Below are 86,666 nucleotides of genomic sequence, written 5' to 3'. Positions count from 1 at the left end.
AAACGTCACTCCGCAAGAGGTCCGCCGGGTCCAAGATCTTATCAACCACAGACCCCGCGAATGCCTGGGCTTCCAAACCGCCCACGAAGTTTTTTACGCTAGCTCCTAAACCCGCGTTGCGTTTGAGTTTGATGTCCGCCTCATCTTTTAGTTTGTTTATTAGGGAAAAGCAATTTGGAAGACCAGTGCGATTCATGGAAGTCGTATTCCGCTCGCCAAATAAATCAGGCATTGGGTCGAAGTGGACGATTTTGGCAACCGGAAAGCTTTGATCATCTTGTGCGTAGCCCCGAACAGTTTCAATATTTAAAGCAATATATTGCTGAGAATCCAAAGAAGGCATTGTTGGGGGAAAATGAATTTTTGTATTTTTGCAGAGAATCAGTTACCGATTAAGTCGCCACGTCGCCGACATCGTCCCGATGTCGAAAAGCAATAAGCCTGGCAGCGTCTATAGAATAATTTGCATTACTGCGATTAAACAAAATTTTTGCTAATACGGCACGGGGACCGTGCTCTACGTCGCCGACATCGTCCCGATGTCGATAAGCAATTTTGCAGGGTTTTCACGCAGCAAAAAGTTAGAGCGTTATTTGCCGAACGGCACGGGGACCGTGCCTGCTACGTTGCCGACATCGTCCCGATGTCGAAAAGCATTTTTGCAGGGTATTTTCATGGCGAAACGTTAGAGCGTTACAGCGTCATTATGGCCGAACGGCACGGGGACCGTGCCCAACGTCGCCGACATCGTCCCGATGTCGATAAGCAATGAGCCTGGCAGCGTACGTTAGCGAGATTCTCACCAATGCCATAAAACTGAATTAAAACATCATTATGGCCGAACGGCACGGGGACCGTGCCTGCTACGAATGCGGCACGGGGACCGTGCCTGCTACTTTACCCATTCAACACCTTCAGCTCCGCCAGGTGATGCGCCGTGCCGACCAGGCGGTCCCAGTTCTTTTGAATATATTCCGGCGGACCCCCAATCTGGGCCACATAATTTGCCACCTGCTCGGTGGGGACCATTTCGATGGCGTCCCACGGGCAAACCTTTAGCTCATACGGATTGGTCTTTTTCTGCGGAATATGGACGCAAACCTCGCAGCCGACGCAGCGCTCGAGGTCGATCTCGCACCAGCTTTGCAGGTTTTCAAACTGGTCGTATTGTTGGATTTTGACAATGCAATCGACCGGGCAAACCTCGAGGCAGGATTCGCAGCCGGTGCAGTTGTCGGCGTTAATGACGGCCAGTTCCTTGGGCAGCTTTTTACGGGGTCCAGCTTTGGCCATGGGATGTATCCAAAAAGTATGTGAAATCTTTCACAAACAGGGGGACAAGAGCATTATCGGCAATTTCATCTGCAATTGTAGCCGAAATTTGGCTTAAGGCAATTTATAAATTACACGCAGAATCCAGTTTGTGCCTAGCTGGGTTAAAGATCGTAACCCAATGCAATTGCCCCGTCCGTTTGCAATGGATAATCTTTAAAAAGGTGGTTAAATCCTGATTTTTTAGCCCGTTTTTATACCGGCAGGCAGTTTATGCTGATTTTTCACAAACATTTAGCGGCCATCTGCGCCTGGACGGGGTTTGCGATGGCCACTTTTGGCCGTTTGCACGCCCAAGATGTTCCTGCGCCGGGAGAGGGGCCGCGATCCGCGGAAAAATCACCAGAAATCGGCATTGCGCCAGGAGCCGCCGCGTCCAACACGACACACCTGGTCGCGGTCGTTTGCCCACCGGAATGGCGGACCGCGCTGGACAAATGGGCCGCTTATCGCGCGGCACAGGGATATCAACTGATCTGGGTGGAACCAGCCGCCACGGCGGCCCAAACGCGGGCCGAGCTGATCCTACGGCATCAGGCCAGCCCTTTGACGGCGGTGCTGCTGATCGGGGATGTCCCCGTCCCCCAGGCGGATGTTCCCCGGCCCAATTTTTTTGACGCCATACCCCGCAGGGAGGGGGCCAGAGGGACCGCCGCTCCCCGGCGAACATACGCGACGACCCTGGCCCCCGCCACTCCTCGTTATGTGGAATCAGCCCCGGTCCGGCCGGGCACGCCGACGCATTATGTGCGGGCCCAGGTGATCCCCGGTTGGGGGGGAGAGGAGTTGATTGCCAGCGATTTGCCTTATGCGGATTTGGATGGGGATGACGTGCCGGATGTGGCGTGCGGCCGCTGGCCGGTGGATAACGGGACGGAGCTGGCGCTGCTGGCCCGGCGGACGATCGACTATGAGCAATCGCGCGATTATGGGTGGTGGCGCGGGCGGGTTAACCTGGTCGCGGGGGTGGGGGGCTTTGGCGCGGTGACAGATAATGTGATCGAAAGCGGCGCGCGGCAAATATTATTAACGGGCCTACCACGGGGTTACAGCACCACCCTTACCCAAGCGAGTTGGAGCAGCCCGTACTGTCCATCTCCCCGTCAATTCACGCGGGCGGCGTGTGACCGCTTTAATGAGGGGTGCCTGTTTTGGATTTATGTGGGGCATGGGCAGCCGCGTGGTTTGGATTATTTGTACACACCTGATCGCGGGGCATATCCTATTTTGCGGTTCGAGGATTGTAGGGAAATGCGCGCCCGGGGCACGCCCCCAATTGCGATTTTTTTGGCTTGTTCAACGGGAGCCTTTGACAAGGCGCAAGACGCCCTGGCGGAGGAAATATTGCGGCAACCGGCGGGTCCGGTGGCGGTGATCGCCAACACCCGTGTCGCCATGCCCTATGGCATGAGCGTGTTCGGGCTGGAGGGATTGCACGCGGGCTTGCGCGAGACCGATGGGGGGACCGGCGATATTCGCCTGGGGCAGGTAGTCCAACAGGCCAAGCTGCGCAGCTTGCGTCCTCCGGAGCGGGCGGAACGGCTGCCCGTGCGGCGGGCGCTGGATGCCACAGCCGCGGTCCTTACACCCGAGGGGCATGATGCCTCCGCCGAATTACTGGAACACGCGCATTTGATCACGCTCTTTGGCGATCCGCTGCTGCAACTCCCGCGGCCGGGAACGATTTCCCTGGCTGGGCCTGCGCGGGCCGCGCGGGGAAGTACGATCACGGTGGCGGCCACCTTGCCATGCGCGGGAAAATGCCGCTGGGATGTCTGCCTGCCGCCGGGTCAAACCGCGCGCTCCCTTACCCACCGGACAAAGTATGATTCCTCTCCCGCGGCCTTGGCCGAATATCAACCAATTTACGAGGAATGCCTGGAAGCGCGGCTGTGGCATAGCGAAAGCGAGCAACCGGCGGGCAGGCAAGAAATCTCCATTCCGCTGCCAGCCCAATACACGGGAGAATTGCTGGTCCGGGTGTGGATCGAAGGGGCGAAAGAATGCGCCTTGGGCTGTTTGGAGTTAAAGGTGGAAAAATAAATGGCCGTCATGGCAGATTCATGCAGGGGATGCTTCTTTTTCGGTCCTGTTGAACATGATTAATGTGCAATGTGCTCCTCTCACTCCGTGAGAGGCATTCTGGGTGTGCTTTTTTGTGGGTAGTATTGCGAATAAATGTCGCACGGTGTTTGCGGTATCATCACACGGAGTGTGATGACGACAATGTAAAGCGGATGAGTGAATGTGCTCCTCTCACTCCGTGATAGGCATTTGGGGTGTGCTTTTTTGTGGGTAGTATTGCTAAATAATCTTAAGCGTAGGAACTTTCTCTGCGGGCCAACGGCATTTAATTCTTTGCGGGCCAACGGCCCGAACTATCCCAGCCTAGGGCAAGCGCAGCGTCGCCCTAAGAACATGGATATGCAGATTTGCAGGGCCAAAGGCCCGATTTATTTGCTTTTTTAGAGGATAGTGTTGCGAATAAATGTCTAACGGTGTTAGCGGTATCATCACACGGAGTGTGATGAGGACATTTTCACAAAACCTACTCACCGAGGCACTCGGCCACGACCGCACCCAGGCGGTAACCGGCCTGGATGAGCCGCAATTCGGCAATCTGTCCCGCCGTTTGCAGGTATTCCGTTGGCAGGACCAATGGTTCTAGTTTTTCAGCGGCGGGATTTGCCTCAAACGCGCGGATATGCCCCAGCACCACGGAGTCATAGACGGCGGTTTTGGCCAAAATATGGCTTTCTTTCAGCCAGATTTCATGATCCAACTGCGCCGCCGCCACCAGGCCCACCGCTTGTTGGGCGGGCGTGCTGATCATGCCCAGGGCTTTATTGCGGGCTTCGCGCAGGGTCAGGCGTTCTCCTTTGAGCGCATCCCAGACAAAGTGCAAATTGGTGCGTTGTCCGGTGGAGATCAGGTTGCCGCCGCGATCTCCGGCGGGAAACAAACGGGGAGTAAAGATCGCGGTGGAGTGCAGCGGTTGATGGCTATCGCCGGTCAGGTGAAACAGCCAAGTGATCGCCGTGGCTCGGTCGGCCGCGGGGGCGTTGTTATCCGCCAGCGTTCGTCGCGACCAGGCAAGTGCCTGGATGATGTTCATTTGGTCGAGCGTCGCGGCCGCGGCATCCACGGAAGGCGGGGCTGTTTGCAGATTAATTTGCAAGGTTGGCTCCAATTTTTGCCGGTCCGCGCTGGTCAAAAAGAGGGGATGATTCACCCAATGCCAAAATGGCTTGTTGAATCGGGGGCGGATTTGCTCCGGCAGGTCCCGCGCGATATCCGGCCAGATAGCGGCTTGTTGCAGATGCCATTCGGCCAATTCCTCGTCCGGGGCATCCGCCAACTCCACGGGAATTTGCGCGGCAAAGTCCTCGGCATACCGCGGATGGGAACGCAAAATCTCAACCAGCTTTGAACGTTGGGCGGGGGACAATTGACGATACGCCAACGAGGCGATGATTTTGTGTCCGGCGTCCGTCCACGCAAAAACGGGTTGGCAAAAAATCCCGCTTGCGATCAGACAAAACAGCACCCCCATTAAAATTTTCCGGGGATAGGCGAGGTTGCACGACGGAATTTGTGGCATAAAAATATCCAATGTGACAGGTGGGGAGTTAAATAAATCCAATGATGAGGCGACTAAGGGCATCGTGTAGCATTGACTGTCCCTAGGCGGGTTCCAAACCGGCCAGCAGCACATTGATCCCCGAACCGATCCCCAGCAGCGCGACTCGATCCGTGGGCAAGACAAACCCCCGCTCGCGCGCGATGGCGTAAGTGATGGGGAGCGCGGTCGAGCCGGTGTTTCCCAACCAATCCACGGTGTAAAAGTCTCGCTCTGGAGAAAGTCCCAGCGTTTCCAAGAGCAGTTTGCGATGCGTTAGCCCGACCTGATGGCAAACAGTTTTTTGAATATCCGCGACTTGCCAGCCTAATCGGTCCAGCCACAAATCAAAGGCCTGTTGTCCGGCGGCGATACCCGCGCGCATCAGTAATTCCGAATCAGTCCGCATGAGCGGGGCCATGCCGCTGCCGATTGCCTCGTCACGGTCGCTGTGGCACAGTTGATGGTGTTCGGTCTTGGCCAGGGCCAGCATTGACGTCAACCGCGGCGCGGCGGGGGATAATTCCGAACGGGTCAATAATACAGCCGCGCTGCCGGAACCAATCGTCAGGGACGCGATCGCGCTTTTGACCGATTCGCGCGTCAGCGAGAGGTCTTCATTGAGCGCGCGAATGGTCGTCTCTACCAGCGCGCGGCTGCTTTCCGTCCCCACGACCAGGCCCACGTCGATTTGTCCCAACTCGATCAAGGTCGCCACTTGCAACATGCCATTGAGCAGGCCCAAGCAGGCGTTAGAGACATCGTAGATCAGGCAATCGGCGGATAAACCGAGCGCGGCGTGCACTCCGCAAGCGGTGGAGGGTTCTAAATAATCCCGGCAAACGGATCCATGCACGAGCGCGCCAATGCGGGCGGGGTCGACATCGGTCTGTTGTAGCAAAGCCGCCGCCGTGCGCGCGCTTTGCTTTCCGGGAAGCAGTTCGCGCGGCCAGAGCCGTCGTTCGCGAATGCCTGTCATCAGTTCCAATCGGCCCGGAGGCAAACGCAACCGTTCATAGAGCGGGGCCAGCGCGGTCTCTAATTGCCCACTGCCGAGGACCTCGGCGGGAAGGGAATAATGCGCTGCGGCCAGGCGCACGCGGGAAAATTGAAAATGGCGGCTCATGCCCACAATTCTCTTAAAAAGGATAGATTTTTTGCCCCGGGTCGTTCCACCTTTGGCAAGGACATCTGGATGATGCTACGCGGGGAGTATAAGTCATTGCTGGATAATAATTTACACGGACGCGGCAAAGTTTCCCAGGGAACACGGTAGCCTAATTTGAGGACCCTTGTGGTCATCCCGCGGATCACTTAGCGCTGTGGTAAATCCCGTCGCTAGCACAGGATTCTGTGCAAGCAAAATAATTTTAACGCAAAATATAGATTTTACTTGCGATTTCAATAGTTCAAGGTACAACAACCCCAGCTTTTGCGGTTTGCCACGGATCGGTGTTCGGCAAAAGCCTGACTGACAACGGGCCTGTTGTCAGGTTTTTTGCAACCTGACAAGTTTGCGGTTAGTTTTTCCTTTTCTTTTTTCTTCCTTTTCGCACGTATTACAAAACGATTCGCCGGGGGGCTTTTGGTGGGCTGACTGGCGGATTCTGTGGTGGAGACAGACGGGGGCGAACATGGTTCGTTCGCCCAGCGGCATGGCGGGCGATACCCGGCCACCAGCGGCCGTGGACGCCGAATTCATTTTTACGGACTCATGGATTGAGTCCAGAAAGCGACGGTGCATGATGCGCGGAAAACCGATTATTGGAATTAATGCGGACTACCGGAATGCCAAAAAGGACTCTCCGGCATTTAGCTTTCTAAGCGCGGGTTATTATGACGCGATTCTCAAGGCGGGGGGAATTCCGCTGATTATTCCTCCCCAAACAAATCAGGACGATCTGGAGCGAATTTTGGACTTGTTGGATGGGATTGTGTTTGTGGGGGGGGCCGATCTGGATCCCCGACGCGATGGTTACATGCTGCATCCCTCCATTCGACTGCTCGAGGAACGCCGCGAAGATTTTGACCGTTTGCTGATGCAACTGGTTTCATTGCGGCGGCTGCCGATCCTGGCGATTGGCGTGGGGATGCAACTGCTGAACCTGTCGCAAGGGGGAAATTTATTTTTGCACCTGCCCGAGGACTGCCCCAAGGCGATTCCGCATAAGGATCCGTTGGACGCGGGGCATCGTCATTCCCTGACCGTCGTGCCGGGCACCATGCTCGAACGGGTGTACGGAGACAGCGAAATTCGCGTGAACAGCATGCATCACATGGCCTGTGACGAGATCGCCCCCGGTTTCGTGGTTTCGGCCCGCTGCCCGGATGGCGTGGTGGAAGCCATCGAAAGCATCCAGCCCGACTGGCTGGCGGTGGGCACGCAGTTCCATCCCGAGGCGGACAGCGCGTCGGCCCTGGATGTGCGGATTTTCGAAGAGTTTGTCTATGGCATCACCGGCATCGCGCCGGAATTGAAGCTGGTCGCCTAGTAAAGACATTCCCCACGCTTTGCAAATATACGCCCGCATGGCGGCGGGCGTTATTTGCGGCGGGAGAAACCAGGGGAGATCCCCTCTGTCGGGGATCAGCCAAGCAAAGGGTGGAACAGCATCGCCGGGGAACGCGAATTAACTATTCCCGCGGATCGCCGATCGTTTTCAGATATTCGGCCAGTTTCCCCTGCAGATCCAGTAGTTGCTGCCAGGGTTGATACTCTAATAGCACTAGCTCCATCGGGCCTTTAATCTTGGCGGCGGCCAGAACTTGCCGCAGGCGAATGTGCATGTACTCGAGCAATTCCGAAAGTTGCGCGGTCTGCGCGGGACTAAGTTCCTGGGGCAGGTCCGGCAGTTGCAATTGATGCAGCAAATGCTGATAGTCGTAACTGGAACTCCAATTCAGCTCAAAGTCAAAGTCCTGCGGGTTGGCGGAGATTTGGCTTCCCGTGCCTGATTCGACCTTGGCCCCTTGCGCTTTGCTGTCGGAAAGGGACTCGGCCCCGTGCTGCCGCTGTAGTTCCGCGATCCGGTCGTTGATTTCTTGCGGCGAACCAAACAACACCACCGACCTACCGATGGAGATCAGGTCTCCGTGGCGTAAAATCCGCACTTGGACGTCTTCGCCGTTGACTTTGGTGCCATTGGTGCTTTGCAGGTCCGTCAGCACCACTTTGTCACGGTCGCTTTGAATTTTGAGATGAAAGCGGCTTACCCGCTCGTCATTCAATTGAATGGAGTTTCCTTCCTCGCGACCGAGCGTGATGGGCGTGGCCAAGTTTTCGTAAACTCGACCACGATCCGTGCCGTCCAGGATGCGCAGCGTGATGTTTGCCATGATCGTGATTGCCGGGTACCCCTAGCGGCCCTAGAAATGCTATTATGCTTGGGCCGAAAGGAGATCGCAATTCTGTTTTCGGGTAAATTTTACGTTCCCCGCACTTTTTCAGTCAAAAATACAACCTATGACGCGATATGCCATTGTGGGGGGGGGTGGCCAGCTAGGCCAGGCCCTAGCCGCTCAACAGCCCGGGCACGCCGTGCCGCTCACCCGTCAACAAGCGGATTTAACCGCGAATATCGCGGATTTAACGGGGGGACTGCTCTCGGTCGGGCCACTTGCCGGGGTGATCAATTGCGCCGCCTACACCCAGGTGGACAAGGCGGAAACGGCAACGGCGGACTGTCAGGCCGTCAATGCCGCTGGAGTGGAAAAATTAGCCGAAATATGCCAGCGCCAAGACTGGCTTTTGGTGCAATTAAGTTCGGATTACGTCTTTAATGGGACTGTGGACCGAAATGTCCCCTTTATCGAAACTGACCTCCCGACCCCCCAAGGGGTCTATGCTCGGTCAAAATTAGCGGGCGAACAGGCGGCGCGGGCCGCACCCCGCCACCTAGTCATCCGCACCTGCGGCCTCTATGGCAAATTGCGTCAGCCGGGGCATGCCAACTTTGTCGAAACCATCCTACGGGTTGCCGCGCAGCGGCCAAATTTACGGGTGGTGGCAGATCAGCACTGCACCCCGAGTTGGGTGGAGGATATTGCGGCGGCGATTTGGTTTTTGGTACTGAATGAGCAAGCGCTGCGCGCGGCGGGGGACTGGCCTAATCTATTACACATTGTGAACCAAGGAGCCACCACCTGGCATGAGGTAGCCCTGCGCATTGTCCAGTTGAGCGGCCTAGAGACCACAGTAGAGCCAATTAGCACCGCCGAGTACGGCGCGCCCGCGCCGCGACCGGCGTATAGCGTGCTGGATACTGGTCTCTATCAACAGTTGGTGACAAAGTATGGTGGGCCACCGTTGCCTACCTGGGATGCGGCTTTAGAACAATACTGGCAAACGCGATAAAATCAGGCATTGGGCGCTAGTGCTTTGTCACAGTTAAAGATTTGAGTTAGTCAAATCAGCCGCTGGGCGCTAGCCCAGGGTTATTGCCGCTCTTCAGCCCGCAACCCAAAGGACTTTTAGCCTATTTTGTTGGCCGTAGCGGATGAATCGGGCCGTTGGCCCTTCCAGTTTGTTTAACCTACATCCTAGGGCGACACTGCGCTTACCTTAACAGTCTGTTAAAATACAAACCGCATGCTCTGAGACTGGTTGCTGTTTGTTCGTCAAAACCACAATATTTTGGATCAGCAATTACCAGTCAACAGGTCGCTAGTGAAAGCTAAAAAAGGTTTTTGAAGAAAAATTTGTGAACACTAATCTTCGCTAATCGACACTAATCCAGAATGTTTTTTTGCCACCATAATCAATCTATAGACTCTACTAGCTGGGAAATCCTGTCTGGATTAGTGATGATCAGTGCGGATTAGTGGTTCAATTGCCTTTCAGTTTAACTTGGATCAGGTTGCCATTTCAAATCGCATGAACTTTACTTTGTTGCCTATCGTAACTCAAACGACTGGCGCGGTCAGTGGTTTTTTTGGTTCGCCAAAACCACGATAAATTATGTGAACTGAGGCTGTTTCAACGGGCTGCTAGGCTGGGATAGATCGGGCCTTTGGCCCGCAATGAATCACCAACGAAAATCTTTACCCACTGTGAAGAATTTTACGGTTAGTAGTAAGATAAAATCAGCCGCCAGGCGCTAGCCCACGGTTATTACGCTAATTTACTTAACCAAACACGGTAGGATCAGCCATTTGCCACTAGCCCACGGTTAGTACTTTCTTTCCTTTCCACTTTCGGTACTTTCCGCACCGTAAAACTTCTTCCCCCCCGCTGCCATCTCGACCAGTAACGGCGTCGGTTGCCAGCGCACCCCTAGCGCGGCATAGCTTTGCACTTTTTCTAGAATTTGCGGCAGGCCCACGCTGTCTGCCCAGGCCAACAGTCCCCCCCGAAACGCCGGAAATCCCAGCCCAAAGATCATCCCCAAATCGACATCGCCGACGTGTGCCACGATCTTTTCCTCCAGCGCGCGGGTCGCTTCCAGGACCATCGGCAAAAACAGCCGCCATTGCAGTTCTTCGATGCTAATCGTGTTATCGGCGGGCGTTATCCCCAAAAGTTCCGCTAAACGCGGGTCAAATTGCGGCCGTTCCCGCTCTTTACCGTTGCCATATTGGTAAAATCCCGCGCCAGATTTCACGCCCAAACGGCCTTGCTTGTACAAGGTAACCAGGGCTGGCGACAAGAAGTATCGTTCGCGATAGGCCTCGTACATAGTCCGGCCCGCGTACATCGAGGTATCAATCCCCACCAGATCGTACAGGGCAAATGGTCCCAGGGGCATGCCAAAGGCGACACTGGCCTCGTCGATGGCGGTGTGGGAAATTCCCTCGTGCAACAACGCGAGCGCTTCGTTAAGGTACGGCGAAAGCAGCCGATTGACCAAAAAGCCCGGCCCATCGCGCACCACGATGGGAATTTTGCCCAGGCGTTTGGCGTAAGCCGTGGCGGCCAAAATAGTGGCATCGCTGGTCGCGGGGCCGCAGATGACCTCGACCAGTCGCATCTTGCGCACGGGATTAAAAAAGTGCAAGCCGCAAAATCTCTCTGGCCGGGTAAGGCCGGCGGCGATCTGGCCAATCCGGATCGTCGACGTGTTACTGGCCAGGATGGCATTTCCCGCGACAGACTGTTCGATCCGGCCCAGCACCTGCTTTTTGACTTCCAGATTTTCGATGATCGCCTCGATGACCAACTGGCACTGGGCAAATTCGCCATCGGCGGTTGCTGTCTGCAACAGGGGCTGCAGTTCCGCCAGCCGCTCCAGGCTAGTCCGGCGCAGTTCCTTATTCCAGGCCGCTTCCTCCAGCGCTTGCCGCGCGCCCGCGGACAAGACCTGCGCTTGGGCATCAAATAAGACGGTGGGCACGCGATTTTTTAGATTTGCCGCGACAATCCCCAGGCCCATGATTCCCGCCCCGATCACGCCGACATGTTCCAGGGGCGTGGGAGTCAGCTCCGCGGCCCGTTCGCGGGAAATGCCGGGGTCTTTTTTGTTTTGTTCCGTGCTAAAAAAGAGTTGCACCAGCGCGCGATTGACCGGCGTGCCAACCAACTCCGCCATCCGCCTCCCGGCCAGATCGCAGGCCACTTCCCGCGTCAAACCGACCGATTGGCAAATGACATCTAGCGCATCCAGCGGAGCAGGATAATGCCCCTGGGTCTGGCTTTGAATGTGCGCCTGCGCGGTATGCCGCAAAAATGTCAATTCGACGGGATCATACGCCAGCGGGGCAAATTTTTGCTGGCGTAACTTGGCCAACTGTGCCGGTCCCCCGTGCTGCAAGAGTAAAAATTCCCTCGCCGCGGTTGCTAGTTCGCCGCTGGGGACACAGGCGTCGGCCAGCCCCAACTTGTGCGCTTTGGCCGCGGGAAGCGGTTCGCCGCCGCAGATCATTTCGACCGCGGGGCCAAGACCCGCCAGACGCGCCGCGGTAAAAGTTCCTCCCCAGCCGGGGATCAGGCCGATTTTTACCTCCGGAAAGCCGATTGCCGTTTGGGGGTTGTCCGCCAGGATGCGATAATCGCACCACAGGGCCAGTTCGGCCCCTCCGCCCAGGGCCAGGCCGGAAATCGCCGCCAGCGTGGGAAACGGAAGCTCCCCCAACTGGGCAAAGAGCCTTCGACCGCGCTGGCAATAGTCAAAAATCCGCTCCGTGGGCGTGTCAAATTTGGCCGCGAGTTCCCGCAGGTCCGCCCCGGCAAAAAAGCTGCCGGGCTTACTAGAAATGAGAATCAAACCGGCCAGGTCCGAGCGCTCGCGCAGCTTGTCCAAAATGTCGACCAGTTCGGCCAAGACGCTCGAGCTAAGGATGTTTGCGCCGCGGTGCGGGTCGGCAATGGCGATCTGCGCCAGGTCCCCCGGCAAAAAACTGAGTGTCAACGTGGGTGGTGGCATGATAAAATCGGCGGTGGTGGCAAGATACCCTGTATCATGCCGGGTATTGGCCGACAGGGCAAGTGACCAAGTAGACACAAATCAGCCAATAGAACGCAGATGTCGCAGATGGAACGGATTTGCGCCAATTAGTGGAATGGAAATTATTCGGCGTAATTGTCGGTTGACACCCTGTACGACTAACCTATCAAAGCTGCTCACTGTGCGAAGATTTTATGTTGCCCCTTTATTTGCGGGCCACAGGCCCGACCTATCCCAGCCGTGCTGATTGGAATTGTGGCAAGTGCAGCGTCCCCCTAGGTCTATTGGAAGTGACAAATGGAAGGGCCAACGGCCCGATTTATTCAGCTCGACAAATAGTGGTAAGCGTCGGTTCCCGTTGTGTTGCGGGCAAAATCCGCGCTAGGATGATAAGTGTAAAGATTACGCTCGGATCAAACTCATGACTCTACATAAATACTGGATTTTAGTCGTAGCGATATACTTAGCGCTCGCTCACGCTGGCTGTCCAAGCGCGCCAGTAGGAAAGAACAACGCAACTCCGGCGGGACAGCCGCATCAGGCCCCCCAGTTGACGCTGACGATCGACTATGGCGATTCCAGCGCGCCAAAGTCGCTGATGATCGATTGGCAAGCAGGCCTGACCGTGGTCGATGCCCTGCGGCAGGCGGCGGCCCAGGACCTGACATCCGTGATTACCGGCGCGGGAGAAAGCGCGTTTGTGAGCGAGATCGGCGGCATCGCCAACCAAGGGGCCGGGGAAGCAGGGAAAAACTGGATTTACTACATCAATGACAAGCAAGCGACCCGCGGCGCAGGCGTGCAAACCCTGCAACCCGGCGACCGACTAGAATGGCGCTTTGAGGTTTATGAGTGAGGGGGGAAAGGGGGTAACACTGGAGCTTGTTCCCGTATGCACGGCATGAGTCCGCAGGGTGGCCCGCTAGCAAAAATCCGGCACCTTTGCAACTCGTGTTGGCGGCATTAATTGCCATGCCTACAATATTGGCCGGTGTGGGGTAAGTCGGAGCATGCGGAAAAATTATCGGCGAAAAAAGCGATGTTGAATCGACAAAAACTTTTAATACTACTGCTGAAACTCGCTGACCGCCCCGTCTCTCGCACCGAATTGACCAAGTGGTGCTTTCTATTACGATTTGAAGGCGAAACGTCGGGAGGATCGGCCTTTTACGATTTTGTCCCCTATCTCTACGGGCCTTTTTCCTTTGCCCTGTACCAGGAAGCGGAAAAGCTGGTATCGCAAAGCTACCTGCGGGACGATGGCGACAACCATTGGTCCCTCAACTTCCCCGTGGCAAAGTCCGTTGGAACGCCAGGAAGGGACATCGAACGTGACGCCCAGCGATTGCTTGCCCGATTTGGAAATACAGACGCGGCCTCCCTGGTCGATTATGTTTATGAGCGATACCCGGCATTCACCGTCAACAGTAAACGCCGCAAGCACGCCACCCGACCAGAAGCAAAACCCGCGGTCTTTACCGCTGGTTATGAAGGGCTAAGCATTGACGGATTTCTGAATCTGTTGATTGTCTCGGGAATCCGACAACTCATCGACGTTCGCCATAATCCCATCGCAAGAAGGTACGGATTTCACAAATCCACCCTGCGGCGACTGACCGAGCGGCTTGATATCGAATATATCCACCTGCCCGAACTGGGAATTCGCGGCGAAGACCGCCAGGGCCTTGTTAATCAAGAAGCGTACAACACGCTGTTTGACAAGTATGAGCGGACCGTATTACAAAGCGAGCGACACGCGATTGAACAAGTGGGGCGACTGATGACCGGTACGCCGAGCGTGCTGGTGTGCATGGAGTCGGAACCAAAATGCTGCCACCGCTCCCGCCTGGCGGCGTCCGTTTCCCGAACGACAAAGCTCCCCATTACACATCTAAAGGGAGTAACTTGATGGAGGGGACGTTCGCGGGTGGCATAGCTTGCTCGTCAACCTGGGCGGTGTAGCCGCAAGAGTAACTGGATTGTAGAATAAGTCTTTAGAAAAAGTCATTACCGCTCACAATTCCTATAGCTCGCTGCGCGACACCGATAGGCTGCGCCAATCGGTGTTATCCAGTTCCCATCCTATCCAGCAAAAAACCTGGGCCAACCACTAACGACGCCAGCCCCAGCGGTTAAGAACTGTTCCCCAACGCTTCGCCAGTCGCGACGTTCCCTTTGACCAGTCGGCCACGTTTGCGCGGGAGGGGGGTTTTCTCGGCTTGGGCAAGCGTCGGTGCATCGGTCACAGGCATCACCGCGGGACGGGGACGCGGCGGTCGTGCGTATCCGTGCCAGCCGGACTGTTCCAATAGGACGCGGTACTCGGCCAGCGACTCGACGATCAACGAGGGCCGATAGGCGTAGCGCGGCAAATCCTGCTGGCTGGTCCCGCCACTCAGCACCAGCACCGTATGATAGCCCAATTGCACCCCGCCGATGATATCGGTCTCCATCGTGTCGCCGATCATCGTCACTTCGTCGGTGGCCAGGCCCATTTCTTTGCGGGCGGCGCGCATCATCACCGGGCTAGGTTTGCCGACGCTAAAGGCTTTTAGCCCGGTCGCCAGCTCCAGCATCGCCACCATCGCGCCGCAGCCGGGACGGAGCCCGTTTTGCGTCGGGCAATTCGGATCAAGATTGGTGGCGATTAGCTTGGCGCCCCCCAGGATCATGCGGACCGCCGCCTCGACCATTTCCAGGTTAAAGGTCCGCCCCTCACCCACCACGACATAATCGGGATCGTGATCGACAATCGCATAGCCGTTGCTGTGCAGGGCCGTCAGCAGCCCCCCTTCGCCAATGACATACGCCGTGCCGTTGGGCTTTTGTTGCGCCAGAAAGCGGGCCGTGGCCATCGCGCTGGTAAAGACGTTGTCGTCGTCCACGTCGATTCCCATGCGCGCCAGCTTGGCCACCACATCGCGCCGCGCGCGCTGCGAATTGTTGGTCAACAAACGAAAGGGAATCCCCCGCGCGCGCAATTCGTCCAAAAACTCGACCGCACCGGCAATCACCTCGGTGCCGCGGTACAACACACCATCCATATCAATCAAATAACCATGGGGCATGGGAAACTCCAAAAACACTTTCCCCCCGCCCAAATCAGGCCCGCCACCAGGAGCTTTATCCCCGGCTGCCGACCCGCGATCTGCAACACATGTGTAGATGTGCAACTTTAGTGCCAAAGAAGGTCCTCCATTCTTATATTCCATAAACTAGCTAGAGTATTACCGTAACGGTAAATCTGCGGACTTTGTGTGATTTGGGGAGTTTCAAAAGAGGGCAAAACCGCTTAATTCTTGGGCAGGGGGGAGGAGGTGAGAATCAAATAGAATGGCTATTTGTAGGTGGCGTGGAATTAGTTCCAGTAAGCGCAGTACATGAAGCCTATGGGTTAGTGGAAGAATTTGCAGAAATGCATCTCACCGCTGCACAGCCCAGAACAAGTTCCTGAAGTAGCCGGATCTCTCACCCAGGTTTGTACGCAGCGTTGCACCCCGTGGGCTATGTTTCGCTTTATTGTCAATGAACGGGGCGCGTTGCGGTACTCCCTTTCCCTTTGGGTGAGGATTGAGGTAAGGGAATCTACCGCAACGCGGTTAAGAAACTAAGCCCTGGGTTGCCGCGCAGCGGCTACCCTGGGAATATGGCAAGCCAAAACTCCTACCGCAACGCGGTTGCGTCAGCCGGACCAATAGCCTAACACTGCTGGGTGCATTCACAAAATGCTAGCCGCGATTTGTTTAGCTAGAAAGCATATTACTGGATCTGACGCATTGGCGAAGATGCCTGACAGGATCTAAGTGCATTCCTGCAAGGTTGATGCGTTTCTTGACAAGGATTTTTTCAAGGGATACTATACATGAAAACTGCTCTATAGCTGTCCAGGATATTACGAATATCCCAGTGAAAAGCGTGGATGATACAATGTTCGGACAAAAGGCCTCATACAATGGGAAAGATTATACTTGAGAAGAGCTTGCTAGGCATATTTCTTGCTCTGTTGCTTGGGTTGAGTAAGTCGGTACTCGCAGAAGACAAGCCTGACCCGCGTGAAGAACTCGCGACTGCCGTTCCCGAAGCGATCCGCCTCCTGAAAAAAATGGAGTACGAGGAATTCCTTACGACATTTATTTCTCCGAAACAGCTTGAACACGTTAAGAATCAGAAGAATTTCACGATAAAGCAGTTCGCCGAACAGTTTGAGAAGACACACGCAACCTTCTTACTAGAGATTTTGCAAAAGATCGAAGGCATTAAACCGGAACTGGACAAGGATGGTAAGATGGCGTGGTTTGTGCACGGTGTGAAAGATGCCCCGTCAGACACAATTGTGTTTGAGAAAGTTGACAAATACTGGTATATGTTAAACACATCTCCTCCACGTCCAGCCGAACAACCCAATGCGGCGGACTCGCGATAATATCGGTCCTGATGGAAAGTCCAAGGTTTCGAGCCGTTACTTGCTACAGTTATGCGGATACCCCCAATGGCAACCGAATATAAGAAATTACTCGATGCCATCAATGGGGGTAATGTCTACGAGGCGGAACGCCTCATTGAAACCGGACTCGATCTAAACATTCCATTCGACGAAGGTGCAACACCGTTGTATGCTGCAATTCTAAACGGTCACAAAAAGCTTGTGCGAATGATGCTTGAGCGCGGTGCCAACCCGAATTTCGTCGCCAGCGAGCCAGCAGCATCTACGTACACAGAAAAACCTCTCGACCTTGCAATGCAGGCTCGGTTCCTTATGGACTGGGATAGATTCCATCCGATTGTTGAGACCCTGATTGAATACGGGGCGACTGACTTTGAAGGCGAGGTTGAATCCCCATACGATTTGGCTGTTCGTGAACAACGCGCTCGTGATCACCAACGCAACAACTCTGCATAACTACACAATACGCCCAAACGGCTTATTGAGCGTATTACATTGCCAATGGATTCTATCCGCTAACGAGCTACTATGGTCATAGTCGACATGTACTTTAGCCAAATGTGATAACGTGGGCATCAAGCGAAGCAAGAACGCACAATGGTGGAAAGACCAGGAGCAATTGGGATTTGTCTTCGAGCGAGCGTTTCATCCATTTGAGAATGTTCATAGAAACACCAAGCAGCGCGACGCTGTCGGCGTGCTCCGTCAATTGGATGTCGGAATTATTGAAAAAGGAAAGAGATCTGTCCGTGCATTTGTTGAAATTCAGAAACGTGCAGTTAAGGTTGGAATCGAGGATTTCGGAAACTGGATCTACAAGATGCAGACGCTTAAAGCGAAAGAACTCATCGCATTATCCGAGGCCGGGTTTACTCAACCTGTCTTCAAGCACGTGAAAGAACTACACCCGCGATCAGTAAGGCTTGCACGCATCTATCAGGTGGAAGATGGAAGAATTGAAAATCCATTAACGGAATTCATGGGCGTGTTAGGTGCTGTAGAGAACAAATGGGGATTTGCGGCTGTATTTTACCAGACTGATAAAAACGAAGTCTCTTCAATGTCAATTTCCCCGGAAGACAAAGTCTTTGATCATCCCTCGGGTCCGTCTTTGTCACTTATGGATTTTATTCGACATTTTAAAGTCGATTGGGAGAATAGTCAATTCCATGCATTGACTTGTGATCTGGAAGAGGGGTTTAGTTGGCGAGGCAACGTTCTTCGTCGGTTGATGTTGTGCGTGGAATACCGAAGAAAGATCTCTAAGGCCAAAAATATTTTCTATGCGTACGAAGAAGAGTATCCGGTGAAGCATAGACGTGGCATTTGTGTTGTATCGGATTTTATGATTGGCGATAATCGGGCAATAATGGAAATTGTTGCCGTTCCGACTCAAGACGATGTCTTACTCTCTGGACAAGTATCGTTCGATACTGACTCGAGCACAACACAGACGACGAGTTAAGAAATGCAGCCGGGTAGCGATTCACCCTATGGTGACACAGACGAAGTTCCTATTTTTATCTAGCCTTTGGCCCGGCTCTTGCCGGTTCTATTTCCCGGCACCGCATAGATTCCTTATGAGATACTTAGTGTGCCACTGGCATTTTGCCAGTGATTGCCCAATGGGTTTGTGATTTCCCATAGCTTAAGAATTATTTGTCCAGACTTTTTCGAAGATCAATCCGTTACAATTTATCACGCTCCCGTCTCGGCACTGGTGTTCTACCAGTGGCACACGACTGCTTCGCAAACTGGCCAAGTTATTTGGTTGTTCCTGGGGGTGCCAGGAAATATCTACCAGCAAGAACGGGGCAACGTTAGAATATAATGATAATAATGGCAGTGCCACGCTAGCGTTCTGCGGCTGATCAGACCAAATCAATTTTTATATTGGTCACAGCACGAGTCGTGTCTCATGATCGCGTCCGTTCGGCGACCTGTCTCCCTGGTCCCATGCGAGGATTCAAAAATGCGAAGCCAGCTCGCCACAAGTGTCATAATGCCAGGTCTGTGCGCGCTGTTTCTGCTCCTCGTCGGCTGCAACGAAGCGTCAAAGCGGGATGAGCCGCCAGTCCCGCAATCAACCGAGGAATTACAGCGAGCCATCGGGGCCGTCCTGCAAGAGACCAAAACCCCCGGCGCGGGTGTCGTGCTGGTTTCCAAGGATGAGGTGCTTTGGGAAGCGGGGGTTGGATCGGCCGACATCGCCACAGAGCGGGAGGTCACGCCCGAGACCATGTTCCGCGCCGGCTCGATCTCCAAGAGTTTCGTGGCGATTGCCCTGTTAAAGCTGCGGGAGCAGGGCAAAGTGCGGCTGGACGACCGGCTCCGCGATCTCGTAGGGGATGTCGAGTTCGCCAACCCGTGGGAGAGCACCGACCCGCTGCGGTTGGTCCACCTGCTGGAACATACCTCGGGGTTTAACGATATCATGGTTCGCGAGTATGCCGCCAGCGTGCCCAATAGCGATCACCGCGAGTCCTTGGCTTTTGACCCGCGTCCGCGGACCTCGCGTTGGCGGCCTGGCCGCTTTTTCTCTTACTCCAACGCCGGGTATGCTTTGGCCGGATACGCTGTGGAGCGGGCAAGCGGGGAACCCTTCGACCGCTATATTGAAGACGAAGTGTTCGCCCCCCTCCAAATGACGACCGCCACTTTTCTCATGACGGATACGGTTCGCCAGCGGTTGGCCATCGGTTACGGTTCGGACGGCGTGACAGCGACCCCCTATGAACACATCCTCGGTCGATCGTCCGGGGCGCTGAACGTGACGCCGAGAGAGCTCGCCCACCTTGTGCAGATGCTCTTGAACCGCGGCACCTACCAGGGGACGCGGCTCCTGGAACCAGAGTCGGTCGCCCGCCTCGAGACCTCCGCCACGGGACTGGGAACCACCGGGCGGGCCGGGTATGGGCTGGGCAACTATGCTTCGTTTTATAAAGGCTTCCGCTTCCAGGGGCACGGCGGTGCCTTGAATAGTTATGTGGCACGTTACGCGTATGCCCCGGATCGCGGTGTGGGATACGTCCTGATGCTGAACTCCGGCAACCGCTCTGCCTTGGAGCGGATAGAAAAGCTAATCCTGGGATACCTGACGCGGGACTGGGGGACGGCTGCGATCCCGCCCGCCCAACCATCCGACGAAAGTTTGCGGCAGTTCGCCGGTTACTATGAGCCACACACGCCACGGGTGGAGTTGGAACGATTTATCGACCGGTTGCTGGGGGTCCAACATGCGGCCGTCGGGAGCGACGGGTTCAAGGTCAGTGGACTGGTTGGCGAACCAATGACCCTTTTACCCGCCGGGAGAGCAGGCCTGTTCCGCGGCGAGGAGGAATCGGAGCCCTCAATCGCGTTCGTCGAGGCGGACGGCGAAATGTACGGGGTGAGCAGCCTGCCTGGCCGTACTAATTACCGCCGCGTACCGGGATGGTGGGTGTGGGGGCAGTGGGGGGTCGCCGGGTTCTGCGCGGTAATGATGCTCAGCGCGGTCCTGTTTGCCCTGGTCTGGGTCCCCCGCAAGTTGCTCGGCTGGATGCAAGGCGTCCGCCACATGAGCGTCCGGGTTTTGCCGTTGGTCGCGGTGCTTTTGCTGGTGACAGCGTTCACTTTGCTGATCGCGGGGGCCACCAATGAACCTATTGAACGATTTGGCACACCCACTGTCTGGTCGGTGGGCTTCTGCGTGCTGACATGGCTATTTGCCGGAACGGCGGTGGCCGGTTTGGCGCAGGCAGTCCGGGCGCGGAGCTGGAATATGAACAAGTGGGTCCGTCGTCACGCATTGTTGGTTTCCCTTGCCAATGTCGTGGTCGCGTGCTACCTCGGCTACTGGGGCATCATCGGCCTGCGAACTTGGGCGTGATGGTTTAAATGTCGGGATCACCGCGATAACCGAACTAGGCACTAGGACGGGCGGAAATGATTGCGACGAGGCCCATGAGTATTGCGGGGACACTGAAACTTGTTCAAGTGTGCGCATCACAAGAAAGCCCAATTGGTGGAGCGTAAAGATTGAAAGAAAGGCTTTTTGCCGCTGCGCGTGCTACCTACCGCTGCGCGGCCAAGGAACAAGTTCCTTGGCTACCCTGTACCCGGTGAATGACCGAGGTTACCCGCTAACCATTGGCATTACAAATAAACACTAAATTACCGTTTCTACCCTACGCCAACCCCGCATCATAGGCAATCCGCATCACTTCTTCGTGCAAGGCAGCGGTGCCGCACGCCACGTACCGGGGCTTATCCAGGCGCGGCGGGCCGCCGTCAAAGCCGGTAATCACGCCCCCCGCCTCTTGCACCAGCAGCAGCCCCGCCGCCACGTCCCAGGCCTTGGTCTCGCGTGCCCAATACGCGTCAAATCGACCACACGCCACATACGCCAGGTTGAGCGCCGCCGAGCCAGTGCGCCGCACCGCCTGGCAATGGGTCAAGATCTGGCCCAGGTCGGTGATCTCGCGGCTGCCGGGCTGCACCTTGGCCGGAAAGCCCACGGCAATAAGCGCCTGGGCCAGTTCCGTCGTCCCACTCGCGCGGATCGTTTTGCCATTGAGATATGCTCCGCCACCCCGGCTGGCGGTAAAGCATTCCCGCGAGATCGGGTCATAGATGCAACCCGATTGAACCTGACCTTCTTTTTCCAATGCAACGGATACGCAATAGTGCGGCACACGATGGACGTAGTTAGTCGTGCCATCCAGGGGATCGACAATCCAGCGATAGGGAGAGGTCCGCTCCGTGGGTGCTTGGTCTTCTTCTCCGAGCACGTCATGATTGGGAAAACTGGCTAAAATCACGCTGCGAATGGCATTTTGCGAGGCTAGGTCCGCCTCGGTGACCAGGTCCGAGGGGCCTTTCTCCCGTACCTGAAAGCGTCCTTGCCAATCGAGCAAGACCTGACCTCCCGCCCGCGCGGCACGCTGTGCGACTTCGACAAATTCCACCATGGAAATCCCTAGGAAATGTGAATTATCCGGCCCATGGTGGTTATTTTAACATCTTTGTCCCGCATTTTCGCCCGGAGTTCACAGTTTTAGCGGCGATTCATAAGAAATTAAAAATCACCCCTCCCCGTGGGATGTTAAAGTTTGCGGGTGGAGGCGTGTGAGAAAAAAGAGTGGAAAATTTTAGGAAATTGTGTGGACAGTGGCCGTGTGGTCTATAAAATACAGGGAGAACGCGGGCCAATTTATTTGAAGGTTGCAGGCATCATTTTTTCATCCCAGGAGCAGTACGACAGACATTCGGCCTCTTCTCTGTTCCGGCCCCATCGTTTACGCAAGTGAGCGATGGGGTTTTTTATTTGGTAAAAGCTGTCATAGACTCACGAGCGCTCCTTTCAGCTATTGGAAGATTCTTTGTAAGCGCGCGGTTCATTCTTTAGAGTTTAACCGCGAGACTTTTGTGAATGAGCATGCCAGCGGGGCTAGGAGAACGGCGTGCGCTGCTTTAGGCTAATGCGCAACTCGACGCGACAGTTTTCCATTTGTCCTTTGCATCCACCATGTATCATCCCTTGGCTTGGCAACTGGCCGGCACGACGGCCACCACACAATTTTCATTTTCGCGGGGGACGCTGGATTTGTGCCAGCCCGACCGGGGCGTGCGGGTCACGCATCCCGCGCTCGAGGGGGCGGGTTTCTTCCAAATTCAAGATTGTCCTAGTCTGGATCATGTCCCCCCGGCCGAGATTGACGCTTATGTGCGCGAAGCGGATTTGATCGTGAATTATGCCAGCACGCCCATGCGGCCTAATCGCCTGCAGTTAAACTGGCGGCTCCAGCGCGAACTGCCCGCGGGACTGCAGGCGGCTTGCGAGTTGATCATCTCCGTCAATACGCCGCAGTGGCATAGCGACCCGCGGATTACACTGGAGACGGTGCTACCCGCGACGCTCGGATGTTACCAGACGGATGGCATGACTATTTGCGAACAAGCGGCGGGGACTTATGTGCAGTTGGCCCACCCCTTGGATTTTTTTCAGGCCCATTCTTATTGGACCAGGGACAAAGAACTCACGCCGGCGGAAGTGCTAGCGACCAGCGCCGGGGGGTTGGCAGGGACGGTTGTCATGCGTCAACCGCTCTTTGTCAATAATCTGGAAAAAGGGGTCATCCTGCGCGCTCGATTGTGGGCGGGGTGGTTTGCGGCGGGGGTTGATCGTCAACTTATTTTAGCCCAGCGCGACCATTTTGCGAATTCCGCGCTGGTTTTGACGGCCTGACGGTTGGATTTTCTTGGTAGGGAATAAACCAGAAAGATCCGCCAAATTCTCTTGCAATTGGCTTCGGCAAGCTAAAAAATAAGACCTGTTCATCTTCTTAACGGAGGTTGTGGACATTCTGGATCTTGCCGATCAAATGTCGTCGCGGTGATTCGTTAAGCCGTGGATGATGGAGGGAAGCACCGGCAAATTCCACCTCATGGCGGGTTTCTTAGGCAAGGCGCCGCCACGTTGTATTGCTCGCTCATACTAAGGAACAGACCCATGCGGCAGCTATTATCTAAAGTGGGGAAGGTGCGCGCGCACACCCGCCATTGCCGGTTTGAAAACCTCGAACCCCGAGCGTATTTGCACGGCCTGCCGACCGGCACCCCCCTGGTGGCGGCCCTGGCCGATGATCGATACGAAGAGAACGACACCCGCGGCGCGGCCACGGCGCTCGGAACCGTAAGTTCCACCACGCTTACCGGCCTGGTCATGGCGGACAGCAACGATTGGTACAAATTCTCCACCACCGCCACGGGAACCAGCAATAGCCGCGTCACGCTGAATTTTAGCCATGCCCAGGGGGATTTGGATGCCGCATTGTACGACGCCAACGGACGGTTATTGACCTCTTCCACCGGTGTGGGAAATAGCGAAACGCTCTCTTTGGCCAATCGCGCGGCGGGAACCTATTATGTGCGGGTCTATGGTTATCGAGGGGTCACAAACCCAAGTTATACCATGGGCATCCAGGCCAATTCCAGCACACCCATTCCAACCGGGACGCGCGACCTGAGCGGCGCGGTCTTTAACGCGGGGGACCTGGGCTATTGGGGCCAAACGGTGAATGTCTCGGCCGCGATTAAAAATAGCGGCACGGGGGCCAGCGGGCCGTTTGGCGTGCAGTGGTATTTGTCGCGGGACCATTTGGGATCGAGCGATGACATTTTGCTAAATCTGTCCACCGGCGGCACGACCGTGACAGTTAACTCCCTGGCCGCGGGGGGTACCTCTAGCACGATCAACGCCACGTTGCAGTTGCCCGGTACGCTTCCCACCGGCTTTAGCGGGACGTTTTTTTATCTGGTGATGCGGACCGACGGGGCCAACACCGTGGCGGAAACGAATGAGGCCAACAATTTTGGCCAAATTGGCCTTGCTCAGGACCTGGAGGCGATCTCCGTCTTTACCCCAATTACGCCGGTCTCTGGTTACACCATCGAATTGAACATGACCGGCCAGACCGTGAGCCAGCAGCAAATTTTCCGCAACGCCGCCAATCGCTGGCAAAATGTGATCACCGGCGACCTGCCCAATGCCACCTATAATGGACGTGTGGTGGATGACCTGCTAATTGACGCCAGCGCGACCAGCATCGACGGGGCTGGGGGGGTGCTGGGGGAGGCCGGGCCAGACCGTTTTCGCAGCGGCGGCGGATTGCCATATCACGGCATTATGCGGTTTGATACCGCGGATTTGGCGTCGATGGAACGGAATGGGTCGCTGCAATCGGTGGTGGAACACGAGATCGCCCATATTTTGGGCCTGGGCACAATGTGGTCGTCGCGGGGGTTGTTGACCGGGGCGGGGACGTCCAATCCCCGGTATGTCGGGACGAATGCCTTGACCGCGTACAATCAAATTTTTGGACGAAACGAAACTGGCGTCCCGGTCGAAAACACCGGCGGTTCTGGCACCCGCGATTCTCACTGGCGGGATTCGATCTTGGGGAATGAAGTGATGACCGGTTATGCCGGACCGGGGAGTTTTTTGCCGATCAGCCGGATCACGGTGGGGGCCTTGGCGGATTTGGGCTATTCGGTAAACTACGCCGCTGCGGATCCCTACACCGCGGCCAGCGTCAACGGCTCTGTCAGTGCTGGCACCCGCGCGGTTGCCAGCGGGACGCGCGGGAGTGTGTCAGCCAGCGTGCAGAACTCCAATAATTCCGAGTCAGAAAACCTCTGTCGGCTCGGTCTGGCCCGATTTTTGGAATGTGACCTGGCCGAGTCCCTAGCCAGGGAAAGTCAGGTGTTTGAGCCCGCTGGCAGACGTGGTGCGCGGGATCAGGGGTTATTGCACTATTTACGGGAAATCTAACCGACTCTACATCAACTGGATAAATCCACGGGAGAGTTGCGAAAATTCCCCCTTGGTGGTTGTTCACTCCGGCGGGTAAAAATGCTAAACTACGGTTTGGACAGGAAATCGATGCACCCGTAGCTCAATTGGATAGAGTGTCGGCCTCCGAAGCCGAAGGTTGTGGGTTCGACCCCCGCCGGGTGTAGTGGCAGTTTTCTATTAGCAGTTTAAAGAGTAGCGAATTCCGCGCTAGCATATCGATCCCTGAAATCCGGTTCTGATTCGCGAATCGGTAATTCTTTTTTTGCCAAGGCTATTCAATATTGAAACTTGATACGGGCTTCAGTCCGTAAACCAAGAGTGGCAAGAATATGAATCGGGCCGTTGGCCCTTCCCTAAATTCCTTCCTATGAACCTAGGGCGACGCTGCGCTTGCCCTAGGCTGGGATAGGTTGGGCCTTTGGCCCACAAAGCAACAAATAACCGGTGGTCCTCAAAGGATCAAACGCCGCATATCAAACGCCATTGGACCGCATTTCAAATCGCTGATCCGTGAAAAACAGTCCGATCCGCAAAATCTGTGTTCTAGTCTTTTTGGCCCGTCTCCGTGCCGCTCCGTGAATTGCTCTGCTACTCCGTGATAAAATCCGGCTGTACTAGCTCTTCTATAAATGAACCCTTTTGTTATTCCGGCTCGCTCAATAACTGCTGCCGGTACTCGGCAAATTTAGCCAATTCCGCCGGGGTTAATTGCGGATAACTGAGATTCAGGCCGTGAATGGTGCTAGCGACGATATCGGCCACCAGCACGCGCATCAGCCATTTAGTATCGGCGGGGATGACATACCAGGGAGCATATTCGCTGCTGGTGGCGGCTATGGCTTTTTCATAAGCTGACAAATAATCATCCCAACGCCCCCGCTCAACCAAATCTCCCGCCGAAAATTTCCAATTTTTGTGTGGTTCGTCCAGGCGTTCCAGGAAGCGGCGTTTTTGTTCCGATTTGGACAAATACAAAAAGAATTTAAGAATCACCGTGCCGTTATTGGTTAAATGCCGTTCAAAATTATTAATGGAATCATACCGTTCGCGCCAGAACGATTCTTCCCGTTTTCCGGAAGACGGTTTTTGTCCCTGCGCCGGGGGCGGAAGTTTTTGATTGGCCAATAATTCGGGGTGAACCCGCACCACCAATACCTCTTCATAATAAGAACGGTTAAATATGCCGATTCGCCCCCGTTCGGGCAGGGCCGCGTTGCACCGCCACAAAAAATCGTGATCTAGCTCTAAATGCGACGGCTGCTTAAAACTGGTCACCTGGCAGCCTTGGGGATTTACGCCCGACATGACGTGCTTGATCGTGCCATCCTTCCCCGCGGCATCCAACGCCTGAAAGATCAACAGCACCGCATAGCTGTCGGCGGCATACAATAACTCCTGGGCTTTGCTTAGCCGCTGCCGACTTGTCTCCAGTAGTTTTTCACCTTTATCGGCGATCGCTTCGGGGCCCAGTTCTTTGGCGATCCGTTCCGCAGGCAACTCTGTGACATAATCCCGCAGCCGGAACTTTTCTTGGCCAGCGGCGCGAAAACGGTTGATCAACTTATCGGGCAGGAGGAACATGGGTAGGGAGACGGAAGATTCGAGACTGGAGTTGAGAGAATAGAGTCGGGAGGCAGGAGATGATAGGCGACAGACACAGGGTAGGGGGGGTCACGCCGCGGCGCGCCCCCGGAAGTGGGAGGAATTTGTTGCGAGGAGGTACTAAAAATTACCGGGGGGGTTGATAATCCACGGGTTTGTCAGTCACCTCTCGCACGGTTTCAAACCGTACAATGATATTTCCCCGAAAATCCGCCAGTGGGCGATATCCCACCGCCTGGCGATCATGCTGCCAGGCGTAATTTGCGAATAACTCGCAGCATGTAGGATAACAAATTACACGCACCTGGGGGTGGTCCGTCCATTCCGCGAGTAAATTCTTTACTCCAAATTTTGCTTTCATTTGTGCATGCAAAGGGGTCTGTTGCGACCAGCCCAGCATGATCGCTCGTAAATTTCCTAGCCATTGCAGATTGTCCGTCGGCCGCAATAAATCCAGCGGCACCTGCGCCCCCCAAAACACATACAACTGGTCCGATTGAAAATTTAATGCCGCCAGGTCGTTTTTGAACTCGCGAGATAAATCCAGTTGCCGCCGGCTATACGCGTATTGCTGGTAGACCTCGGGCAAGATAGCCCCCGCCAGCCAGAGCGTCGCGGCCCCCCCCGCTAGCCATGGTGCCCAACCAGCATTGGCAGTTCCGGCCTTTGTCAACGGGGTGCCAAATTGTGTCCCCACGCCCTCTGTTTGTAAATCATCCGTTGCTTTGCGTCGTGATGCCAGCCATCCCGCCGCAGCCAGCGGCCAAACGGCTATCGGGTAATAGACCCGTCGCGGAGGCGTCTTGCGCAAAAGTGTCAGTCCCCCGATCAAAGCTCCCGCCACCACAATCGCCGCCAGCGCCGTCAACAACCGTTGCTGGTCCTCCCAGGCCAAAAATACCAATACGCCCGCTAGCAACACCACTAGCGTCCAGATCCGTCGATCGAGCCATAATGGTTCTAACGATCTTGGCAAATCTGGCAAACCCAACCGTTCAACCTGCCAATTGCGGCTGTGATAAATTTGCCGTAGTTTCTCAGTGGAAAAGACCCGCGGATCATCATAACACCAGGTCACAATCATATTCAGGTCATTCAAACTCCACCCCGCGTCATGAAAGCTGGCCGCCGATTCGGGGGTATAACGCACGGCCAGCAAATCATTAAATTGTGCCCGCAGTTCGTTGTACTCAAAAAATCCCGCCCAGGCGGGGTCATTGTGGTAATAGTCGATATGGATTTGCCGCAACGCAACGCCACTCCCGCCAAATAACACTCCAACTGCCGCCGCCACGGCCCAGGTGGTTGGGCGTGCGCGTTGGATTAGCAGCCAGCAGGCCACCACAGGCGCGGCCAGCACCACCCACATCTCTAGGGTGTACCAGCGAATCATCACGGCCCAACACCAAAAAAGCCATCCAGCGGCCAGCCAGGGGAGCGCGTCATATAAAACAACCGCAACGGGGGAAAAACCGCTTTTGGCAAAATTCGTCGCGATGTCCTGCGCTCGATGATCTGGCGACGAAAGTGGTTGCGGGGGAATTTTGGGAGCAAGATATTTCTGGATCCGGCCCAGTCCCGTCCAGACCAGCAGCACGCCGGCTAGCCCGGCCAACGCGGCGGTGGTGGTAAACTGCAAATGCGTCAACAGATGCAGGCCGACCGTCCACTGCCAGACGGCCAATGCCACATAGGCCCGCCGCCGCGAATTTCCAGTCAGTAATACGCTAGCCAGCGCGGTATGGGCGGCGATTTGTGTCGCCATTAGGTACCAACCATACCAGGGAAATTGCGGCAGCCAAGTGTAGAGGAATTTTAGGAGGTGGCCAATCCAAGGATGCGTAAAGACCAGATGCTCGTCCGGCGCGGTGGCCAGTCCCTGCCCCGCGGCAAAGAGATTCATGACGGCATCGTCATTGGTCTCGTACGTCGAGCAAAACAACAGCAGTTGCACCAGGTAAGTGACGCCGATCATCATCAACGCGGGCAAAATGGCAAAGCGCCGCGGTAGCTCCACAAGATATAGTTCCCACCGGCGAAACAGGGTTACAAATGGAGGCATAGCCTGGTCCTGCTGGCAATAATAATGAACAACCCGTGCCTCACGATTGCGCGGCCATCATCCGGGAACGGAGAAAATCGAAGCTAAATGTAACCCAGGGGGGGATTTTGCCCAAGATCAAGCCATCCCCATCGGGACCTAGGCTAACTGAAAGGATGATTCTCTCCCCTGGCTGAAGTTGCTAAACATGCTAGCAACGACTTCGCCTATTTTTAATTTGCCAATCTTAATTGACTGATTCGCTCTTGCTCCCCGGGGACGCTCTGCCGATAATCTGGCCCACGCTCAGCGTTGCCCCCTTTACTTTTGCCCAAGATTTTTTCCGCGATGTCCCCGCCGACCGTTCCCCAAATTTGTTTGCGGCCCCTTACGGTCGCCGCCGCTCCCGCCATGCTGCAGTGGATGCGCGATCCGGACGTGGCCGATAACGTGGGCCTGCGCAGCGAACCCTCGCTGGAAAAAACCGTGGCCTGGATAGAACGGACCACCGCCGATCCGGACATGGCCGTCTGGGCGATTACCGCCGCTGGCGCGCATGTGGGAAATGTGATCTTGGATCGGATTGACAGGCATTTAGGAACAGCCCGCCTTTCGATTTACATTGGCGAGCCTGAAGCCCGGGGAAAGGGTATCGGTCAACAGGCTGTTCGACTGGCCGCCGATCAAGCGTTTACCGTCTTGAACCTCAATAAGGTTTGGCTGACCGTGCACCAACATAATGCGCGGGCGATTGCCGCTTATCGCCGCGCGGGATTTTTGGCCGAAGGCCTGCTAAGGGAAGAGTTTGTTCTGCGCGGGGAAAAATGCCATGCCGTCGTGATGGGCCTCTTGCGGCGCGAGTTTAACCGCAAAGCGGCCTAAAAAAGCTGTGATGTTAACAAGCTGGATTTACCACATTTGTCATTAGTTGCGATCGACAAGCCACCTTTATAGCGATTACGGATGTCCCACCACTCTCGCGAGCTTGCGATCACTACTTGTGAGCCATCGACTGGCGGCAACTCCGCCACCAGCCCGTGCGCGCCGCCAGCTTGCCATCCCACGCCAGTTGCTTCCCGGCACACCTGCGTGATCTTACAGCCATCGTATATCCCTTGGCGGGGTTACTTTCATCAAATACAAAAAGCGGACACTTTTGTGTTTTATGATGATGTCCAGTACGACAAACATGGCTGGCGCAACCGCAATTTGATCAAAACCGCCCAAGGGCTGCTGTGGTTGACCATCCCCGTATCCGCTAAGGGGGCGGTATCGCAGGGTCGGCTCATCAATCAAATTCCCATTGTCTGGGATCGCAATTGGGCCAGGCAGCATTGGGAAACGCTCAAGGCCGCCTATTCCAAAGCCCCTTTTTTTCAGCGATATAGTGATTTGCTGGCGCCGTTTTATCACAGGCGGGACGCGCTGCTGGCGGATTTTACCATTGATCTGACGATCGCGCTAGCGCGGGAATTGGGTATTCGAGGGACCCGTTTTTTACGTTCTTCCCAGTTAGGCATTCCCGGAACCAAGACGGAACGTTTGATAAAAATCTTGCAAAAAGTCGGGGCGACGCATTATGTTTCAGGCCCGTCGGCTCGCGATTATCTGGATGAGGCGGCCTTGGCCAGGGCGAGTATCACGCTGGAGTACATGGACTATCACTATTCCGAATATCCGCAACTGTATGAGCCGTTTGCCCGGCAAGTGTCCATTTTGGACCTGCTATTGATGCTGGGGCCGGCCGCGGGTGAAGCGATCTGGGGAGAGAGCGTCCCCGCAGAAGCAAAATCCTCGGGCTACGCGGCCGCAGCATAAACTTGCAATATACCCAAAGCCACAGGCTTTTCTAACGGGGTATATTCCCGCCCCTCCGTTTTATTGACTTTCCTCCCTGACACATTAAAATAATGTGTTTTTACGCCATTTGGCCCATCATTTTCGGGGGAATCCGCCATTGACCACTGCGACCCAGCAAAAGGCGATTAACAAAGCCGACATCTTGATCGAGGCCCTGGGCTGGATTCGCAGATTTCGCGATAAAATTACCGTGATCAAGCTGGGGGGGAGCGTCATGGAAAATCCCGACGCCCTGCGCCATCTGCTGGTCGATATCGTCTTTCTCGAAACCGTGGGAATGCGGGTTGTTGTGGTACATGGTGGGGGGGCGGCGATTAGCCGGGCGATGGATGCCGCCGGGCTGGTTCCCCGGTTTATTCAGGGGCGGCGCTATACCGACGCCGCCACGCTGGAAATCGTCGAGCAGGTCCTGGCCTACCAAACCAACGAACAAATTGCCGCCAGCATCGAACAATTTGGCGGGCGGGCCATGCCCCTGAACTTTCGCACGACCAATGTGCTCTTTGGGGAAAAACTCTGGCTGGAAAACAACACAAACGGTCAACATACTCCCGGCGAAAAAATCGACCTCGGCTTTGTGGGGGGGGTGACCCGCGTGGACCGGACCACCATCGACAATTTGTGCTACGCCGGGCAGGTGCCGGTGATCCCGTCCATGTGCATCGATGCCACGGGGCAAAAGTACAACGTCAACGCCGACACCGCGGCCACTGCCGTCGCCCAGGCCTTGGGAGCCGAAAAGCTGGTTTTTTTGAGCGATGTCAACGGCGTCCGCCGTGACAAAAACGATCCCGCCTCGCTTATTCATACCCTCACCGCCAGCGACGCCCGAGCCATGATCAGCAGCGGACAGATCGAAAGCGGGATGATCCCCAAGGTCGAAGGCTGCCTGGACACGCTGGATAAGGGGGTCCGCAAAATTCATATTATTGACGGGCGTATCCGTCATTCGCTGCTGTTAGAAATTTACACCAACACCGGCGTCGGCACCGAAATTCTCCAAGACCCGGCCTAAAGTTGCTATTTTTTCCCCAGGAATTCCCGCATGGCCACCGCGACCGCTACCGCTAGTTCGGCCGAAATTGTCGAGCTATTTCAAAAATACGTCGTCCCCAACTACAACCGCTACCCCGTGGCCCTGGTCCGCGGGCAAGGTTCCTGGGTCTGGGATGCCGAGGGAAACCGCTACCTCGACTTTTTTCCCGGCTGGGGCTGCAATCTGCTGGGCCACTGCCCCGAACCGGTCGTGCAGGCCGTCCAACAGCAAGTGGCTGAGTTGATTCACGTCCCCAACACCTGGTATACCGAAGCCCAGGGGGAATGGGCCAAGGCGCTGTCGGAACGCAGTTTTGGCGGGCTGGCGTTTTTTTGCAACTCCGGGGCCGAAGCTAACGAAGCCGCGATCAAACTGGCCCGGCTGCACACGCCCAAGGAACGGTACAAAATCATTACCTTTCGCGGAGGATTTCATGGGCGGACCATGGGGGCCGTCACCGCCACAGCCCAACCCAAATACCACGAAGGGCTAGGCCCGATGCTGCCGGGGTTTGTGTATGCCCCGTTTGGAGACCTAGAGGCCACGCGCAAGCTGGTCGATGGCGAGACCGCGGCGATTTTGGTGGAGCCGATTCAAGGAGAGGGGGGAATTAACATTCCCGATCGCGATTTTTTGCCCGGCCTACGCGCGCTGTGTGATGAACAGGGCTTGGTACTGATGTTTGACGAAGTGCAAACCGGTTGTGGGCGGACGGGGGAATGGTTTGCCTATCAGCATTTTGGCGTTACGCCCGACGTCATGACCCTGGCCAAATCGCTTTGCGGCGGAATCGCCGGTGGCGCGCTGTTGTGCAAAAAAGAGCTGGCCCCCAGCCTGCGTCCGGGGATGCACGCGGCGACTTTTGGTGGAAATCCCCTGGCCGCCCGCGCGGGAATCGCCGCTTTGCAAATGATTGAGGACGAAAATCTGCTCGACCAGGCCAAGGCGCTGGGGGATTTGTTTCTGGACGAATTTACCTCCTTGCAACAGGAATGCGCCATTATCAAGGGGGTCCGGGTGCGGGGCGTGATGATCGGCATCGAATTGACCATCGAAGGGGCTCCCTTGGTCAAGGCGTGCCTTGAACGCAATTTGCTGATCAACTGCACCCAGGGTAACGTGCTGCGGTTGCTTCCGGCCATGAATTTGTCCCAGGAGCAGGCCCGCCAAGGGATCGAAATTATGTCGGCAGCGCTAAAGCTAGCGGATGCGGGTAAATTGAGTCCCTAAGAATTTTTTTAGCCGGAGAAGAATCCAGCGTTCCCGCGTGCATATTAAACTGATAAACAATACGCGGATTTTGGGTAGCTCCCCTAGTACCTTGCCTGCGGGGAATCCGCCGTCGCGTTTAAACAAAATTTTACGGGGAAAGTAGCCTGATTTTGCGACTTTGATGGTTGACCAGCAAGAAGGATCTTGTGTCGCGGCTAATCTTACACCAATCACAAAATACATTCATGCGACATTTGCTCTCGATCACGGACTTGCGCCCCGCGGAGGTGGAAGCGATCTTTTCCATCACTCGCGATCTCAAAAGCAAACACGCCGAGGGCTTGCGCGAGCCGTTGCTGCCTGGTCGGGTCATGGCTCTGCTCTTTGAAAAGCCGTCGTTGCGGACGCGTGTCAGCTTTGAAAGCGGCATGATCCAGTTAGGCGGGGGAAGTCTGTTTTTAACCGAGGATTCGGGATTCAATTCACAGCGCGAATCACTGGCAGACTTTGGCCGCGTGCTTAGCCAGTTTGTAGATGTGATCGTCGTGCGGGCCAAGGCCCACAAAACCGTAGAAGAACTAGCACGGCACTCCGCCTGCGCGGTGATCAACGGCCTGACTGACTTGTGCCATCCGTGTCAGGCCTTGGCGGATTTGTACACGTTGCAGGAACTGGTCGGCCCGCTAGCAGGGCAGCGGTTGACTTATATTGGCGATGCCAATAACGTCGCCCGCAGTTTACTGGAACTGTGCGGATACCTGGGGGTCAAATTTGTCATGGCGACGCCCTCTAACTACCAGTTTGCCCCGGAGGAACTGACTAAATTGCGAAGATTGATTCCCGGCCTGGATATAACCGTCACCACTGATCCCCGCTCTGCGGTCCGGGGCGCTGCGGCCGTGTACACCGATGTCTGGACTAGCATGGGCCAAGAGGCCGAATCCACCCAGCGACGCGCGGATTTTGCCGCGTACCAGGTGAATGCGGCCCTACTGCAAGCCGCCCCCGAGGCCTATTTTATGCATTGCCTCCCCGCCCATCGGGGTGAGGAAGTAACTGACGAGGTGATCGACGGCCCCCGCAGCATCGTTGTCCAGCAGGCGGGAAACCGACTGCATGTGCAAAAGGGGATCTTGGCGTGGCTCCTAAGCCGGGGCTAGCTCTCTGTCAACGATTTGTTTGCGGATGAACCCGGGGCGCTAGCACGCGGTTTGATACCGTTATCACCGTGGGGATGCTATCGATTTCAGACGTTCATCTCTGCCGCGGGACTCTCGCCTACGATTAGTTGCCAACTACGAAGTTCCGTCCACTGATGACTTGTGATTGGTCTAACATGAATTCGAGCATGGCCATCGTCAGGGAATGGCATATCCCGGTTGCGGATGGCACGTTAGACCCCGCCGGCCCGTTTGCGATATCGCAAAAACCAAAACGCTCCCGCACCTGACAGCCCGATCATCACCAGACCGCTCGGTTCCGGGACGGGGCCGGCAAAGAAAACATTCTCGGGCAGATAGCCAATATCCGTATTCCACTTGATCACCCGCGATAAGGTCAGTTGATCAAGATCGAGCAGATCCCGAATTTCGGAACGGAGGGCGTATTCTCCGTTGATGTTGTCATACAGCCCGGCGGCTTCTCCCAGGTAAAAAAAGCGGTCCCCGTCGCGCAAGCGGCGAAACTGATTATCAATCACGATAAACGCGCTTTGGCCCAATTCGCCAAAGAATTGCGGCTCGGCTAGGGCACCCACGATCAAGTCGATATTACCGATGTTGTTGGGATCGATGTCAATGTCGTACAGGTCCGTCAGCACGGCTTGAAGTTCGACATCGGGCGTGATCTGTTGCACGGTCGCGCGAAAGTCCCCCGCGTAGGCCAGCAGACTTTGGTTATAGCTAGGCAGGCCATGGTCGCGACCGCGCTGAATATCCAGCGCCAATAGATCCAGTCCGCCGGCTCCCGGTGGCCCAAAGAGAAAGCTGCGCAATTCCTCGACATAATGCAGGTCCGTAGCCTGGGCGCGTTGCACGGCCAGTCCGCGGAGAATTTGGTTGACATGATCGGGATTGTCCCTCAGCAGCGCGGGGTTAAAGAACCCATCGCGCAGCGAGAGCGAATCGATGATTTGGCCATTGCCATTGACGAGTTGAATGGTGGGGGAGTTCTGGCTGTGGCCAATGCGGAACAGGGCATGCGAAAAAGTTTGCGTAACCGAGGCGTCAATAAAATCGAGATAAGAGTAACTTTCGGCGCGGGGGGCGAATTGGCCCATGAGCGCGGGCAAGAATTCCCGATAGGTGATGATTTGCATCTCGGCCCCGACAATCCGTCGCGCGCGCTGGTAAATCTCTTCATCCCGAGCGATGGGATCGGCGGGCAGGCTGGCCGCTTGCCGCGCGGCAATGAGATCGGCCAGGCGGTTATGCTCCCGCAAAAAAACTGTATGCAATGCGGTCAGGCCCACTTGCTCGTTTGCGCGGACGTCGCCCGTGAAAAAAAGCTGATCGGCGGTCAGCGAGGGATTGTTATTGTCGTTGAGGAACCCACCGGTGTTAAATCCGGGCAAATTTCCCGCGCTGGTGAGCAATTTGCCGTCGTTTAAGGTACGCAGCGCCCGCGCGCGCGTGGCGTCAGAGCCATACACCTGTGAGGCATCGATGTAGCTGGTCACGCGGTTGAGTTGCTCGCGAATTTGTGTCGCGGGACTGATGACAAAATCGGAACGCGTGAACGGGATGATTTGCGTCCCGGTATGCAACGGATCAAACTGCGGGTCGCCAGTGGGCACGGCGATGGGATTGACGCCATTGGCGGCGGATTGCGTAGACAAGTCCAGGTCATGCGTGAGAAACTGGCCCCACTGCCAAATATAGTCACTCAGATTGCGGGAATTTTCCAACAGGCCCCGGGAATCCACGCGATCGGCAAAAGCCTGGGCAAATGAGTTGCTGAGCGCGCGGGGATTGGGCGCCGCGGGGGGTTGCAGCATGGTGGTGCCGCGGCCATCCCCGGGATAAAAGGCCGCGTATTGAAACCGGATAATCGGCGTATTAGCCGCGCCCTGCGCGGTGATGTTCAAGTTATTGGCTGATCCGTCCAGGCTGCGGTATTCGGCACACAGAGGTTGCGAAAAACCAATAAACCCCAGCCAGATGACAAAACATCCCCCTGCCAGAATACGGTTGGACACGATTTGCATAAATGGGAGCCTGCTGGGCATCATCGCAGTAGAATTTTAGAGGCGTGCAGTCTCTATTGACTCTAAATGGAAAATCGCGCGAAGTCAAATTGCAAATGTGCGAGAACGCACGCGCAAAAGAGGCACGCCTTGGTCCTGTGTTACGGACGCAGAAATGAGGGGCACGGTGCCGCCCCTGTCCGCTGTGGCTTCAGCGTCACTGCGATTCTCTCTCCGCATAGCGCTTGACAAAGGCCGCGTAATCCGCCGGTGTGTCTATGCCCACCGTTGGTTCCTCTACAATGCCGATGCGGATTTGGTGGCCATGTTCCAATACGCGTAACTGTTCCAGATTTTCCAATTTTTCGAGTGGCGTCCGCGGCAGACCGGCAAACAGCGGCAAAAATTCCCGCCGGTACACATATAAGCCAAGATGCTGGTAAAAGTGCGCCGGTTCCGCTGTTAGCAGGTCGTCCCGCCAGTCGCGGGCGTGGGGAATAGCCGACCGGCTAAAATAGAGCGCGGTCCCAGTGGCCAAAAAACTTGCCGTAGCGGAACTGGACACAGTTCCGGCCGCCTTATCACTTCCTAAAGTTCCGTTCGTGAAATCATCCCTTCGCCAGACCACTTTTACACACGCCGGGTCGTGCAGTTTTTCACGCTCGTGGATCGGCGTCCCTAGCGTGGCCATTTGTGCTTGCGGGGAATTTGTCAGCAGTTTGATCGCCGCGTCGATGGTCGCGCCACTTAGTTCCGGCTCGTCCCCTTGAACATTGACGATCAAATCCACCCCCGCCAGTTGTGGCGCAACCTCCGCCAGGCGATCCGTTCCGCTAGCACAGGCAGGGCTGGTCATGATGACCCGCGCCCCAAACCCACGCGCCGCGGCGGCAATATCCTCGTGATCGGCGGCGATGCAAATGCCGACTGGCAATTTCGCTTGGAGGGCCGCTTCGTACGTATGCTGAAGCAGCGTCTTTCCTGTAGCGGACAATAATAATTTTCGCGGCAGGCGGGTTGAGGCCAGCCGCGCGGGAATGACCACATAGCTGGAGTGGGAGTGATTCGCGGGCATCATGCGTATTTTGTAAAGTTTTGATGTGCGTATGGGGCGCGATCAGCGCAATGGTGCCGATCTTACCAATTATGCCGAACATTTTACGGTATCAGGCGTATTAACAGCACTAGCGACTCGCTTGATTTCGTCACGATTTTTTTCTCCGGTTTTTCCGGTCTCTCGGAAAAACCACAGAAAATGCTATGGTATTGGGTGAGTGTGATTCGCCCACGGATGTCGGGGCTGGACCGTGGGTGGGACATCTCCCTGATGGATTAACAAAATTCTTTGCGGACTAGGTAATCGCATGTGTGGCATCGTCGGTTATGTGGGCTTTCGTACGGCACAAGAAATCCTGGTGGAAGGGCTGCGGCGGTTGGAGTATCGCGGCTATGACAGCTCTGGCGTGGCAACCATCGCTCCGGGGGGCCGTCTGCAAGTGGTCAAGTCCGTGGGGCGGATCGATAATCTGGCCAAAAAGCTAGCTCAGACCCCCGCCACGGGGAGCGTGGGGATTGGCCACACCCGCTGGGCGACGCACGGCGTGCCCAACGATGTCAACAGCCACCCCCACTGGGGAGGCGACGATGTCCTGGTGCTGTGCCATAACGGCGTGATCGAAAATTTCCGCGCGTTAAAGACGCAGCTCGAGGCGCAGGGGTATGTCTTTCGCTCGGCCACGGATACAGAGGTGGTCGCGCATCTGATCGATAGCTACCTGCGGGAACAAGGGTGCGAGGCCGCGCATTTGCCCGCCAATGGCAAACAAAATGGCCTGGCGCCCGCGGAGAATAACTCGCATAACAATAATAATGGCGCTAAGAAAGGCGATCACGCCGACCCCTACGCGCATCTTATTCGGGCGATTAGCGCCGCCCTGGCCAAGCTTCAGGGGACCTACGGCCTGGCGATCATGTTTCGCGATTATCCCGAAGTGATCTTTGCCGCCCGCCTGGGAAGCCCCCTAGTCGTGGGCGTGGGAGATGGCGAGCATTTTATCGCTAGCGATGCCGCTCCGCTGGTCGGCCACACCGATAAAATTGTTTACCTGAGCGATCATGAATTGGCGGTGGTCACCGCCGATCACTTGCGTTTGATCCATCGCGATACGGGGCATGTGGCGGTTGATGTGAAGCAGTTGGAGCTAGAAGCCAGCTCGGTCCAGCTCAACGGCTATCGCCATTACATGCTCAAGGAGATTTTTGAGCAGCCGGAAACCTTGCAAAACGCCATGAGGGGCCGCTTGAGCGTGGACGAGGCGACCAGCGTCTTTGGCGGGCTAAATCTCAAGCCACAACAATTGCGCAGCGTAAACCGCATCATTCTGACCGGTTGCGGAACAAGCTGGCACGCGGCGCTGGTGGGGGAATACCTGATTGAGGAGCTGGCCCGCCTGCCCGTCGAAGTGGAATACGCCAGCGAACTGCGGTACCGCAATCCACCGGTCGATAAGGACACGCTACTGTTTGCTATTACCCAATCCGGGGAGACGGCGGACACGCTGGCGGCCCTGCGGGAATTCAAACGCAAGGGGCACCCCACGATGGCCATTTGCAATGTCGTGGGAAGCACCATCGCCCGCGAATGCGATGGCGGGATTTACCTGCACGCCGGGCCAGAGATTGGCGTGGCTAGCACCAAGGCATTTACCTCGCAAGTAATCACGCTGGCCATGCTGGCGCTGCACTTGGGCCGGTTGCGGCATCTGAGCTTTGGAGCAGGGCAGCGCATCATCGAACAACTGCGCCGGCTGCCGGAACTAGTTGCCGAGACGCTGGAATGCAACGATCTTGTGGCAAAAATCGCCGAAAAATACTGCGAATGCCGGAACTTTTTGTATTTGGGTCGGAATTACAATTTTCCCACGGCCCTGGAAGGCGCGCTCAAGCTCAAGGAAATTAGCTATCTCCATGCCGAGGGGTACCCCGCCGCGGAAATGAAGCACGGACCCATCGCCCTGGTCGATGAGTTCACGCCCAGTGTGTTTCTCATGCCAAAGGGGTTTGTCTATGATAAGGTGATGTCCAACCTGGAAGAGATCAAGGCCCGGGGGGGGCCGGTAATCGCGGTGGTGGACAACGATGACGACCGGGTGGAACACCTGGCGGACGATGTGATTCGCGTGCCGGCGGTCGAGGAATTTTTGCAGCCGATCGTCTCGATCGTGCCGCTACAACTGCTGGCGTATCACATCGCGCTATTGCGGGGCTGCGACGTGGATAAACCGCGCAATTTGGCCAAGAGCGTAACGGTGGAGTAAGGGCGGGGGGTTAGGTACCTATTTTTTATCGCCAATTCCTGCTAAAAAACTAGCGGACGTAATATAACTTACGGCCTTAAATCAATTCCTTTCCTGTAAAATCTGTCCTATCAAAAGCTTGGCACACGGTTTGCTGAATTTGTCCAAGGTATTTTCTACGGCAAAATTTAGCTAACAGAGGTTCCCATGCTGGCTTTTATGTGGTGGATTGTGATCGGATTGGTCGCCGGACTGCTAGCTCGCCTTATCATGCCCGGAAATCAGCCCATGGGCTGGGTGATGACCATCATGCTGGGGTTATTAGGCTCGATTGTTGGCGGATTTTTGGCTTCGATGATTTTTGGCACCGATCCGCGCGAACCCGGTTTTCAAACGGGCGGCTTTATAGCGTCCACCATCGGGGCGTTAATTTTGCTGGCCCTGTATGGCGCGTACGAACGACGGACAACCAGCAGGTTGTAGTAAAAACGCTATTGAGAATTTCCTTTCTTGATCACCCCTGCCCCTCCGCTCCCCTGCACCCCATCAGAATGCCTCTGTAGGTAAGGCCAAGATGTTGAAAGCTGGCCGCCGCCACCCTCGCTATTCCATCTCCACCACGGCCTTGATCACCCCCGCACCGGGATCCAGCCAGCTTGCAAAAACTTCCGGTATTTGCATAAATGCCGCCCGGTGTGTGATCCAGGGGCGGGTGTCAATTTTTCCCGCGGCGATTAAATCGATGATCCGCGGAAAGTCGCGGCTCGGGGCGTTGCGACTGGCCAAAATCGATAACTCTCGCCGGTGCAAATGCGGCGGATGGGGGATCGCCAGCGTCTGCTGGGTGATCCCCACATACACAATTTTTCCGGCAAATGCCGCAAATTCCAGCGCCCGTGCCATCGACAGGTGGCTTCCCGTTGCATCAATGACCACGTCGGCCAGTTGACCATTGGTTAACTCCGCCACAGCCGCACTGTCAGCCTCGGTCCCCTGGGCCAAAATCGTATCCGCCACACCCATGTGTTGGCGGACAAAATCGAGCCGATTCGGGCTCAGGTCCATGACGATGGGCCGTGCGCCGGAAAGCTTGACAAACTCGAGCGCGGCCAGGCCAATTGGCCCCGCCCCCAGTAGCAGTACGTTTTGCCCGGGTTGCGCTCCCCCCCGATCGACCGCATGGCAGCCGATCGCCAACGTCTCGACCAGGGCACACTGCTCGGGCGAGAGCGCTTCCGCGGGGTGCAGCTTTCGCGCGGGAAGAATAATCTGGCTGGTTAGGCCACCGTCGCACATCACGCCCAGCGTTTGGTTAGTCTCGCAGCAATTGGTATAACCGCGGCGGCAGGCGTAGCATTTCTGGCAATTCAAGTACGGCTCGACCGAGCAGAGTTGCCCGGGGCGGACATTGGCGACTCCCTCTCCCACGGCCATGACTGTCACACCCAGCTCATGCCCGGGGATGCGTGGGTAGGAAAAAAACGGCATTTTGCCCAAGTATCCGGCGATATCGGTCCCGCAGATACCAACCGCGCGCACGCGCAAGAGGGCTTCTCCTGGACCAGGCGTGGGGGGGGTGGGAATGTCGATCAGTTGCCACTGTTGCGGCTGGGCGAGTTGCAGAGCGAGCATGGAGGGATTGGGGTGAATGTAGTGTTTGTATTCCCCTCGACCGTGAGAGGAATCTGGGGATTTATGATTCAGAGTCAATGATTATGTAACTTGTCATCCAAAAGTAGCGACATCACGGGCGTAGTTCGGGCTTCAGCCCGTTACTCAGATGACGAGTGGTTATATTAGATGGTCATAACGGATGAATCGGGCCGTTGGCCCTGCCATTATTCATTTCCGATTTACCTAGGGCGACGCTGCGCTTGCCCTAGGCTGGGATAGGTTGGGCCTTTGGCCCACGTAATCAACACAAAAAGCGTGATGGGTAAATCAATTATTCTCCGGCAAACCCTCGACATGGCCGATGTTTTTGACGGGGGCAAAAATGGCCTGCACATCGCGCAACAGCTCTTGATCAATGGGTTCGGCCAGCCAACTGGCCCAGTTGCGGATATTGTGGGGATTGGCGCTGCCGGCGATCGTGCTGGCAATGTCCGGATTTGCGCAAGCAAACTGCAAGGCCAGTTTGGCGATGTCGCTTCCCCGGGCGGCGCACAGTTCGGCGGCGCGGCGGGCCGCGGCCTTGACGGATTCTGGTTCCTTAAGCCACGCGGGGAGGGGGGCGTTGGTGAGTAAACGGGCGGAAAACGGCCCCGCGTTCAGGATGCCGACGCCGCGGCTTTGCAGGTAGGGAATCGATTCATCCGCCAAACGCGTGTTTTGCAGCGTGTATTGGTTGTAAGACAGAATGCAATCGACATCCGCCTGGTCGCAAATCGTGCGAAAGATTTTTTGGGGGTAGCCGCTAAAGCCGATGTACCGCACTTTGCCCGCTTGTTGAATTTTACGCAGCGCGGGCATTGTTTCGGCGACGATTTGCGGCAGGGGGACAAACTCGATATCATGGCAGAGCATGATATCCAGGTGGTCCGTCCCCAGCCGATGCAGGCTGACATCGACGCTTTCGGCCACGCGGCGGGTGCTAAAGTCAAAATGAGCCAGATCGTACCTGCCCAGCTTGCTACACAGGATATAGCTGTCGCGCGGGACATCCCGTAGGGCAATTCCCAGCAGCACCTCGCTCATTCCCCGGCCATAAAAGGGGGACGTATCAATAAAGTTGATTCCGCAATCCAGCGCGACCCGCACGCTATCGAGCGCTTCGGTCAGGGTGATGCTGCGAAACTCCTGGCCCAGGGAAGATGCCCCAAAGCCCAGGATTGGCAGGTTTAAGTCGGTACGTCCCAGTTTGCGGTGTTGCATATGGTCCTTTAGTGAGTTGTCAATTAGCCCGTCGCGTCAGCAAGGGATAAAATGATAATTTTTAAGCACGGAGTCACGGAGTGAATACCGAGGGGCATGGAGCAGCGGGATTGGAACACAGATCATACTGATTGGACTGATCGGCACGGATCAGACATAGTAACATGAAAATCTGAAATCCAAAATTTGAAATATTGAACATTCGATAGATGCAATTCCATTTACTATGAATGATAACAACTCTTCTCTGTGCTGCTCTGAATTTCCTCCGTGCCTCCGTGATAAAAGTCTTTCAGTCCCTTGCTGACGCTGCGGGCTGAAGTGTTGTTCCTGGCTGACGCTGCGGGCTAAGAACGCTCTAACCCATAAAACCGCATCGTGTTTTCGCCAAAAACTTTTTTCTCCGCCTGTTCTCCCAGTCCCGCCACATAGTCGTGCGTTAACACATACACCCGCGCATAACTTCCGGCTAAGAGCGCGACCGGCCAGTCCGACCCATACATCAGCCGCTCCGGGCCAAAGGCCTGTACGACCAAGCGCAAATAAGGCTCAAAGTCCGCCGCTTCCCAGTTGTGCCAATCCGCCTCGGTCACCATACCCGACAGCTTGCAAAACACGTTCTCACATTCCGCCAACCGACGGATTTGCGTGCTCCACTCGATAAATTCCGGCTGACTAGGCTGCAACCGGCGCGCGATGGGGGGCTTGGCAATGTGATCCAGCACCAAGGGCTGCCGGGGAAAATTTCGCGCCAGTTGATTTGCCGCGGGAAGCTGCCGGGGAAACACCAGCAGGTCATACGTCAGGCCAAAATCCTCCAGCGCGGCGATACCCCGCTGAAACTCGGTCCCTAACATAAAGTTATCATCCGGCTCATCTTGGACGACATGCCTAACGCCCACGAATTTGGGATGCGGGACAAATTCCCGCAGTTGCGATTCCAACCCTGTCGAACGTAAATCGACCCAGCCGACCACGCCCTGGATAAAGTCATGTTGCTCCGCTAGTTCTAGCAGCCAGCGTGATTCCGCCAGCGTCTGCCGGGCTTGCACGGCCACACAGCCATCCAGTTTGCACGCCGCCAGTTCCGGCTGCAAATCCTTGGGCAAAAAGTCCCGCCGCAATGGCCAATCGGCCCCAATCCACGGATATTCCGCCGGATCATATCGCCAAAAATGTTGATGCGCGTCAATACGCATGGGTGATGCCTGTCATCATCGTGGTAAAATAAAAAAAGTATTTGTAGGTAAAAAATAGGCAATTTATCCGGGTTCCCGTCGTTAAATAGTCTGCGAAAGAAATCCCCCATCCACCCGCAAATCAATTCCCGTGACAAAGCTCGCCGCGGCCTGACTGGCCAAAAAGATCGCCGCCCCGATCAGTTCCCGTGGCTCGCCAAATCGGCCCATCGGCGTATGTCCCCAGATCGCGCGGGTCCGTTCGTTAGGTGTGCCATCGGCCTGAAACAACAAGGCGCGGTTTTGTTCGACGGGAAAAAACCCTGGCGTGATGGAATTGACCCGCACGCCGGCGGTCGCCCATTCGCGGGCCAGAAACTGCGTTAGGCTGACCACGGCGGCCTTGGCCGCGGAATAGGCGACCACCCGTGATAATGGAATATGCGCGGACACACTGGCGATATTAATAACACAACCGCGCTGGCGGCGAACCATGGCGGCTCCAAATTCCTGGCAAGGCAAGAGCACGCCCCCCACCAGATTCAGATCAAACGCGCTTCGCCAATCGTCCGGCAAAATATCTTCAAATTTGCGTTCGGGCTGGACGGTTACCCGGGGATCGTTTCCCCCCGCGGCATTGACCAAGATCGTGGGGGGCCCAAAAAGCTGCTCTATTGCTTGATGCGCTCCCCGCAGGTCGGCCATTTGGGTGACATCGGCGGCAAAAAATTCGCCTGTCCCCCCGGCAGAGCGAATCGCGGCAATGCGCGCCCTTCCCCGCTCGACATTACGGCCCAAGATGGCGCTCTTGGCCCCGGCGGCGGCCAAGCCCGCGGCAATCGTTCCACCTAGAGCACCCGTCGCCCCGACAACCACAGCGACATCGTTGGATAGATCAAACAAGTTCATTGTGAGTTAATTACAAATTACAAATTACGAATTACAAATGAAGACAGGAATATTTACCAACTTCCTACTAAACACGCACGCCGACGCTTAACAGCAGGTTCGCCCAGAGGGCTTGATCGGCTGTTTGGATGGTTAGGACATGATCCACGGACTGTACCGCGGCATAGAAGTCCCACTTGATAATCGGTTCCAAAGTCACCGCCGAACCGCTGGCAGTTAAAATTTGGCGGTATTCGGCCCAGACCGGGGGATCACCGGCGGCGGCATACGGATCGCTGGGGTCGATTCCCATCGTATTGACATGATCAATCGGCAGCACGGCTAAAAGTGCCCGCAACACCTGAGCGACGGTGGGAATCCCCGGTGAAAGCTGCAAGCAGATAAGTTCCGCGCGGGGGCCGATCTTGGACGAGGCGGGATAATTGCCGTCAGCGATCAAAATTTTGGCGTGATGTCCCGCCCGGGCGGCAACTCGCAAAATGTCGGGATGAAGGAGCGGTGTTTTGAGCATATCTGCAAGCGGTTTGGACAATGTAGAACAAATAATGAGCCGATCCGCCTATCCCAACCTGTGATTACAACACTTGCCGCAGGGCGGTCATGGTTTGCTTGGCGGCGGCGGAACTATCAGGCCAGGGAAAAATCTCGGCGGAAAGATAGCCATCGTACCCGATCTTGTGGAGCGCGGAAACCAGCGTTTTGAACTTGGTGTGGCCAAATCCCATCGCGCGGCGGTTGGAATCGGCAAAATGCACATGCCCAATTAAGCTTTTTGCGCTATGAATGGCCAAAGCGGAGTTTGCTTCCTCGATATTCATGTGAAACATATCGGCGAGGATTTTTACCCCAACCAGTTCCCTGGTTTGCAGCCATTGGGCGGTATCCGCCAGCCGGTTAAAGAGATTTGTCTCGTAGCGGTTGAGCGGTTCGTACAAAAGCGTAACACTATGCTGAGCGGCTATGTCCGCGAGGCTCGCCAAGCCATCATGCAGCCAATCCAGGGCCACGGCGCGCTCGACTTCTGGCTCCACGCGTCCTTGCATCGAGCCAATAATCACCGCTGCCCCAAACTTTCCCCCCAGTTCCAGCATTTCCTGAATAAAGCGTACTGCTTTTTGCCGGGTGGCCTTATGGGGCGAAGTCAGGGTCAGGCGTTCCCGCAGCCATCCCGCTCCCGTGCCAAACGCGGCGACTTGTAGCTCATGCCTCCGCAACAGTTTTTTCAGGTCCACGACAGAGATCGCCGCGGCCGCGGGGGGAAAAATTTCCACACCGTCAAAGCCATGTTTGGCCGCGCGGGCGCATCCATCCGCCAACCCATCATGAAAGACAAACGGTCCCTCCCGCGCTTCGGGAACCAGGCAGATTGTGATAGCGGTGCGCATGCGGGTGAAAAGGTAAGATTTAAATTACTGTAATTGGGGATGCTGCGGCACAGAACCTAGGGCGACGCTGCGCTTGCCCTAGGCTGGGATAGGTCGGGCCTGTGGCCCGCAATCGGATCTGACAACGACATTCTTTGCAAAGAGTAAAAGCTTTACAATTTATATTAGATTGGAGGGTCGCTCTTATTGTGCTTGGCCAAATAACGGACGTAAATGCCGCTGATACAGATTTTCGGTCACATTTTTTCCCACGATCTCGGCATTTGCGCTCAATAAGTCGTAATAACGGTTGCCGGCCTGTGCCGCCAGCTTAAATGCCACGTGCAAAAGCTGCCGCACATGCGGGTTAAAGAGGGGATGGCCGGGAATATGCCGCAACGCCCCGGTAAATTCCTCACTCGACCACTTCTCCACAGTTATAACACTGGGGAGCAACGCGGGATCAATGTCGATCACACTGGCATACGGCGCACACAATTCCCGTTGATGGGCCAGGGCTTCGGCATAAAGTTCCTTGGTAAAGTCCAGCGCGTCCCCTCCCGCTGCGGCTAGTCCAATCAACTCCTCCAGCCATGTCGTCCCGGCGGTTTTGACATGAACCCCCGCGCCTGTCGCGACCAGGGCCTGGCGGATCACGGGATAAAGTTGGAATTTATCGCTCCCGCTATGCACGCTCAATTTTAGATTTGCGGGGAGGCCGTATTGCTTGCTCGCATGGGCGATAACGGCCAAATCCGCGCTAAATTCCCGCGCGAACTGCGCCACATCTCCCACGTAATCAACACCTTTGTTGAACCGGCCAGTGAACTTGGGGGCGATGGTTTGCAGCCGGATTTTTTCCTCGGCAACCGCCGCCAAAATGACTAGCAACTCGGGGGGTGTCTGGGGGGTATCCGTTTCATCAACCGATATTTCGGCGATGAAGCCATCCTCCCCTTTGGCCGCCGCGATCCGGCGATAAATCCGCCCGGCGGTTTGCACCGCCAACAGATACTTGCCCGCGATTCGTTCAACTTCCCCTTGTGATAAATCAAACGGCTGGGGCAAGCCGGCGATTTCCACTTGTCCCACCAGTTCGGGATGACGACGGACAAAAGCCGCAACATCCGAGGCCGCCGCCGGTTGGCCAATGGCATCCGCCACATCCAAGGTAAAAAAATCCGCGCTGTCCAAATACCGCTCCACAGTGTCCAAGCGAATATGATCGGCATCGACATGCCACGGTCGCGACCAGCCAAGAGCGGTGATGGCTTGCTGGGCGGCCGTGCGGACGCTGGCGGGCTGGCTCCCCACAAAGCTATGCTCGCGGTTTGATTTATTCCAGACGGGCGTGACTGACACGCCCTCTTTTGCCAATAACTGGAAAGCCCGAAGTTGCGGGACGGCTTGGCGGGCAAAACGATCCCCCACGCCAAAAGAAAGTTTTTCTAGCTGTAACATGGGCGGAGCGCGGCAAAGTGCGCTTGGTTATGACAGATTATTTTGCTTAAAACTGTCGCTAGCGTAACATTTCCGCAATTTTGAGCCAAGCGGGGGGTATAAGCCCATTATCCCGTCTGCCGCGCATCTTGAGGGGTGTATTCCTGCCGCCACGTCCACGCCAAAATCAGCCCAAACGGCACCCACCAGAGCAGATCATTGGTCAAAATTGTCAGGCCGGCCCACCAAGGAAATTCCCCGTTGCCCGCTGCCCAGAGAAACCCGATAGGCCCAAAAATCTTGCCTAATAAACCGACCAATACGATTGGCCAGTGCCGGGCTGGGTCATAAGCGGCCAGGATATAGCCTATCCCGTACACTCCCACAATCATGCCGATGCATTGGACTAGGCTGGGGTAATTCGGCAAGGGAGACTGGAGCCAGCCAAACGGGACCAACGGGAACAAAATCACAAAAGTGCCCCAGGCTAGGTTGTATATCCCGGCCAAGAGTAATAACCAGAACATCCAGCGGGGGGCTGGCGGGCGGTGAATGTGTGTCATGGAGTTGCGGTAAGATAGGATGAAGTGAAGCTTGAACTCCCCTGGCTAGTCGCGGGGCCTATAACTACAAGTGGTTGTAAAGATATTACCGCAATTTCCCGCTCTTTTTAACATTGCATCATTCCAGGTTCATTTACCATGAGACTAGCCGCCAGACCTAATGAAATCGAGGTGTTTTTCGATGGGGGTTGTCCGCTTTGTCTACGGGAAATCAACATGCTGCGCCGTTGGGACAAAAATGAAAAAATCCTCTTTACGGATATCGAGGCTTCTGATTTTAATGCGACCGACTTGGGTAAAACCCAGGAAGAGTTGATGGCACAGATTCATGGTCGGACGCCGGACGGCCAGATGATCGTCGGGGTAGAGGTGTTTCGCCGACTGTATGCGGCGGTGGGATTTGGTTGGCTGGTCTGGTTGTCGCGCTGGCCAGTGATCCGGCAAGCGCTGGATCTAGGTTATTGGGTCTTTGCCCGGAATCGGTTGTGGCTGACAGGGAGGCAGTTTTTAACAGGGAGCCAGTGCGTAGACGGCAAGTGCGTGCTGCGGACGAAGGAAGCTCCTTCCTCCCCGGCAGGGCACTAACAACAAGTTGGCCGCGGAACTGCATTTCCAGTCCGATGCGGTGAATCATTTGAATTTGTTAAATCTTGGGGGAAAACGCTGATGGATCAAAGCGGGATTTTGTTGTTGCATTTGGCCTGCACGCTGTTTATGACGGGCTTGATCTGGTTTGTGCAGATCGTCCATTATCCGCTCTTGGCCGCGGTGGGAGAGCGGGAATTTTGCGCTTATGAAACCGCGCACCAGTCGCGCACGTCGCTAGTTGTGTCCGGCCCCATGCTGCTCGAGGGACTGACCGCCGGCTGGCTTTTGGCGTGGCAACCGACACTTTGGACAAATGTCATTTATATGGCGGCCCTGGTGCTCTTGGTGGTGATTTGGCTGTCGACGGCCTTTTTGCAAATGCCCCTGCATCAGTCGCTAAGTCGCGGTTATGACGTCCGCCGACTGCGCTGGCTGGTCCAATCCAACTGGCTTCGCACGATCGCTTGGACAGTGCGCGGGGGATTCATATTACACTTTTGCCACACGGTGTTAAGTGCTAATAGCTCGTTGGCATACTGATTCCCGCCGCTTTAACTATTTCATTAACTTTAACGATTACCAGCAAATCCATGCCCGGAAATTATGCCATTTTAGGAGCCAGCGGCACGATTGGCGCGACGCTCTCCCGCCAGTTGACGCTCGCCGGCCACAAAGTTCTCATGCTGGGCCGGGATAGCGGCAAATTGGCCGCATTGGGACAGGAAATTGGCCAATCGTGGAAAGCAGTCAACCTAGATAACTCGCAAGAATTAGAAGATGTGCTGCGCCATCATGCCGAACAGTCGGGCCCGTGGTCGGGGATGGCCAACTGCATCGGTTCACTCATCCTCAAACCCGCGCATCTAACCAGCGACGAGGAATTTCGCCAGACGGTGGAGACGAATTTGTTTAGCTCCTTTGCCCTGGTGCGGGCCGCGGGAAAGCTCATGCGTGAAGGGGGTGGCTCCGTCGTATTGGTGGCGTCCGCAGCCGCGGAAATCGGCATATCCAACCACGAGGCGATCGCCGCGGCCAAAGGGGGTGTCATCTCCCTGGCGCGTTCGGCCGCGGCAACCTATGCCCCTCAGCAAATCCGCGTCAACGTGGTCAGCCCCGGACTGACCCGCACCGAATTGACCCGCCGCATTTGGTCCAATCCCGCCTCTGCCGCGGCTTCCCAAGAAATGCACGCCTTGGGCAAGCTGGGCGAACCAGCCGATGTGGCCAATCTGATCGCGTGGCTACTCGATCCTACCAACTCCTTTATTACGGGACAGGTGATCGGCGTGGATGGGGGTCTGGGCCATGTATTGGCAAGAAAAAAGTAAACTATATCCATATTGCTAATTTATAATTTTAACGTGCTATGCAAATTATTATCGTGTGCCAAATCTGTTGCGGGATAACGGGGATTGATCCTTTGCGGGCCAACGGCCCGATTCATCCTTGTTGACCAAAAGCTTTAGCGATCATCCTTGGATTGCGGGTTAAACTGTGATCGATTTTTATGACACTGGCAAAAGGGATCGGCGCAGTACTGATTCTGGGGGGCTTGCTCCATTTGGCCATCTGGCTCGTTGGCGGCTACGACTGGGAAGGGGCGGTCTCTCCCCGCAAGCCCGCGCTGTTTGGTATTTCCGCGGGTGTTACCGTCTGGTCGTTAGCCTGGGTCATGTCAAAACTTCCCACTCGAACGGGCGATAGGTGCTGGTCGGTCATCATGCCGTTGTGCCTCTTTGTGGAAGTAGCCCTCATTACGCTGCAATATTGGCGGGGTGTCCCTTCACACTTTAACCATGCCACGCCGCTGGATACCGGGATAGAGTCTGCCATGCTGGCGCTTATCGCCATCGTGACTCTGGGAATTGGTTGGCTAGCGTGGCGTAGTTGCCAGCCGTTGTCGCTTGATCCGGCTATGGAGCTTGCGCTGCGCGCGGGTTTGTGGTATCTGCTCTTTTCCTGCATCTTGGGTTTTGTGATTACCGCAATAGGTCAAGCCAACATTCAGCGCGGTTCACCGCCGGAAATTTATGGCTCCGCGGGCGTGCTAAAATACCCCCACGGTGTGGCCCTACATGCCATTCAAATTTTTCCGGCGGTTGCCTGGGTCTTGCGACGATGGCAAGTTCCCCGCAGAAAGGAAATCCTGGCCGCGCTGGTTGTCGCACAGGGACTTTTATTAGTCCAGGCGGTCTGGACAACGGCCCTGGGACGGAGCCGCCTGGATCTGGATTTATATGGAGGAACCTTGCTATTGCTGGCGGGGTTGTGTCTGGTCCCCATAGCGTGGCTGCTGTTTGACAAAACCAGAGGAATCTAACTTTATGCTGGCCGCGCTCATTTATCCGCACCAACTGTATGCGCGGCAACCCGCATTAGCCGGAGCAGATCTTTGCGTGTTGGTGGAGGACCCGCTCTTCTTTCGGCAGTATCCCTTTCACGCCCAAAAGCTGGTGCTACACCGCGCCAGTCTGCGACATTATGCGGATACATTACGCCAGTCTGGTCACATAGTCGAAATCATTCCCTGTGACCAATTGGCCGCCACGGGTGATCTGGCGCTGCTGCTAAAAAAGCGGGGAGTCACTACGGCCCAGCTATTGAATCCCTGCGATGACTGGCTTGAGCAACGTCTAACGACCGCGCTTGCCGCCGTGGGGATTGCCTGCCGATTACTACCCGATCCGCACTTTTTGACCTCCCGCGAGGAATTTGCCACGTTTGCCCAACCCTCGTCCAGTTCCCGCACGCCCAGAAAAAGACTTTTCTTTACCGAGTTTTATATCACCCAGCGGCGGCGCTTGGGGGTGCTGCTTGATAAAAAAGGGACGCCAGTAGGAGGCAAGTGGAGCTTTGACACCGAAAATCGCCGCAAACTGCCACGGGGTATGACGATACCGGAGATGCCCGTGCAAGCGGCCACACCCCATGTCCGGGCGGCACAGGCGGAACTGGCCAAACAGTTTCCGCAGGCACCTGGTCGATGGCTGGACTTTGCATATCCTGTCACGGCACAGCAGGCCCAGGCGGGATTGCGGGATTTTCTGGACCAGCGTTTTGCGAATTTTGGCGAATACGAGGACGCAATCCACTCCACCGAGCCGTTTTTGTTTCACTCCGTCCTTACGCCCGCGTTGAATATCGGGTTATTAACGCCAAAAGAGGTCCTGGATGCGGCGCTGGCGCGGTTGGATGATGTACCGCTGAATTCGCTCGAGGGTTTTATTCGGCAGATCATTGGCTGGCGGGAATACATGCGGGGGGTGTATCTCCTATATGGGCGTCGCCAGCGGACGCGAAATTATTGGGAACACACGCGACCCCTTCCCGCGGCGTTTTATGACGGCACCACCGGGATCGAACCGGTTGACATGGTCATTCAGCGGGTGCTGCGGCACGCGTATTGCCACCATATCGAGCGGTTGATGATCCTGGGCAATTTTATGCTGTTATGTGAGATTGACCCGGACGCCATTTATCAATGGTTCATGGAACTGTTTATCGACGCGTACGATTGGGTGATGGTTCCCAATATCTACGGCATGAGCCAGCACGCGGATGGGGGCTTGATCACGACCAAGCCATACCTCAGTGGATCCAGTTATGTATTAAAAATGAGCAATTTTAAGAAAGGGGTCTGGTGCCCGATTTGGGATGCCCTGTATTGGCGGTTTATTCATAAACATCGAAATTTCTTTAACGCGAATCCGCGAATGTCCGTTATGTCCAGCCAGTTGGACAAAATGGGACCCAAGCTGGCGAATCACTTGCGCGTGGCGGATGAGTATTTGGCACGACTGCACCACCGAGTTACTTAACCGGGGCAGAATCTCAAGGTGCCATTCAAAGCAATATCCTTTGTTGGTACTACGGCTGTTGAGACACTGTGCCACATTAGTTGCAAGGCGCAAAGCACATTTATTTCCGCCCCGGTACGGGGGGTTTGGCCGCGCGGTGACCGGGAGGGGACTGTGTCCGAACCGGTTGGATACGCCCCGCTGGCTGTCGTGGAACCGTGGCGTTTGATGAATGAGTTACAACCGGTGAACCTGACGCGGCCTGTTGCGCTGCGCTGACTTGCTCTTGTTGGCGTTGTTCCGTGTCTGCCCGCACCGCCGCCAGTTTGTCATCGACCAAACTGGCAACGCGCAAAAAATTCTCTTTGCTCTCCGGGGTAACTCGCTGCAGTTTTTCCGTTAGGCGGATCAATGCTGGTTCGTTGGTTTCGGCCGTACGGGACAATTTACTGGCAAAAAGGGCCGTTTCGGCAAAATTATGATCCGCCGCCTTGCCAATCGACGGGGCAAACGTCCGGGCGACCAAATCCACGCCAAAATTTTCAATCGCCAGAAAAAAGTCCAAATCACTGCTCACCAGCATCCGCCCACGGGCGTCGCTATGGTATTTGCTGCGCAGCAAAATCAACGACCTCCCCCGCACGGTGCGCGGATACAATGGCCCGGTGTAGGACCCTTCCGAATAAATCACCTGCAACTCATCGCTGCTGGCCAATAGCTCGACCGATCCTTTGGTCCCTTCACCATCCTGGACCTGAAAAACTCCTTGCCCCACGCGATCCATGACCATTTTTGTCACGCCCAGCGTGGTCCACATATTGACCACCAACTCGGGATTTCGAATGAGATGCAAGTACAAATCAGGTTCGCAATCAATGGTTTGCCGGGGTAAGCGGCGGTACAGGCTGACGTCTTCGAGCACGGAAGAGACTTTTTTTTGTGCCGCGGGAGTAAATCGGATGGAGGTGAGCACCTTGGTGGCGGCATCCCGCGCCGCGGCGCTGGTCGTGGCAACCCGTGGATCTTCGGCGGGAGTCGCGGCATTTAATACTGGTAACGAGAGTCCCGCCGCGTAACAGCCGAGCACCCACACACATCCCCAGGCGCGCAACCGCGCGTAATAGTCCGACAATGCCATAATCCCCCCCGGAACAGGCAACAACCATCGTAGACAAGCCACAGTCAAACTCTGACGGTCAAGCCGTCTTTGAGGTTTATTCGGCCAGCCGCGCGCGGGGACCATAACCTTTTTCCCTTCAACCGCGACTTTCCGCCGTAACTCCTTACAAATGCTCTTGTTAGAAGTTGACCCGGCGGGGATAATCCGCCGATTTTTCCCTCAGCCAGTCCAGACTTGCCACAATTCAGCCAGCCTGGGAAGCCTGGGCAATTTGGAAATATTGCAAAACTTGCCACCCATCTCTTGCCAGCCATGAAACCCGCACTCTCTCCCCCTCAGTCAGTCACGGCTAAAAGCGCGGCGACCGCTTTGGCCGCGAGCGCCTTGGGTGTCTCTCCGCGGTCTGAAACTCCCCCCAAATTTTTACGGCGGGAACTGTGGGGACTAATCTGTTGCGCGGGATTATTGGTTGCGGGAGGAGGAACCCTGGTCTATGAAACCTACGCTCCGTGGGATCGAGCCCAGCGATTTGCATCACAAATACCTGGATTTTCCAGTGGAGAATACCCCCGGGCCCTGCGAGAGTTATTGGACTCTGGGGCAGCGGGCAGACATTACGCGCTAAATTTTTTAGGCCATCAAGAGTTACCGTTACGCCAGGCGGCACGTAATACCTGGGAAGAAACGTTATTAACCTGGCAACGGGAGCATTTGGCTTTGCCGGCGGATTTTGCCAGCTTGCTAGCGGAATTGCCGAATCACTTGTCCAAAATTCCGCCCGGGGAACGCTCTGACTGGAACGCGCATGTGGATTTATGGCTGGCTGTGAGTCGCTTGCCCGCGTCTGCGCAAACCGTAACAGAGTCTCGTTACCTAGCGGAAAAATGGTTACTTAACTGGAGGACCGAAACCGCAACCCTACTTGCTAACCATCCCCCGGTAAGCCAGCCAGAAACCGATATTGCCGAACCGCAGCTGTTGCTCGAGGAATCTTCCCTTAAAAGCACTCAGTCTATCGGGGAATTACTCCCCAATGACGGAACGGGTGAGTTTGCGGATACTGGAATGAATGAAAGAAAGGCACAGTTCAGTAAAAATGGAGATGCGGGGTCAGGAACTGCCCAGGCCCCCTCCCCTTTGCCTGCATTTGCCGCCAATGCACCCTTAGTGTTGGGAAACCCTATCAACAATGATGCCGGTATTGCCTTAACCCATGATCAGAATTCAAGTGATCAAGATTCAGGATTAGCCGAAGCAGCCACTTCTCCGGCCCTTCCCGAGACTACATCGCCACCAGACCGAACGGCAATTGCTGAACCTGGTTTATTAACCGCGGCGACGGGAGGGCAGAATGACATTCCTCCTCCTCCGCGCACGATAGCGGACGTGGCCCCATTACTGCGACTTGTATCGGCGATAGAACGCTGGCGGGAGACCACTCAAGGGGATCGGGCGACCTTGGGCAACGCCTATCAGGTGCAGGGGTGGCTGCCAGCGGAGATCGCTTTGTGGGAACTGTATTGTTGTGGCAAACCCAGCGAAGTCATCGCCAAGGTGCAAAACCTGCCTAGCCAAACCGAGATCGATCCCGCGTTATGGCTGCGGGTGTTCTCCCAGCATCCATCGCCGGAAGTACGTAAAGCGTCTTATTCCTGGCTATGTACGGCTCCGGATGCGGTAACCAGGCAGTGGTTGCGGGAGCGTCAAGCTTCCGAAGGGGATGAGAATGTGCGGCGTTGGCTAGAAAATAGCCTGCAAGCCGCTGATCCCCGCGCGAGCGGGGCAGTGCGGCGGTAAGTGGTGATGAATTGTCAAATCCGCGTGAAAAATTCAAAAAATTGTAACAGCCGAGGGAAAATCCCACTCTTGAAGGCATCCCCCGCCACCTATCGGATTGGCCCCCCGCAGGTTAGGATAAACTAACGGTCTTTTGCGGCGGCGTGGGGCTGGTGGCCTGTTTTTTACGGGGATTTATTGGGTCTAAGGTATGGCTCTTCCATTTTTAGTGACAGGGGCGGCGGGTTTTATCGCCTCCAATGTCTGTAAAATCTTGCTCGACCAGGGGGAAACCGTCGTCGGGATTGATAACCTGAGTGACGCTTATGATCCCCAGCTTAAGGAATGGCGGCTGGCCCAACTGCGCCAGCACCCCCACTTTCATTATTTTCCGACTGATATTAGCGACTTTTTTGCCGTAAAAACACTTTTTGAGCAATACGCCGCCGCCCCCTCCGCAGCCAGCGGTGTTCCCTTTGCCGCGGTGCTGAATCTGGCCGCGCGCGCGGGGGTTCGTCCCTCGGTCCGTGATCCTTGGATTTACTTCAAAGTGAACACGGACGGCACGCTGAATTTGCTGGAGTTATGTCGCAAATTCGGGGTAAAAAAGTTTGTGCTCTCTTCCACGTCATCCCTGTACGGCGGCAAAAATCCGATTCCCTTTGCCGAGGATGCCGATACCAACTGTCCTCTCTCGCCGTATGCCGCCTCGAAAAAAGCGGCCGAAGCCATCGCCTACACCTACCATCACCTGCACAAACTGGATATCACCGTCCTGCGGTATTTCACGGTCTATGGCCCGGCGGGCCGCCCCGACATGAGCGTCTTTCGGTTTATCCGTTGGATCGCCCGCGGCGAGGCGATTACCGTCTTTGGCGATGGGAGCCAATCCCGCGACTTTACCTTTGTCGAGGATATCGCCCGGGGAACCGTGGCCGCCGCCCGTCCCCTAGGCTATCAGGTCATCAACCTGGGTGGGGATGAACCGGCCAAATTGCTGGATGTCATTTACGAATTGGCCAAATTGCTGGATAAAACTCCCCAACTGGTCTTTAAACCCGCGCATCCCGCCGATGTGCCCGCCACTTGGGCAAATATTGGCCAAGCAGAGAAGCTGCTGGATTGGCGGCCCACGGTTCCCCTGGCCGAGGGGCTGCGCCGCACGGTCGAGTGGTACCGGCAAAATCAAGAATTAGCCGACCGGCTGGACTTGGGCGAGATATAATTGGCCACTATGCCAGCACTCCCCTTTCAACTGCCGATTCTTGCCGATACTTCCGCCGCCGACGGTGGAAGCCGCGGCAATTCCCCTTCCAGCGGGACAGAAGCTCCCCATCCCGCGCGCAGCCGGGGGGATTTTTTTTCGATTGAGCGACCGGGGACTCCGCTGGCACTAGCGGCAACCCAGCCATTGCCGATGAACCGGACAGAGATGCAGGCCCGGGGCTGGGACGAGGTGGATGTCGTCTTTGTGACCGGGGACGCTTATGTGGATCATCCCAGCTTTGCCATGGCATTGGTGGGGAGACTGCTCGAGAGCGAAGGGCTGCGGGTGGCAATTCTGAGCCAGCCGGATTGGCAGACATGCAACGCCTGGCGCGAGTTTGGCCAGCCGCGACTGTTTTTTGCCATCAGCGCTGGAAACATGGACTCGATGATCAATCATTATACGGCCAATCGCAAGGTCCGTAATGACGACGCGTACTCTCCCGGAGGCGCCATTGGTCGGCGGCCCGACCGGGCAACCTTGGCGTACTGCCAGCGAGCCCGGGAGGCGTACAAAGGAGTGCCAATCATCGCGGGGGGCGTGGAGGCCAGTTTGCGGCGGTTAGCGCATTATGATTACTGGTCGGACAAAGTGCGGCGGCCGATTTTACTCGATTGTAAGGCGGATTTGTTGGTCTTTGGCATGGGGGAGCGGCCGATTCTGGAAATTGCAGCGCGGCTGCGCGCGGGAAAAAGCGTGGCCGAATGCCACGATATTCGCGGTGTGGCGTATCGACTGGGGGCCAAAGCGGCGGCGGCCTTTGCTGAAGATCTTTCCCCCGTAACGGCGAGTTTTACTCGCCGCGAATCCCCAGCACCGGCAAATTCCACTCCCCCTGTAACGGCGAGTTTTACTCGCCGCGAGTCCCCAGTACCGGCTAATTCCACTCCCCCTGCTCCCCCCGTAACGGCGAGTTTTTCTCGCCCAGTACCTCCCGTAGCGGCGAGTTCCACTCGCCGCGAATCCCCCGTACCGGCGAGTTCCACTCGCTACGAATCTACCTCATCCCTCCATCCCCCTCGCCCAACCAGTTCAGACAACCTCTGGCCCGGCACGATCCGTTTGCCCGATGTCCGGACGGTCCAAAGTGATCCGCTGGAATTTTGTCGGATGACGCGGATCAGCCACCAAGAGACCAATCCGTACAATGCCAAACGGCTGGTGCAATATGACGGGGCGGAGGCGGTGGTGGTCAATCCCCCCGCGTATCCGCTGTTACAGTCCGAGATGGATCGCGTGTACGGCTTACCGTTTACCCGGCGGCCCCATCCCGCCTATGGCGGCCAGAAAATCCCCGCTTGGGATGTGATTCGCACTAGCGTGCAGATCATGCGCGGCTGCTTTGGCGGCTGTACCTTTTGTAGTATCACCGCCCACGAGGGGCGCATCATCCAAAGCCGCTCGGCGGATTCCGTAATAGCGGAAATACGCAAAATGGCCGCCGAGCCCGACTTTACCGGTGTGATTAGCGACATTGGCGGACCGACCGCCAATATGTACGAAATGCAATGCACCCGTCCCGAAGTCGAGGCCAAATGCCGCCGACTGAGTTGCGTGCACCCCACGATTTGCAAGCTCTTGGGGACGGATCATGGGCCGCTGGTCCAATTGATGCGCGACGCCCGTTCAGAACCTGGCGTGCGCAAGGTGCTGGTCGCCAGCGGCATTCGCATGGATCTGGCCCGTCGTGATCCGGTGTATATGCGGGAACTGGCGCAACATCATGTGGGGGGGTACCTCAAGGTCGCGCCGGAACACACCAGCCCCGCCGTGCTGGATCTGATGAAAAAGCCCAGCGCTGAGGACTTTGTGGAGTTTGGAAAGGAGTTCAAATCCGCCAGCGCGGCCGTGGGCAAAAAGCAGTATTTGGTGCCGTATTTCATCGCCAGCCATCCCGGCAGCGATCTGGCGGCGATGATCGATTTGGCGTTGTTCCTCAAGCGTAATCATTATCAACCGGACCAGGTGCAGGACTTTATCCCCAGTCCGTTTGACATTGCCGCGTGCATGTACCACACGGGGCTGGATCCCTTTACGCTTAAACCAGTGGCCATTGCCAAGCATCTGCGCGACCGCAAGCTCCAGCGGGCGTTGTTGCAGTTTTTTAAGCCGGAAAATTATTTTGAAGTGCGGCAGGCCCTGGAGCAGGCGGGGAGGCAAGATTTGATTGGCGATGGCTGTGATTGCTTGATCCCGGCCCGCGCTCCCAAAGAGGCTCTCAACCAGCGACGCAAAAAAGCCAATCAGGACCTGCGCGAGCAAACCTCTGGCGATCACATTCGCGGCGGCCCAGGCGAAAAAACGGGTGGCGGTCTCGCGTCGCGAACCACTCCATCAGCCGCGGCCGGCGGTTACCGCCCCCATCGTAAAACGCAGCGACGACCCAACCGGGGCGGGAAATAGTCTCCTCAGCCCACCCCTTTCCATGCGCTTCACCACCGCCCGATTGCTGATGACTGTCAGTGGCATCATCCTGGGGCTCTACGTCCTGACGCAATTCGTGCTGACCCATATCGCGCTCCCCGCTAGCTTGGGCAGCTCTTGGAACCTTCCCCTGGATGAGGACAAGGTGCTGCATTTTCTAGCCTATGGGGGGTTGGGCCTGATTGCCGGTGCCTGGTGGTCCTGGGGCCGCATGCCCACCCTGGCACAATTTTTGGCGCTCGGCGGGATTTTGATCGCTTACGCGGCACTGGATGAAATCACCCAGATTCCCGTGGGCCGACATGCCGACGTGGTCGATTGGTTGTTTGACGTGGCCGGTATTATCAGCGGATTGCTAGTGGTCTGGCTCATATGGCGGACGGGACCGGATTGGCTTTCGTCGACCACGCCCCCGGGGATACCCCTGCCGCGCATGTCCACCAATTGGAAGCGCCTGCGCTATAATTGGCGGGAAAAATTTACTAAAAATTTGGCGAAGGAGGTCGATACAACCGCAAATCCAACGCCTGAAAATATTGAATCGTCTGCCGCAACCCCTCGCGCAAAGTGACCCGCGGTTCCCAGTTGAGCAGGCGTTTGGCCAGCGAGATATCCGGCTGCCGACGCGCGGGATCGTCGATCGGCCGGGGTTGGTGGATCAGCTTGAGGGGCCGGCCCAACAGTTCCCCCACCAGTTCCGCCAATTCCTTGATCGTGAATTCGCCGGGATTGCCCAGGTTGACCGGTCCCGCATAGTCCGTTTCGCAGTTCATCAGGCGGATGAGTCCCTCGACCAGATCATCCCGATAACAAAACGAGCGGGTTTGCAGCCCGTCGCCAAAAATGGTGATTGATTCTCCCGCGACTGCCTGGCGAATAAAGTTTGACACGACCCGCCCATCATAGGGATGCATGCGGGGGCCATACGTGTTAAAGATGCGCGGGATGCAGACCCGCACGCCGTTCATGCGGTGATAATCCATGCAGAGGGCCTCGGCGGCCCGTTTTCCCTCGTCATAACAGGCCCGCGGACCGATGGGATTGACCGAGCCGCGATACGATTCCACCTGGGGATGGATTTCGGGATCGCCATAGACTTCGCTGGTGCTGGCCTGCAGGTACTTGGCCCGGCAGCGCTTGGCCATGCCAAGCAGATTGATCGCCCCCATGACCGACGTTTTCATGGTCTTGATGGGATTAAATTGATAATGTCCCGGCGCTGCGGGGCAAGCCAGATTATAGATTTGGTCGACCTCTAGCCAGATGGGAATGGTGATATCATGGCGGATGAGCTCAAAATTTGGCCGTGGCAACAGGTGCGCGACGTTGGACTTTTGGCTGGTAAAAAAATTATCCAGACAGATAACATCATGTCCCTGGTCTAATAACCGTTCGCACAAATGCGAACCCAGAAAGCCCGCTCCGCCGGTAACCAAAATCCGTTTGAGGTACATGTGCGGGAATGGAAAAGTGGCAAATGTGATAAGCTGGGCCGGCGGACCATGCGCGCCTCGCCGACTGATAACGCTTGTCTCGATGGTGCTAGCACGCGCAGGGCCAGCGCTGGCAAAAAAACGTGCTTGACGTCAACAATCGACCCTTAGTACAGTTTGGCCCGGCATTGCAGCGCGGCCCGGACGGCCCCGCGTCCGGTTGTCTCCCCTTTATTATCCTCCAGGCGGCAATTATGTCGACAGCGATTCCCCAAACTTGGTTCCCCCCGCGGCGCGGTCTGTTGCTGTTCGCGCTTTGGTTGGGCGTGGCGGTTTACGCACAGGCGGATGATTTTCGCGTGGATTCGCGCGTTTACCAAGGAAAAGACGAAACACCATTTGCCGAAAACCTGACAATTTTTCGCGGCGGGCAAATCTATGATTTTCAAGAACAAGGTTCGGAAATCACGCTTTACGCGCCGCGATTGGGGCGAATTATTTTGCTGGATAAACAACGAGGCGTCAAAGCCGAAATCACCCCGGCGCAATTGGAAAAATTTTGCGTCGATCTTAAACTGCTAGCGGAAAAAACCACCGATCCCGCGCGAAAATTTTTGCTGACGGGCCAATTTGAAAACACCCCCGCTCCTTCCGCCGCTAACGCCGAAGGGGACGCGGATCCTGTTCCGCAGCGCGTCTTTCAAAGCCCCTACATCACCTATCAGGTGCAAACCTTTACGCCGCGAGGGCAAGCCATCCCCGCCCAATATCGCGAGTTCAGCGACCTTTCGGCCCAGCTCAACGCCCTTTTGAAACGTAGTTGGCCCCCCTTTGCCCGGATGCAGGTCAACGCCGCCCTGGCCGCCGAGGGGACCGTACCGACCAAAGTGACGCTGCTCATTCCCAGCCAGTCGTTTTTGGGTGGAAAAAACCTGCATTACCGCAGCGAGCACGAATACCTCAACCGACTAGCCGACTCCGACCAACAGCGTATCGCCGAAGCGGAAGAATTGGTGGGAAGCTGCCGCTTGGTGGCGGTCGGTGAATATCTGCAAAAAAAGTAGGATAAACGTACCGGCGAGCTTTGCTCGCCGAGAAAGCCTTAGCCACTTGCCGCTAACGCGTATTGGTTGGCCATCATGATGCCGCTGACCATGCTCCCCACGATCCCCACCCAGCCTTGGTCGGTCCCGCAGACATAAAGTCCCGGGATCGGCGTTTGTCCGCTGGCCAGCTTTTCTGGCAGGCCATATACCGCGCCATTGTCATGGCCGGTAAAGCGGCGTATTGTCGTCGGCGTGAACATATCCGTGGCGATCACCCGGGGCCGAAAATCCGGTACAAAACGGACCGCGCTGGCGACCATTTGCTCGTACCAGGTTTGTTTGGCCCCCGCATAAGCCGCCGGTTCCAGCGACGCCCAATGATCAAAGTTTGCCAGGGCCGTGATCCGCATGATTCCTTCCGGCAGGTCTCCCTCGGCATAGGCATAGTTGTTGGGCGAGCAAATCACCCCGCTGCGCACATCGGCCAGAGCGGACAATGGACGGGCATAATCAAAGATCGGGCTATCATTAAAAAAGACAATCGTATCGTTATAGCCCAGGTCGCGGGGCTGGCAGTCCAGGACCGAGATGCTTTCGATGAATGTCAAGTCTCCCGGATGACCGGCGGCCAATGGGTGGGAATGGTCCCGCGTATCGACTTGAGAGCCATCGCCAATATCCGCGCACAGCCGCGCGGTTTCGTGCCAACCAGCGGACGAGAGCACCATCTTTGTGGAAAGTTGCGTCCCATCGTCGAGCGTCACGCCGACCACGCGATTTTCCACAAGGTTGATTTTTGACACCCCCGTGCGCAGCCGCAGTTCCCCCCCCAATTCCTTAAAGCGGCGGGTTAACAGTTTCAGGATAACACGCACGCCATCCCGGGGGCGGGCAAAACCCTCCAGCAGCACGCTGCGAAACATGATCGCAAATTGCCCCCAATCCATGTCGTGCGCCCGGGCCGAGCCATAGTACATCAGCGGGCAAAAAAGCATTTCCCGCAACAGCGGGTCGCGCAGATACTCGGCCACTCGGGCCCGCGCGCTGATGGTGGACAACTCGGGGCGCAGATCGTCATAGTCGGGCAGATCCGCCATCAAGCGCCGTAGGCCGTCCACTTCGCCGGGAAAGGCATGGGCGACTTCTTCGACCAGCAAAGCTGGATCATTACAAAAGCGCAAGCGACAATCGGGAAAGGCAATCGCGGAACCTAACTGCGGGGCAAGTTCCAGATCTTCCCAGGAAAATCGCAGTTGTCGCAACAACCGGGCCAGGGGGCCTTTTTTTGTGCCGCGGGGAGTGAAATTTGTCACTGCGTGCAGGCCGACATCATAATTTCTGCCCGCTAGGCGATAAAACGAATTTAGCCCGCCAATCGTGGTGTGCCGCTCGAGAATCGCGACCCGCAAGCCAAAATGCGCACACCGAATCCCCGCCGCCAAGCCCGACATTCCCGCGCCAATAATCAGGCAATCGTACATACTCACGGAGCCACGGGGCTATCCGCTCTCCTGGTAATCGAACAACCGATGGGAGAAACCACGGACTAGGAGATATCCTTCATCAGGGGTTCCAAATACTGGACGGTCCCCGCCATGGTGGCCAGGTGGGGGTAATCCTCCTCGGGGATTTGGATGCGGTAACGCTTGCGCAGCTCCATCACAATATCCAAAAAGTCCATGCTGTCCAGTTCCATCTGCTCGCGAAACGCGACGCTATCGTTTAGCTGGCTGAGGTCTTCATCGGGCACAATATCCGACAAAATCTCCAAAATGACGTTGCGTATCGCTGCGGCCTGCATGCCGGAAATCTCCAAAAAAACTCGCGGGTAACTTGTCAAAAAAAATGAATAAAGTCCTAGTGATTTCCATCCAGGGGGGAATGTACTAAGTTCCCGAATTTACGTCGGAGGACCAGCGCTTGATAATCACCACCGAGTTGATTCCCAACATGCCGAACGAATTATTAAGGATGTAATTCACTTGGGGAACCTCGCGCGGCTGATTTATGACCAACCCCGGGAGGGCACATTCGGGATCAAGCTGCGTGACGTTAATCGTGGGGTGTACCAGGCGATCAGTAAATGACGGCAAATTACCAGCCAGCTCCAGGGTTCCCGCCGCTCCCATCGCGTGGCCGATAAAACTTTTGGTATTGTTAATCCAGGTTTTTTCGCTCTCACCAAACACATTTCGCAGGGCCTGGCATTCATGGATGTCGCCAGCCGTCGTGCCGGTGGCATGCGTGCTGACAATGTCGATCTGCTCCGGACGCAAATTTGCCCGCCGCAACGCCCCCCGCACACATTCTTCCTGCCGTTGGGGATTGGGCAAGACCGGATCGGTCGCGTCGCTATTGATCGCGTACCCCACTAATTCGCCATATATGGTGGCTCCGCGGGAAAGCGCGTCACGGTACCGCTCCAGCAGGTACACACAACCCCCCTCCGCCACCACAATCCCGTTCCGGGCCAAATCAAACGGTCGACTGGCTTGGGCGGGATCGGTATGGCTGGCCAAGGCCCCTTGGCTTTGGAAACCAGCAAAGATACCAAAAGTGTGGATACTTTCCGAGACCCCACCCGCAAACGCCACGTCAATTTCGCCTAATTGCAGTTGCTGCGCCCCCTGGATCAGCCCGGCGTTTCCCGCCGCGCAGGCCGCCCCGATCGTATAGTGCGGTCCGGTAATCCCCAGGTTAAGCGTCACCTCGCCCGCGGGATTGTTGGCCACCGTCCGGGGGTTGTGGTGGTGGGTCCAAAATTTCACGTCATAGTTGAATTGTGATAAATTATAGACCTCGGTCTCGGTTTCGACATTACCGTGCTCCGTGATCCCCAAATAGACTCCTACCCTCGATTTATCCAGCTTTTCCCAGTTGATGCGGCTATCCGCCAAGGCCTCTTGGGCACAATAAATGGCAATGCTTCCCGCGCGAGTACCGCGACGCAAATCTTTCTTTTTTTGGTACCGCAGTTCGTCGAAATGACAAATCCCCGCCAAGGTCGCCCCTATATAGCGAATTTCGTACGGGGAAACTCCGGAACGGCCATTTAATAAAGCCTGGCGAAATTCAGCCAGGGAATTGCCATTAGGGGCGGTCAAACCGATACCCGTTATCACAATACGCCAATCATCAGGCTGGGGCAGGTTGGGCATGGCGACAGAAAGCTATAAAAATGAGCAAAGAGAATTGAGCGTATCGGTTAGGCTGGGCACAAGCAAGCGGCTATGGACGGTGCTTATGGGAAAATACCCGAAATGGGTATCCAGAACCTCTTTTGGGTGGCGAACGGTCGCAAATAGCGATTTTGGCGATTTGGGTAATTTAGGGTTAGGATTTGATGAGGCAAACATATTTTGCAACCTAACTACAAAAGGTGCATTGAGCGAAAATCTTAGATATCTGAAAATAGCGGCCTGTAACAAAAAGAGTTTATTCGCCTTAAGTTTTTTATTGATAAGAACATAGGTCAAAAAACAACGTTGTCTTACGCGTCTTGATTCTGCTAAATAACTTAACAAGGCCACCTGTCAGGTTGTCTGGTCGTAACAGCCAGGGGAATTTTCAGCAAAGCAATGACAGCCCTTAGACTATGTTACATCCCCCTGCAGCCGGCTCCCCTGGATACCTTTTGCAATCACATCCAAAAACTGCTTTTGGCTGGATATGTTGCCGGGGCACTCCACCACGGCGTATCGGCAACTCGTGCCGTACACCCAGCCGGGACGGCCAGAAACGGGTTGTTCCACCAGGACGCGTAGTTGATGGCCCCGCAGTTTCGCCAGGTAAGCCGATCGCAAGTCGGCATCCAGCGCATTCAGCCGTTCCACGCGTTCTTGGCGGACCGCCGCGGGCACTTGATCGGTAAAATTTGCCGCGATCGTCCCGCGACGGGGGCTATAGGGAAAAACGTGAATTTTGGCAAAACCCACCGCGCGGGCCACCGCCAAGGTCTCTTCAAAATCCGCGTCGGTTTCTCCGGGAAAACCCACGATAATATCCGTGGTAATCGCGGGCAGATCAATTGCCCGCTGGAGCATCTGACAACGGGCGATAAAGCGTTCGGGACCCCAGCGACGCCCCATGCGCCTGAGGACCTGGGCGGAACCACTTTGCAGACAAATATGAAAATGCGGAGCGATTCGGACGGGATTTGCCGCGCATACATCGATCAATTCGCGCGTAACTTCCGTGCATTCGATACTGCTCAGACGGATGCGCAGATCCGCGTCAAGTTCCATAAGTTGTCGCAATAGCCGAGAAAGCCGCAGCCATTCCGACTTTGGTTTGCCGGCATTTTGTTCGACGCCATAATGCCCCAGGTGGATGCCGGTCAGCACAAATTCATGATATCCCGCGGCCAATAGTCCCCGCACCTCTGACAAAATGCTTTCCGGCGGACGGCTAATAACATGGGGACGAACTTGGGGAATAATGCAAAAGGTGCAGCGTAACAGGCAGCCATCTTGCACCTTGATAAAAGCCCGCTGATGGTGGGAAAAAGTCTGAATTCCACCAGGCAATTCCGCGACTCCCCACCGGCCCAGCAGATCCGGCAGCTCTCGCTTATCCGTGATCACTTGCACGACATTGGGCAGGGCCGCTACTTCGTCCGGGGCGCGCGTGGCGTAGCAACCCATGACCACGATTCGGGAGTGGGGATTTTGTTTGGCCAATTGGCGGATCGTTTGGCGGCTTTTAGAATCCCCTTCATGCGTGACGGTGCAGGTATTGACCAGGCAAAGATCGGCGAATTGGTCGTCGACCGCGTCGATATATCCGGCGTCGATAAATCCCTGGCGGACCAATTCGGTCTCGTACTGGTTGACTTTGCAACCCAGGGTGACCGTGCGCAGGCGGGGAGTGGCGGATGGGTGATCGGCACTAAGCATCGGGACTATAAACGCCTTCTCTGGGAAAATTAACCCGTTTCTGGTTCGATACTGGCCGACATGGACCCCTGGCAGGCTTGGATGGCGTCGTCCTTGCCATAAGCGTGAATTTGATCGCGTTTTAGTTCGGCATGTTCCTTGGTTGTGGTCAGGACGATCACTTTCCCTTTGGTGTCGACCTCTTCCGCCAATTGATAACCTTTTTCCGGGGGGTGGCCAAATAATTCCTGCAGCATTTTAATGACGTACTCAAAAGTATGCTCTTCGTCATTCCACAAAATAACATGATAGCGCGGTTGGCGCTGCGGCCGATCCCGCTCTTTTCGTGGCAGTTTAGTCGGACGGACGATGGTCTCTGCGGGGGGGGCGTCGGCGACTGCCGTGCCCGCCTGGGAAAAGCCCTCGTCATCGTGGATTTGCCGGGGTTCCATGGTAAATCACCGATCAAAGTTTAACTAACCAATTTAACAATTTTATAGTATTATAGGTCAACTGCGGGATGCCCGAAAAGCGGCAAACGTGGCAAACCGGCCAGATTTGCTTTGCCCTTCAAAAAATCCCGACTTCTGGCTCCGAGGGCTTTACTTGACAAACATGCAAAACATAATGCTCGCGATCCAAACCGATCTTAGCCAACATGCCCCCCGGGCCGAAGCCGATCTGTGCGAACTGTTGCGTATCCCCAGTGTGAGCGCAATTTCCGCCCACGCGCCGGATATCCAACGGGCCGCCGACTGGCTGCACGGTTATTTTAGGGATTTAGGGTATCAATCGGCCATTCACGCCACCCCTGGCCACCCTATTGTACTGGCCCGCACTCCCGCGGTCGACGGGGCGATTACCGTACTGGTTTATGGCCATTATGATGTCCAACCTCCCGATCCCTTAGGGCAATGGATTTCCCCCCCATTTGAGCCGACGGTGCGTCAGGGGAACCTTTTTGCGCGGGGCGCGACCGATGACAAGGGACAGTTTTTGACCCATGTCCAAAGCGCCGCCTCCTGGACCCGCACGGCGGGCGCGCCGCCGGTAAACTTAATCTTTTTAATCGAAGGGGAAGAGGAAATTGGCAGCCCCAATCTAGTCCCATTTTTACAGCGGCACGCCTCGGAATTGGCCTGCGATGTCGCCGTCATTAGCGATACCAGCCAATTTGCCCCGGACCTTCCCGCGATTACTTATGGGCTGCGGGGAATCGCCTATTATGAATTGACTCTCACGGGGCCTCGGCAGGATTTGCATTCGGGGACATTTGGGGGAGGAGTTACCAATCCGGCCAATGTGCTTGTCAAAATCCTAGGGAATTTGCACGATAGCCACGGTCGGGTGGCGATTCCGGGCTTTTATGACGCCGTGGTCCCCCTGACCGACCGGGAACGCCAGGAATACGCCCAATTGCCTTTTACGGACCAAGCTTTTTTTGAACAAGTGGGGGTGTCTGGGGCGTTTGGCGAAGCTGGATATACCACCCTGGAACGGCGTTGGGCCAGGCCCACATGCGATATCAATGGCTTGACCAGCGGATATCAAGGGGAAGGGGCAAAAACAGTCCTTCCCGCGCGGGCGAGTGCTAAATTTAGCTTTCGCTTGGTACCGCGACAGGATCCGCACGCGCTTTCCGCCAGTTTACGGGAATGGATTGCCGAGCAGATTCCGGCGGGAATTACCTGGGAACTGACGGATTTTCATGGCGCGCCGGGCGTTTTGGTCTCTTTGGATAGCCCTTATGTGGCCTGTGCCCAGCGGGCCATTGAGCAGGGATTTGGCCGGGCGCCGGTCTTCATTCGCGAAGGGGGCTCCATCCCCATCGTGGGTGATTTCAAAGAGATTTTAGGGGTGGATACGTTGCTGTTAGGCTGGGGACAAAATGACGACAACATGCACAGCCCGAATGAAAAATTTAGCCTGGCCGATTATCATCGCGGCATTCGAGCCAGCGCGGCACTGTGGGAGGAATTTGCAAAATTACCCCGTCCCGCCGGCAAGGGTAACGTTTAGCCCCCTATTTTTTATGGTTCTTCTTTCGGTACCATCAAATTTTTTATTGATTGTTTAGTTCACATTTTGCCCCCTTTACGCCATGCTGGATCGCAAATTTATCGTTGAAAACGCCGCTTTGGTCTCCGAAAACTGCCGCCTGCGCAATAGCCCGGCGGCAGTGGAGCAATTCGTGCAATTGGAGCAAGCCCGCAAGCAACAGCAACAAAAGCTGGATGATCTCAACCGCCAGGCAAACGAAGTAAGTAAATCCATCGGCGCGACCAAGGATCCCGCCGAACGAGAGGCCCGTAAGGAACAAGGCCGCCAACTCCGCGAACAACACACGGCCGCCCAGGCAGAGTTGGACCAACTGACCGAGCAGGCGGACGCTATTTTGCGGTTAATACCCAATCTCTCGCATCCCCAGGCCCCGATTGGCAATGACGACCAGGCCAACCTGGAATTGCGGCATGGCCCGCAGCAACCCCGCACGTTTGCGTTTCAGCCGTTGGATCATGTGCAACTGGGCCAGAACCTGCAACTGCTGGATTTTGAGGCGGGAGCGCGGGTGGCGGGGAGCGGCTTTTACTTTTTAAAGAACGAAGCGGTGCTGTTGGAACTGGCGCTGCAACAATACGCGGTGCAATTGCTGTTGCGGCATGGCTTTACGCCGGTCATTACACCCGATCTAGCCAAGACCGAAATCCTTCACGGGACGGGGTTTATTCCTCGTGGGCCAGAAACACAAATTTACTCTATTGCCGAAAGCGACCTGAATTTGGTGGCCACAGCCGAAATCACCCTCGGAGGGATGTACAGCGGCCAAATCCTGGAGGAAGAGCAATTGCCCATCAAGCTTTGCGGCATTAGCCACTGTTACCGGACCGAGGCGGGAGCCGCGGGCCGCCAGTCCAAGGGCCTGTACCGCGTGCATCAATTCACCAAAGTCGAGATGTTTGCTTACGCCACGCCCGAACAAAGCGAACAGCTCCACCAACAACTCTGCCAGCTCGAATGTGAAATTTTTGAAGGGCTGGGCATCCCTTACCGCGTGGTCGATACAGCCACCGGGGACCTGGGGGGGCCGGCTTATCGCAAATTCGACCTCGAAGCCTGGATGCCCGGCCGCGGCGCGGCGGGTGAATATGGCGAGGTCACCAGCACCAGCAATTGCACCGACTATCAGGCCCGGCGGCTGAATATTCGCTATCGCAAAAAAGGGGAAAAAGGGACCCACTACGTCCACACCCTAAACGGCACCGCGGTGGCCATTAGCCGGGCCATCATTGCCATTCTGGAAAATTACCAAAACGCCGATGGCAGCATTACCGTCCCCGCCCCCCTCATTCCCTGGATAGGCAAGGAGCGAATCGGCTAATCAGCCGCTGGACGCTTGCACCCGTTTTTTTACCTGCTCAAACCGTGGGCTAGCGCCCTACGACTAATTTTTGCAACCTTATCTTAACTTTGCGCTTCCCATAAATTCCACCATGTCCGACAAGGTACCGCATACCACCGTGGCCCAGGCTGTCACTCCCTTATATCTGGGCGTGGATATTGGCGGCACGGGGATCAAAATCGGCCTGGTGGATGACCATGGTCAGACATTGGCGTATCACAGCATACCGACCACTCCGCGCGAGGGCTTTGTGCCGGTGATGCAGCGATTGGCGCAGGCGATCACGCAGTTGCTGACAGGAATCGACTGCCCCAGGGACAAGGTGGCCGCCGTGGGCGTGGGAATTCCCGGCATGATCCAGGTGAAACAGGGTAAACTAATTGCCGCGCATAACCTGCCCACGTGGGAAAATGTCCCCGTATGCCAGACCCTGGGGGAACTGACCGGGTTGCCGATTGTCCTGGCTAATGACGCCAACGCGGCTTCTTATGGCGAATTTTGGATTGGCGCGGGAAAAGTCCAATCCAGCCTGGTGATGATCACCCTGGGGACGGGCGTGGGGGGAGGAATTGTCATCGACGGGCATATTATCCCCGGAGCGCACGACTTTGGCGCCGAGGTCGGGCACATGATCATTGACGCGCATGACGACGCCCGGTTGTGCGGCTGTGGACAGCGCGGGCACTTGGAAGCCTACTGCAGCGCCACCGCCGTAAAAAAACGGATGCTCGAGGAACTGGGCGTGGGAAGGCCCAGTCTGCTGCAGGAAAAATTTCAATCCGGGGCGGATCTTAGCACGCTGGATCTGGCCCAGGCGGCGGAGGCGGGGGACGAATTTGCCTGGGAACAAATTTTAAGCACGGCCCGCTATTTGGGCATTGGCGTGACAAACTTGCTGCACGTGGTGGATCCCGAGATTTTGCTGATTGGCGGGGCGATGACGTTTGGCGGGTACGAAAACCCCGTGGGGCGAGAGTTTTTGGACCGGGTGCGCAGGGAAATCCACCGCCGCGCCATGCCCGTGCAGGCCCGTTTATCCGTGATTGATTATGCCCTCTTGGGGAGCGACGCGGGCTATATTGGGGCGGCGGGCGTGGCCCGCATGGCTAGCCAAAAAGCCGGAATTATCGCACAATAATGATTGTGCGCGGCGCAAGCGGCTGTCATGGCAGAATCGCCCGCGCTTGGCAAATTCGGCCCCCTATTCCCTGGTGAACCATCATGAAACTAAAAAGCCTCCAAGAGCGGAGCAAGGAATTTGCCTTACACATCATTTTAAAGAGCCGCGAACTCCCCCGGACGCTGGACGCCCGCGAGCTGGGGAGACGGATTTTGCGCAATGGAACGCGGATGGCCGCCAAAATTAGCACCTTGACTTATGTCCGGGGGCAGTTGTTATTTATTCACCGATTGACCCTGGCATTGCAGGATCTGGATCAGGTGCAACTGTGGTGCGATCTGGTGATTGACTCGCAAATTTTATCCGCCGAAAAATTGCAAGATTTGCGGGACGAGGCACACGCCCTGGCCCGAATCATCAAATTGTCCATCCGTCACGCCAAGCGGCGATTCAAGAAGTAACGCCCTCCCGGGCATGCGTTTTTACTATTTGTCACACCCCGGCTGGGCGTTTCATGGATCCCCGCTTTATCCGCAATTTTTCGATCATTGCCCATATCGACCATGGCAAAAGCACGCTCGCCGACCGGCTGATCGAGCAAACGGGAACGGTCGAAAAAAGGGAAATGCGCGAGCAATTGCTGGACGACATGGAACTGGAGCGGATGCGCGGCATTACCATCAAGGCCCGCGCGGTCTGCATGACCTACCAGCACCAGGGCCAGCGGTACGAACTGAATCTGGTCGATACGCCAGGGCATGTCGATTTTCACTACGAAGTCTCGCGATCCCTGGCGTGCTGCGAAGGGGCGATCCTCTTGGTCGACGCGTTTCAGGGGGTCGAGGCCCAAACCGTGGCCAACGCTTACGCCGCGCTCGAGCACAATCTGGCGATTGTGCCGGTCCTAAATAAAATCGACCTCAAAAACGCCCGTCCCGAAGAGGTCAAAGCCGAGATCGAACAATCCCTGGCCATTGATCCCGCGCAAGTCCTGGCCTGTTCCGGCAAGACTGGCGTAGGCGTGCCAGAGTTGCTCGAAGCCATTTTGGAACGTGTTCCCCCGCCGCAGGGAGACCCCGCGGCCACGTTGCAAGCAATGGTGTTTGACAGCCATTATGATGATTTTCGCGGGGCGATCATCTATATCCGGATCATGCAGGGGACCGTCACCAAAGGGCAAAAAATCCGCCTGCTCCGGGCCGAGACCACCCATGAAGTGCTGGAGTTAGGCCAGTTTGTCCCCGAACGCCGCGCGTGCCAGTCGCTCAACGCCGGACAGGTGGGTTATTTGATCTGTAATATCAAATCCGTCCAAGAAGTCAGCATTGGCGATACAGTAACGATTCCCGGCGACAAGGGGGCGGAGCCGCTGCCCGGCTATCGTCCGCCGCAACGGATGGTCTATTGCGGGTTGTATCCCTCGGATGGCGAAAGCTACGAAGACCTCCGCGATTCCCTGACCAAGCTGTCGATCAACGACCCCAGCTTTGAATTTTCACCCGAAACCAGCGATGCCCTGGGCTTTGGTTTTCGATGCGGATTCCTCGGTCTGCTGCACATGGAAATCATCCAGCAGCGGCTGGAGCGCGAGTCGGACCTCGACTTGGTGCAGACGGCCCCCAATGTCACGTATGAAATTGTGACTAAAACGGGGGAAACCCTGTCGATCCATAATCCCCAGGATGTGCCGGAGGCGGGGCAGATTGAGGAATTTCGCCAGCCCATTGTGCGGGTCAACTTTTTGCTCCCCAGCGAAGTCATTGGCCCGGTGATGCAGCTTTGCACCGATCGCCGGGGTCACTATGTGAAGACGGAATACCTAAGCCCCATTCGTGCCATGTTGACGTTTGATCTTCCCCTGGCGGAAGTGATCTACGACCTGCATGACAAACTCAAAAGCGTCTCCCGCGGTTATGCCACCATGGATTACGAGATGCTGGGCTACTTTGAGGCGGACTTGGTGCGGTTGGATATATTGGTCGGTGGCAAAAAAGTCGACGCGCTTTCGATTATTTGCGACCGCCGCGACGCCGAACGCCGGGGGCGGGCCATTGTCAAAAAACTGCGCGGCGAGATCGACCGCCACATGTTCGAGATCGCCATTCAGGCGGCCATTGGCACGCGGGTTATTGCCCGCGAAACCATTAGCGCCATGCGCAAAAACGTCACCGCCAAATGTTACGGCGGCGATATCACCCGCAAGCGCAAGTTATGGGCCAAGCAGCGCGAAGGGAAAAAGCGGATGAAATCAATCGGCAGCGTGGATATCCCGCAAAAGGCGTTCCTGGCCGTGCTGGAATCGGGCAATGAGGAATAGTGGATAGTGAGTGGTGGAGAGTGGGTAGTGGGTAGTGGGAAGTACCAATTACCGGCCTCCTAAAACTAACTCCGTTCCTCTAAGTATCAGCCACCAAAAACTAAATACCAAAAACCAAACTCCACCCCACCCTTGCTAGCGTAATTTCTTCTCGAATTTCATCATTTCTTTGGGCACTCCCGGCAAACTGCCCTTGACGGGGCTTAATCCTCCGGGGATTATCTCGCCCTCATCTTGTTTCGTGCACGTGAATCGGGATTTTTCGGACGGTCATGGATGACTGAATTCCGAAACTGTCCCGTGAAATTTATTTCAATTTGGAACACTCGAGAGTTCCTGTTTCCTCAAAGGGAGAACCTGGTTTGAAAACGACCACTTTCTCGTTCGCGCTGAGCCTGGCCATGGCGGGCCTAAGCTCTTTGACGGTCGCCGCCGCCGGGCCCGCGACGACGCCACTGATGCAAACAGCGCGGGCCATCCCCACGCAAACCGGTGACTCTCGTCGCGAAGCCGACGAATTGCTCAAACAGGCCCGCAAGGCCCTGGATGCCGGAAATTATCAAACGGCCGAATCCTACCTCGATCGGGCCGAACGGCTCAATCCCCAGTATTCCGCGCTCCACTTTGGCGATACCCCCAAAAAATTACGGGATGAACTGGCCAAACGACAAACTCCCGTCAATGCCAGTGATCCAGTCAAAACCGGATTCCTGGGCATGGGAAAAGAATCCCCTCGCGATCCGTTTTTGAATCGCACCCCCAGCCAGCCGGTGGTGGGTGTTGCTCCACAACCGATAAATCCCGCCGCCACGGGGCAAATGCCGCCGACCGGGGGGAGCGCGTACACCACCGATGGCATTGGCGGGGTTGCCGGCCAACCAGCGGGATCGACTCCGTCAGGAACGTCCAACAACGGTTTGACCGCTCCCCGGACGTTGCCGTATGACACGATCAACATGCAGCCGCTAGCGGCCGCCAATACACCGCCGCGCGTGCCCGCCGGGACTCCTGGCGTGCAAAACGCGGGAGGATTTCAAACGGCCCCCGGCGGACCCGTGACCCAATCCATCTACAGCGGCCTTAATGATCCCACGCGTGTCCAACCGGCGACTTACAACGCTCCGGCAACGCTGGCTCCCTTGCCGGGACAGTTAAACGCCGGCACTGCGCCGATTGGCGCGCAATCGCCCCGGCCAGAAACGCTGCCGCCGGGAACGCCGCAACAGGGAACATTGTCCAGTCCGCAGCGCGGGGCTATTCCCGCCCAAGCGACCGAACCGACTTCTGGCCAGGGAATGCAGTTAATTCAACAAGGGGAACAAGCCCTGCAGGCGGGCCAGGCGGATCAGGCCTTGCGGCTGTTCCGCGAAGCGTATCAGTATCAAAACGAGCTGGACGCCAACACCCGCTCGCGGTTACAGGACCACTTGCAAATGCTGTCGCGACCGGCGTTGGGGACCCCCACGCCCGGCGTGGGAACCTTGACCGGGGCGGAAAACAGCCAGCAAATCCTGATCAAACAAGTCTCGGCCGATATCTCCCGCGTGCAAACCGAATCCCGCAAATTGTGGGAGGAAAAGCGCGATCCCAAACGGGCGATTGAAATCCTGGAAGAAGCCAAGGCCAAGTACGCTGCGGCTCCGGGTTTGGACCAGGTGACCAAGGATCAAATTCAAGCCCGCTTGGACCTCAGCCTGACGCAGGCCAAGCAGTTTTTAGAGAACAATAAAGCCCAGTTGGCCTTGGACGAAAAGAACCAAGCCGTGCGTGACGCGGTGGACGCCCAGCGCGATCGCAAGATTCAGATCGATGAAAAGCTGGTGCTATTGGTGGATGAATTTAATAAACTGATCGACGAGCACCGCTTTGCCGAGGCCGAGGTCACGGCCAAGAAAGCCCAAGAGATCGCCCCGGATGAACTGATCACGCAACAACTGGTCAATCAAGCCAAAATGCTGCGGCGGTTGGATTTAATGAAAAGTATTCGGGACGAAAAGGAACGGGCGATTTTTGAGGAGTTTGCCAGCCAAGAAATCGGCGCTATTCCCTTTAGCGGCGAGATCAAATATCCCGACGAAGCCAAATGGCGTCAGCTCACGGATATTCGGACTAAATTTAACCAGGAAATCGGCGAAAACCGCAGTCCCCGGGAACGAGAAATTCAGCAAAAGCTGAATACGCCGATCCTGATGAAGTTTGAACAAACGCCGTTGCGGTCAGTCATTGAATACCTGGAGAAAACGGCCAACATCAATATTCACCTGGACCCCCAGGGTATGGCCGCCGAGGGCGTCACCAGCGACGAGCCGGTAACGCTAAAGGTGAATAACGAGATCCGTCTGGTCAGCGCGCTCGATTTGATCTTGTCTCCCATCAAGATGGGCTACGTGATCAAAAACGACGTGCTCCTGATCACCAGTCTGGAAAAGACCCGCGGGCAGGTTTATTCCAAAAGTTACCCCGTGGCGGATTTGGTCATTCCCATCCCCAACTTTGTTCCCACGGGACGCGAGGGATTGGTGGGAGGATTGGATACCGCGTACGAACAAGCCAACCGCAGTCGTCGCAGTTTGCCGGGGTTTGCCCCACCCGCCCCGCTCTCGGTCGCGGCCGCCGGCGATGGCAACACCGCCAACGCCATGATGCACCCTTCGACACTCGCCCAAATCCAGCAGAACGCCTTTAACAATAACGGCCTAAATAACGGCCCGCCGGCCACCGGCTTTATGCAGCCGATGAATTTTGGCCCCGGTGGCATGGGTGGTGGCGCGCAGGCCGACTTTGACGCGCTGATTGAACTGATCACCACGACCGTTCAGCCTGATAGCTGGAAGGAAAACGGCGGCCAGGGGGGGATCGCCCCGTTTGAAACCAACTTGACCCTGGTGGTGAGCAACACCCAGGAAGTTCACGAAAAGATCGCCGATCTGCTGCAACAGTTGCGTCGGTTGCAAGATCTGCAAGTCACGATCGAAGTCCGGTTTATCACGCTGTCGGACAATTTCTTTGAACGGATCGGCGTGGACTTTGACTTTACGATTGATGACAACGTAACCTTTGCCGGACTGAATAGCGATATCGGGCCAAGCTCGGTTATTGGGTTGGGGTCGACCGGCCAGCCGACGCCGACCCTCAATATTCCCTTCACTCAAGGCAGCTTTAATGCGACGCAGCAGCCGCCGGTCGCGGGGATCACCTTTGACCCGGCGACGGCGGGAAGCTTTGGCTTTGCGATCTTGAGCGATATCGAAGCGTTCTTTTTGATCCAGGCCGCGGTCAGCGACACCCGCAGTAATATCCTGCAAGCTCCCAAAGTGACGCTGTTTAATGGTCAGTCGGCGTTCATCTCAGACACTTCGCAGCGTCCCTTTGTGACCAGCGTGATTCCGGTGGTGGGGGACTTTGCCGCCGCCCAACAACCGGTGATTGTGGTCCTCAGCGAAGGGACGTCACTGACGGTCCAGGCGGTGGTCAGCAATGACCGTCGGTTTGTCCGCTTGACCGTGGTGCCGTTCTTTAGCCAGATCGGCGATGTCGAAGAATTTACGTTCGAGGGTTCCAAGACCTCCACGACCAAATCCAGCGATTCATCCAGCGGCTCGGACGACAGCAAGGCTAAAACCTCTGAAAAGGCCGAATTTGAGGAAGGCACCACCGTGCAGCTCCCCACGTTCTCGTTTGTGACGGTGACTACCACGGTCAGCGTGCCCGACGGCGGGACGGTGCTCTTGGGCGGGATCAAACGCCTGGCGGAAGGACGCGACGAGTTGGGGATTCCGATCCTTAGCAAAATCCCCTACATCAACCGCCTGTTCAAGAACGTCAGTATCGCCCGGTCCACCCAAAGCCTGATGCTGATGGTGACGCCGCGGATCATTATCCAAGAGGAAGAAGAGGAAAAATTGATCGGTGCTCCTTCGACGCCCTAGCCCGATCATCATGGGGGCTAAAACAAATTTTTAGCCCCGATCAAAAACACCCCCCACGTCCCCGCGTTGGAGCCATCCAGCGCGGGGATTTTTTTGGTAAATTAGGAATTAAAAATGAAGAATTAAGAATTGTTTTGCAGTCAAATTGTATCTTACCGCCTCCTGCCCCTCGCCTTCCGTCTCCCGCCTCCCATCCCTCGCCCTTCGTCTCCAGTCCCTCGCCCCTAACCCCTCACCTCCCCATGATCGCCAAAGTTACCGTATGCTGTGGAATTATTCTGGCTGGATTGGCTGTTGGACTCGGTGCCTTTGGGGCGCATGGTTGGCAGGAATTACTCATCGCCAACGGACGGGTGGATACATTTGAAACCGCCGTTCGTTACCTGATGTACCACGCCCTGGGCCTGATTCTATTCGGCTTGATGTTAGGTATTTTAGGATCGGGAAAGGATGCGTTCGCAAGGGATTCAGTTTCCCGCTCGGATGGTTGGGCGATAGCGATTGCCGTTTGCTTTGTGATGGGTAGCCTAATTTTTAGCGGCAGTTTGCTGATTTTATCCCTGAGCAATATCCGCTGGCTGGGGGCGATCACGCCAATCGGCGGGGTGCTGCAACTCGCCGGTTGGGGATTATGGTTGGTCTGGTGTTGGAGGGGAAAATAACCGTGTAAGGAATCAGTCTATTCGCTAATTATTTCTCCCTTTACATGCGGCGGGCCGCGCTGGATTTAGCTAGAAAGCGTATTCATTACGGTTAAACGTTGTGATCGTGCCCAATTTAACAACTGGGCAATCTGCTGTTTTTACGCAAAACAGAAAATCTAGGTTATTGTTGATGATCAGGCAAACTCTTTGCCGATGTTTTTTACGCTAGCTAGGAATGCTAGCGAAAATACGCCGTTTACGCAAAAAGTCTCCAACTGTTGTCTCGCCCGCGGGCGGAAGCAGGCTAACCCGGAAGTTGCGTGAATTTGCCGCGGTTTCTGACTCCAAGGATTGGGTTTCGGCTCGCCCTTGAATCGCAAAGCAGAAAACCGTGACGCGCGTCGCTTCGCCCGCATTGCAACTGGCTTTATTGGAACCGCCCCCGCAAGTTCCCGCGTTTGCGGAGCTGCCGGGTCTCGGGGAATTGTGTCGCACATTTTCCCAGGTGACCGGCTGGTCGCTCCGTTATGTGGCAGAGTTAAAACCAACGGTTGAGCTGTTGTGGTCCGCCGAGGTGTGCCCCGGCGTTGATCCGGCTTCCGGGTATCTGCGCATTGATCTGGATCACGCGGCGTCGCTGGACGATTTGCGCAAGCGCATGCCATTAGAGTCCGCCGAAAAGCTGGCCGAATGTCTCCTCAGACAATTGCGGCGCGAATGGGAATTGCGCACGGCGCTATGGGAACGCGAGGCCGAATTGGCGACCGCGATCCCCGTTGTGGCCCGCTCCCCTGATTCCGCCCAGCTTGCCACGCGGCTGCAATCGCTGTTGCAGTCGTTGGCGCGGGCGTTGGGTTGCCGGGCTGCCGCCTTTTATCTGTTGGATGACGCCACCACCGAGTTGCGGTTGCGCAGCGCTTGGGGACTCCCGCCCGAGCGCTGCGTCCAACCGGCTCGACCGCTGGCCGGAGCCTTGGCCGATTTGGAGGCGCTTTTAGGCCATGCCGTGGTGATCGATAGCCCGGGAATCCACACCCGCTGGAATGTGCCCGAGGAATGCGCCGCGGCGGTCTGCGTGCCTATTTCTAGCCCGACCGTGCCGCTGGGAACATTGTGGGTTTTTGCCGACAACGCGCGGGATTTTTCGGACGAGCAAACCAACCTGTGCGAAATCATCGCGGGGCGCATCGCCGCGGAACTGGAACGGTCGGCGTTGTTGCAGGATCACGCATCCATCCAGGCGGAACGCGCCGTCTGGCAACATTCCGCCAGCGACGCGCTCCCCGCCGGCCCCGAGACTTCGCCAATGGTCCCGGGTTGGGACATCGCGGGGCACAGCGAGCAAGCTGGCCCCATCGGCGGGGCGTTTCATGATTGGTTGTTGCTGCCCGATGGCCGCCTGGCCGTCTGGCTGGGGGACGCCTGCGAAGGAGGCCTGGCGGGGGCGATGACAGCCGCGAGCCTGCGCGGCATGTTGCGGTATGAACTGGAACAAGGGTGTCCCCGGGAAAATATCGAGCAAATCCTCGCGCGTTGCCACCACACACTCTTGGGGTTGTCCGCGGGTAACCACTGGGCCGGCGCGCTGCTCGTCTTTGTTGATCCCCGCACCGGCGAATGCGAAATAACCTGGTCCGGCAGGCCCCTGGCGACAAAGTTGTCTCCCCCGGACAGCACCCTCATCGATCGGCAGTTGTTGACTAACGCCGAGTCGCGCGGCAAATCCGCGGAACTCGCGCCTCCGCAGAATTTGTTGCAACCGCTGACACCCCTGGGTATAGGCCAAGAGCTAATAACGGGACGTCAACGGCAATTGATTTTGCCGGGCGAGATGCTATTAGGCTTTAATCGAGGGCTGGCGGATGTGACACGAAACAACGGCCAACCACTGCAACTGGCGGAACTACTGAGAAATGTGGCCCCGACGGTCGATTCCCGCCGCACCGCCCAGCAAACCTTGGAAAGAATCCAGGGGAATCTGCGCTCTGGAGAATATAATATCGCCCGGCACGATTTATCGTTGATTGTTATCCGCCGGGAAAAATAAATATAATCCGGGTTTAGGCAAAATCGGCCAATCCCGATCGATTCAGGTTCCAGCCCTGGGGGCGTTGATCTAGATCGGGGGACATGTGCATTTCGTTCGATTTGCCCAACGGCTTTTTAAGGCTATCGATAGCCGCCGACATGCCATTTGTCACGGGTTTGATACGGTCGGCCATTTCATAACCGACCCAAGTCACACGTTGGGGTTGTAAACGCCCGCTCAGGGCAAGACTGCTGGACCACGTAAGTTGAGAAGGGTGCCGATTTCCGCCGGGAGAGTCGGTGGGATCGGTCGCTGGTGTGGCGCTTACCAGAGGTGGAACCGGAGCGACCGGGGAATGTGGGGAGGGTTGCTCCAGCCCGTTTGGCCGCGGTTTGTCCAGAGGATGCAACGGTTGATGAGATGGCTGTACGGTAACGAGCGCGGGAGTTGGATGGTCTGCCACGCGATCCGGATTACCCGTGGGGATACTAAATGCCGCCACAGCGGCTAGGGCCGCGGCGATCGTTCCCCCCGCTACCCACCAGCCGGCGACCCACCGATGACGCCGCGGGCGAGAGATAGTCGCCGCCATAGGCATGACCGGGGAACCGCCGACCGAACCATGTTGGGTAACCAAATCGCACAGGGGGAAGGTGTCCGCGGGAGCTTCGGCGCTGGCGGTCTGTTCCGCCAATAACCAAGCGTCCAATGCCCGTTCTGTAAAGGCAACCGGAGCGGTTAAGACCGGACGAGAGGTCGGGGAAGCGGTCCTCCGCGAAAAGACGGTTAAGATCGCGTCACTACCTAAAAGTAATTCGGCACAAGCGGGACAAAGCGTCGCGTGGGATTGCAAAGACGCCAATTCGCGCGGATTACCCCGATTGTCCAACGCCTCATTCCACAATTGTTCAAACTCGACGCACTGCATAATTCGCCTCGGTCAATACATCCCGTTTTCGTAAATCCTCGATGATTTCCTTCCGTGCCCGATGTATCCAAGTTTTGACCGTTCCCAACGGACAATCCAATATCTCGCCAATCTGGGCATAGCTAAGTTCTTGCTCATGAAAGAGCAAAAACGCTTGGCGAAATTCCGGCCGAACCAAAGCCAAAGAGCGGTCCAGCTCTTCGCCCAGATTGCGGGCGGCATCCTCGCGATCGGGTTCGGCCGCCACTTGCTCTATCGGCAATTCCCGCACGGAGCGGTTCTTGCGTTTGGTCAATAAACTTCGGCAGCGGTTACCCGCAATGGAAAATAACCAAGGTAATATGTCGCGGGTCCGGTCCCACTGGTGTAAGGCCCGAATGGCCCGCACCAGGGTTTCCTGGGTCATGTCCTCGGCATCCTGACGATGGGTGAGCATGCGATAGCACAGCCCAAAGATCGGCCCCTGATACTTGGAAACGAAGTCTCTGACAGCCAGGGAATTCCCTGCCAGGCATTGTTCGACCAATCGAAGCAGATCGCTGTTTTCGCCCAATTCAGGCATGATTCCACGCGCGAAGTACAAATAGAAATACTCAAGCGGGTACGGAGTTGTTTCAGCCTAGAGAAGTATTTTTTCCCATCCATACCACTCACCTTACCACCGGGTATTCCGTGGCGGCATAGGTTTCTTGGGGCGAATACCGCGTTTCTGGCTGATTTTTACCTGAGAGCATCCCTAAGGAAAAAAGAATACTCCGGCGGAGAGTCTAAATTACTTTAACACATCGTGCAAAATATCACAAATTTCGGCGGGACTAGCGTCGGCCAGACGTTTCCCCCGATCCGACAACTTTTCGGTCAGTTTAATCGTGGCTTCTTGCATGGTGGCGTGAGTTTCCTCGGACCCCCCCACCAGGGTAAAACTTTCTCCGCGTGTCAGGCGTTTGTGGCCATCCCGAGCGTCAAACGCGACGCCCAACAAACGGGTCGCTGATGCAGGGGGAGTGGCCGCTGGCAAGCGATTTTTGGCACTCAAAGATCATTCCTCGCGGGTGGAAATAATCAACGATTTTTCATCATTTTACGCAGGGCCTCAGCAGCCGCTTCACGGCTATCTTTAGCCGCATTGGCCGGCTTGGGCACGGGAGGGAGTTTGCCGTAAACTTTTTCTTTTTTGTTCGCGGCTTTGCTGTCGCTCATGTTACCCGTTTCGTTCACGGTGTCATCGGCGGCATTCAGTAACTCCATCTGCTGCGTGGACGTTATTTGAATGGTACGCGTGTCCGTTAAACTTTCCAGGTCATCGGCCATGAGCCAGTCGGAAATATCCTGATCTTCGGGATCCCCTTTTTTGGCGGTAACCCGCTGCGCCACATCGTCAATGCTACGCACCTTGGGTAGTTTGGCCGCGGCAAGGCCCGGTTCGGCTGGCTTTAAGGGTTGCGCGGGCTTGGGAACAGCGGAAGCGGCAATTCCAGGAGCGGGATCCACCGCGACAGGCTTGGTCGCGGGAACGCCCTGCGCAGGGGGACTGGCGGGGGGAGCCGCGGCTGGCTTCATGGAGGTGGTGTCAACCTTGGCCGTGGAAGACACGGTGTCTCCCGTGGGGGCGCTGGTCTTGCGCACCAGAGGCATTACTACTTCAAACACCAACTGGCCTATGATTAGTTGGTCACCAGAATGAATCACCGTTGGGCCGGTGATCTTTTCGCCGTTGACAATGGTGCCATTGCGACTTCCCAGATCTTCGACAATCACATCAGCTCCACGCTGGCTGAGCGCGCAATGCTGGCGGCTGATGGCATCACTATGGGGACGCAAATGACATTGCTCACCGCGACCAATCAAAAATTTCTCATGGTGAACTTTGATCACCTGGCCTGAATACTTTCCTGTCAGGACTTTGAGAGTCAACTCCATACGATCCTCGGATTCCGAAAGGTGGGCTAACAACTGAAAAAATTATGGCAAAAAATGCACCTTACGAATCTTCGTATCGGCTACAAAAAACACTCCTGGTAGAAACAGCAAATGAAGTGACTATTGGTGTAATGAATTTCTAACCGTTGGTCAATCACATGAATAAGAAAAGATGAAATACCAATCATCCGTAACAAAATACTAATAATTTTGAAACAGATTGGGTGTGATCGACTCCGGCAAGAATAATCCCGCACTCCAACGGACTTAATTTGCCTTCCCCCAATAAATATCTTATCCACAATTTGGATTTTCGTCAAAAATTTTGCTAATAATCCGCGAAATCTTAGAAAAAACCGCCACTCTAACGCGTCTGCAACCACTCCTGCGCGGCAAACTTTTCCCAGGCTACGCCGTAGGCAGCCGTATACTCCATAGACAGCTGGGCGGGCGAAAACCTGTCCATCCCTAAGATGGCGAGTAATTTTGTGCTCCAGGCATTAATGAGTTCCGTTATCGCGATCCTTTGGCCCGTTAACTCCGCTAATCCAGGTAATTCAGGAGCAAATTTTGATTGACCTAAAAGTAAACTCCCATGCTGTAACACTGCTCCGTCGCGACGTCGTTGCGCGCTGCCTAGGATCTTGTCGGTTTTTAACGTTGGTCCCGCAGCCGGGGCATAAAAAGGTTTTGCGGGTAGCCGCAGATCAGTAGTAAGCGGGGGGGATTCTGGCCTAACCAGGACCACGTCTCCTGGGCTACGTCGCAAAAAACATAAGAACGGGGGAGCTGTATCAGACGGTTGGGGATGGGCAGTTTTGCTCGGTTGAACGGGGGGCAATAAGGGAAAATCTCCCCAAATTATTGCGGTAACATGGTACAGATTGGCCAGGACATCACACAAAGCCTGATGGACCGCGCGATACAGTTTGGGGGTGTCGCGGGCGAGGGGATGATCGGCGGCCAATACTAGGGAGTAGGTCAGTTCTTGGTCATGAAGAATAGCCCCGCCACCGCTAGCGCGGCGGACAATAGGGCACGCCAACGAGGGGAGGTGGTCTTGCCGCGCGGCATAAGCTTGAAAATATCCCAACGACAACGTCGCTGGTTGCCACTGATAGAACCGCAATACGCCGGGAAGCACCCCGGATGCCACAATTTCCAAAAGCGCCTGATCCCGCGCCATGTTGGCTATGCCGCACCGCGGTTCGTCCACCAGCAACGGAAATTCAGACATCGGCTCTGGTTGATATGGTTAACGGAGCGGAGTAAATTTTACGCCGTATTTTTCGGCGGCGGCCACCGCTTTTTTAAGTTCCTCGGCGGTAATGGCCGGTGGATCGGCCAGGGGGTTGGCCGCTGGCTGGCCCACTTCCAGCAGCCAACTTTCAAAATTTGCGGGGGCGTATGTTACTAACATGCGGGCGGGGTTGGCCGATTTATTGGAAAAGTGGTGCGGCACATTGCGTGGCAAACTTAAAAAATCCCCTCCCTGTGCCGTATAGCTTTTATCCCCCACATGCCATTCCAATTCTCCTTCCAGCAGATACCAAGTTTCTATTTCGCGAGTATGAAGATGCGAGGGAATTCCCGCGCCCGGATAGATCACTTGCTCCCAACTGGCGCAGCAACCGGCGGTTTCTCCGCACATGGCCTTTATTCGCACCAAAGTGCCTAACAACCAGACGGCATTTCCCTCGTTTGCTTTTACTAAATGGACGTTTTTTGCTTCGGTGGCAGGATCTTGCGGCGGTGTCGGTGATTTGGGAAGCGTCAAATCCGCCGGGGGAGTCGCGGGAGTTGTTTCGGACGGCGGAGTGATCGCGGGGGATTCCGCCCCGGGAGAAGTGTTGGCCTGTGGTGAATTGGTTGGCGCCGGATTGGTTTGTGTTGAGTTGGGTGATGTGGCAGGGGAATCGGTTTCTGGCAAGGGCTGTTTCGGAAGTTCCGGCGTACCCGTGTCTTGGCCCTGACTAACGCCTGGCAGGCTAGCTCCGACCGCCAAAGCGCTGCCGATGGTGCCAACATGTGCGATAAATTCGCGTCGCGAGCTCATGGCACTTTCCCTACTTTCCTTGAAGCCCTTGAAAAAATCCCAGTCAAGATTGCGAACCGCGGCAGATTCTCTATTAGGTCTTTCGCTCCCGCCCCCACAACTGCACTAATTCTATCAGCATTTCCACGGCCAGGCACATCTCGTGCAAGCTGGACCATTCTAACGGAGAATGCGGATTATGTTCGCCCGTGCTCAAGTTTGGCGTGGGAAGGCCCTGTTCTGTCAAGTGGGCGCCGTCTGTCCCTCCTCGAATCGAACCCAACCGGGGCGTGCGGCCCAAATTGTGCAAGGCCCGCTCGGCCAATTCGACCGCCCGTGGTTCTTTTGCCAGTCCATCGGCCATATTGCGATATTGTTTGACAATTTTTACTTCCACGGTCGTTCCGGCAAATTCCCGCTCAGTCGCGGTGGCGGCTGTGGCGAGCATTTCCGCCCAAACCGCCAGTTGGGGGGTATGAAAATCTCGCAAGATGATTTTTAGCTCGGTTTCCGCCACGCCGCCGTAAATGGCATAAGGGTGCAAAAAACCCTGGCGCTCGGCGGTCGTTTCGGGGGAGTGGCGATCTTGGGGGAGTTGCCGCAAAAAAAATCCCGCCGCGCGGATAGCGTTAACCATGCGCCCCTTGCCAATAGAGGGATGCGTGTTAACGCCGCGAATGTTGACAATGGCCAAATCCGCCGAAAACGTCTCGTTTTCTATTTCATCGCGCCCCCTCCCGTCCAAAGTGTAAGCCACATCCGCCGCCAGGGACTTCAGGTCCACATGATCCACGCCATGGCCGATTTCCTCATCACAGGTAAATAATACCCGGATGTCGCCATGCAATATCTCCGGATGCTCAACCAGCCACTGGGCCAGCTCCATGATCACCGCCACGCCGGACTTATCGTCCGACCCCAACAGCGTCGAGCCATCGCTGGTGATGATGGTATCGCCAATTAAGTCCGCCAGTTCGGGATGTTCGGCCAGGGTAATCACCGGCCCGGCGGGCAAGCGGATATCTCCGCCGGCATAGTTGACATGCAACTGCGGTTGAATATTTTTCCCGCTCGCCTCGGGAGAGGTATCCACATGGCTATTAAATGCCACCACGGGAATGCGTGACGCGTCGCCAGGGGGTAAGGTGGCGGGGATAGTGGCGGTAACCACGCCCTGGGGGCTTTGGTTGGCATCCTGCAAACCCATTTTCCGCAGTTCCGCGCACAAGAGGCGACCCATCTCCAATTGTCCGGGGGTGGTCGGAACAGTGGGGGAGTTTTCGTCCGCGGTCGAATCAATTTTCACATACCGGATAAACCGTTCCAGCAAACGTTGGGAAGTGATCGGGTATTGATAGCCGGTCAGCGGCGCGGAGGAGGGCATGGATGATGATAAAGAGGCGGATGGGGGCGGGGTAGCCAAGTCCAGCTTGCTGATCCTGGCAATAAAGCCGTATTATACGGCGAATCGGGGGCCTAGCCAACCAACACCGGTTCCTTTCCGCGATAGGCGGGCTTTCCCCCTCACATCATTCCATTACCCCGGTTATATCAATGTCCGATAACACCACCACCATCGCGGATTTGCGCGCGTTAATGCGCGCTTTTGTGGCGGAACGCCAGTGGGAAAAATTCCACTCACCCAAAAACCTGGTTATGTCGATCGCGATTGAGGCGGCGGAATTGATGGAGCACTTTCAATGGGTGGAAGTGGCCGAATCCCGCGCTGTTAAGGAGCAGCCCGCGAAACTGGCGGATATTGGCGAGGAAGTGGCCGATGTGCTGGCCTATGTATTGGCCCTGGCCAACGCGCTGGAATTGGACCTGAGCGAGACCTTGCGTAAAAAGATGCTAAAAAACGCGGTCAAATATCCCCCCGTGGCATGAAGCGGATTTGTATCCGGGGAGCGTTGCGGCAATCATGCAGCTGAGTAGCCTATCTGCCACGCGTTATGTGCGCGGCATCCGCAGCCGTATGGGCACCTTTAATTCGGCACGTCGATATGTTCCGCCTCCGCCGCTTGGCGAAGCTTACTCAGGGCGCGGGCCTCTATCTGGCGGACCCGTTCCTTGGTCACGCCCATTTCTTCTCCCACTTCCTTCAATGTCAGAGATTCCTGGGAATGATCCAACCCGAACCGGCTGATAATGATTTTGGCTTCTCGTTCGTCCAGGGTTTCCAAAATTTTCTTGATTTGGGCCTGGCGTTGGTTTTGCTCGGCTTCTTGTTCGATTGACTGGTTCCGCAGGTCCTCCGTCGACAAAAATATTTCGGAGGTGGCCGTGCGAAAACGATCCTTGTGCTTGATTTCGTCGGGAATAGACCGGGCAAAGTTTTTCATGATCGCCCA

At 56.0% G+C, this 86,666-nt stretch carries 74 protein-coding genes and 1 tRNA gene; 40 read left to right on the top strand and 35 right to left on the bottom strand.

Features of this window, described 5'->3' with window-relative positions:
* On the bottom strand, positions 1 to 343 hold a 343-nt coding region (locus SFX18_09505), incomplete at its 3' end, for a hypothetical protein (protein MDX1963377.1).
* A 300-nt stretch (positions 344 to 643) separates the two neighbouring features.
* Here SFX18_09505 and SFX18_09500 point away from each other — a divergent pair.
* Positions 644 to 772, top strand: coding sequence for a hypothetical protein (locus SFX18_09500; GenBank protein ID MDX1963376.1), 129 nt, complete (start codon positions 644 to 646; stop codon positions 770 to 772).
* 125 nt (positions 773 to 897) lie between these two features.
* Here SFX18_09500 and SFX18_09495 read toward each other — a convergent pair whose 3' ends face one another.
* Positions 898 to 1,293 (bottom strand): 4Fe-4S binding protein, encoded by a 396-nt coding sequence (locus tag SFX18_09495; GenBank protein ID MDX1963375.1) that lies wholly within the window; start codon positions 1,291 to 1,293, stop codon positions 898 to 900.
* 252 nt (positions 1,294 to 1,545) lie between these two features.
* On the opposite strand from SFX18_09495, the gene SFX18_09490 reads away from it, so the two are divergent.
* Positions 1,546 to 3,375, top strand: a complete 1,830-nt coding sequence (locus SFX18_09490) for a C25 family cysteine peptidase (GenBank protein MDX1963374.1) — start codon at positions 1,546 to 1,548, stop codon at positions 3,373 to 3,375.
* 505 nt (positions 3,376 to 3,880) lie between these two features.
* Here SFX18_09490 and SFX18_09485 read toward each other — a convergent pair.
* The gene (locus tag SFX18_09485; GenBank protein ID MDX1963373.1) at positions 3,881 to 4,933 is read right to left on the bottom strand and encodes a S1/P1 nuclease; all 1,053 of its coding nucleotides are present in this window, start codon (positions 4,931 to 4,933) and stop codon (positions 3,881 to 3,883) included.
* A gap of 82 nt (positions 4,934 to 5,015) precedes the next feature.
* Positions 5,016 to 6,077, bottom strand: coding sequence for a 3-oxoacyl-ACP synthase III (locus tag SFX18_09480; GenBank protein MDX1963372.1), 1,062 nt, complete (start codon positions 6,075 to 6,077; stop codon positions 5,016 to 5,018).
* Between the two features lie 508 nt (positions 6,078 to 6,585).
* Between SFX18_09480 and SFX18_09475 the strand changes: the two genes are divergently transcribed.
* On the top strand, positions 6,586 to 7,443 hold the full coding sequence (locus tag SFX18_09475) for a gamma-glutamyl-gamma-aminobutyrate hydrolase family protein (protein ID MDX1963371.1): 858 nt from the start codon (positions 6,586 to 6,588) through the stop codon (positions 7,441 to 7,443).
* 142 nt (positions 7,444 to 7,585) lie between these two features.
* Here SFX18_09475 and SFX18_09470 read toward each other — a convergent pair whose 3' ends face one another.
* Entirely contained in the window at positions 7,586 to 8,287 is a 702-nt protein-coding gene (locus SFX18_09470) for an FHA domain-containing protein (GenBank protein MDX1963370.1), read from the bottom strand.
* A gap of 127 nt (positions 8,288 to 8,414) precedes the next feature.
* Here SFX18_09470 and rfbD point away from each other — a divergent pair, with 127 nt between their 5' ends.
* On the top strand, positions 8,415 to 9,305 hold the full coding sequence (gene rfbD / locus SFX18_09465) for a dTDP-4-dehydrorhamnose reductase (GenBank protein ID MDX1963369.1): 891 nt from the start codon (positions 8,415 to 8,417) through the stop codon (positions 9,303 to 9,305).
* 814 nt (positions 9,306 to 10,119) lie between these two features.
* Here the strand turns inward: rfbD and SFX18_09460 are convergent.
* Positions 10,120 to 12,387 carry a 3-hydroxyacyl-CoA dehydrogenase NAD-binding domain-containing protein gene (locus SFX18_09460; protein MDX1963368.1) on the bottom strand — a complete coding sequence of 756 codons (2,268 nt, stop codon included), beginning with the start codon at positions 12,385 to 12,387 and terminating at the stop codon, positions 10,120 to 10,122.
* A gap of 364 nt (positions 12,388 to 12,751) precedes the next feature.
* Between SFX18_09460 and SFX18_09455 the strand changes: the two genes are divergently transcribed.
* Positions 12,752 to 13,186 (top strand): DUF4430 domain-containing protein, encoded by a 435-nt coding sequence (locus SFX18_09455; protein MDX1963367.1) that lies wholly within the window; start codon positions 12,752 to 12,754, stop codon positions 13,184 to 13,186.
* Between the two features lie 183 nt (positions 13,187 to 13,369).
* Positions 13,370 to 14,239: a DUF488 domain-containing protein gene (locus SFX18_09450; protein MDX1963366.1), complete on the top strand. Its 870-nt coding sequence runs from the start codon at positions 13,370 to 13,372 to the stop codon at positions 14,237 to 14,239.
* A 223-nt stretch (positions 14,240 to 14,462) separates the two neighbouring features.
* On the opposite strand, the gene SFX18_09445 is transcribed toward SFX18_09450, so the two are convergent.
* Positions 14,463 to 15,398: an HAD-IIA family hydrolase gene (locus SFX18_09445; GenBank protein ID MDX1963365.1), complete on the bottom strand. Its 936-nt coding sequence runs from the start codon at positions 15,396 to 15,398 to the stop codon at positions 14,463 to 14,465.
* Positions 15,399 to 16,282: 884 nt separating this feature from the next.
* Here SFX18_09445 and SFX18_09440 point away from each other — a divergent pair.
* From SFX18_09440 to SFX18_09425, 4 genes are all read left to right on the top strand, one after another.
* Positions 16,283 to 16,753 carry a hypothetical protein gene (locus SFX18_09440; GenBank protein MDX1963364.1) on the top strand — a complete coding sequence of 157 codons (471 nt, stop codon included), beginning with the start codon at positions 16,283 to 16,285 and terminating at the stop codon, positions 16,751 to 16,753.
* Between the two features lie 66 nt (positions 16,754 to 16,819).
* Positions 16,820 to 17,230: an ankyrin repeat domain-containing protein gene (locus SFX18_09435; protein ID MDX1963363.1), complete on the top strand. Its 411-nt coding sequence runs from the start codon at positions 16,820 to 16,822 to the stop codon at positions 17,228 to 17,230.
* 112 nt (positions 17,231 to 17,342) lie between these two features.
* Positions 17,343 to 18,239, top strand: a complete 897-nt coding sequence (locus tag SFX18_09430; protein MDX1963362.1) for a hypothetical protein — start codon at positions 17,343 to 17,345, stop codon at positions 18,237 to 18,239.
* Positions 18,240 to 18,776: 537 nt separating this feature from the next.
* Entirely contained in the window at positions 18,777 to 20,642 is a 1,866-nt protein-coding gene (locus SFX18_09425) for a serine hydrolase domain-containing protein (protein ID MDX1963361.1), read from the top strand.
* A gap of 298 nt (positions 20,643 to 20,940) precedes the next feature.
* Here the strand turns inward: SFX18_09425 and SFX18_09420 are convergent, their stop codons facing one another.
* Positions 20,941 to 21,723: an inositol monophosphatase family protein gene (locus SFX18_09420; protein ID MDX1963360.1), complete on the bottom strand. Its 783-nt coding sequence runs from the start codon at positions 21,721 to 21,723 to the stop codon at positions 20,941 to 20,943.
* A gap of 557 nt (positions 21,724 to 22,280) precedes the next feature.
* On the opposite strand from SFX18_09420, the gene SFX18_09415 reads away from it, so the two are divergent.
* From SFX18_09415 to SFX18_09405, 3 genes are all read left to right on the top strand, one after another.
* Positions 22,281 to 23,000, top strand: a complete 720-nt coding sequence (locus tag SFX18_09415; GenBank protein ID MDX1963359.1) for a hypothetical protein — start codon at positions 22,281 to 22,283, stop codon at positions 22,998 to 23,000.
* 264 nt (positions 23,001 to 23,264) lie between these two features.
* Positions 23,265 to 25,085 carry a CARDB domain-containing protein gene (locus SFX18_09410; GenBank protein ID MDX1963358.1) on the top strand — a complete coding sequence of 607 codons (1,821 nt, stop codon included), beginning with the start codon at positions 23,265 to 23,267 and terminating at the stop codon, positions 25,083 to 25,085.
* Between the two features lie 113 nt (positions 25,086 to 25,198).
* Positions 25,199 to 25,272, top strand: a tRNA-Arg gene (locus SFX18_09405).
* A gap of 479 nt (positions 25,273 to 25,751) precedes the next feature.
* Here the strand turns inward: SFX18_09405 and SFX18_09400 are convergent.
* Together SFX18_09400 and SFX18_09395 are read right to left on the bottom strand one after the other, a co-directional pair.
* A complete protein-coding gene (locus SFX18_09400; GenBank protein ID MDX1963357.1) occupies positions 25,752 to 26,690 on the bottom strand; it encodes a polyphosphate kinase 2 family protein in 939 nt (312 codons plus the stop codon).
* Between the two features lie 148 nt (positions 26,691 to 26,838).
* The gene (locus tag SFX18_09395; protein MDX1963356.1) at positions 26,839 to 28,773 is read right to left on the bottom strand and encodes a hypothetical protein; all 1,935 of its coding nucleotides are present in this window, start codon (positions 28,771 to 28,773) and stop codon (positions 26,839 to 26,841) included.
* 306 nt (positions 28,774 to 29,079) lie between these two features.
* On the opposite strand from SFX18_09395, the gene SFX18_09390 reads away from it, so the two are divergent.
* The 5 genes from SFX18_09390 to argF all read left to right on the top strand — a co-directional run bounded on the left by SFX18_09390 (position 29,080) and on the right by argF (position 34,020).
* On the top strand, positions 29,080 to 29,634 hold the full coding sequence (locus SFX18_09390; GenBank protein ID MDX1963355.1) for a GNAT family protein: 555 nt from the start codon (positions 29,080 to 29,082) through the stop codon (positions 29,632 to 29,634).
* An 81-nt stretch (positions 29,635 to 29,715) separates the two neighbouring features.
* On the top strand, positions 29,716 to 30,570 hold the full coding sequence (locus SFX18_09385) for a WbqC family protein (GenBank protein ID MDX1963354.1): 855 nt from the start codon (positions 29,716 to 29,718) through the stop codon (positions 30,568 to 30,570).
* A gap of 139 nt (positions 30,571 to 30,709) precedes the next feature.
* The gene (argB, locus tag SFX18_09380) at positions 30,710 to 31,627 is read left to right on the top strand and encodes an acetylglutamate kinase (protein ID MDX1963353.1); all 918 of its coding nucleotides are present in this window, start codon (positions 30,710 to 30,712) and stop codon (positions 31,625 to 31,627) included.
* A 30-nt stretch (positions 31,628 to 31,657) separates the two neighbouring features.
* Positions 31,658 to 32,878, top strand: coding sequence for an aspartate aminotransferase family protein (locus SFX18_09375; protein MDX1963352.1), 1,221 nt, complete (start codon positions 31,658 to 31,660; stop codon positions 32,876 to 32,878).
* A 227-nt stretch (positions 32,879 to 33,105) separates the two neighbouring features.
* Positions 33,106 to 34,020, top strand: a complete 915-nt coding sequence (argF, locus tag SFX18_09370; GenBank protein MDX1963351.1) for an ornithine carbamoyltransferase — start codon at positions 33,106 to 33,108, stop codon at positions 34,018 to 34,020.
* Positions 34,021 to 34,253: 233 nt separating this feature from the next.
* Here the strand turns inward: argF and SFX18_09365 are convergent, their stop codons facing one another.
* Together SFX18_09365 and SFX18_09360 are read right to left on the bottom strand one after the other, a co-directional pair.
* Positions 34,254 to 36,056, bottom strand: a complete 1,803-nt coding sequence (locus tag SFX18_09365; protein ID MDX1963350.1) for a peroxidase family protein — start codon at positions 36,054 to 36,056, stop codon at positions 34,254 to 34,256.
* 205 nt (positions 36,057 to 36,261) lie between these two features.
* Complete coding sequence (locus SFX18_09360) at positions 36,262 to 37,119, bottom strand: 3-deoxy-manno-octulosonate cytidylyltransferase (GenBank protein MDX1963349.1); 858 nt, start codon at positions 37,117 to 37,119, stop codon at positions 36,262 to 36,264.
* Between the two features lie 289 nt (positions 37,120 to 37,408).
* Here SFX18_09360 and glmS point away from each other — a divergent pair, with 289 nt between their 5' ends.
* A complete protein-coding gene (gene glmS / locus SFX18_09355) occupies positions 37,409 to 39,361 on the top strand; it encodes a glutamine--fructose-6-phosphate transaminase (isomerizing) (GenBank protein ID MDX1963348.1) in 1,953 nt (650 codons plus the stop codon).
* 186 nt (positions 39,362 to 39,547) lie between these two features.
* Positions 39,548 to 39,823, top strand: coding sequence for a GlsB/YeaQ/YmgE family stress response membrane protein (locus SFX18_09350; GenBank protein ID MDX1963347.1), 276 nt, complete (start codon positions 39,548 to 39,550; stop codon positions 39,821 to 39,823).
* A 120-nt stretch (positions 39,824 to 39,943) separates the two neighbouring features.
* On the opposite strand, the gene SFX18_09345 is transcribed toward SFX18_09350, so the two are convergent.
* The 8 genes from SFX18_09345 to SFX18_09310 all read right to left on the bottom strand — a co-directional run bounded on the left by SFX18_09345 (position 39,944) and on the right by SFX18_09310 (position 47,668).
* Complete coding sequence (locus SFX18_09345) at positions 39,944 to 40,972, bottom strand: zinc-binding alcohol dehydrogenase family protein (protein ID MDX1963346.1); 1,029 nt, start codon at positions 40,970 to 40,972, stop codon at positions 39,944 to 39,946.
* Positions 40,973 to 41,281: 309 nt separating this feature from the next.
* Positions 41,282 to 42,214 (bottom strand): aldo/keto reductase, encoded by a 933-nt coding sequence (locus tag SFX18_09340; GenBank protein MDX1963345.1) that lies wholly within the window; start codon positions 42,212 to 42,214, stop codon positions 41,282 to 41,284.
* 347 nt (positions 42,215 to 42,561) lie between these two features.
* Positions 42,562 to 43,413 carry an amidohydrolase family protein gene (locus SFX18_09335; protein ID MDX1963344.1) on the bottom strand — a complete coding sequence of 284 codons (852 nt, stop codon included), beginning with the start codon at positions 43,411 to 43,413 and terminating at the stop codon, positions 42,562 to 42,564.
* A gap of 81 nt (positions 43,414 to 43,494) precedes the next feature.
* A complete protein-coding gene (locus tag SFX18_09330) occupies positions 43,495 to 44,301 on the bottom strand; it encodes an SDR family oxidoreductase (protein ID MDX1963343.1) in 807 nt (268 codons plus the stop codon).
* 67 nt (positions 44,302 to 44,368) lie between these two features.
* Positions 44,369 to 44,833 (bottom strand): RbsD/FucU family protein, encoded by a 465-nt coding sequence (locus SFX18_09325; protein MDX1963342.1) that lies wholly within the window; start codon positions 44,831 to 44,833, stop codon positions 44,369 to 44,371.
* Positions 44,834 to 44,876: 43 nt separating this feature from the next.
* Positions 44,877 to 45,686: a sugar phosphate isomerase/epimerase family protein gene (locus tag SFX18_09320; protein ID MDX1963341.1), complete on the bottom strand. Its 810-nt coding sequence runs from the start codon at positions 45,684 to 45,686 to the stop codon at positions 44,877 to 44,879.
* 183 nt (positions 45,687 to 45,869) lie between these two features.
* Positions 45,870 to 47,126: a tagaturonate epimerase family protein gene (locus SFX18_09315; protein MDX1963340.1), complete on the bottom strand. Its 1,257-nt coding sequence runs from the start codon at positions 47,124 to 47,126 to the stop codon at positions 45,870 to 45,872.
* 107 nt (positions 47,127 to 47,233) lie between these two features.
* Positions 47,234 to 47,668, bottom strand: coding sequence for a hypothetical protein (locus SFX18_09310; protein ID MDX1963339.1), 435 nt, complete (start codon positions 47,666 to 47,668; stop codon positions 47,234 to 47,236).
* Between the two features lie 138 nt (positions 47,669 to 47,806).
* Between SFX18_09310 and SFX18_09305 the strand changes: the two genes are divergently transcribed.
* The 5 genes from SFX18_09305 (at position 47,807) to SFX18_09285 (ending at position 52,074) form a co-directional block, all read left to right on the top strand.
* Complete coding sequence (locus SFX18_09305; protein MDX1963338.1) at positions 47,807 to 48,253, top strand: DUF393 domain-containing protein; 447 nt, start codon at positions 47,807 to 47,809, stop codon at positions 48,251 to 48,253.
* 81 nt (positions 48,254 to 48,334) lie between these two features.
* The gene (locus SFX18_09300; GenBank protein MDX1963337.1) at positions 48,335 to 48,796 is read left to right on the top strand and encodes a hypothetical protein; all 462 of its coding nucleotides are present in this window, start codon (positions 48,335 to 48,337) and stop codon (positions 48,794 to 48,796) included.
* Positions 48,797 to 48,846: 50 nt separating this feature from the next.
* Positions 48,847 to 49,584 (top strand): SDR family oxidoreductase, encoded by a 738-nt coding sequence (locus SFX18_09295; protein MDX1963336.1) that lies wholly within the window; start codon positions 48,847 to 48,849, stop codon positions 49,582 to 49,584.
* Positions 49,585 to 49,763: 179 nt separating this feature from the next.
* The gene (locus tag SFX18_09290) at positions 49,764 to 50,576 is read left to right on the top strand and encodes a hypothetical protein (GenBank protein MDX1963335.1); all 813 of its coding nucleotides are present in this window, start codon (positions 49,764 to 49,766) and stop codon (positions 50,574 to 50,576) included.
* A 4-nt stretch (positions 50,577 to 50,580) separates the two neighbouring features.
* Positions 50,581 to 52,074 (top strand): cryptochrome/photolyase family protein, encoded by a 1,494-nt coding sequence (locus SFX18_09285; GenBank protein ID MDX1963334.1) that lies wholly within the window; start codon positions 50,581 to 50,583, stop codon positions 52,072 to 52,074.
* 100 nt (positions 52,075 to 52,174) lie between these two features.
* On the opposite strand, the gene SFX18_09280 is transcribed toward SFX18_09285, so the two are convergent.
* The gene (locus SFX18_09280; protein ID MDX1963333.1) at positions 52,175 to 53,191 is read right to left on the bottom strand and encodes a hypothetical protein; all 1,017 of its coding nucleotides are present in this window, start codon (positions 53,189 to 53,191) and stop codon (positions 52,175 to 52,177) included.
* 294 nt (positions 53,192 to 53,485) lie between these two features.
* On the opposite strand from SFX18_09280, the gene SFX18_09275 reads away from it, so the two are divergent.
* From SFX18_09275 to SFX18_09260, 4 genes are all read left to right on the top strand, one after another.
* Complete coding sequence (locus SFX18_09275; GenBank protein ID MDX1963332.1) at positions 53,486 to 54,970, top strand: hypothetical protein; 1,485 nt, start codon at positions 53,486 to 53,488, stop codon at positions 54,968 to 54,970.
* Positions 54,971 to 55,160: 190 nt separating this feature from the next.
* Positions 55,161 to 56,174, top strand: a complete 1,014-nt coding sequence (locus SFX18_09270) for a GDP-mannose 4,6-dehydratase (GenBank protein MDX1963331.1) — start codon at positions 55,161 to 55,163, stop codon at positions 56,172 to 56,174.
* A 9-nt stretch (positions 56,175 to 56,183) separates the two neighbouring features.
* Positions 56,184 to 58,619, top strand: a complete 2,436-nt coding sequence (locus SFX18_09265; protein ID MDX1963330.1) for a YgiQ family radical SAM protein — start codon at positions 56,184 to 56,186, stop codon at positions 58,617 to 58,619.
* 22 nt (positions 58,620 to 58,641) lie between these two features.
* Positions 58,642 to 59,211 carry a VanZ family protein gene (locus SFX18_09260; GenBank protein ID MDX1963329.1) on the top strand — a complete coding sequence of 190 codons (570 nt, stop codon included), beginning with the start codon at positions 58,642 to 58,644 and terminating at the stop codon, positions 59,209 to 59,211.
* On the opposite strand, the gene SFX18_09255 is transcribed toward SFX18_09260, so the two are convergent.
* On the bottom strand, positions 59,123 to 60,094 hold the full coding sequence (locus SFX18_09255) for a UDP-glucuronic acid decarboxylase family protein (protein MDX1963328.1): 972 nt from the start codon (positions 60,092 to 60,094) through the stop codon (positions 59,123 to 59,125). The two genes, SFX18_09260 and SFX18_09255, sit on opposite strands and share 89 nt — an antisense overlap.
* 122 nt (positions 60,095 to 60,216) lie before the next feature.
* On the opposite strand from SFX18_09255, the gene SFX18_09250 reads away from it, so the two are divergent.
* Complete coding sequence (locus tag SFX18_09250) at positions 60,217 to 61,137, top strand: hypothetical protein (protein MDX1963327.1); 921 nt, start codon at positions 60,217 to 60,219, stop codon at positions 61,135 to 61,137.
* 38 nt (positions 61,138 to 61,175) lie between these two features.
* Here the strand turns inward: SFX18_09250 and SFX18_09245 are convergent, their stop codons facing one another.
* From SFX18_09245 to SFX18_09235, 3 genes are all read right to left on the bottom strand, one after another.
* Positions 61,176 to 62,600 carry an NAD(P)/FAD-dependent oxidoreductase gene (locus SFX18_09245; protein ID MDX1963326.1) on the bottom strand — a complete coding sequence of 475 codons (1,425 nt, stop codon included), beginning with the start codon at positions 62,598 to 62,600 and terminating at the stop codon, positions 61,176 to 61,178.
* Between the two features lie 65 nt (positions 62,601 to 62,665).
* Positions 62,666 to 62,920, bottom strand: coding sequence for an acyl carrier protein (locus SFX18_09240; GenBank protein MDX1963325.1), 255 nt, complete (start codon positions 62,918 to 62,920; stop codon positions 62,666 to 62,668).
* 85 nt (positions 62,921 to 63,005) lie between these two features.
* Positions 63,006 to 64,277, bottom strand: a complete 1,272-nt coding sequence (locus SFX18_09235; GenBank protein ID MDX1963324.1) for a beta-ketoacyl-[acyl-carrier-protein] synthase family protein — start codon at positions 64,275 to 64,277, stop codon at positions 63,006 to 63,008.
* Here SFX18_09235 and SFX18_09230 point away from each other — a divergent pair.
* Positions 64,276 to 64,590 (top strand): hypothetical protein, encoded by a 315-nt coding sequence (locus SFX18_09230; GenBank protein ID MDX1963323.1) that lies wholly within the window; start codon positions 64,276 to 64,278, stop codon positions 64,588 to 64,590. The genes SFX18_09235 and SFX18_09230 overlap by 2 nt on opposite strands.
* 122 nt (positions 64,591 to 64,712) lie before the next feature.
* On the opposite strand, the gene mtaB is transcribed toward SFX18_09230, so the two are convergent.
* Together mtaB and SFX18_09220 are read right to left on the bottom strand one after the other, a co-directional pair.
* Positions 64,713 to 66,014 carry a tRNA (N(6)-L-threonylcarbamoyladenosine(37)-C(2))-methylthiotransferase MtaB gene (gene mtaB, locus SFX18_09225; protein ID MDX1963322.1) on the bottom strand — a complete coding sequence of 434 codons (1,302 nt, stop codon included), beginning with the start codon at positions 66,012 to 66,014 and terminating at the stop codon, positions 64,713 to 64,715.
* 29 nt (positions 66,015 to 66,043) lie between these two features.
* Positions 66,044 to 66,445, bottom strand: a complete 402-nt coding sequence (locus tag SFX18_09220) for an ATP-dependent Clp protease adaptor ClpS (protein MDX1963321.1) — start codon at positions 66,443 to 66,445, stop codon at positions 66,044 to 66,046.
* A 175-nt stretch (positions 66,446 to 66,620) separates the two neighbouring features.
* On the opposite strand from SFX18_09220, the gene SFX18_09215 reads away from it, so the two are divergent.
* The 8 genes from SFX18_09215 to SFX18_09180 all read left to right on the top strand — a co-directional run bounded on the left by SFX18_09215 (position 66,621) and on the right by SFX18_09180 (position 79,450).
* Positions 66,621 to 68,012: a dipeptidase gene (locus tag SFX18_09215; protein MDX1963320.1), complete on the top strand. Its 1,392-nt coding sequence runs from the start codon at positions 66,621 to 66,623 to the stop codon at positions 68,010 to 68,012.
* Between the two features lie 82 nt (positions 68,013 to 68,094).
* A complete protein-coding gene (gene serS, locus SFX18_09210; protein MDX1963319.1) occupies positions 68,095 to 69,372 on the top strand; it encodes a serine--tRNA ligase in 1,278 nt (425 codons plus the stop codon).
* A 112-nt stretch (positions 69,373 to 69,484) separates the two neighbouring features.
* Positions 69,485 to 70,531, top strand: coding sequence for an ROK family protein (locus tag SFX18_09205; GenBank protein ID MDX1963318.1), 1,047 nt, complete (start codon positions 69,485 to 69,487; stop codon positions 70,529 to 70,531).
* Positions 70,532 to 70,614: 83 nt separating this feature from the next.
* Positions 70,615 to 70,974, top strand: a complete 360-nt coding sequence (locus tag SFX18_09200; protein ID MDX1963317.1) for a four helix bundle protein — start codon at positions 70,615 to 70,617, stop codon at positions 70,972 to 70,974.
* A gap of 53 nt (positions 70,975 to 71,027) precedes the next feature.
* Complete coding sequence (lepA, locus tag SFX18_09195; protein ID MDX1963316.1) at positions 71,028 to 72,830, top strand: translation elongation factor 4; 1,803 nt, start codon at positions 71,028 to 71,030, stop codon at positions 72,828 to 72,830.
* A gap of 362 nt (positions 72,831 to 73,192) precedes the next feature.
* Positions 73,193 to 76,759: a hypothetical protein gene (locus SFX18_09190; protein MDX1963315.1), complete on the top strand. Its 3,567-nt coding sequence runs from the start codon at positions 73,193 to 73,195 to the stop codon at positions 76,757 to 76,759.
* A 242-nt stretch (positions 76,760 to 77,001) separates the two neighbouring features.
* Complete coding sequence (locus SFX18_09185; protein MDX1963314.1) at positions 77,002 to 77,421, top strand: DUF423 domain-containing protein; 420 nt, start codon at positions 77,002 to 77,004, stop codon at positions 77,419 to 77,421.
* A gap of 373 nt (positions 77,422 to 77,794) precedes the next feature.
* Positions 77,795 to 79,450, top strand: a complete 1,656-nt coding sequence (locus tag SFX18_09180) for a SpoIIE family protein phosphatase (GenBank protein MDX1963313.1) — start codon at positions 77,795 to 77,797, stop codon at positions 79,448 to 79,450.
* A gap of 13 nt (positions 79,451 to 79,463) precedes the next feature.
* Here SFX18_09180 and SFX18_09175 read toward each other — a convergent pair whose 3' ends face one another.
* From SFX18_09175 to pepT, 7 genes are all read right to left on the bottom strand, one after another.
* On the bottom strand, positions 79,464 to 80,360 hold the full coding sequence (locus tag SFX18_09175) for a hypothetical protein (GenBank protein MDX1963312.1): 897 nt from the start codon (positions 80,358 to 80,360) through the stop codon (positions 79,464 to 79,466).
* On the bottom strand, positions 80,341 to 80,922 hold the full coding sequence (locus SFX18_09170) for an RNA polymerase sigma factor (protein ID MDX1963311.1): 582 nt from the start codon (positions 80,920 to 80,922) through the stop codon (positions 80,341 to 80,343). The genes SFX18_09175 and SFX18_09170 overlap by 20 nt, the downstream gene beginning before the upstream one ends.
* 210 nt (positions 80,923 to 81,132) lie before the next feature.
* On the bottom strand, positions 81,133 to 81,396 hold the full coding sequence (locus SFX18_09165) for a hypothetical protein (protein ID MDX1963310.1): 264 nt from the start codon (positions 81,394 to 81,396) through the stop codon (positions 81,133 to 81,135).
* Positions 81,397 to 81,422: 26 nt separating this feature from the next.
* A complete protein-coding gene (locus SFX18_09160) occupies positions 81,423 to 82,280 on the bottom strand; it encodes an FHA domain-containing protein (protein MDX1963309.1) in 858 nt (285 codons plus the stop codon).
* Positions 82,281 to 82,644: 364 nt separating this feature from the next.
* Entirely contained in the window at positions 82,645 to 83,517 is an 873-nt protein-coding gene (locus SFX18_09155) for a hypothetical protein (GenBank protein MDX1963308.1), read from the bottom strand.
* Between the two features lie 18 nt (positions 83,518 to 83,535).
* A complete protein-coding gene (locus tag SFX18_09150; GenBank protein MDX1963307.1) occupies positions 83,536 to 84,336 on the bottom strand; it encodes a cupin domain-containing protein in 801 nt (266 codons plus the stop codon).
* A gap of 73 nt (positions 84,337 to 84,409) precedes the next feature.
* Complete coding sequence (gene pepT, locus SFX18_09145; GenBank protein MDX1963306.1) at positions 84,410 to 85,699, bottom strand: peptidase T; 1,290 nt, start codon at positions 85,697 to 85,699, stop codon at positions 84,410 to 84,412.
* 170 nt (positions 85,700 to 85,869) lie between these two features.
* Here pepT and SFX18_09140 point away from each other — a divergent pair, with 170 nt between their 5' ends.
* Positions 85,870 to 86,202 (top strand): nucleotide pyrophosphohydrolase, encoded by a 333-nt coding sequence (locus tag SFX18_09140; protein ID MDX1963305.1) that lies wholly within the window; start codon positions 85,870 to 85,872, stop codon positions 86,200 to 86,202.
* 98 nt (positions 86,203 to 86,300) lie between these two features.
* Here SFX18_09140 and SFX18_09135 read toward each other — a convergent pair.
* Positions 86,301 to 86,666: sigma-70 family RNA polymerase sigma factor (locus SFX18_09135; GenBank protein ID MDX1963304.1), on the bottom strand; the 366-nt coding region annotated here is incomplete at its 5' end.

It is taken from the genome of Pirellulales bacterium (assembly GCA_033762255.1).
Classification (GTDB): Bacteria; Planctomycetota; Planctomycetia; order Pirellulales; family JALHPA01; genus JANRLT01.
The sequence above is the reverse complement of the archived record's forward strand: the minus strand, read 5'-3'. Positions and strand labels throughout refer to the sequence as shown.

Coding starts and splice junctions, on each gene's coding strand:
- SFX18_09385 (MDX1963354.1), top strand. CDS start 29,716: ATGTCCCACCACTCTCGCGAGCTTGCGATCACTACTTGTGAGCCATCG.
- SFX18_09350 (MDX1963347.1), top strand. CDS start 39,548: ATGCTGGCTTTTATGTGGTGGATTGTGATCGGATTGGTCGCCGGACTG.
- SFX18_09265 (MDX1963330.1), top strand. CDS start 56,184: ATGCCAGCACTCCCCTTTCAACTGCCGATTCTTGCCGATACTTCCGCC.
- argF (MDX1963351.1), top strand. CDS start 33,106: ATGCGACATTTGCTCTCGATCACGGACTTGCGCCCCGCGGAGGTGGAA.
- SFX18_09480 (MDX1963372.1), bottom strand. CDS start 6,077: ATGAGCCGCCATTTTCAATTTTCCCGCGTGCGCCTGGCCGCAGCGCAT.
- SFX18_09475 (MDX1963371.1), top strand. CDS start 6,586: ATGGTTCGTTCGCCCAGCGGCATGGCGGGCGATACCCGGCCACCAGCG.
- SFX18_09245 (MDX1963326.1), bottom strand. CDS start 62,600: ATGTACGATTGCCTGATTATTGGCGCGGGAATGTCGGGCTTGGCGGCG.
- SFX18_09260 (MDX1963329.1), top strand. CDS start 58,642: ATGCGCTTCACCACCGCCCGATTGCTGATGACTGTCAGTGGCATCATC.
- SFX18_09175 (MDX1963312.1), bottom strand. CDS start 80,360: ATGCAGTGCGTCGAGTTTGAACAATTGTGGAATGAGGCGTTGGACAAT.
- SFX18_09185 (MDX1963314.1), top strand. CDS start 77,002: ATGATCGCCAAAGTTACCGTATGCTGTGGAATTATTCTGGCTGGATTG.
- SFX18_09470 (MDX1963370.1), bottom strand. CDS start 8,287: ATGGCAAACATCACGCTGCGCATCCTGGACGGCACGGATCGTGGTCGA.
- SFX18_09375 (MDX1963352.1), top strand. CDS start 31,658: ATGGCCACCGCGACCGCTACCGCTAGTTCGGCCGAAATTGTCGAGCTA.
- SFX18_09140 (MDX1963305.1), top strand. CDS start 85,870: ATGTCCGATAACACCACCACCATCGCGGATTTGCGCGCGTTAATGCGC.
- SFX18_09170 (MDX1963311.1), bottom strand. CDS start 80,922: ATGCCTGAATTGGGCGAAAACAGCGATCTGCTTCGATTGGTCGAACAA.
- SFX18_09295 (MDX1963336.1), top strand. CDS start 48,847: ATGCCCGGAAATTATGCCATTTTAGGAGCCAGCGGCACGATTGGCGCG.
- SFX18_09215 (MDX1963320.1), top strand. CDS start 66,621: ATGCTCGCGATCCAAACCGATCTTAGCCAACATGCCCCCCGGGCCGAA.
- pepT (MDX1963306.1), bottom strand. CDS start 85,699: ATGCCCTCCTCCGCGCCGCTGACCGGCTATCAATACCCGATCACTTCC.
- SFX18_09270 (MDX1963331.1), top strand. CDS start 55,161: ATGGCTCTTCCATTTTTAGTGACAGGGGCGGCGGGTTTTATCGCCTCC.
- SFX18_09240 (MDX1963325.1), bottom strand. CDS start 62,920: ATGCAGGCCGCAGCGATACGCAACGTCATTTTGGAGATTTTGTCGGAT.
- SFX18_09255 (MDX1963328.1), bottom strand. CDS start 60,094: ATGTACCTCAAACGGATTTTGGTTACCGGCGGAGCGGGCTTTCTGGGT.
- SFX18_09315 (MDX1963340.1), bottom strand. CDS start 47,126: ATGTTACAGCTAGAAAAACTTTCTTTTGGCGTGGGGGATCGTTTTGCC.
- SFX18_09160 (MDX1963309.1), bottom strand. CDS start 82,280: ATGGAGTTGACTCTCAAAGTCCTGACAGGAAAGTATTCAGGCCAGGTG.
- SFX18_09415 (MDX1963359.1), top strand. CDS start 22,281: ATGTATCATCCCTTGGCTTGGCAACTGGCCGGCACGACGGCCACCACA.
- SFX18_09490 (MDX1963374.1), top strand. CDS start 1,546: ATGCTGATTTTTCACAAACATTTAGCGGCCATCTGCGCCTGGACGGGG.
- SFX18_09310 (MDX1963339.1), bottom strand. CDS start 47,668: ATGACACACATTCACCGCCCGCCAGCCCCCCGCTGGATGTTCTGGTTA.
- SFX18_09320 (MDX1963341.1), bottom strand. CDS start 45,686: ATGCGCACCGCTATCACAATCTGCCTGGTTCCCGAAGCGCGGGAGGGA.
- SFX18_09155 (MDX1963308.1), bottom strand. CDS start 83,517: ATGTCTGAATTTCCGTTGCTGGTGGACGAACCGCGGTGCGGCATAGCC.
- SFX18_09285 (MDX1963334.1), top strand. CDS start 50,581: ATGCTGGCCGCGCTCATTTATCCGCACCAACTGTATGCGCGGCAACCC.
- SFX18_09205 (MDX1963318.1), top strand. CDS start 69,485: ATGTCCGACAAGGTACCGCATACCACCGTGGCCCAGGCTGTCACTCCC.
- SFX18_09340 (MDX1963345.1), bottom strand. CDS start 42,214: ATGCAACACCGCAAACTGGGACGTACCGACTTAAACCTGCCAATCCTG.
- SFX18_09440 (MDX1963364.1), top strand. CDS start 16,283: ATGGGAAAGATTATACTTGAGAAGAGCTTGCTAGGCATATTTCTTGCT.
- SFX18_09335 (MDX1963344.1), bottom strand. CDS start 43,413: ATGCGTATTGACGCGCATCAACATTTTTGGCGATATGATCCGGCGGAA.
- SFX18_09360 (MDX1963349.1), bottom strand. CDS start 37,119: ATGCCCGCGAATCACTCCCACTCCAGCTATGTGGTCATTCCCGCGCGG.
- rfbD (MDX1963369.1), top strand. CDS start 8,415: ATGACGCGATATGCCATTGTGGGGGGGGGTGGCCAGCTAGGCCAGGCC.
- SFX18_09500 (MDX1963376.1), top strand. CDS start 644: ATGTCGAAAAGCATTTTTGCAGGGTATTTTCATGGCGAAACGTTAGAG.
- SFX18_09280 (MDX1963333.1), bottom strand. CDS start 53,191: ATGGCATTGTCGGACTATTACGCGCGGTTGCGCGCCTGGGGATGTGTG.
- SFX18_09420 (MDX1963360.1), bottom strand. CDS start 21,723: ATGGTGGAATTTGTCGAAGTCGCACAGCGTGCCGCGCGGGCGGGAGGT.
- serS (MDX1963319.1), top strand. CDS start 68,095: ATGCTGGATCGCAAATTTATCGTTGAAAACGCCGCTTTGGTCTCCGAA.
- mtaB (MDX1963322.1), bottom strand. CDS start 66,014: ATGCTTAGTGCCGATCACCCATCCGCCACTCCCCGCCTGCGCACGGTC.
- SFX18_09450 (MDX1963366.1), top strand. CDS start 13,370: ATGTTGAATCGACAAAAACTTTTAATACTACTGCTGAAACTCGCTGAC.
- SFX18_09275 (MDX1963332.1), top strand. CDS start 53,486: ATGAAACCCGCACTCTCTCCCCCTCAGTCAGTCACGGCTAAAAGCGCG.
- glmS (MDX1963348.1), top strand. CDS start 37,409: ATGTGTGGCATCGTCGGTTATGTGGGCTTTCGTACGGCACAAGAAATC.
- SFX18_09495 (MDX1963375.1), bottom strand. CDS start 1,293: ATGGCCAAAGCTGGACCCCGTAAAAAGCTGCCCAAGGAACTGGCCGTC.
- SFX18_09425 (MDX1963361.1), top strand. CDS start 18,777: ATGCCAGGTCTGTGCGCGCTGTTTCTGCTCCTCGTCGGCTGCAACGAA.
- SFX18_09395 (MDX1963356.1), bottom strand. CDS start 28,773: ATGCCTCCATTTGTAACCCTGTTTCGCCGGTGGGAACTATATCTTGTG.
- SFX18_09410 (MDX1963358.1), top strand. CDS start 23,265: ATGCGGCAGCTATTATCTAAAGTGGGGAAGGTGCGCGCGCACACCCGC.
- SFX18_09485 (MDX1963373.1), bottom strand. CDS start 4,933: ATGCCACAAATTCCGTCGTGCAACCTCGCCTATCCCCGGAAAATTTTA.
- SFX18_09300 (MDX1963337.1), top strand. CDS start 48,335: ATGGATCAAAGCGGGATTTTGTTGTTGCATTTGGCCTGCACGCTGTTT.
- SFX18_09435 (MDX1963363.1), top strand. CDS start 16,820: ATGGCAACCGAATATAAGAAATTACTCGATGCCATCAATGGGGGTAAT.
- SFX18_09200 (MDX1963317.1), top strand. CDS start 70,615: ATGAAACTAAAAAGCCTCCAAGAGCGGAGCAAGGAATTTGCCTTACAC.
- lepA (MDX1963316.1), top strand. CDS start 71,028: ATGGATCCCCGCTTTATCCGCAATTTTTCGATCATTGCCCATATCGAC.
- SFX18_09150 (MDX1963307.1), bottom strand. CDS start 84,336: ATGAGCTCGCGACGCGAATTTATCGCACATGTTGGCACCATCGGCAGC.
- SFX18_09235 (MDX1963324.1), bottom strand. CDS start 64,277: ATGCCCAACCTGCCCCAGCCTGATGATTGGCGTATTGTGATAACGGGT.
- SFX18_09305 (MDX1963338.1), top strand. CDS start 47,807: ATGAGACTAGCCGCCAGACCTAATGAAATCGAGGTGTTTTTCGATGGG.
- SFX18_09230 (MDX1963323.1), top strand. CDS start 64,276: ATGGCGACAGAAAGCTATAAAAATGAGCAAAGAGAATTGAGCGTATCG.
- SFX18_09220 (MDX1963321.1), bottom strand. CDS start 66,445: ATGGAACCCCGGCAAATCCACGATGACGAGGGCTTTTCCCAGGCGGGC.
- SFX18_09330 (MDX1963343.1), bottom strand. CDS start 44,301: ATGAACTTGTTTGATCTATCCAACGATGTCGCTGTGGTTGTCGGGGCG.
- SFX18_09345 (MDX1963346.1), bottom strand. CDS start 40,972: ATGCTCGCTCTGCAACTCGCCCAGCCGCAACAGTGGCAACTGATCGAC.
- SFX18_09455 (MDX1963367.1), top strand. CDS start 12,752: ATGACTCTACATAAATACTGGATTTTAGTCGTAGCGATATACTTAGCG.
- SFX18_09290 (MDX1963335.1), top strand. CDS start 49,764: ATGACACTGGCAAAAGGGATCGGCGCAGTACTGATTCTGGGGGGCTTG.
- SFX18_09445 (MDX1963365.1), bottom strand. CDS start 15,398: ATGCCCCATGGTTATTTGATTGATATGGATGGTGTGTTGTACCGCGGC.
- SFX18_09400 (MDX1963357.1), bottom strand. CDS start 26,690: ATGTTCCTCCTGCCCGATAAGTTGATCAACCGTTTTCGCGCCGCTGGC.